Source organism: Steroidobacter denitrificans (assembly GCF_001579945.1).
Lineage (GTDB): Bacteria > Pseudomonadota > Gammaproteobacteria > Steroidobacterales > Steroidobacteraceae > Steroidobacter > Steroidobacter denitrificans.
Genome location: NZ_CP011971.1, coordinates 2,319,427 through 2,434,769 on the forward strand (window position 1 = coordinate 2,319,427; position 115,343 = coordinate 2,434,769).

Sequence of the window (115,343 nt, forward strand, 5' to 3'; positions counted from 1 at the left end):
TGCCCAATACGTCTTTCGCCACAGGATTGCGGCGCGCTGTTACGCTCTGGGACCTCGTCGCTGTTTTGCTCATTCTCGGCGCGCTGATCCTGCTCGCACAGGGCAGCCGGGAACTCATGCAGCCCTTGCCCGAGCCCGGCTTCGGCGCCATCGATCTTGACCCCGCCGTTCTACCGAAATACGCGCTGCATACTTCGCTCAGAATGCTGGCGGCGATGGTGTTATCGCTTCTGTTCACTTTCACCTACGCGACTTGGGCGGCCAAAAGTCGGCGCGCAGAACAGGTGCTGATTCCACTGCTCGATATTCTCCAGTCGGTGCCGATCCTCGGCTTCATCTCCGTCTCGGTGATCTTCTTCATGTCGCTGGCTCCGGGACGGATGCTCGGCGCAGAAATGGCGGCGGTCTTCGCCATCTTCACCAGCCAGGCCTGGAACATGGCCTTCAGCTTCTACCAATCGCTGCGCACCGTTCCCAGGGAGCTCACCGAGGCATCGCACTCTTTCCAGCTCGGTCCATGGATGCGCTTCTGGAAACTGGAAGCACCGTTCGCGATGCCGGCGCTGGTGTGGAACATGATGATGTCGATGTCGGGCGGCTGGTTCTTCGTCGTTGCCTCGGAGGCGATCAGCGTCGGCGACACGACGGTGACGCTGCCAGGCATAGGTTCATATATTGCGCTTGCCATCGCGGGGCGCGATCTCGGAGCCATCTTCTGGGCGATCGCGACCATGCTCGTGGTCATCATGATCTACGACCAGCTGCTGTTTCGGCCGCTGGTGGCTTGGGCGGACCGGTTTCGCTTCGAACAGGAAACTGGTGCGACACCACCGGGTTCCTGGGTATTGACTGCACTGAGCCGTTCACGGCTCGTCGCGCTCGTCGTCGCGCCGCTGGCAAACATCTGGCGCAGAACCTACCGGGCATCCTCCGTACCGGATCACACGGCACCCTTCGGCCGCCGGGAAGCCAGGGCCAACTTGGCGGTATGGCTCGATCGGCTTTGGTACGGTGCAATCATTGCAGTCTGCCTCGTCGCCCTGTGGATGATCACCGGCTTCGTACTGGAAGGCGTGACATTGGCCGAGGTAGGAACTGCCGTCCTCTTCGGCCTCGCGACCATGGTGCGCGTCTTCGTGCTGATCGCGCTTGCCAGTATTATTTGGGTGCCGATCGGCGTCTGGCTCGGTCTGCGTCCGGGAGCCGCGCGCATCGCCCAGCCGATTGCCCAGTTCATGGCGGCGTTCCCCGCCAACCTCCTTTTTCCTTTGGCCGTATCGGCGATCGTGGTGCTGCGGCTCAATCCTGACGTCTGGCTGAGTCCGTTGATGATCCTCGGCACACAGTGGTATATCTTGTTCAACGTCATCGCCGGCGCATCGACCATCCCGAGCGAGCTGCGCGATATCGGCGCCAATTTGCGAGTCCGCGGCTGGTTGTGGTGGCGACGCATCGCGCTACCGGCGGTATTCTCTTTCTACATGACCGGTGCCATCACGGCTTCGGGTGGATCGTGGAATGCCAGCATCGTCGCCGAGATTGCAAGTTGGGGCGACACTACGCTCAAGGCCCACGGTCTCGGCGCCTACATCGCCGAGGCGACGGAGGCGGGAGATTTTCACCGTATCGTACTCGGGATCGCCGTGATGAGCGCCTTCGTCGTCATCATCAATCGGGCTTTCTGGCGTCCGCTCTATGCGCACGCCGAGCGTAAATTCCGTCTGGGCTGAAGGAAGAACGATGGATACCACTGCCTTGCTGGCCATTCAGGGGATCCGCAAGTCGTTCCGCAAGCCGGACGGCGGCGAGTTGCTGGTTCTCGACGGCATCGATCTCACCTTGAAGGAAGGTGAAATCGTCGGTCTGCTCGGACGCTCCGGCTCGGGCAAGTCGACACTACTGAGGCTCATCGCCGGGCTCTCCAGGCCGGCGGCCGGCTCCATCACCTATCTTGGCAATGCAGTGACCGCGCCGCCGCCGGGTATCGCCATGGTCTTCCAAAGCTTCGCGCTGTTTCCCTGGCTCACGGTGCTGGAGAATGTACAACTCGGTCTGGAAGCACTGAGGCTCCCACCCGAGGAAATTCGTCGCCGCGCCATCGAGGCGATCGACCTGATCGGCCTGGACGGCTTCGAGTCGGCCTATCCGCGCGAACTATCGGGCGGCATGCGCCAGCGCGTGGGTTTTGCGCGGGCGCTGGTCGTCCACCCCAACATCCTGCTCATGGACGAACCCTTCTCGGCACTCGATGTACTGACGGCAGAGACGCTGCGTACCGACTTCCTGGATCTGTGGTCCGAAGGCCAGCTGCCCATCAAGGGCGTGCTCCTGGTCACCCACAATATCGAGGAAGCCGCACTGATGTGCGACCGCATTCTCGTCTTCGGCAGCAATCCAGGCCGAATTCTGCAAGAGATCAACGTCGAGTTGCCGCATCCGCGTGCCCGTCTCGATCCCGCCTTTCGCGACTTGGTCGAGCGTATCTATGTGGAAATGACAACCAAGACAGCCGCACCTGCCGACAGACGGGCCGAGCGCTTTCCCGGTACGGGCATCGGCACCATCCTGCCCCCCGTCTCCACGAGTCTTTTGTCCGGTCTGCTCGAGGCTGTAGCAGCACCGCCCTATGAGGGCAAGGCGGACCTGCCGATCATTGCCGCAACGCTACAGATGGAAATCGACGATCTCTTCCCGGTTGCCGAGACCTTGCAGATGCTGCGGTTCGCCGAAGTGGCAGGCGGTGATATCAGGCTCACGGCGGAGGGACTGCAGTTCGCGGATCTCGATATCGATCAACGCAAGCGCCTCTTCGCCCGGCATCTTCTGAACTATGTCGCGCTCGCCGGCCATATCCGCTGCATCCTCGACGAGCGGCCGGAACATCGTGCACCTTGGAGCCGCTTTGCGAACGAATTGGAAGATCACATGTCGCCGGGCGCTGCCGAACAGACCTTGCGCGCGGTCATCGACCTTGGCCGCTATGCCGAGGTATTCGCCTATGACGACCATACACATATATTCAGCCTGGATGATCCATAGAGCCGAGCAGGAAGCAGGCGCTTGCGGCAGCTTCGATGACGGTAAAGCGTACCCCGATCCGAGTGAATCAGCACCCCTCACGGTCACCGTCGATGCACGGCCATCAGAATCGCATCGAGCACGAGCTCACAATAAATCATCGCACGACTGGCCCAATCAACGATCCGCCGCGAATAAAAATCCAAAACGACGACCAGATAGAGCCACCCTTGTCACGTGCGAATGCCGTACTCAACCGTCCGTGGAAATAGGGTAGAGTCCTACTGTCCTGCTTACCATGACAAACGTGTTATCAGCGATCGCCGGGGTAGTCTTTAAAATGGTTATGCCGATTTTCCTAAGATTTCCTGAATCAAACTATTCGATTGACTGCAAGACCGTAAGAGATCGAGTACTTACATAAAAAGTACCGAGGAACTTGCTCTTCGACGGCTGCAGTTTCGACTTCTGACACCCTGTCGACAGGTAATGCGCGGCGGCATCGCCGCCGCTATCTGATTCGGACAGCGTATGCATTTAAAACTCAAATTCGACCTTCAGTCCAACAGTTCTCGGTGCGCCAGGCGTACCGACGTTGCCCACCGGACCGGCAGTCTGCAGTGCAGACGTGAAGTACTCTTTATCGGTGAGATTCTTGCCGAAGACGCTGATCTTTGTTGCACTGGTCGACAGTTTGTAACTGAGCTGCGCGTCAAGTAATCCATAAGCTGGTTCCACCTGTCGGTTATCGGGATTGAAGTATTGCTTCGAGGTTCTGTAGTAATTGGTATCCAGACTGAAGTCTCCCAGTGAAGTCGGGATAACATAACTGAGTCCGATGCTATAGGTGAACTTCGGCGCGCGCGGCATACGATTGCCGCTCGCATCTCCAACCAAGACGTCCGGCAGATTGCCGAACGGCGGATCGGGATTGATGGTGTAGAACAGCGCGTCGTTGAATGACACGTACTCGGCATCGAGCCAAGTTGCGCCGAACCTGAGCACGAGATCTGTACTCAGTACCGCCTCGCCGTCGAGATCGATACCTTTGATGCGCGCGGTTTCTGCATTCTGCAAGGATACTCCGGTACCAGTGTCGCGCTGCACCTGTGGATCTGAAATGTCGTAGTAGAACGCAGAACCGTTGAGCCGTAGGCGTTGATCAAACCACTCGGTCTTCACACCGACTTCGTACGAGCGGAGTTTTTCCGGCTGTACCGCGTGTCCGTCAAAAGGCTGAAGATTGAAGACACCCGACTTATAACCCTCGCTCGTTGACGCAAAGATCAAGACGTCTTCGGTCAGATAATGATCCACTGCGATGCGCCATGTAATCTTGTCGAATTCCGCTTCGGATTGCAGCTGCGTACCCGGATCGACTATGGTGCCATCATCCAGCAATACCGAAAGGTGACCTTTACCCTCTAATTCATCGCGCGTATAGCGCACTCCGCCGGTGATCCTGGTAGCGGCACCGACGTTCAGAGTCGCCTGCGCGTACCCAGCGTACGACTTGGATCGCTGCGAACCAAAGAGGTCGAGCATGACGCCGGGCCCGAACGAATCTCCTAGTAGCCGCGTCGGCGTATAGGCATTGAATTGCCTCAGGAAGTACACACCGGCGATCCAGTCGACGGCACTGCCGCTACCGGACATGAGTTGAAACTCCTGGCTCGTTTGATCCGATTCATAAGGCTCCAGAGCGCCGTAGTAGTTCGTCGGCTGGAAGTCAACATCGATACTGATCATGCCCTCGATTTCGCGGTACGCCGTGATACTGACCAGGTTCGCGAAGGCAAGCTGCTGATCAATGCGCAGCGAGGCACCCCAGCTCTCCACCTCAGCATAAGTAGGAAAACCGCCCCGCGCGTCGTAGAACGACAATTCCGGCAGAGCGACAGCAAGATTTGTGAGATCGCCCTGTTGCTCATCACGAAACGCATGTTGCGCAAGACCTTGTCCGGTTTTCGAGTCGTTGTAGTCGAAAGCAAACTTGAGTTCGGTCCTATCGCCGGGCTTCAACACCAACTTGGAGCGCAGCGCCAGGTTCTCATCCGTATAAGTATCGGCGCCTGTGGTGATGTTGCGTCCCCAGCCGTTCTCCTGATTCGAATATATGACAGCCAGATCGGCCGCCGCCTGCGCGGTGCCGCCGCCGACATAACCGCTCGCCCGCAACCGATCGAATCTCTCGTAGGAGACCGAACCCTTCATTGTCATTTCCGGTGTAGGATCGCGGGTGATGATGTGCACCAACCCACCGGTGGAGTTACGCCCGAACAGGGTGCCTTGTGGTCCCTTGAGGACCTCTACCCGCTCGATGTTATTGAGTTCGAACAGGCTTGGAGCGATTCGGACATAATAGACGCCGTCGACGTAAACCGGGATACTGGCCTCGTTGCCGACGATCAATGATGGGTTACCCACGCCTCGCAGGAACGGTAGTGTCACCCCCAGCGAAGACTCGGCACTCAACGCCGGTACGATCGCCTTCAGGTCCGACACGTTGGTGACGTTCATGTTCGCGAGCGTACTGGAGTCGAAGGCAGATACCGAGAGCGGCACGTCCTGCAGGCGTTCCTGGCGTCGTTGCGCTGTCACAATGATCTCCTTGATCTCACCGCCTCTTAATTCTTCCTCTACAATTCCTGATTCAGCCGACACGTAACCTGGCAGATAAGTGACCGTCACAATCGCTGCCCAGGTGATTCTCAGACTGTTCATCGTGATTTCCCCCAATGCAAATGGATCGTTTATCGCAGTTGAACTCGTCTCACTGCATCCAGTACGGCATCGGCCAACTCGGGCCGGCAGATGAGAAGATCCGGCAGAAGAGGATTCTGCCGGTTATAGCGCAACGCACTGCCGTCGATACGTGACGCATGCAATCCGGCAGCAAGCGCCACCGCAACAGGTGCGCAGCTGTCCCACTCGTACTGGCCGCCGGAATGCAGATAGATATCTCCCTCGCCGAGCAACACGCTCATCGCCTTTACGCCGGCTGAACCCATCGGAATTAACTCGGCATCCAGCAGCTCGGCGACGGCAACTGCCTCCGTCGCCGGACGCGTGCGGCTCACCAGCATTCGCAGACGCCCCCTCGGGCAAGCGGCGGAGACGGCATGCGCGGTACTCAAGATCTGCCCCCGACTCGGCAAGGCGACTGCACCGGCGACCGCTCGGCCGTCGTGCACGAACCCGACATGCACGGCCCAATCGGTTCGCCCTTCCCCATATTCGCGCGTACCATCGAGCGGATCGACGATCCACACTCGATTCGACAAGAGTCGCTCCGGCTTCACCTCCTGCTCCGAGAGCACGGTATCATCGGGCCTCGCGCTACTCAGTGCGTCAACGATGAGCGTATTAGCAATGTGATCTCCCGCCTTCCCGAGCGCCTTGCCACTCAGCAGCTCTGATCTACGCACGCCAAGCAACAGCTCGCCCGCTGCTACAGCAATGGCATGGGCAGCTCCGCATCCTCTTGTAAACGCTGCATCAGCTGCTCTCCAGCACGGAGTCGACGATGTGAGCTGCTGCAGCCTGCGCTGACATGATCAGTGTATCGATGTGAATTTCGGCTCTCTCAGGCGCCTCATAGGGCGAATCTAGACCGGTAAAATTCTTGATCTCGCCGCGCCGCGCCTTACGGTAGAGGCCTTTGGGATCGCGGCGCTCAGCCTCTTCGAGCGGGGTATCGATGAACACTTCGTAGAATTCACCTGGCTGCAATAGTTCGCGTGCCATACGACGTTCGGAACGAAACGGCGAGATAAAGGACACAAGCACGATCAAGCCGGCGTCGACCATCAGCTTGGCAACCTCCGCGATCCGACGAACGTTTTCGACACGATCGACGTCACCGAATCCAAGATCCTTGTTGAGGCCGTGCCGCACATTATCGCCGTCGAGCGTGTAGGTGTGACGTCCGAGCGCATACAGCTGCTTCTCGACCAGGTTCGCGATCGTCGACTTACCGGCACTGGACAAGCCCGTAAACCACAGCACACAGGCGCGCTGATTCTTGAGGCGGGCGCGCGCCTGCTTATTCACGTCCATCACCTGCCAGCGGATGTTTTCGGCGCGGCGCAGAGCGAAGTTCACCAGGCCGGCACCGACCGTATCGTTAGACAATTTGTCAATCAAAATGAAAGCACCCATCTCACGATTTTCGACATAGGGGTCGAAAACAACCTGCTGATCGAGACTAAGATTGCACACGCCAATCTCGTTCAGCTTGAGCTGCCTAGTGGCGAGGTGCTCGAGCGTATTGACGTGCACCTTGTACTTGGGAGCGGTGATACTGCCCGTGACGGTGCGCGTACCGATTTTTATGAGATAAGGCCGACCCGGAAGCATCGGATCATCATGCATCCAGATGATCGTTGCCTGGAACTGATCGGTCATACCAGGTGGCGCGGTGGATGTGGCGAGTACATCCCCGCGGCTCACATCGATCTCATCCTGAAGCACAAGCGTGACCGACTGCCTGGCGACCGCCTCATCGACTTCACCGCTATAAGTCACTATGCGCGCTACACGAGTCTGCCGGCCTGATGGAAGCACCTGCACGGCGTCACCCTTGCGTATTACGCCGCTTACGATAGGGCCGGAAAAACCACGAAAATCTGAATTTGGGCGGTTAACCCACTGTACGAGCAACCGGAAGGGCTTCCGATTTAGGTCATCTTCGATTTCGATGCCTTCGAGATGATCCATGAGCGTCGGACCGGTATACCAAGCTGTATGCATGCTGCGTTCAAGCATATTGTCACCCTTCAACGCCGACAGCGGCACCGCTACAATATCGGTAAGGCCGATCTGCGTAGCGAATTCTCGATATTCGGCGACGATGGCTTCAAAGATACTTTGCGAGTAGTCGACCAAGTCCATTTTATTAATGGCAAGGACTACGTGACGAATACCGAGAAGCGAAACTATGTAGCTGTGCCTGCGTGTCTGCGTGAGCATCCCCTTACGTACATCGATCAGAATCACAGCTACGTCGGCGGTCGAGGCGCCGGTCGCCATATTACGAGTGTACTGCTCGTGGCCTGGTGTATCGGCAACAATGAATTTGCGTCGCTCCGTGGAAAAGAAGCGATAAGCGACATCGATCGTTATACCTTGTTCGCGCTCAGCTGCGAGACCGTCGACGAGCAAAGCAAAATCGAGCTCGCCACCTTGCGTTCCTACTTTCTTCGAGTCCGCTTCGAGTACGGCAAATTGATCCTCGAAGATAAGCTTCGATTCGTACAGCAATCTACCGATGAGTGTAGATTTTCCGTCATCGACACTACCGCAAGTTATAAAGCGCAACTGGCTCTTGTATTCCTGAGTCTTGAGATAGGCATCGATACTGTTCGGGATCAGGTCGGATCTATGCGTCATCAGAAATAACCTTCCTGTTTTTTCTTCTCCATCGACGCAGTGCCGTCATGGTCGATAACGCGACCCTGGCGCTCGGAACTAGTGGCGAGCAGCATCTCCTGGATGATCGATGGGAGCGTATCGGCCCGGCTCTCGATCGCGCCGGTGAGGGGATAGCAGCCAAGCGTGCGGAAACGTACCCAGCGTTCCTCCGGGCGCTCGCCCGGACGTAGCGGCAGACGCGCGTCATCCACCATGATCAACACGCCATTACGCCGCACCACCGGCCGCCGCTTCGAGAAATAAAGCGGTACAATAGGAATATTCTCTATATAGATGTACTGCCAGATATCGAGTTCGGTCCAGTTCGACAACGGAAACACTCGCAGACTCTCACCCTTGTTCTTACGCGTGTTGTATTGCTGCCAAAGCTCTGGACGCTGGCGCTTAGGGTCCCAGCGATGCTGGGCGGAACGGAACGAGAAGACGCGTTCCTTGGAGCGCGATCTTTCCTCATCACGACGTGCTCCACCGAAGGCGGCATCGAAACGGTATTTGTCGAGCGCCTGCTTGAGCGCCTGTGTCTTCATCACATCGGTGTACACCGTCGAACCGTGGGAAAAGGGGTTGATACCACGTGCCAATCCATCCAGATTGACGTGCACCAGCAACTCCAGATGCAACCTGTCTACCGTCTCATCGCGAAATGCGATCATGTCGTGAAACTTCCAGGTGGTATCCACGTGCAATAGCGGGAACGGCAACTTGGCGGGATGAAATGCCTTCATCGCTAAGTGCAGCATCACAGAACTGTCCTTGCCGATCGAATAAAGCATAACTGGTCGTTCGCACTCCGCGACCACCTCGCGCAGAATACGGATGCTTTCGGCCTCGAGAAACTGCAGATTCGTCAATCGTGAGGTATGCGGCGATGATTCCCGAGTAGTCGTCGGCGTTATCAGAGTCATCAGTATCTCCAGCGTCGCAGGGCGCCGTTACGACGTTTCGTAAGCTCCGCATTGCGTTCTTCAGGTGTTAGATAACGGGTGGATACCGGCAATGCGGAGCGAATGTCCACCAATGCAACCTTTTCCGTCCGCGGCATCACCACTTCACGCCCAGGCACCACGCGTAACTCGAGGAAGCCTTTACTATGACCGACCAGATCGAGCCAATTGGCTGCGCCCGGATCGCGAATCGACAGCACGAGCCGATATAGGCCATCGTCGTCCCGGACCGTTTGAAAACTATTGAGAGAACTCTGGTGATAGATCGGCTCGCAGGTCTGATGCCACACATCGGTCACCTGGGTACCCCAGTAAGGCACCGGCTCCCAGTCCAGGGTAATGATCAATGTCTCGTTCAGCTCCAGCTTGTAAGCCAGAAAGAAGTATCCGCTAGCTGCGTTGGCGCCGGGCCAGCTCGTTTCGTCTGTGACCATGACGTTATATCCCGCTCTACTTACCACGTCCTCGATCATCGATTGCGAGTAACGGCCGATGAACTCCTCCATGAATGCGACCGCGGTCTTCAGACGAACGGCCATGTCTGCTTCCGAGACATTCACCGGCCTGTCACGATTGGGCGCCAGCGGCGCGATGTGTATTTCGGAGGGTTGCTCGCTTTCCCAGTTGCCGAAAATTTCGCGAAAGAAGATGCAGCTGTTGGGTATCGACTCATCCAGCTGCAGCCAACGATCCCGCCGTTCGCGCGCACAAGCGATGAGCTCGAAATGGTCACCGGGCGCAATGCCCAAAACATCGAGCGACCAGGCACGTACACCGATGCTCTCCCTGCGCTCTCCCCAATAGCCATCCATCACCTGAATCAACGACAGACATGCACTGCCTCGCCGGCCCCAGATCCGATAGCTGCCGGCGCCATCGACGAATGACTGCCGGTATTGAATATCGGCCGAACCCCCACCCATCGAGTACGTCATCGGTTCAAGCTGACCGTGCAGGTAGAACCTCGGGTAGGCCGTATTCGGGGCGATGACACGGTTAAATGCGATCGCCTGGACTTGGTGGAATAGGTAATGGGCTCCAGGCCGATCCTGCGCATCGGCGGCATACGGGTGACCGAAGATCATGTCGCGGATTCGCTTGATCCCGTCCAGATATTCCTTCCAGGCGGCATCGGCTGAGGATGCTCTGTTCACGGCAGCTGTCCCACAGCCATCAGCTCGCAGCGATCGGCTGGCGGCGGCTCGACTCCAGCTCGCGGCCGAACCAGTCGAGATAGTCGTGCAACTCCCGGCGAACAAGCTCATCGGTGATACCGAACGCGGCTGCCGAGTACTTGTGAACACCGGCCCGATCCGCTTGATTGTTGCGCAACCAGCGATTCATATTGAGTTCGGCCTCAGCGGTGAGGCTGCGACCCATTTTCTCGTAGATTTCGCGGATTGTTCCTATCGGATTGGAGACAAACCGCGGATAATAGACATCGATGAAGCGCTCCTCTCCTGCAGCGCGCCGGATTTCCATCCCACGATTAAGCGTCTGCTTGATCGAATCAAGCGCGGTGGCGCCGAGCACGCCGCTACCGCCGAGGTCACCACAGCGGGCCCTGATGGTACCGAGAATACTTGCAAGCGATGAAGCCTGCGCCAGCGGATCACGATGCGTCCAGACGAAGTAGCCGTCCGGATACCGAAGCAACAGGGCCTGGAGGTAGACGCCATGCTCGACGGCCTTGGAAACCCACGTCCGTCCTTCGCGCCCCCATTGCAGATGCTGCAAAAATTTGTGATGGAAGTCGACCGCCTCGGACTGGTCCGCTTCCATGAACCATTTCCAGTAGGAACTCGTACCGAAATACGAGAAATAATGATATGAGGAAAAACTGATCTGGCCGATGCTGCCGCACTCGGCAAGCGCACGATAGCTGTCCTCGATGAAGTAAGGATGCTGCGACTCGATTCCAGCCATATCCTGCATGTACCAGCGCCAGATTTGCGCGACGCGTTCACGGCGCTGCTCCCCCATACCGAATCGGGGCGGCGGCGATGGCAGAATCGTCTCCCATAGCTCGGGAGAGAGATTGGCCGGATCCTGCGCGAATAGCGTCTGGATGAACGTGGATCCGGTACGACCCATGCCGATGAAGAAAATCGGCTTCTCGATGCGCACCTTGGCGATCTGGGGGTAGCGCTTGCGATCTTCGAGTACGAGGAGACGATTGACGAGAACCTCAACGAGACTGCGGCCGATGGAGGCGCGTGTCGACGTGTTGTACTTCGGCATCGCATCCACAACGAACGACGTAACGAGCGCCTGGAGAGCAGCGACGAAACGAGTGTCGCCCCAATCGGAAAGACCGGTTCGGCGCTCCGCCTCCTGCATGAGCAGATCGGCGTTAAGGTCGATCTCCGGACCTTCTTTGATCAGAAACATGCTATCTCTCGCGTATAAAGCGGTGACGCGATTGAAATTAGGTGCTATTCGATTCGACGTCCAATACCGTTTTTCATCTCGACCGATCACGAAGAGATATCGCTCGTCCGTGACTGCAAGAACAGAAGATCGCCCGGCATATGCCGATTTGTGGCTTCAAAGCGAGAGAATGGATCGGCCATCCTGCCGTTGCGGGGAGTTCTCGGACAGTGAGCGCAAACGCTCAGTGATCAACTCGTCGTCGAGCGAATGATGTCCAGAAACCGGCAGAGTAGATCGGAGGCGTTGTCCTTGCTCCACAGGATCGTGAGGTCGAAGCTGAGTTCGAGCTCAGGTATCTTCACGATGGCTACACGCGACCGCAAGTCGTTTCGAATATTCTCGGCAACCAGGCTGACGCCGACGCCATTTGCCACCAGACTGATGAGCATGTCGATGCTATCCGCCTCTTGTGCCTTATCGAGACGAATACCCACTTCTCTGCAGCGCTCCACGTAGAAATTGAAGCCAACACGCGGTGCCCTCTTGGAGGTATGCACGATAAACGGCTCGTCAGCGAGTTGTGCAGCCGTCACCACGGACGCCCTAGCCAGTGGATGGTTAAGCGAAGTAATCATGACCAAGTCGTCACGCTGTATGACGATCGAATCGAGCGAGGACAACTGTCTGAATTCTCCGCAGATGTCATACGCCCAGCAGATGTCAATCCTACCTTCCAGAAGTGCGTCAAGTTGATCCTGCTCGCCGAGTTCCAGCAGATCCAGGCGTGCATTTGGAAAACTGGTCTTAAATATAGCGATGGATTCTAAGAGTGCCGGATTTTGTGCGACGGCATCGTGAAAAGCGACGTAGATCTGTTGATGTCGGTAACTCTTTTCACGGATAAATTTTTCCTCGAATTGATCGAATTCCCCCAATAACCGTGCTACGTCAATGAAGACTTGCGTGCCGAGATTTGTTAGCACAACACCACGAGAGAAACGCGTAAACAGTGGCGCGCCGATTTCACGCTCCAGATCGTGCATATGTCGGGTAAGTGCAGGTTGAGCAATATGCAGCCGCTCGGCCGCCTTACGAAAGCTTCTGATCTCGGCGATAGCTACGAAATAACGTAATTGCCTGAGGTTCATTCTTTCGGCAGCGACCCACCAAAAAGGCAGAATGATAATTCTCCACTAGTCAGTGGTCCAGCCTGCCTAAAATAAATTACTCGACATGACAATAGTCTATGCATTAGCTATGTATCACAAACGAACGCATATCTACAACGTCTATCGATGGCTTGATCATTGACCGTTCTAAAATTGATATCAACGCTAATCAACTGTAAATATTGATTAAGATGACGTACATGGTGATACAAGAATTACGGTTGACTACAGGTATGACGTAATACTCCACGTTGTTTACTCTCCCTTACTGACGACTTACCGAGAAATGTCAGTCAGCTAGCGCCCCATAACAACCGTCTATTCATAACCGCAATTATGCGCATGAAAGACGCGATCATCTTGACGAATCAGAGGTGCATTGAATTGACGCAACGAGCGAACACTCGATGGGATGCTCAGAGAATATGCGAGGTGCACGACTGACTCTACTGCTCACGGAAAACCGTACTTGGAATGAGGTTTTACATATATCGAGCGCAGGTACGGATTCGTAGCGAGTTGGAGCTGACGATTCGTCTAGCTGCGTATCGCTGAACCCTGACGCTATCGTCAGCACACCCTAAACACTACGATTTTGAATACTATCGACATGGCACGCTTTCCTTATATGCGGCCTCCAATATCAAGGTCGATGAAGTCTTGGGAAAGGCTGTCGATCGGCATACCTCAGTCGAGTTCGTGGATTTCCCCAGCGACATCGTGGCAAACCGGCTACGCTGACAAAGGGATCCTCGTGATTACCGATAACATCTCGGTTCACATGATCAAGCGAATCACCGAGTTCCTGCAAACTCATCTGAACGTCCAGATGCGCTTTACGCTGAGTTTTTCTCCTGGCTCAGCCAGATCGGACTGTGGCTCGCCAAGATCAAGCGCGATGTAATCTCTCGCGGAGTATTCACCTCGGTTGTAAGCGTCATGCCGAGGCCGTATTGACTATCAGATCTTGATGTCGGCAAGGCGTTCGTTAATCTCGGCAAGATCAAAGTGCGTCGGGTCGAAGGATCCCCCGATCCAGCGCCGCAGGGTTTCATGCTCTTCGTTCGCAGGATCCCTCAGCGCCGCTAAAAACTCGAAGTAGCCTGGCACTCCGCCCACGTCTTCCGGCGGACAGGCATTTTCACCGGCGATGCAACGCACTGACGCAGTCTTCGGCTCGGCTGGCACCCGATCCTCCACGACGATACGGTGCTCCCAGTGATCGCCGAAGTCGTAGAGGTAGGTAAAGTGGCGTACACCCGCCTCGATCAACGGTTTCAAGCGCACCCGATTCTCATCGAGGCATCCGGCGTCCGGCCAGTCCTCATCGGGTATACCGTAACGCTGCCGGCCGATCTCAAACTCATGCGGGTGACCGCCCTGCCAACCCATGGTCCAGAGCAGCACGACATGTAGCTTTGGCAGCGCGATCGTGTCCGGCACCAGCACACGCCGCCAGATCATCGGCTCGATGTCCTCGAGTTCGATGCGAAGCTGGTAGCACAGCGCTGCGCTACGGGTTAGGCGGCGCGTGCCAGCCCGTGGGATAGGTGAGCGGCGACTCGCCATGGCAGCAACTCGTCGATGCGATTGATTGGATGATCGGCGATGCGCTCAAGCACGTACCGCAAGTAGGCTTGCGGATCGATGCCATTGAGCCGACAAGTACCGATCAGGCTGTACAGGCGTGCCGCCGTTTCCCCGCCCGCATCTGAGCCCGCGAACAGGTAGTTACGGCGACCGAGCACCAGCGCGCGGATCGCGCGCTCGGCGGCGTTGTTGTCGATCTCAATCCGTCCGTCACGAACATAACGGGTCAGCGCCTGCTACCTCCCCAGCGTGTACTGGATAGCGTAGGCCAGCGGTGACTTGACTGACAGCTGCGCGTGCGTGGCGGTAAGCCACGTCCGCAGCGCCTCCAACACCGGTGCGGCCCGCACGCCGCGCGCTTGTGCGCGCACCGAGGCGGGCTGCCCTCGGATCTGTAGCTCGATGGCGTACAGTTGCCCGATGCGCTGTAGCGCTTCCAACGCCGTCGGCGAACGTTCCGTGGCGTAGACTTCGTAGTACTTACGCCGTGCATGCGCCCAGCAAGCCGCTTCCTGCACACGGCCGTCCGCGTACAGGCCAGCAAAGCCGCTGTAACCGTCGGCTTGCAGGATGCCTGCGAAGCGACGCAAGTGCGCCTGCGCTCGCTGCGCCTTGCGATCCGGCGAGTAGCGATATGATCTTGCCTCGATTCGACGTACACCACCTATGCAGCCCTGAGACTGGATTCAGCAGCAGCCGGCGTCTGATAGCCGATCGATGAATGCATTCGTTGCAGATTGTAGAAGCCTTCTATCCAGTTGACGAGGTCGAGTCGAGCTTGGGCTCGCGTTTCGTAACGCAGTTGATAGACGCGCTCAACTTTCAACGTCTTGAAGAAACTTTCAATTGGGGAGTTGTCCCAGCAGTTCGCACGCCGACTCATCGACTGAACCATTCGGAAGTCCTTGATCATGTTGCGATATCGGTCGCTTGCGTACGGGCTGCCGCGATCGGTATGCATGATCAGATCCCCCGCCGGTTTGCGACGCCAATACGCCGAGCGCAGAGCGCTGCACACCAGGTCGGCATTGATGCGATCGCTCATTGAGCAGCCCACGATGCGCCGGCTGCTCAGATCCATCACCGCAGCCAAGTACAGCCAGCCCTCGCCGGTCGCAACGAACGTGATGTCGGCCACCCACGCCTGGTTGACCGACCAGCCATCGAATCGACGCTCCAGAACGTTGGCCGCGATCGGCTTGCGATGATTCGAGTCGGTCGTTACACGGTAGGCACGCTTGTAGACCGGCCGTAGACCCTGGCGGTGCAGGCTCTTGCGCACCCGTTCGTGGCCAACCGTGAGCCCCTGGCTGCGCAGGCCTTCTACGATCCGCGGACGCCCGTAGCTGCGTCCGCTAGCCGCATGCATCGCCGCCACTCGTGCGTCGAGCGCCGCATTGGCCAGTGTACGTTCGCTCGGCGGGCGGCCACGCCATTGGCAGTAGCCCGAGCGCGAGACGGCGAGCAGCCGGCACAATCGGCTCACACTGTACTGGTCGCGATGTGCTTCGATCCAGGCGTACCTCACCGCGATTCCCTTGCGAAATACGCCGCCGCTTTTTTTACGATCTCAAGATCTAACTTGGCGTTCGCCAGTTCGCGACGCAACCGGGTGTTCTCAATCTCCAACTCCGACACGGGCCGCTTTACCGGCGCTGCCCCAGGCTCGCCAAGCGTCCCCGCCTTGCTGCGGCGAACCCAGTTCGTTACCGTGGACTGCGGAATCCCTAAGCGCTTGGCTGCAGGATTACCTCCGATCGACGCCGCAAGTCGCACCGCTTCGATCTTGAACTCATCCGTATACTGCCGGTTCGGCGTGTACTCTTTCTTGCCCATTTCGTTCTCCCGTTCATCAGAAAATACCAATAATCTGATGTACGTGAAACCGAGGCAGCGTCAATACACCACCGCTGGCGGATCTGAGCCCGCCGAAGGTCGGTCATCGCGCACGTAAGTCCATAACCGGCCGGTCTGGGTTTTACCCCGTCCAGGGCTCAGCACCGGTACCGGGGTATCGTCAGCATGCAACTTCTGCGCGGACAGCACATAGCGCTCCAGCGCACCGATCACCGGCGACAACAACTTCGCCGTTTCGCCCACCCAAGAAGCCAACATCGCCCGCGGCAACTCCACAGCGCTGCGTCGATAGATCCCTTCCTGGCGGTACAGGGGACAGTGATCGGCATACTTGGCCGTGATCACTTGGGTCAGCAGTCCCGCCGTCGGCAACGCCCGCTCGAGCGGGCGGCGCGGTGCGGCAGCCTGCACGATGCGGGCGCAGCCGCGGCAGGCAAGCTTCGGGCGCACATGACGGATCACTTGGAAGTGGCCGGGTACGTAGTCGAGCTGCTCAGAGATATCCTCACCCAGGCGGCTGAGCGCACCGCCACAGTCCGGGCACTGACAGTGCTGTGGCCGATGCTCAAGGACCACACGCGGCAACTCGGGCGGCAGGGCACGCGGTGCCCGGGTGACTCGACGAGAACCGGGTGCTACGTCGACTGCCTCCAGCTTCGGCGGCTTGGCCGATGCCAAGTCCGTCGAAGCAGTTGCAGTGGGTTGCGCACTGGGCGGTGTCTCACCGCCGGTCAGTGGCAACTCAGGCGCTATGCTGTGATCGATGTTTTCCGCGGAGCGACCGAAACGCCAGCGGCGCAGACGAACTACTTCCGCCTTCAGCGCCTCAACCCACGCCGCATGTTTGAGTAACTGCTGTTTCAGTTCTTCGGGATCGTTCGGCAGGTCTGCGTAGTCAAGCGCCACCGACACATCTTAGTACATTCTCGATTGCGTCGGTGCGCTCGTTATCGACTTAATTTTTATGATCTTCTCAGCGCGTTGCCTACACCACGTGTAGTGGCTGAGAACTCGTGCGCTGTGGCCTTCTCCAGTCGATACCTTCCAGCAGCATCGACAACTGCGCAGGTGTGAGATGAACGGTGCCCGAGCTGGCCAGCGGCCACACGAACCGGCCGCGCTCTAGGCGCTTGGCGAACAAGCACAGTCCATCGCGATCCGACCATAGCACCTTGATTAGATCACCACGCCGACCCCGGAAGATGAACACATCTCCACCATAGGCGGGCTGTGCCAGGACCGTCTCCACCCAGGCCGCCAACCCATACATACCCCGACGCATATCGGTCACCCCGGCGGCGATCCAGATCCGCGTGCCTGCAGGCAACCCGATCATGCACACCGCACTAGGCAGTCCAGCGCCACCGACAGCGTCTGAGGATCGATGCGACCGTACAGTCGCAGCGTCCCGCCCGCCACGATCAGTTCCACATAGCCCCGGCTGGCCTGCGCCGGTGCGCTCGATTCCACTGCCTTCACTGCCAGCAAGGCGGGCACCGGCAACGTCGCCTGCCGCTTGCGCCGGGACGGACGTGCGCCATCGGCCTGTGATACCCACTTACGCAGCAGATTGGCGTTCACCCCGTGTAGCATCGCCGTGCGGGCTAGTGATACGCCGGGTTGCTGGCAGCGACGCACCAGCTCCTGTTTGGCTGCCTCGTCATACACGCACCGGCCGTCGCTCTTATGGCCTCGCAGCAGGTTCGGTACTAGGCTCTCTGAGTGCTCTGTCGTCATAGGTGTCCACCTTGGTTTGAAGTGGACACATCCTCATCGCTCAGCTCTCTAACGTACAGACGGCCTTGGGATGACGCTTACCCTCGGTTGCGGATCTCAGGGGAAAATTCATGCACTATATCCGCGGCTACAACAAGGCTTCGCGAATCCAAAAATAAGAGAAAGTATACTGACCCTCGTCGTCATATCAGTTTAGAATCAGTTGTTACAAACCACTAGAATCGTCTTGCACAGCATTGAGCTATCAAAATTGTGGAGCAACATCTCATCGGAGGAAGTGGCGTGAGCGAAACCAACACCCAATGGAATTTGATCTCGCGTCCGGAGGGCGAGGCGCGGCGAGAGCACTTCGAGGTCGTACAGCGGCCAAAGCCGGTACCGGGTCCCGGCGAGATTCTCGTCCGTAATATTTACCTATTCGTACCGCCCTCGATGCGACTGTGGATGAACGAAAAAGAGAGCTACTTTCCGCCGCAGCCGCTCGGCCAGCCGATGATGGGTATCACGCTCGGTATCGTCGAAAAGTCGACCGTCGCCGATCTACCGGCCGGCACTTACGTCAACGGCATGGGCGGCTGGCAGCAGTGGTACCTGGCATCAGCCGACCAGCTGCAAGCCGTACATCCGCATCCTCGCGTGCCGCTTGCGGCCTACCGCACCGTGCTGGAGGCACAGGGCCTCACGGCCTATTGCGGCCTGACGGAAATAGGTCAACCCAAGCCCGGTGACACGCTGGTCGTCACTTCGGCTGCAGGTAGCGTCGGCTCGCTGGTTTGCCAGATCGGCAGAAAGTTAGGGTTACGAGTCGTAGGTATCGCAGGAGGAGCGGAAAAGTGCCGCTGGCTGCTCGACTACTGTGGAGTAGCGGGCGCCATCGACTACCGCGCCGAGGACGTCGGCGCACGGCTCGACGCTCTTTGCCCCCAGGGTATCGATGTCGTCTTTGAAAACGTTGGCGGCCCGGTCATGGACCTGATCCTGGACCGTATCAATACCGGAGCCCGGATTGCCCTGTCCGGTCTCATCGCCAGCTACAACGCAGCCACTGTGCAGAGCACGCGCTCATTGATGCAGCTGGTCAACAAATCCGCACGTATGGAAGGTTTTCTAGTACTTAACTTTCTACATCGGGGTCCGGAGGTGATCGCCAAGCTGCAGGATTGGATTCTCGACGGTAGTCTCCAATACCAGATGGAGATCCTCGACGGCCTCGATCGCGTCTTAGAGGCGATGTCCCGCGTCTTCCACGGACAGAATCATGGCGTACAGTTGGTGCGGATTTCGCCGGAACAGTGATCGCACCGGCGCGTCCGCCCGTTGTACCTCATCCTGGACGATCCCGCGGCATCTCAGTCTGAACGGTCCAGCAACGTGTACGAGTAATCGCTGCGATCACGCGCCGACGGACGAATCGTTGCTTCCGGATTGTTCGGCACGATCAGCGCTGGGCCGGCGATGTTCGACATCGTACCACCCACGGGCTCGACCCGGTCCCAGTCATGCACCGAGCAACGGTGCCGGAACGCCCACACGCCGTTGATGTATTCCAGCTGGTCCAGATAGCGGCCGCCACCGAAAATATCGACCACTTCTTCGCCGCGTGGGACTCGCAGGGTGACATTCCAGTAACTCTCACTGACAGCCCGATCGCCGGTGACTTCGATAACGATGTTACTGAGTACATGTCGCGTTCCCTGCATCGCTGCATGCACCGGCCACAACCAATCGATAAAGCCTTCCGCCGAACCTGCATACAACGGCGCATGTTCGTCCGTGCCGCCGGGATGCCAGCAGGACAACGTCAGTTCCCGGTCCATGCGGTCCATACCGCGACAATAGCGATGCAGCACTTCGGTAATGGCTAGTCTCGCCGCGACGTCCGCAGCGCTTGGAGTCTTTATGCCCCTGATCATTCGTCGTTGCATCTTCGTTGATCCTCCGAATTCTCCAAGCATTTGCCGCTGACGATCTATCGCAGCGGGCAGCGTACACAGGCAGTTCGAATGCCCAGGCCACACAGCCTACCGGCTCCCCTTGCCGCCACTCGCAGTCTGCACGTCCCCTATAGCTGTGCTGCCGCCATGAGACTCAGCACATCGTTCGTACCGTCAGCGACCGTCCCCATACGCACGTCGCGCAAGAGTTTTTCGATCGGATACTCCTCGGTCTTAGCGTAGCCGCCGAAAATTTCGAACGCAGTGCTCACGACCTCGAGCGCAAACTGCGAGCCCGTCACTTTCGCCGATGCCGCCAGCGGAAAATACGGTGACGGATTGCCCGCATGCGTCACCATCACGTGTCGAGCCAGCGCCCGAGCCGCCTGAATCTTTCGATACATGTCGAAGAGCTTCAACCGGATCGCCTGATGCTCGAAGATCGGCTTACCACCCTGGACGCGTATCTTCGCGTAGGCGAGTGCGTGTTCGAAAGCGGCGCGTGCGACGCCCACCAGGAAGATCGCCATGCCCGGATTCGCACCGACGAGAATGCCGCGCAGAAGCGCCGGATATTCCTTCGGTCCGCAAACCATATAGCTTGCCGGAATCTCGACGTCGTCAAAGAAAATCTCCGAATCGCTCATCGATCGAACACCCATTTTGCGCACCGGAGGACTGCGCCGCACGCCCGGCAGATCCAGCGGTACGAGGAATGCGCCGAATCCTGGCGCTCCGGTACCGTCGTCGTAGCGGCAGAACAGCGACATGTCCTTCGCGATCGAGCCGTTCGATACCCAGGCCGATTTCTGCCCGCGAATCACGATCCGTTCGCCGCGTCGGATTGCCACGCAGCTGCTATGCTTTCCCCCGTGCTCGATCGGACTCAATGATCGCTCGAAATCCAGCAGGTCGCTGCCATGATCCGGCTCGGTGATACCCCAGCAGCCGATCCGATCGGGCGTGAATATTTGTTCGAGATCCGCGCGCCCCATGGCCTGGGCCAAAGCCGACGGGAAGCTGGCGCCGTAGAAACCCCAGCCCAGTCCGAGATCGCCCCAGCCCAGCTCCTCGTGCACGAGATACGTCAGACGCGCAACCTCGACCGGCGAAAGCCCGCGCGCGGCATCCGTCAGATCGAGGCCGAGCTCCAGATACTGCCGCCGTGCCGCCCAATACGGCGAATCGGGCGCGATGACCTGCTCCGGCGTCATCCGATCGAGCACGATACCGACCGGCCGCATCACTTCGCGTGCGTAGCGATGGGCGGTCGCCTGAATCGCCCGCTCCTCATCTGACAAGTCTGCCTCTACGGGCGGCCCTGATACTTCCGTCACGCTGATCTCCTTTAGAAGTCGAAGCCATTCGATTGGCCCGGCGCGAGATCTTTTGACGGGTCCGGAAACATCACACGGCGTGCAAGCATGGTGTCGAAGAACTCCCACACCTGTACGATCTTGCCGCCGCGAACCTCGAAGAGATGGCAGTAGCGCTGGTCGTAACGCTCACCGTTCGTGCCGAAGCCATCCGCCTCCATGAGGCACACGACGCGCTCGCCATCCGAGCAGAAGTACTTGAGCTTCTTGCAGAACTTGAAATTCTTCGCATCCAGCGCACCGAACACCTGCGGGAGAATGTCGCGCTCCATTGCCGCGCGGCCACGAACCTGCCCCGAAATGGGCGAGTGGCCGCTGATGTTGTAGACCACGTCGGGACTCTGGCAAGCCCAGAACTTCTCGATATCCATCGTCGCCAGCGCATCATAAAACTTCTGAACCACTGCTTCGTTTTCACGGTTCATATCCGAGCTCTCCTCGTTGAATTCTCCGGTATCGAATGACTTATCGGTTCATCCACCTCGCACACCGCAACACGCAGGAACTCATCCAGCAGCATGACGATCTCGCGATAGAACGGACTCGCCGCTGTTTTCTCCAGTCGCGCCCGCATCTCAGGCACCCAGCGTCCCGGATGCCGTGCAATAAAATCCCGCTCAGCACGCCGGTAGGGCAATGTATCGTCGCCATCACCCGCCTCCGCCTGCCGAAAGGACAAAAAATGTAAAAACTCGAGTTCAGCTCCGAGTTGATCAGGCATTTCGTTGAGATCTGGAGATAGACGCAGACCGAAATGGTCGTAAAAACGTATGACTTCTTCCATGACCTTCAAACGTTGCGTGCCGCCGTAGGCACCTCCGTGGAGCGGACACGGCGGCTTCCCGCCCGTGCCTACATCGAACAATGCCGAATAGTCGGCTGCAAGCTCCTCTGCGTCAGGCACAGTTCGAAGCGCCGCCGCATCAAACCTTCCGTGAAGCGATAGACTCATGCCGGGCAGCAACTGCATCAGTCTATCGTGCAGTTCACCGGCAGCAAGCACTTTGTATAGCGTCTCGTCAGGATATTCCAGCGCGCTTGCGAACACCCGATACAGCCCACTGCGTGCCCAGGCGCTCACTCATACCTTCCTGCGGACGAGCCGATCAAAGAAATGAACCGGCTTTTCATGATCGGTCAGTGGATCGCCTGCGGCGAGCGGGTCATGCTTACCCTCATCCACGCAGTCGCCCAATGCGAACGGCTGTTCAACCGTCGCAGGGTCACGGTCGAATCCCCCAAAGTTATTCTTCCACTCGTAAGCTACGAGGATATCGATGAGTTCTGACTGACCGCCCTGTTTTACCTTCTTCATTTCCGTATGCAGCACATCAAGTGCGTCTACGACCGCAGGTCCGAACAACGATATCAAATAGTCCATAGGGATGCGTGGCTTCGAAAAATCAATATTTCCGTTTTCGTCAATACGTGCGGGATTGAGTGGTGGCACGTAAAATACATTCGGCCCCGTCTCAAATTCCGGGTGCAGAGGCACTGCCGCCTTCCACTTCTCCACGAGCTTCCAGATCGGGCCATCCTGATCATCTCGATAACCTACGAAGCGCAACCTTCCCGGACATTGCCGAGCACAGGCTGGCGCCACGCCTTTCTCGATACGAGGAAAACAAAAGATGCATTTTTGCACGACCTTCTTCACGTGATTGAAGTAGATCTTCTTATATGGGCAAGCCGTCATACAGAAGCGATAGCCGCGGCAGCGATCCTCATTGACGACCACGATGCCGTCCTGTTCACGCTTCTCGATTGCCCCGCGTGGACACGCCGCAATGCATGCAGCATGTGTGCAATGATTACAGATACGCGGCAAATAGAATGAATAGGCATTCGGATACTCGCCAGCACCCTGATCTTCGTCCCAGTTTGGACCCCACTGCGGAGTATCACCCTTCGGACGCAGGTGCTCCTGCGTGCCGTGGCCGCCGGTAAATACATCCTCGTGGTTAAACTCCCAAGCATCACCAAAGTCACGGCGCACTGGCAACTTACCGTCCTGCGCCTGTCCATTACGAAATCCCCCTCCGGAGTTCTCCCAGCCTTTTGGCGTCCCCTTTCCGGGTTGGGTATTCACGGTGTTCCACCACATGTAGTCCATGCCATCTTCGCGTGTCCACAGCTGTTTGCAGGCAATGCTACAGGTCTGACAACCGATACACTTATTGAGGTCCATGACCATCGCCAATTGTCGCTGTGACATCACATACCCTCACTAAAGTGATTCCGCCATATGACGGCTGTCGATGAGATACATGTCATGACGCTGCGTCCAGTATCAGATCCTCGATACTCAACGCAAAAGATTTGATACCAGCGCGTTCCTGATTGCCACCCTCCCAGATCGCCACTCCGTAGGGCAACTGCTCGGCTGGTTTCATCTGGGCGATGGGTTCAGACGTCTTCAGGGCAAGCGCACGCGTGATGACCACGCTCCATGTGCCTTTGCGCCATTGCTGATTACATATCACCGTCTTTGGCGTCACGGTACGAGTCGTTCCGTAGCCCTCTGACACTATATTTCGTCCATCCACCCCCTCGTCCGCACGCCAATACCACGCATTGACCGGCGCACCCTTCTGTCCCATCAATAGGATCGGTGCCTTCGGTACCGACGGCAGCATGATTGCGGCTGCATCCACAAATTGATCGTTATCGACGATCCGTTCATCAACGCTCGCATCAGCCCATTCCAATCGGAATCCCAGCACCGTGCCGTTATGCAGTGCCGCCAGTCGCGCCTGTGTAACCACGCCATGTTTACGGCCCTTCCATTGTGCTCGGATCGCGTCAGTGGGCTGCATTGCTATCGGCGTTTCTACCATCTGCAGGTTCACGCCATTCGCACGACCCCAGCAGTCATGATCGATGACGAGATAATCCTTAAGTGTGAGCTCTGGCGTATAAATAGCTCGCATACGGACGTCCTCAGGAGACCTTGCGAACGTCGATCCTCGTTCCACGATCGACGTTATTCGGTTGGTAATAGAGCGGAAGATACCGTAGATGGCCGTAGTTACCGACGAACAGCAGCGGTTTCAACTGTGAAGCAAGCACCGTATCCATACTGCTGTGATTCTTGAATTGGAACGGTTCCCAGGCATGATAGGAATGGATTTGGCCGGGTTGCATGGTTGGCGTCACCATGACGCGGCAGCGAAAACGACCCACATCGTTGAATACTTCGACCTCATCGTGATCCTGAACACCACGTTCACGCGCATCAGCAGGATTCATATAGATTAGCGGCTCGCCGCGCTGAAGACGCAACATCAACTCGTTATCGCGCCATAGCGAATGAATTCCCCACCGTGTGTGGCCACCTGTTAGGCACAGTGGATAATCACCGCCCATCTTCGGGGGATCTCGATGTACCGGAAGTTCCTCGCCGAACTCAAGAAACCAGTCGTGATCAATATAGAATTGAACGCGTCCCGTCAGTGTCCGCCAAGGCTGCTTCTTTTCGGTGAAATCGGTCGCTGCTGTGAGCGGTCGGCCACGTACAACTTCGAAGCTCGTCGAAGAACCAGGATTGTCCTTCGAGCCTGAATTCGTCCAGTCGGCATAACCCTTCTCACGTAGCTGCTCTAACGTAATACCCTTGTGAGCCTTGGTATGCTCCATGATCTCACGTACTATGACCTCATCCTCAACATCCTCGGCAAGTCTACCGTTGTCGGTATATTCATCATAGATACGTGTGTAGTCACGCACATAGTCGAACTCATCATCGTGTAGCTGTGTAAGGCCATTCTTCGGAGCAAGTTCCTGCAACTTCTTCAGCAAGCTACCGAAGATATGCCAATCATCGCGCGACTCGGCGATAGGATTTACCGCCTTGCCCTGATAAACGTGAAACGGAACTCTGGTCTCAGAAATCTTGACGCCCTCGACCTCATAAAAACCGGCCGCGGGCAATACGTAGTCCGATGCAAGTGCCGTGGACGACATACGATAGTCCATCGTGACCACAAGCTTTAACTTGGGCCACAGATTTTTGTACAGAATGTGACTCATACGCGTGCGGCGCAGAATGTTCGAACCACACTCGATCAGTGCTCGCGGCTCGCGGTCTCGCGGCGGGTGCAGCGGCATCCAACGTTTATCGAGAGCTTCACGAATATAGTCGTCTCCACTGCGCTTGCCCGGCACCGGAATCCAGCGGCTGCACACCTCGTGCATACCACCGTGGACATACATCCAGCTTGGACCCGGCACTACTCGGTGTCTCCCAATCTTTCCTGCCACAGGAAAGCCCAAACGTTCCATTCCTTCTATCGCCGCGATTCCGCCAGTCCAGACACCACCACCCTCCTTGCCGGTATTACCGGTAAGCGCCGAGAGCAAGAACACTGCACGGCCGAGGAGATCGGCGTGATAAAGTTTGGGTGCCCCCCACCCAAGCTCGATCAGACCCGGGGACGCCTGAGCATACGTATGGGCAATAAGCTCGATAGTCTGCGTACCGACTCCAGTAACTTTGGCTGCAAACTCAGGAGTGTGCATCGCAAGGGTCGTTTTCAGCCGTTCGAACACTGGATGCACACGCACACGGCTACCGTCCCTGAGCGTAACGTCCCACTCACCCTCGAGCGCTGGATCAATCTCGTCCCACAGAAGTGTTTTTTTCACGGAGCCCATCGATCCGGGTGCCGCGACGAGCCGCTGGCTCTTCGCGTCCCAACAATAGAATACGTCGTCCTTTCCGCCTACCTCCAGATCAGCAGCACGCAGAAACTTACGCGTATCCTGCCGCACCAAAAAAGGTAAATCAGTCTGCTCCTTCATGAACGCTGCATCGTACATCCGGTCGCGTACGATGATATGCGCCATGGCCAGCGCGAGCGCCGGGTCGGTCGCCGGCTTCGGGTTGATCCAGTAATCCGCATGCATATGGCTCGGATTCTGATCGGGCGAAATGCTGATGATTGTCGCGCCACGGTAGCGTGCTTCGTATAGGAAGTGTGCATCCGGAATACGAGTCACCGCCGGATTAAAGACCCAGAGGATGATGCATTTCGCCAGCATGCGGCTATCGGTACTACCGGCAAAAGCCTGCAGTCCTGTTGTGATCATCGCGCCGGCCTGCGAGTCACCGATATCCCCGTAGGAATCCAGCATCGTACCTCCGAGCAGGTCGAAGAACCGCAGCTTGGAGGGTCCGCCCTTCGTTCCTTGCAACGAGTGTGTCGCGAGGCTACCAATAATCGTATCGTGACCATCGGTTTTGATGATCTCAATAAGTTGCATGGCAATATCAGTAAGCGCCTCATCCCAAGATACACGGCGCCATTTACCGGAACCACGTTCTCCGACCCGCTTCAGTGGGTACTTCAGACGCCCCGTCCGGTACATTTCATGACTAAAGGCACCACCCTTGTTACAACCCAGCGGGTTGTAGTCCGCCAACCCAGGATTATGCTGGATATACCCCGCAGTCTGCTCCTCGCGCCAGACGATGCCGTCGCGCACGTAGACCTTCCACGAGCAATTATTGTTGCAGTTGCATGAATGGCTGCTGTGGACGATACGGTCCCACGTCCAAGCCTTACGGTAAACATCACGCCAATCGGTGTAGGCAGGAGCCGCAGCTATCGGCCTGCCTTCCTGGTTACTCGCGAATGCCAGCCGCCTCAGCGGCAGGCTCCCGACCACAGCCACACCTGCCTGCAGGAAATGTCGACGTGTCGCCATATGGCCTCCACGGAAATCTTTCTTGAACATGTATCGATAGTTGAATGCTCTGCCGTCTAAGACGACTTCGGCAACCGGTTCTCGATGCATTCCTTATCTACGTCGTACGCCACCCCAGCTCGCCGCCTCGTTGTAGGCTATCGCCCACAGAGGCTGCCCCTCTTACCGTCCTCAACGACACTTGCTGCGGTACCTCGAATGTTATCGCCGCCGGAGGAATACGGTCCTGTCAAGCTTTACAGGTGCTCTTACGCCGCCATGAAGGTATTTTTATCGAGAATGACATATGCAGCTTCCTGGGAGGGATAAGAAGCCGTTATTCACCTTGATCTCGAGCGGGATCCTGAGTGCGTAGCGAGCGAGCGCGAAACGCCCGATGTCCCTGGTCGCTGCGCCACATGCGCGTCAGTCATTTTCATGAATCCGCGCGAACTACGACTTCAGCGGTGATCGCGTGACAACATCCCTGTACCTCGGTGGCCTAGTGTGATCCGCGTCGGAGTCGTCTATCCTCAGATCGAACTGGGAGGATCGCCCGAAGCGGTGCGCGAGATCGGCTCGGCAGCGGAAACCCTGGGCTACGATCATCTGCTAATGTATGACCATGTGGTGGGGGCGAATCCCGACCGCGAACCGAAACTCTGGGGACCCTATACCGATCAGCACCCGTTTCACGACCCTCTGGTCGCGTTCGGTTTCCTGTCGGGGATCACGCGGCGGCTGCAATTCATCACGGGCTGCGTAATCCTTCCGCAGCGGCAAACCGTGCTCGTCGCAAAACAGGCAACCGACGTGGAACTGCTCTCCGATGGTCGCCTGACGCTCGGCGTGGGCGCAGGCTGGAATCCCGTCGAGTACGAAGCGCTGGGCCAGGATTTCCACACGCGTGGTCGGCGGCTTGATGAACAGATCGGCTTCCTTCGGCGCCTATGGTCCGAACCATTGCTGACGTGGGCCGGCGAGTTCGACCGTATCGATCGTGCCTGTATCATCCCGCGACCGAAGCGCCGTATTCCGGTCTGGATCGGCGGCTTCGGCGAAGCCGCGTTCCGGCGCGCAGGGCGCCTCGGTGAAGGCTTCATCTTCGCCGGCCCCATGGAAACCGTCATCGACGCCTGGGCGCGCGTACGCCATCATCTCGCCGAGGCTGGCCGTTCGCTCGAGGGCTTCGGCGCACTGTACATCATGACGAGCGCAAAGAGCGTCGATGACGCCATCACGACGATCGAACGGTGGCGTCGGGAGGGAGGAACACACGCTTCCATCTACACGATGGATCAGCAATTCCACACCGTAGCCCAACACGTCGACTATCTGGGAAAGATCCGGTGTCAACTGACATCTTGAAGATCCGTTGACTGCTGCATTATGACGTTCCCATCTGCCTGCCTCAGGCATCGGCACTTGCGCGACGAGTAAAGCGACGCCTGGGAGCCCAGGCGCCGCTCATATATCGGAAATTACATCAGAAGCGGTAGGTTGCCTGCAGCGCTATCTGCCGTTTGCGTGCGGGAACACCCATGATCTGCCCCGGGATACCCGGGGTAACCGTCGCCCCCGGCTTCTCGGCGAGATATCCGGCCGAATAGTACTCATCTGTCAAATTGCGTCCGATCACCGCTAACTCCATCTTCTCATCTGACGTCGCAATGCGCGCGCTGGCATCAAACACCCAAAAACTATCCTGCATCCCGGCGGGGTTGGAATTCTCTACGCCAAAGTACTCGTCGCTGTAGCGAGCATTACCGGCAAAACCGAATACGAATCTATCATTGATCGGCACGTCGACCGTGAAACCGGTGCTGAGGGTCCAATCGGGTGCTCGCGACAGCGGCTCACCGCTCAGATCCTGTCCGAAGCTACCAGGCGCCAATTCGACATTGCAGCCCAACGCTGCGGTCTGTCCGCTCCAGCACCCCGTCACGTAATCCAGATACCGTGCTCGGTTGTAGGCTACCGCCCCGTACACGTTCAGCCAGCTCGTTGCATTCAGGCGCGCCTCGACTTCAACGCCTTTTACGCGCGCGGCTGCCGCGTTTGAAATGATGAAGGAGGTCGTTGCCGAGTCGAATGAGTTGACTTGGAGATCCTCGTACTTATAGGTGTACACTGCCGCGGTCAGCAACAGTCTCCTATCCAGCAACTGGGTCTTGAGTCCGGCCTCGAATCCCTTCACCTGCTCGGCCTTATAACGAATGGCATCTTCGGTAACGTCCGCAGGCATCAGCGTGAAGCCTAGCCCGAATCCACCCGATTTGTAGCCGGTCTTATAAGCAATATATGTCGTTACGTCCTGGTTAGGGCGCCAAGTCAGAGTCGCCTCCGGCGAGTAATTGCTGTCGCGGAACTTATCAGTGAAGACTCGGGACGGTGGCGTGAACAGCACACCCGAGAGCGACGGATAGACGTAGGTATTAGCAAGCGTGGAATCCTTCTCCTCGCGTGTGTAACGCACGCCAAGAGCGAATTCCACCTCTTGCGTGATATCCCAGATCGCCTGACTGAATACGGAATAGGCGTCGGTCTTCGTCGAGCCCGGCCTGTTCCAGGTCTCATACTTGCCGGTCGCCGGGTCGACACCAAGCGCCAGAATTTTGGAGGCGTTGACGAAATCGAGCTGGGCGTGTTCGTAAAATACCCCAAACATCAGATTGATGGGAGCATCGTAGTCCGTCAGCAACCGAAATTCCTGGCTAAAGGTATCGTACTTCTCATACTCTGCCGCACCAAGCTGGTAGAACGCGGTCGCGTCGTAATTATCAACGTAACTCGTTTCAGTTTTGAAGTAGCCGGTCACCGATGTGAATGTCAGATCTCCCGCACGGTAATTTGCGGTCAGGCTACCCAGGTAGATCTTGCTATCGGTATACGGTTGCTGCCGCGCATATGGCCAGTTGTCCGCCACGCCGTCCGGCAAGCCACTTGCAGAATAGTGATTGTCGAAGTTGCAGCCGCTCGTCGGATCGGTAACACCATAAACTCTTCCTGCTGAAAACGCACCGCAGCTAAAGAGCTGCTGACCAGCGGCTGGGCCGTCGTCTTCGTAATCCATGGCGGATACCTTCAGAGTCGCGTCGAAATTGCTGTCCGCAGGTGTAAAAGTCAATGTCAGGCGACCCATCAATTCCTTCTCCCCCGGCTTCCTGACACCCAGCACTGGAGCGCCTGGATCGGGCGGTGCGAACGGGCTGCTGACCAGTGCTGCATCGTTGCGCAGCCAACCTTCCATATCGCGATAACGGACCGCCAGGCGCGCACCCCAGGCATCGGAAAGCGGGCCCGATAACGCACCTTCGATGATAGCTTCGTCGCCGCCGAATTCGTAGCTGGCGCGTGCGTACCCCTCTAGCTCCTGGGTTGGACCGGCCGAGCGGATCGCGATGACACCGGCTGGACTGTTCTTGCCGAAGAACAATGCCTGTGGACCCTTCAACACATCGACCTGCGCTACGTCGAACAGGCCCTGAGTCAGTACACGCGCTCGTCCCGTCTGTACACCATCGATATTGATCGACACGGCTTGATCGAACCCGGACTGTCCTGGCGAGGTACCGACACCGCGAAGCGACAGCACGCCGCCGGAGCCGCTCGATGCGCGATCGATGGTCAATGACGGCGCCAACTTCACCACGTCGCGAATATCAGTCGTTCCGTAATCCTGAAGAGCTTTGGCATTGAGTGACGATACCGCCACAGGCACGGTGATCAACGATTCGTTACGCTGCCGCGCCGTGACGATGACTTCTTCCAGTGCGCCGGTGGTCGCTCCCATGGCGCCCTCGGCGGACACCGCGTCGGCAGCGCACAAGATGCTCGAACCCAGTAAAATGGTTTTTACTGCAACGCTCAAGCGGTTCGTAGCCTGAAATACCTGCATGATCATATCCTCTTTATCTACTTCTTCATACGGAGACGAAACGGAGACGAAACGTCACCTTATGGATAACGACAAGCAACAGAAAATCGTTCTCTGAACGGGGAAAGTCGGCGAGCTGTTGCGATCACGGCAGTCGCCAGCCGGACCGCCGGACACGAATGAAATAAGTTTGCACAGACGCGTCGATCTACGGCTCATTATCCGCGGCCGACATGAATCGCCTCCTGCTACAGCCATGGCGACCCTCGACATATGAGTCGTTTTCGCAACAGATAGCTCCCCTCGAATTCCCCTAAAGCATCACCGATTCGTTCCGGTCTCGACGAGCTCAATACGTGCAGCCCCTGAGAGGACCGTACGACGTTCTAATGCGTCGATCCGTATCGCTAAATACTGGATGCCTCTTCTTTAGTCGACTGTATATTTCATGATCGGCCGGCGTGAGAACTGTCAACGATGACAGGTTGACCTTTTGCATGTTGTTGCAAAAAAATTACGCAAAGGATACGCCTCTCGTGAACCACGAAATTTTTGAATCAAAAATGCTGCGATTGCGTTTCAGCACCCGTTTTTGACGTGTCCCACCGCATGAGAACACATTGCGCCGGCTGAAATCGAGGAGTCGTGAAACTCAAGAACATCAGAACAGCGTCTATGATTCGCTGTATCTGGCTCGAAACTCGGTAATGCTACCGGCGTTGCAGCCATCGGAACGAAATCGCATCTTACACACTAAGCGAGAAACACCCCTGCCATTCCGGGATTCGTTCTGGATCGCTGCCGAGGATGCACATGCAGCAGAACATCGGCAGCATTAAGCAACGGTGGGACGGGTGGAGACTATCGGTTCGTTTTCTGGCACTCCTGGTCGGCGCCACCGGCGTTGCACTGATTCCCGGCGGTAGCCGGCTGTTGTGGCTGGGAGGAACACCCTATTTTCTGCTCATAGGCCTCGCTCTGATGGCCGGCGCCGTACTGCTCTGGCAATTGCGTGCCAGCGGTGCGCGGCTTTATGGGTTGCTGTTGTGGCTCGCGTTGGGATGGGCCGTCTTTGCCACGGGCTCCTCGCCGTGGCCGCTTATAGGCCGCCTGGCGCTGCCGGTCATTATGGGCTCCTGGTTGATCCTGCCCCCGGTTCGACGACGCCTGATCGGAGCAACCATGACACCGTTCACCCATGTGGCAGCCGCTGCCGCAGCAGCGGTGCTCGCCGGTTTTGTCGCGCACGGAAAGTTCAACCCGCCACCGCTCGATCCCGCCCTTCGGATCGGTATGTCAACCCTGCCGGATATCCCTTTCGACCCTGCTACCACGCCGGTGGATTGGGCCCACTGGGGCAATGATCGAGGTGGCACGCGGCACAGCAGATTGACGCAAATCACGCCGCAAAACGTTCACCAGCTGCGGTACTATGGGCTTACCGCACTGGCGATGCCCCGTCGGGACACGTGAGCTTCCAGGCAACCCCTCTACAGATCGCCGACGCTATTTATTTCTGCACCGGCTACAATGACGTAATCGCACTCGATGCAGAAACCGGCCGAGAGATTTGGCGCCGCTCGCTCGACGTGGATCTGGCGGACGTCGCAGGTCTGACCTGCCGCGGTGTGTCGTACTATCGTATTCCAGAGACTAGTGGTGTCTGCGCCGAGCGGATCATCACGGCAACGCTCGATGCACGGCTGATCGCACTCGATCGGCGCACAGGTGAGCTGTGCATGGGATTCGGTCACCATGGCGCCGTATCCCTGTTGGAAGGCATGGGTCCGGTGACCAAGGGCTACTATTACGTTACATCGCCTCCTGCCATCGTGCGCGGGCGTATCGTTCTCGGGGGGTGGGTCACCGACGGTCAGTACTGGGGCGAACCCTCCGGCGTGATCCGTGCGTTCGACGCGGTCAATGGGCGGTTGGCTTGGGCATTCGACGTGGGACAACCGGACCAGACCGGCCTTCCCGCGCCCGGCGAGCACTATACACGCGCCACACCGAACAGCTGGGCGCCGATGAGCGCCGACGAAGCCATGGGAATGGTCTACGTACCAACCGGCAATGCGACGCCGGACTATTTCGGCGGGCAGCGCCGCCCCTTCGACGACGCCTATTCCAGTTCGGTGGTCGCGATCGACGTGGCCACGGGTCGGCCACGCTGGACATTTCAGACCACGCATCACGATCTCTGGGACTACGACGTTGCGTCACAACCGACACTCGTCGACCTCAGGGTGAACGGCACCGTCCGTAGATTGCTGCTGCAACCCACCAAGAGAGGGGAACTATTTGTCCTGGACCGTGTTACGGGACAGCCTGCCTTTCCCATCGTCGAATACCCAGTGCCTGCCCATGGGTACGCGCCAGGTGAGCGCCTCGCGGCCACGCAACCCTTTTCTCCCGCGCTCCCAGCCTTCAGCGGTCCTGAGCTGACAGAGGACAGCATGTGGGGACTGACGCCTATCGACGAACTCTGGTGCCGTCTGCGTTTTCGGGAAGCACGATACGAAGGTGTATTCACCCCGCCGGGACTTACGCCCTATATTCAATATCCAGGTTATTTGGGGGGATTCGGCTGGGGAAGCGTCTCCGTCGATCCCGCACGCCGAATCGCGGTCTTCAATACCAGCAGGATGGCAAATCACAACCAATTACTTTCCCGCGCCGAGGCCGAAAGCCGCGGAATCCGGGCACGGCGCGCCGGCAGCACTGAATTCGTCGGCGGTGCCGCAGCCCAGGAAGGCACGCCCTTCGCCGCGGATATACGACCCTTCCTGTCGCCACTCGGCGTACCCTGCCAGGCACCACCGTACTCGATGTTGTCGGCCATCGACCTATCCAGTGGAAAACTGCTATGGCATCAGCCATTAGGAACCGCGCGGGATGCGGGACCGTGGAGCCTGAAGCTGGGTTTGCCGCTACCGATGGGTTCTCCGAGCCTCGGTGGGGCTACCACTACTGCAAGCGGAATTACGTTCATCGCCGCCACGCAGGACCGCTACCTGCGGGCCTTCGATTCCCGCACCGGCAAGCAGCTCTGGCGGTCCCGGCTACCCGCCGGTGGTCACGCAGTTCCCATGACTTATCTGACGCCGCAAACCAGGCGACAAGTAGTCATCATCGCTGCGGGCGGATCCAGTCTGCTCAAGTCGAAAGCCGGCAACCATCTGCTTGCCTATGCCTTGCCCATGGACGACCCCCGAACACCGGCAGATCGACCGCACTAAGCGCAGCACGGCAATCCGCCTTCGGACCAGACGGGCAACAAGCCCATTTTCATCGCCTTGAAGGCCGCCTGCTGTTTGGACGGAACCTCAAGCTTGCGCATGGCATTCTGAAGATGGAAGTTTACGGTCCTTTCGGAGCATGAAATGATGCGGGAAGTCTCCCAGGCGGTCTTGCCCTGCAGACTCCAGCCGAGACATTCCAACTCGCGCGGACTGAGCCGCGCCCGCTGAACGGATGCCGGATCTCCCCGACCCTGCCACGCCAGGGCGGCGTAGGGGCCGATCACGGCCATGGCACTGCTCAGAATGATGCGCTCCGCATCCATGTGGGCATGCCGGCCGTCGTATATCGCGACCAGTATGCCGACCTCTCCCACTCTGCCGCTCACGCGTACCGCGGCGCCCCTCTCATAGCCGACATCCATCGAACGCTCGAACATCTTTGCAAACGGTTGAGCGGACTTGCAGTACTGTTCAGCTTCCCAGAATATCGGCGTCCAGCTGCTGAGCGCCCCCGCCATGATCGGATTACTCAGATACGCACGGTCAGTGACAATCGTCTCGAGAAACAGCTGGTCGAAATGGCCCTGCAGCTCGGTAAAGTTCTCGGCCCACTGGCTGCTGAAAACGAATGCCTTGAACCCCAGTTTTTCCAATGTCGAGGCGATGATCGGACAAAGACAACGCGGATTCTGGTCGACTTCCATACACCGGCGCGTGAATTCCACAATGATGTTTGACATTTCACCACCCTCTATCGCCAGTCGTCATAGCGAGGAAGCTCGAGGCACACGCAAACATGTCTATATCATGCTAGCGAACGGTCCGGTAAATGGATGGTTTCAAAGGCTTGCTTTCATCGTCCTCGCACACGCGAGCCATAGAATCGTCAACATACAGATTCTGTAAACCACAAGGCCTACAATGGACACAAGCCACGAAGCGCCAATCGCATACCAGCCCTCGATTTTCCCTCGGAATCGTTGATCGAACATATAGCGAAATTTCGGATACAAAGTCAACGCATAGTCGTCGAGCCGGAATCCAAGTGAATTCTCCGGTTGCCAGTCAAACGGCGCAGTATCCACCATCCACAGGAAGCGATACGCCGGTGACGAAGCTGGCCTCATCGGAGGCTAGGAACAGGATCGTACTCGCGAGTTCCTCAGGCCGGCCGACACGTTTCATCGGATGACCAGCCGCCAGGGTTTCCAGCATCTGCGCCGGATCCGGCGCGCCGTCCAGAACGCCCTGCATCATGGGCGTCATCGTCGCGCCAGGATGCACGGCATTACAGCGGATCGGATAGTCCTGCTGACAGCAGTACAGCGCCACGGAGCGTGTAATGGACCATACGGCGGCCTTGCTAGCGCCGTAGGCGACGAAGTCGCCATGGGCGCGCAGACCGAGCGTTGAGGAAAGATTCACAATCGCACCTGCGCGCGTCGTCCCCTTCATGAGCCCGACGCCGTATTTGCAGCCCAGAAACACGCCATCGGCATTGATCCTCTGATGGCGCCGCCATAACTCGTAATCGCAGCTCTCAATATTGTTCGGTATGCTGATACCGGCTGAATTCACCAGAACGTCGAGGCGACCGTGCAGTGAAGCCACCGCGTCGATCGCCTTGCGCCAGGACTCCTCCTGTGTCACGTCGAGCTGTACGTGACGCGCGGCGGTTCCCAATTCAGCAACAACCGCCGCAGCACGCTCCGCATTCATATCACCGATAACGACGCATGCGCCTTCCGCGACGAAACGGCGGGCGCTGGCCTCGCCGATACCAGACGCACCGCCACTGATGAATGCAATCTTTCCCGCCAACCGTGATTCGCTCATGTTCCATCCTCAGATGTTCGTGTACGGTATTACAATCCAGCTTCCGTGAACGTGCCTATCCATCGATGATTGTCATCATGCGGCTCATTGCATCCGCGAAATCCTGCTTGAACTCCTGCACGACGGCAGTGGCCGAACACACCCCCTCCACGAGACCCACGCCTTGGCCGACCCAGTAGCTGACGAGCTCGCGGGCCTTCTCGTTGCCGGCATCCGCGGCCTTGTCGATCTTTCCGAAAGTTGGAATACTGATCATGGCCATCATGGGCATAGGAAGAGCACCGGGACTACCGGGGCCGTCCCAGGCTTCGTGCCACGCTGAGCGCAGTTGGCGGCTCGGCTTACCCGTGCGCGTCGGGGAGCGGACCGTATCGCGGGAATTCGCAGCCACCATTTTTTCGCGGAAGGATTCGCTGGCTTCGGACTCCGTGGTCGCAAGCCAGACCGAACCAGTCCAAACGCCTGCTGCGCCCATCGCCATGCAACCAGCCATCTGCGCGCCGGTCATGATCCCACCCGCTGCCAGCACCGGCACATCACGGATCGGTTTGATTGCCCGAATCACCTCCGGCACCAGCACCAGCGTCGAGACCTCGCCGCAATGGCCGCCGGCCTCGCCGCCCTGCGCGATGATGAGATCCACGCCCGCTTTCACCTGGCGTACCGCATGTTCCTTGGCACCGACCAATGCGCCCACCGGTACGCCGTGCCGGCGCGAACGCTCGATCATCGCTGGCGGCGCGATACCGAGCGCGTTGACCATGAGCCGGATCGGATGACGGAAGGCTACATCCATCAGCGCCTCACCCATCTCGGGCAGCGTCGATGGCAGCTGCCGCGTCACGACCTCCTGTGGCGTCGCAGCAATACCGTACCGCCGCAGCAGGTCGACCGTGAAGTCGATGTGGCGCGCCGGGATCTGTGCAAGCAGCGCGTCGATGCTGTGATCCATACCCAGCATCTGGTGCTCGGGAATCAGGATGTCGACGCCATAGGGTTTGCCGTCGACATGACTGTCGATCCAGCGCAACTCCTCCTCAAGAGATTCGGGCGTGAAGCTGCTACCGCCGAGCACACCGAAGCCTCCCGATCGACTGACGGCCGCAACTACGTCGCGACAATGACTAAAGGCGAACAGCGGAAATTCCGCGCCTACGAGACTTTGAATCGGTTCCAACGCGACTCCTCCCGAAATTCCTGATAAGGTGAGGGGCACACCACGATACCTCGCCCACCCATGCCTTGTTCAATGCGCTGCCGTGGATACCACGGATGTCGACGCCCACACGACGAGGCCGTCGAGCGCCTCGATCTCGCCGCCGTTGATCCATAAGGGATTGACTTCGAGCGTCTCGAGGTGGTCGCCAAGGGCGAGCGCCGCGTCGCCGATCGCCGCAACGATTTCCGCCAACCGGTCCAGATCGACGGGAAGCGCACCACGGAAGCCGGCAAGCAGCTTGGCTGCGCGCAACGACCGCAGCATATCCTTCACCTGCACGGACGCAACGGGCAGTAGCGCAAGGCGCGTGTCAGCCAGCGCCTCGACCCAGATGCCGCCCAGGCCCACGGCCAGCACGGGTCCCCACTGCGGATCGCGCACGATGCCGACCAGGATTTCCAACCCTCCGCTGCGCATCGGCGACACGAGAACACCTTCGATACGCGCCTGCGGCGCGGCCTTCACCACCGAGGCCAGAATGGTGTCGTAGGCATCGGCCACCGCGGCATCGCCCAGTATGTTGAGCTTGACGCCGCCGACGTCGGTCTTATGCGCGATGTCCGGTGAAGCGATCTTGAGGGCGACAGGTACGGCAAGCGCAGCGGCGATGGCTACGGCATCTTCACGCGTCGCCGCGATTCGCGTCGGAATCACCGGCACACCGTACCGCGACAAGAAATCAAGCACTTCGCGCTCACTCATCGGGCGTTCGCTTGTCGGTACGGTCACTGCCATCGGCCGCGTCGGCGCGTGCTCCAGTACGCGGGCGCTCCACTTTTTCACATGTCCGAGCGCGCGCAGCACTTCCTCGATGCCACCGAAGGCCGCAGGGATGCCGGTCGCTGCCAGAATATCGCGGCTCTTCTGGGTTTGCGGCCGCAGGAACTGATTCAGCAGCGCACAGGGCTTGTCGAGCTTCGCGAATGCACGGCCGATCGATTCGAGTTGCGGAACCTGCTGCCACTTCTCGTTCCAGGGCAAGCTGTAGATCGCGCCGACAAAGCCGATTGTGGATTCTCCCGCAATAGCCTCGATCACACTCTCGAACAAGCTGGGATCGCGAACCGCAAGGCCCGTAATGTCGAAGGGATTGATCGGATCTGACGCAAGCGGTACCGCCTGCGTAAGTGCGGCCTTCGTAGCCGACGAAAAGGCCGGCAGATCGACGCCGTAGACTTCGGCACGATCGGCCACGAGCGTGCAGGCCCCACCCGAAATCGAGACGATACCGACGCCAGGCGTCGCGAGCGGACCGGTGTGCGCGAGCAGCGAGGCCGTCACGATCAACTCCTCAACCGAATATACCCGGATCACACCGAGTTGCTCGCAGGCAGCGCTGAAAATCCGGTCGTCACCGACCAACGACCCGGTGTGCGCTGCCGCCACCTGCGCGGTCAGTGCGCTGCTGCCGACCTTCAGCATCACAATCGCCTTCTTCGCCGCAAGCGCACGCTCCGCAGCGGCACGGAAAGTCGCCGTATCGCGGATGGTCTCGGCGAATACCATGATGACCTCCGTATTCGCGTCATCGACGAGGAAGTCCACGCAGGCTGCGATATCGACCATGGCTTCGTTGCCAGTGGCCACGTACAGCGACAAACCTACGTTGAGGTCGTGCGCCATGTCGGCGATCTCGGAATTCGTCGCGCCGCTCTGCGACACGAGCGCCACCCGGCCCTTCAGCAGCGGCGGGTGGATCGGGATCGGCGTCAGCGGCGCACGGATCGCCAGGTTTGCGTAACCCAGGCAATTGGGTCCCAGAATCACGACATCGGCCTCACGCGCACGCCCGACGAGCCAATCCTGCAGCCGCGCCCCTGCCTCACTCGTCTCTGCAAAACCGGAAGTCAGGATCACGGCAGCCCGGATGCCGGCAGCGATCAGATCCTCAAAAGTGTCCTGCATCGCCTCGGCCGGCACGAACACGAAGGCGATGTCGACCGGCGCCCCGATCGCGCGGCACGATACGAATCCCGGATAGCCATGGGCGTCGACACCGCCCTTGTTGACGGCGTAGATGGGACCATCGAAGCCCGTGCTCTGGAAGTTCGCGTGCAGCATCTGCGACCAAGGAGAACGCTCCGACGCGCCGACCAAGGCCACGGAATGAGGATAGAACAGTCGTTGCAGCAGAGCGCGTCGGTCAATATTTTTCATGATGTCGATGCAGATGACACTCGTTGCGTCCTGCCGATACTCGTTAGTGAAAGATATATAGATGGAGCGGTCACTTTGATGTTTCCTGAACAGCACCCATTCATACGTCCCTATGCGTCGATCCGCTCGTCCAGCAGAGCCGCTGGATCCATCCTCGGTTATGTACTTCACGATCAGACCGGCGAGAACTGTCGACGATGACAGGCCAATGGATGGTATGCCACGGATCGATTTGCATCGACGATCTCAGCGATTCTTCCAGTTCGGCTTGCGCTTTTGCGCAAACGCCATTGGTCCCTCGAAGCCGTCCTCGCTCGTGATCAGAGCGTCGATGATGTGCGGCGGGAACGGCACGGCCTCGACCTCCGCGGGGATGCGCTCGGCATGGTTCATGACCTCCATCGACAACCGCACCGACGTGGGTGATCCCTCGAGAATCTCCTCCGCAAGCCTGCGAGCCGCTTCGAGCGCCGTACCTGCCGGAACCACGCGGTTCACGAGTCCCCAGCCGCACATCTCCTCCGCGCCGGCACGGCGCCCGGTCAGGATCATCTCCATGGCGACCTTCTTCGGAATTTGCCGCGGCAGCCGTACGATGCCGCCCGCGCCCGCAAACAGGCCGACGCGAACCTCGCTCAACGCGAATACAGCCTTGTCGTCTGCGACCACGAGATCGCAGGCCAGCGCAATCTCGGTGCCGCCGCCCATCGCGATACCGTTCACCGCCGCGATCAGCGGCTTCACCCGGCGCCGACGCGTAACACCCCCGAAGCCGGACTTCGGTATCCAAACCGGCTTGCCGGAGGCGGAGTACTTGAGGTCATTGCCGGAGCAGAAGGCCTCGGTTCCTGCGCCGGTCAAGATCGCGACCCAGAGATCGTCATCGTCCTCATAGGCGTCGAAGATCTCCGCGAGTTCCTCTCCCGCCATCGGATGCAGGCTGTTGTGCGATTCGGGACGGTTGATCGTGACCTCGAGCAGATGGTCGCGACGCTCGACGAGGCAGTACTCATAGCGCTCGCGAAATTCCTTGGGACCAGGCGGAAATAGTTCGTTCATCCTCGCGGCGGTGAAGGTGAACCGATTGCCCACACCAAAGGAACGCACGTGGACACGCTGTCCCAGCGGCTCCTCCTTCAGCATTCGCGCCAGTGTCTCGCCGTCGCCATCCTGGCTTAGCGCAAGGAAACGCTCGTTTCCCGCAGCGAGACGGCCAACGATGAGTGCATACGCCGGCTGACCTCTCTGGTAGACGATCGTATAGCTTTCGATGGTTGCCTCGCCGTCGGCTTCCTGCAACACGACGGGCGCCGGCAAAGCGTCGATGCGCGCCTGCAGCGCGCCGCTGTCGCAAACCTTCCACGGTACGGGACGCGTGGAATAGACACCCGCTGCGTACTTGGACATCCATCCGCCGTTGGCACCTACGAAACCGTAGCTACCTGGATTCGCGCGCAGCTTCGCCACGATCGCGGCGATCGCGTGCATAGAGTAATTGTTGCCGGGGCCGCCGAAATACGGCAGTCCGCCGGTAACGGTCAGTCCGCGCGGATCGTCCGGTGGCAGCCTCAATTCGTCGCAGGCCACATTGAATACGGGAATCGGGAAGCAACTGTAGAAATCGAAGTATTCGATGTCATCCGCGCCGATACCGGCAGCCTCGAGCGCCGCGGTCGTCGCGAGGCGCGCGGCCGGCGAAGCACCTAGATCCTGCCTCTCCATGATCTCGCGCTCGCTGAGGACGGCATAGCCGTGCAGATAGACCCACTTACTCTCGACGATACCGAGTTGGCGCGCTCTACCGACCGTCGTCAGCACCACGGCTGCGCCCTGATTCACTGCGTCCTTGGCGACCAGGCGCTGCGGATACGGATCGACGATCATCCGGTTGCGCTCGGTCACGGTGATGAGATCATCCACCGTATAACCGCTGGCCGCCGAGCAACTATAGGGATTCGCAGCAGCGATGTGCGAAAACGGTGCGAATAGACGGCCCATTTCGCGGGCATAGGCGTCACGTGTCATGCCGAGCCTGCCGCGGCGCGCATTCTCCAACAGCGCGTAACCTTCGGGTGCACCGATAATACGATGCCGGGCGTTGTAGTAGGTAACCATACCCTTGAGCCCCCAGCCACCGTCCTCGACCTGGCCCTCAACATGCTCAGCCCAGTTGCGCTTCTGGCCCTGCGATGATAGATGACGCAGGGTAGAGATGGCCTCGGCGCCTGCGAGCAGCGCCGCCTGGGCTGTTCCGGCTGCGAGTTCCCCGCAGAATCGACTGACTAGCTGCTGCGGCGTGTTACCGCCAGCCTTTTCCCAGAACGCGTAGCGTGGATCGATGCCGAGTCGGCGCGCGATGGAGCGCGGAAAATTGTCGGTCTTACCGAAAACGGCAGGCGACGGACCGGAATCCTCGAAAGTCCGTGTCGTCGCGATCACGTCGATCGCGCCGCGCAAGCCCTGTGCGCCACCGGTATCTGCTAGCGCACGCTCGGCCGCCTTTGCCGCGATATCGACGGGCGATAGCCCCTGATACTCCGGGGAGTCGATCCGCTCGGTGAATTGACCGACACCGACAATGATCGGTGTATTGTCCGCTACCGTCATGACCTTGACTCCTGATTCACTGTTCCCGATATCCGTACCCCGACCGCCGTCAACGGTCACGAACGCGGATCGGCGTCGAGCATCACGACTACGGAGTGTTGCTTCCGCAATGATCTGTTCAGCACCGGCTCAGGGAACGCTGAGCCCACCGTCGACCACCAGATTCGCGCCAGTAACGTAGCTGGCAGCATCCGACAACAGCCACACCGCTGCTTCCGCCATTTCCTCGGGCATACCCCAGCGCTTCATCGGGATTCCCTCTGCGAGCGCATCGTAGCCGCCGGGAACCATGCTGACCCAGCGCGTCGACATCTCAGTGTAAGCACCGCCGGGTAGAAGACAGTTGATACGTATACCGAGATGCGCCAGCTCCAGCGCGGCGGACTTCGTCATGCCGACGATGGCGTGCTTGCTGGCCGTATAGATGGACCGGTTCGCAAAGCCGACGATTCCCGCGATCGAGGAAGTACTCACGATCGTTCCGTGACCTTGCTCCCGCATGATGCGCATCTCGTGGCGAAGACAGAGCCAGGTACCACGCACGTTCGTGCCGAACACCTCATCGAAGGCGGCCACCGGTGTGTCCGGCAGCGGTGCAGCATCGACCTCGACTCCGGCATTGTTGAACGCGCCGTCGAGCCGTCCGTGATGCGACACGATCGACGCAAACAGCGTATCGATGGACTCGGCATCCGCTAGATCTACCGTGAGGTACTCGCCGGTCCCCCCAGACGCGACGATTTGATCGACTGTTTCCTGTCCCTCCACGGGACGCCGGGCCGCGACAATCACATGGGCGCCTCGACCGCCGAGCAGTAGGGCCGCGGCACGGCCGATACCCGACGAAGCCCCGGTAACCAACACCACCCGACCCGCGAAATCATTCATCAGTCCGCATCCTCCTGCTACCGATCCGGCCACCGGCCCACGCGCCGTCAAGGACCTAAAACCGTCTCAGCGCTGAAATTCCGGCAGGACGTGCTTGGACAAAGCCTCGAGTTGTACGGCCGGAACGGTAATCGAGTGTACGCCGAGTTTCTCGAATCGTTTCAGCTCCGTGATCACCATGTCATAGGTGCCGCAGAGCAAGCTTTCCACGAATGCTAAGTAGGCAGGATGATCGAACGGTGGGTTGAAGAGCGGCTCGCCCCTGTCGTCGAGCAGATATCCGTAGCAGCGTATGTGCTCATTGTAATAGGACTCGAGGAACCAGTCCCTAGCATCATGCGCTTCCGCCAGAGTGTCTCCCACGAATACGTCCCTGAAGACCGCGACGCGCAGATCGTCCGGACCATACCCAGCAGTCTTGCCGAAATCCCGATAAAGATCGATGATGTCCTTCGCCCGATCGTATCCCGAATTTGCCGTCCAATAGTCAAATCCACCGCTGGCGGCGCGTTGAGCGCCGATACGCGTGGTGCCGCCGCAGAACCACATGTCGATCGGCTGCTGGACCGGCATCGGAAACAGTTGCTCATCCGTATACTGATAGTGCTTGCCCTGGTAGCTGAAGCGCTCCTGGCTGCTGGCTAGCCGAATGACCTCCATGGCCTCCGACAATCGCGCGCCACGAGTGCTTTTCGCCGTACCTATGCCGTCGAACTCCATGGGCCGATATCCCATGCCGAGCCCTAGAGTGACGCGGCCATTGGACAGGATGTCCACGGTGGCCGCCGCCTCTGCCGCGCGCATCGGATCATAGAGCGGCAGCAGCATGGCACCGGTGATCAGCCGGATCTTGGATGTCGCCGATGCGGCTGCTGCAAGAGCCTGCAGCGGATAAGGCAGGAAGCGGTTGTACTCGAAATGGTGCTCCGAGGCGACCACGCCGTCGAAACCCAGTCGCTCTGCATCGACGGCGGTTGCGACGAGTTGGTCATAGCTCGCGGGAACGGAAAGGGCAAAGCCCCGCAGCACGAATTGGCCGGCGAATGACGTCCAGAATTCCATGAACTTCTTCCTCTATCTTCAGGCCTGCAGTTTGGTCTGCACTTCGTTGGCGAAGCGGCTCAAACCAGCATCGCCGGTTCGATCCTGCCGCCATACGAAATGGCTGGCTCGCGTAGCTGCAGCGACTTCCCGGATTGCGCAGGCGATCTCGTGGGTGGTTCCGCCGAACGTCCGCGGATCCGATGGTCCGTCGATGGCAACATAACGCTCGATGATGGCGTCCACCTCGTAGCTGCGGCGGCCGGCCTGATCGGCGATACGTCGGTAGCGCGACAGCTTATCGACGGCGTCCTGCGTGGTGTGTTCGACGCCCACGAAGGGCGACACCCCGCTGCGGGCAGCCCATTCGAGCGTCGGCTCGTCGTCAATGGCTACGTAGACCGGCACGTGGATGGTAAGCGGCTTGGGTGTCAGTGCGAGAAAATCGGCGGTCGAGCGGGTTGCGCCCCATTCCCACTGCGGGATGTACTCTCCGGTCCATTCCGGATAACTGAACCCCTCGGGCGCATCATCGCCGGTGTGCGAAGGAAACCGCAGGTATCGGCCCCGGTACCGCACCTCGTTGGTGGCCCATGCGCCACGGCTGAACTCGATCGTCTCGTGCACGGCGAACGGCTCCAGGCCCTGGCTGCTGGCCGAGGCATAGGCAATCCCCCCGCGGCCACGCGAAAAGAGATCCAGCAGCGTGACCTCCTCCGCAAGACGCACGGGCAGCTCGCCGGCAATACGTCGCGACAAGGCTCGCAGATGAATGTTCCGGGCTCGCCGCGCCGCGAATGTCAGAAATACGGTTGGCTGGGAGCAGGCGTCACGCGTTCCACGGCTTTCCGCAACCCAGGCGCTATCGAATCCGAGCGCGTCGCCCTTCTCTATCTCGCTCATGACTCGCGGCCAGGCCGATATGGCTTGACCGGCCTCGCTCAAGTCCCAACTCAATCCAACTCTCATTGGAATCTCCCATTCAGAATCTGGTCATTCACTCGACGAGCATTCATGTCACTTCAGCTCCTGCGTCACTTTGATCGGCATAGCGATCCGACAGGTGCCGGACGACCACTTCGCGATGATACGAAGCATCGCCGGCCGTCACGGCGTTCGACCGTACGCGCCGCAGATACAGATGTACGTCGAGTTCCCACGTGTAGCCTATCCCGCCATGCAGCTGCATCGCCGCCTCGCACGACTCAATGGCCGCTTCGTTGATGAAAGCCTTCGCCGCAGACACCAGCGCGCACGCATCGGACCGTTGTTCGTCGAGGGACAGGCAGGCGGCATACAACAGGCTGCGGCCGATCTCGATGCTGACCTGAACATCGGCCAGCCGATGGCTAACAGCCTGGAATGCCCCGATCGGGCGACCGAATTGCATCCGCTGTTTGCAATATTCAACCGTCATGTCCATCGCCGCCTCGGCGCACCCAAGAAGATCCGCCGCCACCAGCACCGTCCAAACGGCATATGCTTCTCGAACGGCGGATCCATCCTCGTATGCTCCGAGCATCTGGTCGGTAGCGACCACGACCTGATCGAAGCACAGCTCTCCAAGATCCTGCCCGTCGATCCGCGCCATGGCAGCCGAAGTCAATCCTGGCAGTCCGGCCGGCACGGCCAGCAGCATCGATCGACCCGCAACGCTCACGCTGCTCAAGTACAAGCGCGCCGTACCGGCATCCGGGACGAGAATCTTCGTGCCCGACACTGATAACTCTCCCTGCGCGGCGTCCGCGACCAAAGCGCCGCCATCCGGACCCCAGGTTCCGTTCTGTTCCTCGAACGCGAGCGTCACCGGTATCGTGCCGGCGATGATCGCTGGAAGCACCTCTCCCTTCAGCTTCCCCTGGCCGCTGCGGTCGATCGCTATCGCACCCGCGAGCGTCGACATCAGGGCGCTGGGCAACAGCGCACGTCCGGCTTCCATCGCCAGCAGGGCGGCGGCCGTCATGCCGAGCCCGCTGCCTCCCGACGCTTCGCCGCAGGCGGCGCCGAACCATCCCATATCCGCCATCTGCGCCCACAGCGCCTCCGGCACAACGGCCGCCGGACCGTCGAGCGCCTTGCGTGCAGCTTCGGTCGTCCAGCGTTCGCTCAGAAACTCGCGTGCAACGTCGCGCAATGCAACGAGATCGTCGCTTAACTCGAAGTTCATTCATCGCCTCCGCTCGAGCGCGGCAGTCCCAGCACCTTCTCGGCGATGACGTTGCGCATGATCTCGCTGGTCCCGCCGCCGATGCTGTAGCCGAGCGCATCGAAGTACCCCGCCACCAGGCGACCTCTTGCAAGGACATGCGGAGACTTCTTGGTGAGGCAGGCGAGCGGCCCGGCACTCTCCAGCATGGATTTGGCTACTTTCTGGCGAAGCCTGGACGCGAACAGCTTGCCGACCGAGGCGGAAGGTCCGGGTTGCCGTCCAGCCAGTTGGTCGCTCAAAGCCCGAAATCCGAGATAGCGCAGGCCCTCCAGTTCAATCCAGTACCAGGCCGCCTGCTGGCGTAATGAGCGATCGAGGTAACCGGGCTCGCGGTTCGCATGCGCCAGCCGCCAGAGGCGTTCGACGCCATTCTCCAGGGCGATGACGCCCGACAAGCCGCTGCGTTCGTGATCCAGCGTACTGCGCGCGATCTTCCAGCCGCCATGCAGCGGCCCCACGAGATTGACCCGCGGAATACGCACCTCGTCGAAGAACATCTCGCAGAAGTGGACGCCGCCACCCGCATTCCTCACGGGACGCACAGTGATTCCGGGCGATTTCATGTCGCATAGTAGATAACTGATGCCCTCCCGCTTCGGTGCATCCGGATCCGTTCTCACCAGCAGGAAGCACCAATCGGCGATATTGCCGAGACTCGTCCAGATCTTCTGACCCGTAACGACGAAGCTGTCGCCGTCGAGCACGGCGCGGGTGCGCAGGGCGGCCAGGTCGCTGCCTGCGCCGGGTTCGCTGAACCCCTGACACCATATTTCATCTGCGGCAAGAATTTTCGGCAGGAAACGGCGGCGCTGCTCATCCGTGGCATGCAACACCAGCGTCGGGCCCAGAATACTCAGACCAACAGCGTTGATGAGCGCCGGCAACCGGGCACGAGCGATCTCCTCGGCAACGATGACTTGCTCCGTCAACTTGGCTTCCTGCCCGCCATAGGTCTTGGGCCAGGTCAGCCCCACGTATCCCGCCTTCCACAGGCGGCGCTGCCAGTCCCTAGCCGCCTGGATCGGATCAGATGCCTTGGCGATCGCTGCCGCATGGTAGCTATTGGCCGCAATCCAGGCTCGTAGGCGCTGGCGGTAATCCTCCTCGGCCGGTGAGAATGCGAGATCCATGCGGGTCAGGCGACCAGGCGCGTCTGCAGCATCGAGGACGTCAGGCGAATGCTTTCGATGACATCGAGATGATCGCGGCCAGGCAGGTGCATTCTGCAGAGCAGGTGAGTGATGCCCACGTCGCCCTTGAAACGCAGCAGGCGCTCGAGCACTTCATCGTAGCTACCGAACAGCGCACACTTCGCCAGCAGATCCTCGTCGGTCAAACCGCGGATCGCCGCCAGGCCGGCCCGTTCCTCTACGGCTTCCCGGCGCAATGCATCGAAACGAGCACGTAGCGAGGGTATGGCCTTGTCACGCGCGGCCCACCCGTCCGCGGCGATGAACAGCTCGCGCGCCAACGCCACCTCGACCTCGCTGCGATCGCGGCCCGCTTTTGCCAGGGCCGAGTCATACCAGTTCACCTTTTCACGAACTTCATCGTCGGTTTCGATAGAGGAAACCAGCAGGTGGTAGCCTCGGCTTGCCGCCCATTCGATCACCGCGCGACTACCGGCGTTCACCCAGATCGGCGGGTGCGGCAGCTGTGTCGGTCGCGGCAGGAGCGGGAGATGTTGGGCATCGGTGATCTGGCCGCGGCGCCACTGGTCTATGAACGGCGTCTTGAAAGGCTCGCGCCGCCAGCCCCGCGCTCCCTCGGCGTGCAGCGGAAACGTGTAATGCTCGCCGATGAACTGTACATTGCTCTGCGACCATACCGTCCGCAGCAAATCGGTAGCCTCGCGAAAACGCGCCTCGCGCTCCGACCATGGCACGCCGGCGGCAGCAAACTCTTCCGCACGCTCGCCCGCCGACACGCCCATGATCAGACGCCCGCGCGAAACGATATCGACGAGGGCATAGTCTTCAGCGCTGTTCAGCGGGAAATCCAGCGTCAACTGCCGATTTGCCGGACCGACCCGGATCGATCTGGTGCGTGCGGCCGCGCCGGCCGCCAGCGGCGCGACTTCCGGAGCGCCCAATGTGCCATGGTGTTCCTCGAACAGAGCCGAATCGAAACCCAGGCGATCGGCCTCGACGATCTGCTCCAGCGCGTTCCGATAGGAGCAATCCGGTCCCAGTGAATACAGCAAGCCCACTCTCATTTCCGACTCCTCTGCCTCAGCGCCGGCATGACCTCTCTCGCAAACAGTTCCATCGATTCCAACATCCGATCGTTACGGAAATTGGCCCAACTCAAACGGGCCAGAAGCATGTCGACGCCGTAGTCGGTAACCGGTTTGAACATCTCGCGCACGTGGGCTGGACTGCCACGCGGACGGTTCGGATTGGTGATGAACTGCTCCTTCATGCCAGGCGGCGGCTCGGTCACCTGCGTGCCGTCGGGGTTCTTCAACCGGAAGAAGCCGAAGCCGATGAACTGATCGCGCATTGCCGGCCAGTAATCCTGCTCGATCGTCACGGCGGCCTCTTCCTCGCTTGCGGCAAGGTAGACGTCGACGAATTTGGCACGCTTCAGGGTGCTCGGATCACGACCGAACTCGCGGGCAAAAGCCGCATAGCGATCGAATACGCCCATGCCGCAGTCGGCGTCGCCGGTCGTGCAGTACGACCAGCCCCGCTTGGCCGCGGCCTTCACCGACCAGTCCGCGAAGCCGCCGCACACCCACATCGGCATTTCGCGCTGCTGCGGGCGTGTCTTTAACGAAACGTTGCTGTAATTGTAGTATTCGCCGCTGAATGAGAACGTTTCCTCGGTGAGCGCGCGCCGCACTACTTCGAACGCCTCGATAAAGCGCGAGCCGATGCGACCGATCTCCACGCCATGACCGTGGAATTCCTCTGGTCGATAGCCGGCACCGAGACCGAGCACCAGGCGTCCGTTCGACAGTCGATCGAGCACGGCCGCCTGCTCAGCGATTTTCAGTGGATCGTGCTGTGGTATGAGCAACGCCCCGGTCACGAGCTTGATGCGCGTGGTATTCACAGCGAGCGACGCGAGAGCCGGCAGCAGCGCCGGACAGTAGCCGTCGTACCAGAATGAATGCTCCGTTACGGCGATGCCGTCGTATCCTAGTTCCTCGGCCTTCTGTGCGTGCACAATGAGATCGTCGTACATGTCGGCATGCGATCGCCGATACGAATGCGGGCTCTGCATCCCGTAGGGTCCGATAACTATATCCATGAAGCGGTTGTCCTCCAGTACGATGGCCTGCTCTCAAAAATCACGGCTGTAATGGCATCAAGCAGGTGGCCGCGCGAACTGCGAATTTCCGGCGCGTGTCGCGGCATCCTTTTGAAGCGCTGCCTTCTGGATCTTTCCCGTCGGAGTCATGGGCATTGCATCCAGGCGCACCAGCATCTCCGGATACATGTACTTCATCGCCTTTTTCTCGGTAAAGAACTCGCTGATTTCAGCAAGCTCGAGCTCACGGTTATCGCGCGTGACGATGTAGGCACACACCCGCTCGCCAAGGCGTTCATCGGGCATGCCGACCACTGCGGAATGCAGGATCGCCGGATGTTGACACAGAAGATCCTCGATTTCCTTCGGATAGATCTTCGATCCGCCGCGATTGATGACCTCCCTCGCCCTCCCTGCGAAGTACAAATAACCCTCATCATCCACAAAGCCGAGATCACCGGTGTAGAACCATCCGGCCTCGTCGCGGGTTGCTGCAGTCTTCTGCGGCTGATTATGGTACCCGACAAACAGCGTAGGACCGCGAAAGCAAATCTCACCAACACCACCTGCTGGCATCGTGATCGACCGATCAAGCGGATCGACGATCTTGAGCTGCGCGCCGAAAACGGGGCGCCCTACCGACTCGCTGACCTTATCGTCCGGATCATCGGGCGCCGTGCGCGTATGGACGATGGTCTCCCCCATCCCATAGGTGTTGGCGGACTTGACGCCCCATACCCGTTTCAATTCACCGATTAGATCCGGCGAACTGCGCGCCCCTCCCACTGCCACCGACTTGATGCACGAGGTATCGTATTTACCGAAGTCAGCATGGCGCAAAATCCCGAACAGATGCGCCGGAGTCCCGGACAGCATGGTCACGCGGGCACGCTCTATCATCGCAAGAACCTGAGTCGGACTGTAGCGATCCAGCACGACCATCGGAAAACCGCCGAGCACGCAGTAGTACGTGGTGAAGTGGCCGAAGCTGTGCGTCATCGGCGAACATGCCAGCATCACCGTATCGGCGGCCATGTACCGGACCAGCTGCTTCATTAGCGAGATCACGGTATTGTGCGTGTGCAGAAAGCCCTTCGGATTTCCCTCCGTGCCGGAGGTGAAGTTCAGGTAGAAGATATCATCCGCCGACGTCCTGATCGCGTTCAGACGGTGTAGATTTCCGCGGCCTTCCTCAATCAGCGCGCTCAAGATCGACTCATCAGCAGCGGCGACACCACGGGCGATAACGACCTCGCGCAGAGACGGCAGCTGTGGCCGAACCGACCGAATCATGTCCGCGAACGCAAAATCCCGGAAACTCTCCGGGACTACGACTGCATCGGTCTCGCAGAATTCGAAAAGATTGACGATCTCACGCTCGCGAAAGACGGTGTGCGTCGGCTGAATGATGGCGCCGATTCTCGACAAGGCAATCTGCAGAAAACAAAATTCGACCCAGTTCGGAAGCATGACCGCGACAATGTCGCCAGGCCGGATGCCGATCCCGAGCAGACCCGCCGCCAGCGCATCGGACTCGGCCTTGAACTGCGCGAACGTATAGGTTCTCTCGACCGTGATCAGCGCCGTTTTGTCCGGCTGAGCCGCCGCCGTCTCATCGAGCCCCTGGTGCAGCGTACAGTCGAGCCAAAGCCCCGCGTCGCGCCACATGCGGCTGTAGGCGGCGGAGAAATGCGGAAATTGATGCTTGGCCACGCCAGTCATCCGAGCGTCCAGTGGACTCGCGGTACCGGGCGGTTCGGGGTGTGATGGGATTTATCCAAAACGCAAAGCCTGTGTCGGTCGAACAGCATATTGCGCTCCTCGTTCACTTTTATCATAACAAACCGCCGTGTTCGTTTTGTTATGGATAGTAGCACAAATCCCTACAATGTCACGCCCGGCGTCGCGGACGATTCCGGTTTCGGCTCCGAAGCAGGGCTGCTCGGGCTGCACCCCGCCGGCGATACTCCGAATTATACTTCCCGACCCGGCGAAACCCGCCGCCGCAGAGCCGTTGCAGATTCGCCGGTATTCTGTATTCCGAACTATCGAACCCTGAAGGAAAATAAGTACTTGATGCGAGATGCTCAGGCCACTGCTTGCCGGCTGCTCGCCCAGGCGGCCGCACTACGTCCAGCGGCCCGGCCAAAAACGATCGCATTGGTCACCGAGTTTCCTCCTCCGATATAGCAATCCCCGAGGATGCCGCCGACGGTCTCGCCGGCGGCGAAAAGGCCAGGAACGGGACGGTTGCCGACGTTCAGTACACGCGTCTCACTGTCGATGCGCAGACCTGCGGAGGTCAGGCAGATGATCGCCGGTCGCATGCGCACCGCATAGAAAGGCGGCTTGCGAACCGGTAATAAGTTGGTGCTGTCCTTGAAGTACTCCCGGTCTTGGCCGCTGTCGCAGCTCGCGTTGTACGACTCGATCGTCGCCTCGAGAGCATCCGCGCGAATTCCGGCGTTCCGGGCGAGTTCGTGAATGGTCGCACCGCGGAAAATCTTGCCTTGCGCAGTCTGTTTCTCAAGCGATTCGGGCTCCCAGCTCGGTAGCGGATAATCGCCCGCCTCGATGATCCTTGGAGCGCATGCACGAGACTGCTCGTCGAAGACGGCGAAGCATTCCCCGCCCAGTTGCTCATTGACTACACTTGAGACTACTGCATACTCGGTCGTCTCATTGATGAATCTACGTCCATTTCGATTTACATACATCAGCCAGCCCGGCAGGAAAACCTCTAGGTCTTTGGCAAAACCGGGAGTCACGAGTAGCAACCCTCGATTGAATCCCGTCATATCCGCGCCGACGGCCTGAGCCAGCACGATGCCGTCCCCGCGATTGGTCCTTGCACCGATGTACCAGGCCCTGTCGCCTTGCGCCGCGGCCTGAGAATAGTAGCGGCTCAGAAATTCCTCGTTCGCACCAAAGCCGCCTGTGGCAATGACGACCGCGCCCGCCGTGATGGCATCGTCGCCGACCACGATGCCTCGAAGGCCGCCATCCGGATCGACCAGCAACCGGTTAACGTGCGTACGCAAGACGACATCCACCGATTTTTGTCCGAGGGCACCCTCGAGCGCCTCGGCGATCGCGGCGCCCGCGCCTGTCGGCGAGTGCCCGCGGGCGATTCCATCGACGCCGGAGACATACAGACCCTCGGGAAGAAACTCGACGCCGAGGGACATCAGCCATTCCAGACCGTCGGCCGCCTCGTCGCAGAATCGCCGCACAAGAGATGCTTCCACCTTGTGCTGTGTCAGCGCCATGTAGTAGAGGTAAGCCGCTTCCTGCGTATCGCCTTCGATTCCTCTGGCTTGCTGCACCCGGGTGCCGGCTGCGTAGTAGACGCCCCCCGACAGCGCTGTCGAACCTCCCAGCTTATCGGCGACTTCCACGAGCAGAACCCGCGCGCCGGTCTCGGTCGCCGTCAGCGCCGCAGCCATTCCGGCTCCGCCGCCGCCGAGCACGATCACGTCGTAATCGGTGTTCATGGGTTTTTCGTCCTCGTCATTTTCTGGGCAATCTTGCGGCCAGCTGCGGTCCCACGCCGCTACCCTTGGATCAACGTACCGAGGCGTTCACCGGCGAGCGGAGAGCCGCCGGGAAGAAGACGCCGCGGCTGTCCGGCCTGCTCGAAGCCGGACAGCCGTAACGATCTGCTCTACCTTGGAACTCCTTTAGAACTTCGCAGTCAATTCGACGCCATACTCGCGGCGCGGCGCGTAAAAAGCAAAGCCGCCGAGCGATCCTTCCCACGTCAGTGACCCCTCTCCGATGGGCTGCGCCGAATTGATGTATTTCTCGTCGGTCAGGTTCTTGCCATAGAGCGCCAGCGTATATCGCTCGTCGCTGCCACTGACTGAAATCGATCCGTCGAGCAGACCCAATGAACCTCGGCGGCCGTACGGCTGATTACGAACGGTCGTGAACGTTTCCGAAGTGTGCCGATAATCGAGACGGATCGCTCCGAGCAGATTTGCCGCGATCGGCGCGGAGTAAGCGCCGCCGATGCTGTACGACCATTTCGGCGCGCGACGCATATCGAAGTGCGACAGATCCTCGACGATAGCCGTACCGTCGGGACGCAGGACAGGCATTCCGTCCACCAGGATGGCCTGCCCGAACTCCTTGTACTCCGCATCCAGATAACCTACGGCAACATTGAAGCTCAGGCTGTCCGTTGCGTTGGCGGACACTTCCAGTTCCACGCCACGGGTCTCGGCCGAGGCGGCGTTCGTGACGATTGTCTCCGTGCCCGTCGGAGACAACGGCTCCGGCTGCACGATATCAACCTGCAAGCCATCATATTTGTTGTAGAAACCCGTCAAATTTGCTCGCAGACGCCGCTCGAACCAGCTGGACTTGATGCCGATCTCATAAGCATCGACCTTTTCCGGTTTGAACGGACCGATCGAGGTCGGCGTCTGGCCGCGACCGCTGAAACCACCCGCCTTGTAGCCCTTGGAATAGCTGCCATAGACGTTCAGATCATCGGTAAACTTGTACTGAAGGATGGCGCGCGGCGTGGTCTCGGTCGAATCGTAGTCGGCCTCGCACCGCGTAAATCCAACCATGTCTGCCGCGACGCAGCGCACGCCGCCGTAGTCTCCGGACGCGAAGAGGATTGTCGTATGAAAATCTTTCTCATCACGGGTAACGCGCCCGCCGAGCGTCGCGGAAAATGCGTCGGTAAAGTTATAGGTGCCCTCGGCGTACACCGCGTACGACTTGGATGTCTGCCCCGTGATATTCGTTATTACCGTGGCGGTGGGCAGGCCGATCAGCATACCGCCGGCGGTCGCTTCGATTTCATATTCCTGCCGAAAGAAGTACAGACCGGCAATGAGATTGAAAGCGGGCAAGCCGAAATCCGTGTTGATCTGGAACTCCTGGCTGAACTGATCCTGCGTCTCGGGCCGTCCGACGTCATAGAGTCGCACCGGCAGCGCATCGAAGTCATAGACCGGATCCGCCTCGAACCGACGCCAGCCCGTGATCGAACGCAGAGTACCGATATCGGTGTCCCAGGTAACATCCAGCACCGCACCGCTGGATTCGATGTTCTGCCGGAACTGGCCGTCCGGCTTCGTTACATAGGGATTCAACCCGGATGTGAAACGATCGACTTCCGCAATCGGAACGCCCGCACCGAGCGCCAACGCCGCAAAGACGCTCTGTTGAGCCTGCGGAATGGCCTGCTGCGCGATGGCGCAATCCGCGGCCGACAGTGCCGGCGAACACGAAAGCGGCGTCGTGGAGTGAGCAGGGATGAATCCCTGCGTGCCGCTGCGATCGCTCGTATGGTCGACGATAAGGTCAATGGTCCAGTCGGCCGTCGGCGTATATCTGAGAGACGCGCGCACGGCCGTCACATCGGTGAACGACGCGTCCGTCGGCTGCGGCGTGAACTCGTTCCTCCAGAAACCATCCGAGCTCAATGACAGCGCTGAAATCCTGGCCGCAAGCTTACCGTCGATCAAGGGCAGATCCGCGGAAGCGCGCAGATTGAGTGTGCCTTCATTGCCATAGGTCACGATTGCCTTATACGCCTCCAGCCCCGACGGGCGGGCCGTGCGCACGTTGATCGTCCCGCCGATGGTGTTACGACCGAACAAGGTACCCTGCGGGCCGCGCAGGATCTCAACCTGCTCGATATCGAAGAAATCGGTCAACGAACCGATATTGCGCCCGATGAATACGCCGTCGATGGTCACGCCAATCGCCGGATCGAAACTGGACTCGACATCCTGGTAACTGATGCCACGGATCGCAAAGTACGCCGCCTGTCCAAACGCTCCACCCGCGTCCAGCACCACGTTCGGCGCCACGCCCTGCAGGTCGGCCAGGGTGTTTGCGAAGCGCTGTTCCAGCATCGCCCGGTTGATCGCCGACACCGCAACCGGCGTGTCCTGAATGCTTTCCGCCCGGCGGCGCGCCTGGACAATGATTTCTTCGAGTTGTGCGCCCTCAGTTTCAGTCGCTCTCGCCGTTTCCTGGGCCAACGACGGCGCCGCCACCACGCTCATCGCGCCCAATGCAAATAAATGGAACCTGTTTCTCATCTTCGTTCCCCTCGCCAAAAACTCCGTCGAAAAGATCGTACCCATATCAGGGCCACAGCCCTGCACACGTCGAGTCGGCGGCGCGCCGGACAGCCAGCCGTAAACCTTCGGCTCGGTTCAGTACACCACGGAGCCGCCATCAGCCACAACGACAGCCCCGGTCATGTAGCTTGCGGCATCGGACAACAGAAACAGCGCAACCGCCGATCCCTGCTTACGCCGCCTGGCGGCGGCGATGACGGTAGCACCCTCGCGCGCCAGGGCGATGCCTGCTGCGCGGCCAATCCCGGAACTCGCTCCTGTGACCAGCGTAACCTTCCCCGAGAATCGCTGCTCACTCATCGCCCATCACCTTCTATTGGTGATTGCGTACTGTACGTACCGTCCCGTCGCTGCCCGCCCATTGACGCTCAAACCACCGACAAGAAGACGTCAGCGAAAGCGGGTTTTCGCTACGCTTTTCGCTGGTCACGAAGCGTTTAAATGCATGCTTAACTATTAGTTGACCCACCGTCTCGCAAATACCCGTCATCCTGAGCAGGTAAACGTAGGTCAGCTGCCTATAATTAACCATACAACCCTACTGATCCGCTCCTTGCGGTACGCAGCACAGCCATCGTATTCATTCCCGGCAGCCGGCAGCCCACCAAACAGCGCCTAGAACATTAATGAACAATCATACCTGTTTGTTTATGATACAGTGTAACATTATCAGTTCCAAGCCTTCATCAGAAGATCTAAGTACTTTGGGAATCAATCCAAGTGGCATCGGTATCGTGGCGCGATTGTGATCGTGCAGGTAACGACTCGATCAACGACTGTGGAGATCGAATATAGGTATCAGAACATTGGGATCGGAAGAACTGGGCGCGAAACAGGCCATCATCAAGGTGATTCACCGCGATTGCCGCAGCATGGATCGGATGGGTGAAGATATCGGCAAGTCCTGCTGGCATCCGGGCGGAATCTGTGATTACACTCCTCTCTAAAACAAAGGCTCGTTTGAAGGCTTCATCGAATGACTGTGGCCGGTACACGCGGCGGTGCTCGCCACATGTCATGCCATCAGCGGCGTTGTGATCGAATTAGACGGTGATCGCGCGGATGCGGAAACCTATGTATCTGTAGCGTTGCACGTGCCGCAGGCTGGGAAGATGTTCGATATCATCTCCCGCGGCCGCCATATTGACTGATTTGAATGCATCGGGGGCATATGGACCATCCACTATCGCCCCGACCAATCCTATGCCGCCATCGGGCACACCGCATCATGAATGCGCCGTGAACACATGGATACGTCCGCCGAGTCTCGGGCCGCCATGAGCGGCCCTCCTGCACGGGTGTTCCAAGGGTGGTGGGTTCATTCAGGGCGCGGCGATATATCGGCCGCCTACAGCGTCATGACGCTTGCGATCGTCGTGTTCTTGCCCGTGGTCGGTTCACTGGTAGACCGCTTCGGCGTGCGGCGGATATTGCTGCCATCGATCGTATTGTTTGCCACCGCCGCGGGGTCCATGTCGCTGTAGCCGGGCAAGCTCTGGCAGTTCTACGCCATGTACTTCCTCGTGGGTTACACACAACAGAGCACGGGCAGCTACGACCTGGACTTGATGGACCTGTTCGCACTGGCGGCCATCGCAACCACGGTGTTCGGGTTCCCGGGAGCTTACCTCAGGCTACCGCAGGCTCACACCTGAACGCCGCGCCAATCGTACTCGCGGCAGACTTCAATCAGCCGTTCGATCGCCATCAGGGATGCGTGGCGGCGGGACGACGGACAGCTAGGCCATTTCCTTGTTCCAGATTTTTCGTCAACAATTACAAACGTGATGGATTGTTTGTTATGCTTTGGCACCATCATCAGGTATCCGTCGCCAGGAGTTCTTCCCGTGAGTGAACCGAGCTTCAAACACCTGTTTTCGCCGTTACGGGTCGGGCCGATCCAGGTGCCCAACCGGATCTGTGAAACCACGAACTCCATTGGTGCCTCCGCTTCAGGAGGCTTTTACGACGACCGCTTCATCGAGCATCATGTAGCAAAAGCGCGGGGCGGCACGGGCTGGATCGGCGGTGAGACATGGCTGTTAAATTCACCACTGGCCGCCGGGGCGAAGGATGAGTTCTATCCCGGCGCCGCTGCGCTACGCCACGCCCTTTATCAGATTCCCGAGTTCCTCGCTTCAGTTGCTCGCTTCTGCACGGCGGTACACGAGGCAAACTCGGTAGCTGTCATTCAGTTGACACATCTTAATCATGCGATGGCGGCATCCGCTGTTCCTGTCACAGACGCCTATGATTATATTCCCCACGAGCTCGATGAACGAATGATCGAGCACATCCTCAACACCTATGCCGACGCTGCCCAGGCGGCTAAATCAGCCGGAGCGGACGGTGTGGAAATTCACTGCGCACACGAAACACTGCCGCAGACATTTCTGTCGCCCATCACTAATTTGCGCAAAGATCGCTGGGGCGGCGGGCCGCAGGAACGCGTCCGGTTCGTCATCGAAGCCCTTGAGCGTATCCGCAAGCGCGTCGGCAGCTCGATGGCGGTCGGCATCCGGATCAATGGACACGAATCGCGCTACGGCGGCTACGACAACATGGTGGCGCGCGAAATGATCTACTATATCCAAGAAACTGGACTACTCGATTTCTTGAATATCGATGTTGGTCATGGATCGGGAGTTCATGCCTACGTACCTCCTTCCTATCACCAGCATGCCGAGTTCCGCGAAGTCGGAAAGGCTGCCCGTGCGGATATCGATGAACGGGTGGCGGTGCTTTTCAGCGGCCGCATCAGCGATCCAGTTCTTGCCGAGGAACTGCTCGCGAAGGGTTACTGCGACCTGGTCGGCATGACGCGCGCCGGGATCGCTGATCCAGAATTCGCCAACAAGGCGCGCGAAGGCCGCATGATCGAAATCCGGCGCTGCATCGGTTGCAACCGGTGCATTGGCGAAGCCGTGCACAGCCTGGTCCCCGATGCGCTCCGCGCCCCCATCTGCTCCGTCAATCCCGTCATCGGTAACGAGTTGCGCTGGAAGCGAGATTTTCGACCCGCGGCGAGAATTAAGAAGGTCGTCGTCGTCGGTGGAGGCCCGGCCGGACTGGAAACGGCGCGAATCGCCGCGCTGCGGGGCCACGAGGTGACACTGCTGGAGCAGACGCCCAAACTTGGGGGTCAGTTGCGCCTCGCCGCCCGGGCGCCTGGACGTGACTCCTTCGAGGATCAGATTTATTTTCAAGAAAACCAGCTCGGCCGGCTCGGTGTACGTGTTCGCCTGGAAACGACGGCGAACCGGGACATGATCAGATCACTTTCTCCGGATGCCGTCGTCATCGCCACGGGTTCCACTCCTCGCCGGCCGCATGACGCCGCCAACATTGAGCTGCCGCACGTGATCCAGGGCTGGGACGTGCTGGCGGGCAAGGTGAGGCCGGGCAGGCGCGTGGCAGTCATATCGCAGGAAGACTACTTCGAGACGCCTAATATTGCGGAGTTCATCTGCGAGTTCGGCAGCCAGGTCGAGATCTTCCACAAATCCACTCAACTCGGCGCGGCTATCGACCGATATTCCATCGGCACGGTGCTCAGCCGCCTCGAGAGTCATGACGTCCGGATTCACGTCAACGTCCGGCTGACCAGCGTCGACGCCAAGGGTTTCGAACTCACTTCCGTCTTCGGAGGACGAAGGCAGCGACAGACCGAGTTCGACAGCATCGTTCTCGTGTACGGATCGGTGCCGAATACCTCGTTGCACGACCTGTTGAAAGCCGATGCCTGTACAGAGGAACTCTACCTGATCGGTTCCGCCTGGACGCCACGCCGCATCGCCGAAGCAACTCAGCACGGCGCGGATATCGGGCTACTGCTCTAGCTCCGACACGAGAGCGACGCACGCCGTCGATCGGCTCATACCCCCATCATCCCTGCGGTTGTAGCGCCGTCGATCACGTACTCTGAGCCCGAGATGAACGCCGCCTCGTCGGAGGCCAGAAAGGCGACGAGCGCCGCCACCTCCTCCACCTGCGCCATGCGTTTGAGAGGCGCCATCCCCTCGAACTGTGCGCGTGCCGCGCGCGGATCCGCAGAACGCTCGATGACGCTACGAATCATATCGGTTTCCACGACGCCCGGATGAATCGTATTGCAACGAATCTTCAACCCCGCATTCGCGCAATGCATCGCCACCGATTTGCTGAGCGCAATGAGCGCGCCCTTGGACGTCGAGTACGCGACGAAATTACCCATCGGCCGATAGGCGTTCATCGAAGAATTTATGATGATCGAACCCGAGGCGCCTTCCGGATTCTTGCGCATGGCCCGCACCGCCGCCTGAGCCGAGAGCATCACGCCCGTCAGATTGACGGCGATCACCTGGTTCCAGGCTTCGATCGAGATGGACTCGATATCGCTGTCGCCCGACTCGATGCCCGCATTGGCAAAAACGATGTCGAGTCGCGCATAACGATCGAGAACCGCGGCCATGAGCGCCGGCCACATTGCCGCATCCTCGACTCGATGCGAATGGAAGCTGGCGCTGGTTTCTGCCGTAAGCTTCGCCGCCGCCTCAATATTGGATCCCGTAAAGGCCACCTGCGCACCTTCCGCCGTCAGACGACGCACGGCGCCGGCTCCGATGCCCGAAGTCCCCCCCGTCACCAAAGCCACCTTACCCTCCAATCTTCTCAACATGGTCTCGATTTCACTCCAGATAATGCCGGGAGGAGCCGAAGAGAGATACGCACCCGCTTTGGCCAACTAGATACTTGGATCGACAACCGTTCAATCATCAATCATCATCACATATCACTATAATATCCAAGACTATTTTATACACATGTACATATTTCTTGCGTACGCTCGGATATCGTCTTCCATTTCTTAATCTCGACGAAACATCGGGAGCCTTGAGCTCGGAGCTGCCGGACACAAGCCAGATCACCAATGTCCGAGGAATTCTTCAATATCAAAAACCATTTCGATTGTTTGTTTTACTAAAAGTACAGCTCAGGTGGTAACCCCTGCATGAGGATGCCAACGATCACTTATCCTCGATCCCGAGGAACCGGCAGGCGTTATCGTAGAGAACTTTACGCTTCGTCGATTCGCCGATATCGAGCCGAAGAAACTCCTCCTTGCATCGCTTCAACCCCAGCCCGTTCGTTCCGAACATGACCTTGTCGCGACCCCGGCTGGAGTTCATGAATTTTATCAACCTATCATCCAGTCCACTGGGGAAATACCCCGAGATATCGCCATATACATTGGGATGACGCCACAACATCGAACACCATTCATCGACCCACGGCCATCCGGTGTGGGAAAGATTGATTCGCAGATCCGGAAATTCGATCGCCACGTTGTCCGCGAGCATGGGGCGGCCACAGTCGGATGGCAGCACTTCGGCGGAATGTCCCACTTGAAACCCGACCGGGATATTCAGTTCGATACATTTCGCATAAAGCGGATAGAAGCGCCTATCATCCGGCGATAACCCGTACGAGAGCGGATGGAACCAGACGTAGTTGAAGCCATAATTCTCGACCGCGTACTCGATTGCACGCAGGCTCTCGGTAATACGGAAGGGATCGTAGCTAGCGGCACCCATGATTCTTCCAGCCGACTCTTTGACCGCCTCACCGATCGGTTCCGCCGGACTATCGAGTATGAACTCACGATGATAGTAGTAGGACCACATTTTTGTTGCGCAGACCGAAACGTGCGTATAGCCATACTCATCCATACTCGCCAGGCAGTCTGCGGTGGAATCGTGGCCAGTCAGCGCATCTGACTTCCGGGATGTCCTTCGGACACCCGACTCGTCCGCGAGCGACTTGAAGGTCGTGCGAAGCATTATCTGGAATTCACGGTAGACAAACGGGTCGCCGGCCAGATCCCGGCGAATCTCCCGAAGGTGATTCATGATATCGATTGTCGGATAGTCGCTTAACTTGCTCATGCTGCTCATCGTCTCATTGCTCATACGCAATTTCGGCTCGTACGTAATCCCGCCAAACACGCGTCGACTGCGCGCCTTCGTACCGAAATTTGTCCTGCACGATCAACGGTCACCGCGAAACCCGGGACCACGAAATTCCGCACGCAGGCAGCCTCCGTGTATTTCGCAAGCGTATTCTGCAGCCGCTAACAAGCCTGGCGATCGAGCTTATCGGTTCGCCGCGAACGGCATCGCCAGGCAGGCGTCGTGAATCACATCCTCACCGTATCGTTCCATTCCGAGAATCAGGACAATCATGTCGCCGATTTATCGTGCGCGATATGCGCCAGCAGGTTCTCCAGGTTGGCGATTCGCGTGGAATCCAGATCATCCATATGGCTCATTGCGAGGCCGCGGAACGCGAAGTGGATGAGATCCGTAAGCACCACCACCAATTGCGGCGATTTATCCGTCCAGAACGGAAAAACGCGCAGGACGATGGGAGCGATCCCATCATTGAGCAATCGCTGCGCCCGCTGCACGGTTTTTGCGAGTTTCTTGTTCGTGCGGGCGGCCAGGAGCAGTTCGTGCACCGCCGCGAACGACGGCAGAGAGTAATAGGTACGCACGAGTTCCATGGCCTTCATCATGTGGGAAAGCGGCGGCTTCTTGCCGTCGGCAAGCGGCGGCACGATTCGGCGCGCCAGAACCTCGAACTCCTCGAGCCGCCTGTCGACGAGATAGAGTGCCGCTTTTTCGATCACTTCGGCCCGCGAACTGAAGTGATGCATCATCGCGCCGCGCGAAACCTTTGCGTACTTCGCCACGGATTCCATGGTCGTCTTTGTATAACCCTTGTCGACCAGACATTTTATAACAGCCTCGAGAATTGCCGTCTGTGTGACCAGACTCTTTCTGGCCTGTCTGCCTGAGCCACGCACATGGGCGACGACGCTGGGTTCCCTCCGAGTCATCGCGTAAGTCGCGATGATGTTCTCGTGCCCGTCATTCCTCTTAGCCATATTGGTCTTATCCGCATGAACCACTGTTGACTTGCATAATAGCATTATCGTTCAGACAAGAACTTGAGCGTCTTTCAGCCGCGTTATCGTATCTTCATCGAGATCGAGCAAGCTGCGGTACACGTAATCGTTGTGTTCGCCCATCGCAGGCGTTGGGCCACTCACCACGGGGGGAGTCCTCGTGAACAACCACGGCGTCGCATAGATATCGCAAGGCTCATAGCTGCCGCCGGTATGGGCAATGACCAGATCCCGTCCGGCGAATACTTCGTGCGTACGGCACTCCTGCAGTTCCAGTACCGGAGCCGCGGCCAAACCTGCCGAAGCGAGAATCTCGACCGCCTCATCACGATCCAGGGTCTCGCACCACTTGCGAATCGCCTCGCCGATTTCATCGGCACGTTGGCGGCGTATCTCCGGCTTCCGCAATCGCTCGTCCGCCGACCAGTCGGCGCGACCCAGCACCGTGCACAGGGCGATCCAATCCCCTTCGTCGCGCACCACCAATGCCAGCCACCTGCCGCCCCCACGCGTCGCATAGATACCATGCGGGAAATAGCATGGGTGACCATCCCCCCGGATACCCGGCTCCCGACCGTCGAACTGATAGCCGATGAAAGGCTCACCCATCGAAGCACACATCGATGCCGTCTGGCCAAGATCGACGAACTGACCCTGACCGGTACGATTGCGATGCGCTAGAGCAGCGAGCGCTCCGATGACGCCCTGGATTGCCTGCGTAGTGTCTCCAAGTCCGAAAGCCATGAACCCCGTGGCATCCTCGGTGTCCGGATAGCCGACCAGTTTGTCCAGTCCGGAATAACCAGAGGCGATCGCAGCAAACCCGCGCATGTCACGTTTGGGTCCCTGCTGTCCTGCCATGCTCATCGAAACGACGATGATCTTGGGATTCTCCGCGGCGAGATCGGCATAACCAAGCCCGTTCTTGGCCATCACTCCAGCCGCGAAATTATCCATCACGATGTCGCATCGGGTCGCCAGCTTGCGCACCAGAGCTGAGCCGCGCGGATCGGCGATGTTGAACGTAGCCGATTTCTTGGAACGGTTGTTGTGGCAGAAGAAATACGCATTATGCGGATACAGACGCATATTGTCCGGACGCAAGGTCGTCTCGACCCGGATCACCTCGGCACCCATGTCGGCAAGCAGCTGTCCCGCCATCGGCCCGGCCCAGTTCCAGCCGAAGTCGAGCACGCGCACGCCGCTGAGCGCGGTTCCCGAAGCACCCGCTTTTTCCTGTAACAGGCGCGGAGTATGTTTCCTTGCACGCAGCCGGGCGCCGTCGCCGTCGAGCGCCGGTCCCGATGACCTGATCGCCGTCGGAGTCCGCTCCAACAGATATCCTGGTTTGGGAATGCGAACATCGACATCTCCGACCTCTACATGGCCCCACTGGTTGCGGAACGCCAGCTGATCGCTCTCCAGCACTTCCGCAATGTCGTTGACGGAGCCGATGATCACTCCGTTGTCCTTCGCGAGGGCCTGCAACTGGGCACGGGTATGGCGCTTGAGCCAACCACGGAAGGCAAGATCGACCTCTCCACCCTCATCCAAGGTACCGAGATGAAGCGAATCGCGATTCTTCTCGTCCTGCGCCCAAGCGGGATCGCCCATCAGCTTGATATAACCGAGCCATTGCCTACCGTGGATCGTGGCGATGCACACGTAACCGTCCGCGGCTTCGAAAAAGCCGGTCGGGTAAAGTGCTCCTTTGATGATCCGGCCGGCACGCTTCCATTCGATACGACGTTTCGCGGTCGCCAACGACATACCGCCGACCTGATAGGCAAGTACGTGAGCCGACGAAATATCGATGCCCTGGCCCAAGCCGGAGCGATCGCGTTCATGGAGCGCGCATAGTGCGGCTGCCAAACCGTGAAAGCCTGTCTGGTAGTCGGCCTGATCAAAAGGTAGCGGCAGAGGCGCACGATCGGGCCGTCCGATTGCTACCGGCAACGCGCTCAGGGCCTGGACCGTCAGATCGGCCCCGGCGCGGTGCGCCCATTTTCCGGTACGTCCATACGGTGAGATCGAAACCGCGATCAAATGAGGATGGCGTGCCCGGATGGCTTCGAAATCAAGACTCCACCGCTGCCGTTCCTCCATGGTGAGACTTTCGACCAGGACATCGGCCGCGCTCAACATCGAATGGAAGAATTCCAGATCGCCCGGCGTGTCTAGATCCGCCACGACACTGCGCTTACCTGCGTTCAGCAAATGGAAAAAACCACCGTCGTGATTCGACGTACCGTCCGCGAACGGACCGCGTCGGCGCGAGGTATCGCCTCCGGGCGGCTCGATCTTGATCACCTCGGCGCCAAGATCCGCAAAAAGACGAGCGCAGAACGGCGCAGCCACGCCGGCGCCATACTCGATGACGCGCAGATGTGCGAGCGCACTCATGATGGCATCTCCGGTCTGCTCGGTAGCTGGACCGTGGCGCTGCCCACCGAGGTCTGCTCCCCGCGCGGATGACTGACGGTCGATACCTCGAGGTCGACCAGGCGCTCATTGCCGACTACACGTTTTTCTTTGACCTTGGCGTATAGGCGGATCGCGTCACCCTGCCAATGGAAGGCGAGAAACCTCACCTGCAGTCTGCGCATGCAACCGTGATCACCCGCCCACGAAGTCAGCAACTGGCTGTACCACGCCAGCCGTTCGAAACCGGCTTCGTACGCAGCCGGCATGCCGAGATACCTCCGGCAGCGCTCGTTCGTCCAATGAATCGCGACCGGCGGCTCCGGTACATTCTCCTCGTTGCGGATCGCCAACGCCGGATAGCGATCGAACAGCGCGAGCGCCATTTCATGGCCGACGAACCACCCCCCGGCGCCGCGCACGAATTCGAAGGCAAGCTTGCTCGTGAGCGTCACCGGACCCTTGATCAAGTAAGGAACCTCGCTGCCGATCTCCACATCCTCGAAATACAGTGGTTCGGCCCCGCGACGATTGGTATTGTTCTGCTGACGATACTCGTTCCAGACGCCCTCCAGTGCCTCGTCGGTCCATTGGATCGGTTCGATCTTCCCGTATTTCGATGACCCCGAGGCCTTCTTTCGTGAAAACCGGTGCCATGAGGTGCGGTAGAACGCCACCTGCTCTCCGCCCAGAGTATCGATCGTGGTTTCGTAATCCTGCACCCCCGCCCGGCCGCCGGCGAAGTTGCTATCGACGATACGCGCTCCGGTCAGCCGGGTCGCAACTTTCATCGGATCTTCGGCGAATAGCGGACGCGTCCATTCGAACTCGCATTCGCGCCATATCGCATGGCAGCCCGGGAACCCGTCGGTAGCACCGTTCATGGCCTCGGTATAGGCGAGCAGGGTCGGCGGCGCCAGCATTCTCCTCCAAGGAGATCGCTCGGCGTAGGCAAGATCGACGTAAAGCGGATTTTCGTCGGCAAACCCCCTGGCGAATCGACCGGCAGTTTCGCGACTGATGAAGAAATTGGATTGCCCATAGCCAGGATCCCATTGATTGGGCATCAGGAATCCGCGCATCAACGAACCACGTTCGGTCCGTTCCAGCCCTTTTCTCTTGAGCAGGTTATCGAGGTGAGCCTCCGTCACCTCCCCATAGCCTTCCTTCGACTTCTTTGATGCCGTCATACGTTACTCGACGAAATGATCATGATGATATTGCCGCGGTAGCCGCCGGAGGATTTCATCAAGCACCGGCTGTCATCGTCGATCTTCGGATACGACGTGTGCTGCGCAGTTAATCGATCCAACGATATCTTTGTCCGTGCCTAAGGCAATAAACCGTGACTGAAGGAAATCCCCGAGGGACAACCGAACAAGTGGAGCGCCCCGAGATCGATGACACCACCGGTCGAAAGACCGGATCAATCGAAAATCTTCGCTAGATGAGTGTCAAGATTCGGACCGTGAAAGACTAATGAGCGTAAGGATCTCCTGTGATACCGCACATCGATCTTCTGGACCGCAATAGCCAAACGTTCCTCAAAAGTACAAACAGCCCGTCCGGTTTTGTTTTAGCATCATAACAAACGATGACAGGAAGTAAACCGGAACCGTGGTCAGATGCAGATTGCCGACGTTCACCGCATCCGCGCCGGTAATTGGCAACGGCCGGACACGCACCTGCAACATGCCGGTAGTTATCGAGAACTCGCTTTGCAGGACGCCGAGCTGGTAACCAGTCCGAGCGGTTCCTTGCCGATATCGGCGACTACGACCGCAGGCGCGGGCAGAGCCCAGACAGCAGATGCCGTGTCGCGCAGTAGATCCGGCCTTGCGATGCAGAGTGCCTCGCCAGGCAACCGATACTGCCTCGCCAATCGGTCTTGCCGGCTCAAATGCCGGCAGCCGTGATGCTCACGTCTACGTTAGTTATCCCGATTTCCCGGCCCGGCGCCTGTAATGCGGCGCCTGTAATGTGCGCCGCAGCTGGTGGTGCGGCGGGTGGCGGCGAGCAGCATGTGCTCGGCCAGAAGCAATCGTGCCTGGTCCAGGAGCGCGGCGGCCGGCACCGTCTTGCGCAATCGTGCCACGATCTCGAGCCCTTCGGCGAGACCCGCGGTGCTGCGCACCACGCCCATGCAACGCCACATCACCTCGCGCAATGTTCGGCCCGGCTCCTCCTGTGGCAGTATCGTTTGTTCGATGTGCGCCACACGCCCCGGTGCAGCGGCGCCAAGTCGTTCGCGGCTCAGCACCTGTCCCAACCGCCGGCCGAACACCACAGCCTCGAGCAATGAATTGCTCGCCAGCCGGTTTGCGCCATGCATGCCGGTGCACGCCGCTTCGCCGACCGCCCACAGTCCCGGCAGGCTGGTCCGCCCTTCCAGGTCCACCGCAACCCCCCCCATGTGATAATGCACGGCAGGCGTCACTGGAATGGGTTCCCGGTGCGGATCGATACCATGGATGCGGCATATCCTGTAGGCCGAGGGAAACGCCTGTTCGACATCGCAGCCGTCCAGACGAGTCGCATCGAGCCTCACGCGCCGGCCGGCGCTCTGAGCCGCATAGACCGCACGCGACACCACATCACGCGGTGCCAGCTCGGCGAGTGGATGTATCCCTGCCATGATGCCGACACCGTCCTGATCGACCAGTTTTGCACCCGCCCCCCGCAGCGCCTCCGTCAGCAAGGGCAGCGGACGCGCCTCGACATCGAGTGCCGTCGGATGGAACTGTACGAACTCGAGGGCCTCGCTGCGCGCACCCGCCGCCAGCGCCATCGCGACACCGTCGCCGCATGCGCCGACGGGATTGGTCGATCGCGCGAACAGTCCGCCGATACCACCGGTCGCAATGACCACCGCCCGAGCTCTGATCGCGGTGGCTCTGCCTTCTTCATCCACGACCACCACGCCGTTCACGCCGTCGTCGTTCATCAATAAACGGGCGGCGCGCATGCGGCGCAATGTTTCGACGTGGGAAGCGGCTGCGGCTGCCTGCCGCAGCGAATGCATGATTGCGGCACCGGTCGCATCGCCGTCCACATGCAAGACACGCGCCCGGCTATGCGCCGCTTCCATATGGGGCGCCCAGCCCTGATCGTCACGCGCGAAGCGTACCCCCAGGGATTCCAGATACGTGGCGGCGGCGGCGGCTTCGTCACAGACCAGGCGCGCAGCGGCGACATCCACACCCTCGCCGCCGGCGCGCAGCGTATCCTGCAGATGCAACTGCGGGGAATCGGTCGGACCGACGGCGGCGGCCATTCCACCCTGTGCAAGATCGCTTGCGGCCGATGAGCCGTCGCCGCGATCCGGTGTGACGACCATGACCTGCCGCGCCCTCGCATTCAGCGCGGTGACCAGTCCGGCTGCGCCGGCGCCCAGGATCAGGACGTCGGCCTCGGCCGAGGTCATGAGCGTCGTTGTCCGCCCAAGTCAAGCATGCGTTGAACCGAGCGGCGTGCCGCGGCGGCGACATCGTCGGCAATCTCGATCTGCGGGCTCATGCGCATCAAGCTGTCGTGAATCTTCGGAAGCGTGATGCGCTGCATGTGCGGGCAGAGATTGCAGGGTCTGGTGAATTCGGTATCCGGAAAGGCTCCGGACACATTGTCGGCCATGGAGCATTCAGTGATCAGCATTGCTCGTTCCGGCCTGTGCCGTTCCAGCGCGGCAATCATCCCGGAGGTCGAGCCGACGAAATCGGCGGCACGCTGCACGTCGGGCGGGCATTCCGGATGTGCCAGCACGAAAACATCGGCCGCACTGCGATACTCCTTGATCTCGGCGCCGGTGAACCGTTCGTGCACCTCGCAACGACCGCGCCACGGAATGATACGTACGCTCGTATTCGCAGCGACATGTGAAGCCAGGAATTCGTCGGGTACGAAGATCACTTCCGGCGCACCAAGATTTTCGATGATCTCGATGGCATTCGCCGAGGTGCAGCAGGAATCGCACTCGGCCTTCACCGCCGCGCTGGTATTCACATAGCACACCACCGGTGCCCCCGGATGCGCCGCGCGCAAGGCCCGAACATCCGCAGCCGTGATCGATTCGGCAAGCGAACAGCCGGCATCCGGAGCGGGCAGCAGCACGGTTTTGTCCGGTGCCAGCAACTTCGCCGTCTCGGCCATGAAGTGCACGCCGCACATCACGATGACATCGGCATCCGATTCGGCTGCTGCGCGTGCCAGGGCCAGCGAGTCGCCCTGGATATCGGCGACGCCATGAAAGATTTCCGGCCGCTGATAATTGTGCGCCAGTATGAGTGCGTTGCGCTGGCGCTTGAGCTCTTCGATACCCTTGACGAGGTCGAAATGCGCACCCCATTCGACATCGGGCATCAACCGGGATACGCGCGCATAACGCCGCGCATGCTCCGCCATATCGTAGGCAGTTGGGTCAGGGGAAATCATGCTGGCCAAACAAAAAAGAATATCGAAGCCAATATTATCGATATCATACCTTGTAGAACTTGATCCAGGTCAATTTCACCATCTGCCCTGCTCTGTATAAAGGCGTTTTCGCAAACTGACTTTTCGCAAATCGCCGGCTTGACAGCTTGGTTCGGCCAGGGGGGAGCTCCATGAATAACGGCAGAAGCACTGCTGGGCGGACCCGCACCCCGCCGGTCGCCTGCCGGGCATGCGATCTGAACGAGATCTGCCGCCTGACCGGCCTGATCGCCTTCGAGGGCGGTCGCAGCCGTCAGTCCACCGGCGCCCTGCGAACCGTCCGCTCAGGTGCCACGCTGTTTCGCGCAGGCGCGCCGGCACACGCCTTGTACGCCGTACGCCAGGGCATGATCAAGACCACACGCATGACGACCGACGGGGACGAACGCGTCATTGCATTCCACGCTCCAGGGGAGGTTCTTGGACTGGAAGCATTCAGCATGGGCACCTACGCCTGCGATGCATCCGCGCTGGAGCCATCGATCTGCTGTGAAGTGCCGCTGCCGCTGCTGGGTGAAGCGAACTCTCATGTCCGGGAACTGTCGATGGCCGTCGTACGCCTGCTCAGCCAGGCCGCCGCGCCCAAGCATGATCTTGCGCGCGGTTCCGCCCGTCAGCGCGTCACGAACTTCCTGGTCGATCTCGCCGGGCGCCTGAGCAAACGAGGCCTTGATGCGAAACAGCTCATACTGAGCATGAGCCGGCAGGAGATTGCCAGTCTGCTCGACACACGCATCGAAACCGTAAGCAGAACGCTGCAGCAGTTGAACCGCGAAAAGGTGATCCACGTACGCGGCACCCGAGTAAAACTGCTCGATCTCGGGAAGGCTACGGACGAGACGGCGACGCCTCTCGAACACCCGGGCATGGGACAAGAAAGCGCGGGATGATCGCCGCCCGGGATCAAGCGGCGCGGCGTTTCATGTGGCCTTGGCCGCCTTGGTCCCCGCGGATCCGGGCTGCAGCATGTTCGCGCCATCGAACACGCCTACACGCAGGCCCCGCGCAGTGTAGATCGTCTCGCCATCGACGGCGAGCGAACCGTCTCCGCTCACCATGACGAGCTTGCGGGCAATGACACGCTTGATGTCGATCTGGTAGGTGACCCGGGTCGCCTGCGGCAGTACCTGACCAAAAAAACGCACATCTTCGACGCCCAGCGCCCGCCCCATGCCGCGATGGCCGCTCCACGCCAGGAAGAAGCCGATAAGCTGCCACATGGCATCCAGGCCCAGGCAGCCCGGCATGACCGGATCGCCGCGAAAGTGACAAGCGAAGAACCATAGCGAAGGATCGATATCGAGTTCCGCGCGCATTTCCCCGCGACCATGCGCACCGCCGCTGGCCGAAATCCAGGTAATGCGATCGATCATCTGCATGGGGCCGATCGGCAGCCGCGGCGTATCCGGACCGAACAATCTGCCTTCGCCGCAGGCGATCAGTTCCTCCCGTGTGAAGGAAGACTGCCGATCTCCGGCAGGCACGCTCAAAGCTGCATGGGTATCGCTCATGGACGGAATTACATTCCCTGCTCGGACAAGCTGTTTTGGTGCGGGTCAAGCGAATGTGGGTCAAGCACGACTTTTGAGAGGCCCGCTTGATTCAAGACCACGGTTTGATTCATCGCAATGTGGCCTGGCGACACGCGGGCATACTATACATGATGTCGACGACGATTCACAAACACGCCCCCCGTGTGGAGCTCATCTGTCCCGCCGGCACCCTGACCGCGCTGCGTGCCGCCGTCGATCATGGCGCCGATGCCGTGTACATCGGCTTTCGCGGCGAAACGAACGCTCGAAACTTTCCCGGCTTGAACTTCAATGCCACCGAAGCGCGGACCGGCCTGGACTACGCGCACGCACGCGGCGCACGCGTGTTCGTGGCGCTGAACATCTACCCATCGCCGCAGTCCTGGCCCCTGGCCACCGAAACGATCGATCTTGCCGCCCGCCTCGGTGCCGACGCTCTGATTCTTGCCGACCCAGGCCTCATGGCCTATGCGGCGAAGCATTATCCCGATCTACGGCTACACCTGAGCGTACAGGGCTCGGCCACCAATTGGGGCGCAATCGAGTTCTATCGCCGCGAATTCAACATTCAACGCGCCGTCCTGCCGCGAGTCCTATCCTGCGCGCAGGTCGCGCGGCTCATTCAACGCACTCCGGTGGAAATTGAAGTCTTCGGCTTCGGCAGCCTATGTGTCATGGTCGAAGGGCGCTGTGCATTGTCCTCGTATGTCACGGGGCAGTCGCCCAATACGCATGGGGTGTGCTCACCCGCACATGCCGTTCGCTGGGAAGAGACCCCCGAGGGACGGCAATCACGGCTCAACGGCGTGCTCATCGATCGCTACGCGCCCGGTGAACCTGCCGGATACCCGACGCTGTGCAAGGGACGCTTTCGCGTCGAGGACGATGTATTCCACGCGCTGGAAGAACCCACCAGCCTCAATGCGCTGGACGTCCTGCCGGAACTGATCGCCAGCGGCGTCAAGGCGATCAAGGTCGAAGGCCGGCAGCGCTCGCCGGCCTATGTGGCGCAAGTCACGAAGCTCCTGCGCCGTGCGCTGGATGACTGTATGAACTCCAGCGGGAACTGGACGCCGCCGGACAACGTGACCGCCGGGCTCGACGCTCTCGCGGAAGGACGTACCCATACGTTGGGCGCCTATCATCGCCCCTGGCAATGACAGCCGACGCCAGCCACCCCCTGCGCCTGACGATTCATGAAAATTTCAGTCGGACCTTTGCTCTATCTATGGGAACGCGACGCAGCACTGCAATTCTATGCGGAGTTGTGCGACGCCCCCGTCGATATCGTCTATCTCGGCGAGGTCGTCTGCAGCAAACGTCGGCTCATTCGGCGTGAAGATTGGTTGGAAATCGCACAAGCGCTGACCGCCGCCGGCAAGGAAGTCGTCGTTTCCACATTAGCCCTGATCGAGGCGGAATCGGAGCTGTCGTCACTGTCGCGCCTCGTCGGCGACACGACCGGACTGGTGGAAGCGAACGACTATGCGGCCGTAAATGCGCTGGCAGGACGCGACTTCGTCGCCGGACCGCATCTCAACGTCTACAATGAGGCGACGCTGGCGCTGCTGGCGGGGCTTGGCGCGCGCCGCTGGGTTGCGCCGGTCGAGCTTGCGCTCGCCACGATCGCCGCATTGAGTGAAAATCGGCCCGCCGGCATGCAATTCGAATTATTCGCCTACGGCCGACTGCCGCTGGCCTTCTCCGCACGCTGCTTCACCGCGCGTAAATATCGACGCGCCAAGGACGAATGCGAATTCATCTGCCGGCAGCATCCCGATGGTCTCACGCTGTATTCGCGCGAAGACCAGCCGTTCCTTACGCTCAACGGCATTCAGACACAGTCGGCTGCGGTACAGAACCTGCATCCGCAGCTCAATGCAATCCGCCTGGCCGGTGTGGACATCGTGCGGCTGTCGCCGCAATCAAGCGATTTTCCAGCGGTCGTGCAGGCGTTCAGAGATACGATCGACGGGACACCGAAGCCGGCGGCGTTTCCTGAAAGCCGCCTTCCCGGCGGGTATTGTGACGGCTACTCGTCAGGCGCAGCCGGATTAGTTCATGAAACGCCTGAACCCCGCTTTTGACTGCAAGTGCCGCACCCGCCAACGGTGCCGGCAACACATCCCGCACGTGCGACGGCACGTCGTATTCCCACGAATCGAGCAAATTTTTCAAGTGCAACCCGGTTTCCGTCTCTCCCTCTACGGCCAGCCGTCGCTGGAAAAACAGCGTATCCGGATCCTCGCTGCGCGTGGCAAGCGCGATGAAATCCGCCAATGCTCCGCGCAGCGTGACGTCCGGCGCACATGCCGAGCGCACCAGGGCGCGGCCGCTGATCTCGAAAGTCAGCGCGATCGGCACATCCTCCACGCGCAACTGGAACCGCTTGCCGTCGAGTTCCTCGAGCCGCTCCGCGAATGCCTGGCCACGCAGCAATTGATTCACCGTCAACACCAGCAGGCGTTCGTGCAGCGGTGTGGGCGCGGCTCGCAGCCAGAAGGCGAATGCGGCGGCAGGGTTGAGCATGAGGATCTCCGGATCGAAACAAGCCGCTATTCATGCCACGCGCAGCGGCAAACCGGTTTGATCCAGCTCAATCGGGGCATATCATGAGCTACGCCAGCCTGCGGGAGTTTATTCAGGACCTGGAGCGCCGCGGCGAATTAAAACGCGTGCCTTTCCCGGTCGATCCGCGACTGGAAATGACGGAGTTGTGCCGGCAAAGCCTGCTCAACGGTGGACCTGCCCTGCTCTTCGAACAGCCCAGCGGCTATGACATGCCCGTGCTCGGCAACCTTTTCGGTACCACCCAGCGGGTCGCCGCAGCGCTCGGCTATGACAGTGTTGCGCGTTTGCGCGAGGTAGGCTCGGTACTTGCGTTCCTGAAGGAACCGCAGTGGCCGGATCGGCTGAGCGCCGTATTCGAACATCTGCCGGCATTCGCGCCGCTCTTGAAAGCTACCCCGCGCGTGATCGCCGCACCGCCCTGCCGTGAAATCGTGCAAACCGGCACCGACATCGACGTGACCCGCCTGCCGGTGTGGACCTGTTGGCCCAAGGATGCCGGTCCGCTGATCACCTGGGGTCTCGTCATCACCCGCGGCGTGCATCATTCACGTCAGAACGTTGCGGTCTATCGCCAGCAGGTGCTGGGTCCGAATCGCGTGATCATGCGCTGGCTGCCGCATCGCGGCGGCGCGCTCGATTATCGGGACTGGCGCCGGCAGCACCCCGACAAGCCGTTTCCGGTGGTCGTCGCGATCGGCGCCGACCCTGCTCTGCTGATCGCGGCGGCAGCACCGATTCCGGACAGTGTTTCGGAATTCCAGTTCGCCGGAATGCTGCGGCGCCGGCGTAGCGAAATCTGGCAGACTGCCTCGGGGCTGAGCGCGCCGGCCAGCGCCGAGATCGTGTTCGAAGGCCATATCATGCCGGGCGACGAAGCCCTCGAGGGACCCTTCGGCGACCATACCGGCTACTACAACTCCCAGGCGAAATTCCCCGTACTCACGATCGATCGCCTCTGTATGCGGCGCAATGCGATCTATCACGGCGGCTACATGGGCCGCTCTCCGGAAGACGAGCCGTCCGTGATCGCGATGGCGCTCAACGAAATGTTCGTGCCGATGCTGCAGCGAACATTCCCTGAAATCGTCGATTTCTGGCTGCCGCCCGAGGCCTGTTCGTACCGTGTCGCCGTCGTCAGCATCCGCAAGGCCTATCCCGGCCACGCGCAGCGTGTGATGCAGGCGGTATGGTCCTATCTGCGCCAGTTCACTTATACGAAATTCGTGATCGTGACGGACGACGACATCGACGTGCGCAACTGGAAGGAAGTGATCTGGGCGATCTCGACCCGGGTCGATCCTGCCCGTGACACGATGCTCGTACGGCGCACACCGATCGATTACCTGGATTTCGCCAGTCCGGTGGCGGGTCTGGGCTCCAAACTCGGCATCGACGCCACCAACAAATGGCCGGCGGAGACCCGCCGCGTCTGGGGAACCCCGATCGAAATGACCGATCAGGTCGTCCAGCGCTGCCGGACGCTATGGCAGGCACTCCAGACGCCGCAGTCCGCGCCACTTGATCCAGATCGGCACCCGCGGCCTTAATCCAGCGCCGCGATCCATGCTGCATCGCCGGGCCGCCGCGACGATGCTTCTCGTGACGCCTCGACATGTCACGACACCCTGTTATTGTGTCACGATAAGCCTTTTATATGTCACGATATCCCCCATGATATCCCTCATGCGCCACCAATCCATCCCACATCCGAAGGACCTGTCCTGATGCGCCGCGTCGTCGTCACCGGCATGGGTATCGTTTCCTGTCTGGGCAATGACCTGGATGATGTCTCGGTGGCCCTCGCCGAAGGGCGTTCCGGCATCCGCGTCGCGCCCGGATATGCCGAGCTTGGACTGCGCAGCCAGATCGCCGGTATCCCGCAGATCGATCTGGATAAGCAACTCGATCGCCGCGATCTGCGCTTCATGGGCGATGCGGCCGCCTACGCTGCGGTATCGATGAAACAGGCGATTGCGGACAGCGGTCTCACCGCGGCCCAAATCAGCAATCCCCGTACGGGTCTGATTGCCGGCAGCGGCGGCGCCTCCTCCGCGAACATCGTCGAGGCGGCCGACACGCTGCGCAGCCGCGGCATCCGCAAAGTCGGGGCGACGCGTGTTCCGCGCACCATGGGCAGCACGGTCGCGGCCTGCCTGGCAACCTCGTACCACATCAAAGGCGTCAGCTACGCGATTACATCCGCCTGTGCAACCAGCGCGCATTGTATCGGTGCCGGTGCCGAACAGATCCAATTCGGCAAGCAGGATGTGATGTTCTGCGGCGGCGGTGAAGAAGAACACTGGTCGCTCACGGCGCTGTTCGATGCCATGGGCGCTCTGTCGAGCGGACGCAACGATCACCCGGAAAAGGCGTCGCGTGCATACGATGCGAACCGCGACGGATTCGTCATCGCCGGCGGCGGCGGCATGCTGGTGCTCGAATCCCTCGAACATGCCCAGGCGCGCGGGGCGCGCATCTATGCCGAACTGGTCGGTTACGGCGTGACCGCCGACGGCGCCGATATGGTACAGCCCTCGGGCGAAGGCGCGGTGCGCTGCATGCGCCAGGCACTCATCGGCCTCGAACACCCCATCGACTATCTCAATACGCATGGCACTTCGACTCCGCTCGGCGACGTCATCGAACTCAAGGCCGTGCGTGAAGTGTTCGGCGCGAACATTCCGCCCATCTCCTCCACGAAATCCCTCACCGGTCATTCGCTCGGTGCGGCGGGTGTGCAGGAGGCGATCTACTGTCTGCTCATGATGCGCGACGGCTTTCTTACCGCTTCGGCGAACATCGAAGAACTCGATCCGGCCTGCGCCGATTTTCCTATCCTGCGAGAAGCACGAAAACAACACGTGGATACCGCGATGTCGAACAGCTTCGGCTTCGGCGGAACGAATGCCACGCTGGTATTCAGGAAATTCTGAACCGGCACGACGGCGCGAAACGGCCTCGTTCATTCTGCGATTTCGCTTCATACGGCAAATCAAAACGGGCAAGAGTATCGCGAGCATCGGCACCGCCGGCTCCTGCGGGGAACTCCCTAGCGCGTCATTCGGCTCTCGAAACGCTTGATATAGAGCAAAAAATCGCCCCCCTCGAGGCTTGTACGATCGTGCCGTAAGTCGGCAAGACGCGAACGCAGCCACGAGGAACGCACGTGAGACAACTTGATTCCGCCACCGCAGATTCCTCCCGCGCATTGTGGCTATCGACCCTCGCCTTCACCGTTTGTTTCGCCGTCTGGACCCTGTTTTCGATCATCGGCATACAGGTCAAGAGCGATCTAGACCTGACGGAAACGCAGTTCGGCCTGCTGGTGGGCACACCGATTCTCACCGGCAGCCTCATCCGCCTCATTCTCGGTGTCTGGGCGGATCAGTTCGGCGGCCGCCGCGTCTATATCGGCGTCATGGTGAGCGCCGCCATCGCGACCTGGCTGCTGACTTACGCCCATGACTACCCGACCTTCCTGATCGCGGCCCTCGGAGTCGGCATCGCCGGCGGCTCCTTCTCGGTCGGCATCGCCTACGTCTCTCGCTGGTATCCCCCTAGCCGGCAGGGGACGGCGCTCGGCATCTTCGGCGCCGGCAATGTCGGCGCCGCCGTGACCAAGTTCGCGGCGCCGATGGTGATGGTCGCCTTCGGCTGGCAGATGGTGGCGAAGGCCTGGGCCGTCGGCTTGCTGCTGATCGCGGCCATCTTCTGGCTGGGCACCAAGGAAGATCCGGAACTGGAAAGACGCCGCAAGGCAGGCGTGAAAGGCGACTCGCTGACGGCCATGCTCGAGCCGCTCAAGAATGTGCAGGTATGGCGCTTTTCGCTGTACTACTTCTTTGTCTTCGGCGCCTTCGTCGCCCTCGCATTGTGGCTGCCGCGCTACTTGATGGGCGTCTACGATCTCGATATCCGCGCTGCCGGCATGCTCGCCGCATTTTATTCCGTGCCGGCAAGCCTGTTTCGCATCTACGGCGGCGTTCTTGCCGACAAATATGGTGCGCGGCGCGTCATGTACTGGACCTTCTCCGTCTCGGTGGTGTGCTGCTTCCTGCTCGCCTACCCGCCGACCGACTACATCGTGTACGGCATCCAGGGTCCGATGGCATTTCGTCTGGAAACCGGTCTCATCGGCTTCGTCGTCCTGGCATTCACGCTCGGCTTTTTCATGAGCCTCGGCAAGGCGGCCGTCTACAAGCATATCCCGGTGTATTACCCCGGACACGTGGGCGCCGTGGGCGGCGTCGTCGGCCTGGTCGGTGGCCTGGGCGGTTTCGTACTGCCGATCGCCTTCGGTGTCATGAACGATCTGACCGGCATCTGGCAAAGCTGCTTCATGCTGCTGTTCCTGATCGTCGCCGTATCGCTGCTGTGGATGCATGTTTCGATCCGCTCGATGGAACGCGAAGCGGCCGGCGCCGTGCTGCGCAAGCTGCCCGAATTGCCCGAAATGCAGGAGATCCACAAGCCGCAGCACGAGGGTGTTCTCGGCAGCCACCTGATCGAGGACTGGCGCCCCGAGGATCGCGCCTTCTGGGAAGGCAGCGGCCGCAGGATTGCTAACCGCAATCTTTGGCTGTCGATTCCATCGCTGCTGCTGTCCTTCGCGGTGTGGATGGTCTGGTCAGTGGTCGTGGCCAAGCTGCCGGCCATCGGGTTCGAGTACACCACGGATCAGTTGTTCTGGCTCGCGGCCCTGCCCGGCCTGTCAGGCGCCACCCTGCGGATCATCTACTCCTTCGTCGTACCGATCTTCGGCGGTCGGCTCTGGACGACACTCGCGACCTGGTCGCTGCTGATTCCGGCGCTGGGCATCGGCTTCGCGGTGCAGAATCCGCAGACGCCCTACTGGATCCTGCTGTTGCTGGCCTTGTTATGCGGCTTCGGCGGCGGCAATTTCGCCTCCTCGATGTCGAACATCTCGTTCTTTTTCCCCAAGGCGGAAAAAGGCCATGCGCTGGCGCTGAATGCCGGTCTCGGCAACCTTGGCGTCAGCGCGGTGCAATTCGTCGTGCCGCTGGTGATTACGGTGGGTGTATTCGGCTGGCTGGGCGGCGATCCGATCGTTTCCCGGGATCTCGTCGGCGAGCGGCAGCTGTGGCTGCAGAACGCCGGCTTCATCTGGGTGCCGTTCATCGTAGTTTCGGCGTTTGCCGCATGGTTCGGCATGAACGATCTGGCCAGCGCCAAGGCCTCGTTCGCGGAACAGGCGATCATCTTCCGGCGCTCGCAGAATTGGATCATGTGCTGGCTGTACACCGGCACGTTCGGTTCGTTCATCGGCTACTCGGCGGGTTTTCCGCTGTTGGCCAAAACGCAGTTCCCGGAAGTGGAGGTGCTGAAGTTCGCATTTCTGGGACCGCTCGTCGGCGCTTTGAGCCGCTCGCTGACAGGCTGGATCTCGGACCGCTGGGGTGGAGCGCGCGTGACATTCTGGGTGTTCGTCGGCATGGCGCTCGGCGTGTGCGGCGTACTGTATTTCCTCGGGACGCACAACTTTCCGGGATTCCTGGCGATGTTCATATTCCTGTTTTTCGTCAGCGGCGTGGGCAATGCCTCCACGTTCCAGATGATTCCGGCGATCATGCGCAAGGAAATGAATCGGCTCATGCCGCAAGCCAATGATATGGAGCGCACGCGGCAGGCGGAGAAGGAGAGTGCGGCGATCATCGGTTTCAGTTCCGCCATCGCCGCCTATGGCGCCTTCTTCATCCCTAAAAGCTATGGCACCTCGATCGCGCTGACCGGCGGGCCGCAGACCGCACTGTGGGCATTCCTTGGCTTCTACGCCAGTTGCATTCTGCTCACCTGGATAGTGTATACACGGCCCGGCGGACTGCTATACGACCTCGAGCGTCGGCGCATCGACACTGTCCCCGCGATGGCCGTCGACTGACGACCATGCGCCCGGTCGCCGATTCGCTCATACCTGTCTCGGGGGCGCCCGGTCCGGCTGATGAAGACGGACTGTCACGTCACCGCCTGACGGGTCAGACTCAGTCCGGCTGTTTGTCCCAGGAGATGAAAGCCCACTGCATCGGCGCCCGGACCGGGTTGGCGCCGGTACGTTCGCTCCAGCGGCGCAGGCGAGCCGTTTCATTCTCGTTCAGCCTGCCCAGCGACCAGCTGACGCGCTTGAGGAGATCGTCGAAATCGCCCGCATCCAGGTTGGCGTCATTGCGGATATAATCGACGCGCGGGTGGATGCCCATGGCATGCAGGATATTCACCACGTAGATGTAATCAGGCGCCGCAATGCGCTTGCGGCCGATGACCTCGAGAATCTCCTGGCTGACGAATTTTCCGCCCACCGTATGCGTTAGATATACCCTCTTGTTTGCCTTGTCGTTGAGCTTCTCGAGTGCAGCAGCCATGTCCTGGACGCTGGTGGAACGTGAAGCGACCACGATGTCGCAGGAAGGGATATCCGACCAATCATCCTCCCAGGCGCGCAGTATCGGTTGTACATTGTCCACGCCCAGCAGATCCGCGTTCGCAATCAAGGCGTCGAGCATTCCCTGGCTGTAGTCCAGGCCGTAGATCGTGCCGAGACGGGCGGCGAGCGGCAGGCTGATCGTGCCCGGGCCGCAACCCACGTCCAGCAAGGTGCTGCAGCCGGACAGATCCATCCGGCCGATGAATTCCTGCGCATAGCGGCTTTGCATGGATCTGCGGCTGATGCCATCGGCGCGCGCATCCCAGGCACTGGCCGGCTTGGGCAAGCGGGATGCGGCGGCCAAGTGTTCGCGATAAAGATGGGCGAAGTCGATGCCATGGATGCCCGTGGCGCTGCGAGGATCTGTCGTGGTCATATCGCTGTAATGAATCCTTCCGGCGTACCGCAAAGCGTGCCTTCCGCGAACGGCATGAAGCCGCTGCCAGTCGGCCTCGAACAGCGTAACAACCAGGCTTCCAGCACCTCGATCCGCGGCGGCAGCTCGACGCCCTCCCCTCCGGTAAAGTCACGCCAGGCCTCCAGGTAGCGCTCCGCGACGACGAGCAGCAGAGGCGTACGCTCGCTCATCAAAGAGAGCAATTCGTCGCTCAAACCTCCCCCCGTTGCTTCCAGGACACCAAAACGGTTGGCGATGACCAGGTCGGCTTTCTGCCTCAGGGCGTTGCGCAACACGATGCTAGCCGCGGCAATACCGGCCGGATCGAGGCGGCACGCCGATGAACCGGTGCCCAGATCCTGGGAAATCGGGAAACGGCTGGTAGGATCGTTCAGATCCACCAGCATCATCTGCTTGTACTTGCCGCCGCTCCTGCGGGTATGCTGCACCAGCCCGCGCACGCGCCAACCCTGTCGGCCCAGGCGCATGGCGAACTCGGCCAACAGTGCATCGGCGGCCTCCGGCTCGGAAGATACGATGGCGGCGATCGGCAATGGTGCTGAGGTCATGGCTGTAGCGACGAGGACAGCGAAATGGAAGTATCAGAGCATCAGGATGCCGGCGGCATATGCAGCGTCACCCGCTGTACGGTCTTGCCGAAGAAATGGTAACCGGATCCGCCTTCGGCGAGCAGTTCCAGCAATTCGTCACCGGCCAGCACGCGCGTGCCCCCGATCACGGTGACGCCGCGTCCGGCATAGGGTCGGACCAGCAACGGCGTCGTCGGACCGATCACCGCCGCCTGCGCCCCCGGGCGCAGCAGCCGCAGAAGACCGTCCAAGCTGCCATTGAGCAGCGTGGTGCCGGTGGTGATCAGCAGATCCGCTTGAGGAATCACCTGAGGCGCGCGCTCGGCCGGCTCATAATAGGGCAACTCGTCCGGCTTGAGCGTGCTCGGATCGAGTTCGAGCACGTTGAACGGCTGGCCGCGCTTGCGCAGGGCGCGCATATAGGGTGGAAACGCGCCGACCAATGCGACCCGGTCCTGAGGGCCCATCGTCAATGCATCGAAGGCATCGCCCGTGCTGACTTGCGCATCGGCCGGCGGTCCATCGCGCAACCACAGCAATTCCACCAGGGCATTGAGCGTGGCGATGGCCACGGCGCGACGCAGATCCTGAGGCCGATACAGATCATCGAGCAATTCCACTGCCTTGCGGCCGCGAATTCTGCCCGGCACCGGCATCGCCTTGGCCGAGCTTGGGCAACAGACGGCTTCGGGCACACTCTTGACCGGCGTTGCGCACAAACCGGCGGGACCGCCGGAAAGTTTGACTCCAGTGAAAAATATGCCGAGTACCGCCCGCTCCAGTTCCAATGAACCTGCCTCCGCACCCAGGCGTTGCAGTGTTTCGGCATGCAACTCCTGAAGCAAGGTCGAAGCAGGTAAGGACCGGGTGGTGGTGGCTGGAGAATTCATCGATACGAGTCCTGTCGGCAGTCTGCGCCCTGAGCAGCGGCAGGCTAGCTTTCACGACTCCTGTGAGCAGGTCAAGCGACACCTCCGACATCAGGTGATGGATGGGCAGTATGCGCCGGTATCGTCCGGCTCGCCATCGCCGCCGATCATCCGTCGCCAGGCGGCATGCTGAACGATATGCCAGGCGCTACACTGATCCGGCGCCGAGATCCGCCTGCAGGATCACCCCGCGCGACTGCCGGACTTGCGCCCCAAGAGCCGGCAATGGAAACATGTTTTCATCTCGGGAAAGGTTGCCGTCATGAGTAGCAAAAAGAGCCGTATCGAACTGCGCGGCGCGCTGTGGATGGCGGTAGGCGACAAGAATCTAGGCGGACCGGGTCGTATCGCGCTGCTGGCCAGAATCGCCGAATGCGGTTCGATCACCCAGGCCGCGAAAAAAATAAAAATGAGCTACAAGGCGGCCTGGGATGCGATTGATACCATGAACACGCTGGCCGGCGAGCCGCTGGTGGAACGGGCGGCAGGCGGCAAAGGCGGCGGCGGCACTCGCTTGACGCAGCGTGGCGAACAATTGGTGAACAACTTCAGGCTCATCGAGCGCGAACATCGCCGTTTCGTCGATGAGTTGAGCCTTCAATCTGCGCAGATCGCCGATGACCTGCTGTTGATAAAGAGGATGAGCATGAGAACCAGCGCACGCAACCAGTTCTACGGCAAGGTGGCGGACATCGCATCCGGGACGGTCAACGACGAGATACAACTGGAAATGCCGGGCGGATACAGGATCGTCGCCATCATCACTCGAGATAGTACCGCCAAGCTCGGACTTCAGATCGGCATGGAGGCCTTCGCCCTGATCAAGGCATCGTCGATCATCGTCGCCACCCGCGACGAGGCGGCGCGCTACTCGGCCCGCAATCGCCTGGTCGGTACCGTTTCGCGGCTGACGACTGGCGCGATCAACGACGAGGTGGCCATAGAACTACAGGGGGGGGGGACGATCGTTGCCATCGTTACGCGTGAAAGCAGCGCCTTGTTGCAGCTTTCCGTGGGTGCGCCCGCGGCGGCCCTGTTCAAGGCCTCCAGCGTGATCCTGGGGATTCCGGCATAGCGCTGTCGATCCCGGCTCGCACGCATCCTGCCCAATGAACGTTACCGATGCAGCGTTCAATCCGGATCGCGCGGCATCGGGCTGTCCGCCTTCGGTAGCCAGAACTCCACGCTTGCGCCCACGCCTATCTCTCCAGTGATCGTTACGTCGCCCTCGTGCCGGTGAACGATACGCTGCACGATGCATAAGCCGATGCCGCTGCCTTCGTATTCGGACTGCGGGTGCAGACGTTCGAATGCCTTGAACAACTTGCCGGTATATGCCGAATCGAAGCCGGCGCCGTTATCCTGAATACAATAACTCACCATATTCGCATCCTCGCTGCCCGAAACATGTACCTCGGGTGAGGCGCTGCGACGCGAAAACTTCACTGCATTCGAAAGCACATTGATCCACACCTGTCGCAGCAGCCCCTCATCGGCGTACACATCCGGCAGTTTCGCCAAGAACAGTGCCGGCGGCTGCGCCACGCCGGCAGTCACTGTCGACCACGCGGCTTTCACGAGTTGCGTCATATCGACACGCTGACGGACGAGACCGACATGACTCAGGCCGGACAGGCGCAGATAATCATCGATCATGGTCGCCATCTGGCAGGCCCGATCCGTCACGACGCTGAGCAGCCGCTGACCTTCCGACGGTAATGCAGCGCCATGCTCATCGACGAGGCGTGTCGTGAACTGGTTGATTGCCCGTAACGGCGCCTTCAGATCATGAGCGATGCTGTGTGCGAACGACGAAAGATTCTGGTTGGCTGCTTCCAGCTGCGCGATTCGCCGCTGAATCTTGTCTTCCAGCTTGTAATGCTGCTCACGCTGCTGTTGTTCCTGATGCTTGCGCATGCTGGCGTCCCGGAATACGACGACCAACCCGGCCATGCGGCCGCCTTCGTCGCGTATCGGCGCAACCGAGTCATCGATCGGCAGCACGCTGCCGTCGCGCCTCGTCAATGTCGCTTCATCCAGATTCACCACGACGCCCTCGTGCATGGCCTGTTCGATCACATTCGCAAATGTATCGCCCGACGGCGTCCTGATACGAAATACTTCGACCACCGGACGCCCGGTGGCTTCTTCCTGCGTCCAACCGCTCAGCTGCTCGGCAACCGGATTGACATAACTCACGCGCAACTCGCCGTCGATCGTGATCACCGCATCGCCGATGCTGTTCATCGTCGTCGCCAACCAGCGTTCCATCTTCACGAGTTTCTGCTCGGCGCGGCGCCGGCGCATTGCCGTCTCCAGCGTCGCCGCCAACGAACGCTTGTCGAAAGGCTTCACGATATATCCGAACGGTTCGGTCGTCGTCGCCTCCTTCAAGGTCGAGGCGTCGGCATGTGCGGTCAAAAATACGACCGGCACGTCGAACTCTTCGCGAAATCGGCGAGCCACGTCGATACCCGTCAGCGAACCTTTGATATTGATATCGACGAGTGCCAGATCGGGGCGAACCACGCTGACGTATGAGAACGCATCGGCGGCGTTATCGACCACACCGCCGACCTCATAGCCGAGTTGCTCTAGCCGCATCGAAAGATCCTCGGCAACCAGGCTCTCATCTTCGATGACCAGAATGCTCAACGGCCTCATTTACTCTTCATCCCCGCGATCGGAAAGCTGATGGCGACGACGGTGCCGGGCCCCGCTCCGACCGACAGTTTGGCATCGAGCTGCCGAATGAGATTGCGTACGATCGTCATGCCCAGCGTTCTGGCGTTAAGGAAACTGTCCGTATGCACGCCACCAACACCGTCATCCGCGACCTCGATGCATGCTCGTCCCTGTTCGCAATGACGCACGCTAACGCGTAAAAGTCCTTGCGAACGACCTTTGAAGGCATGTTTCAATGCATTCGATATCAATTCGTTCATGATCAGACTCGCAGGCACCGCACGCTCGATGTCGATGACGATCGGCTCGACAGCGAATTTCGTGGTAATTCGCGGCCCGATGCCTTCACTGATCAATAGCGTAGTAATCTCTCGAGCCAGTTCGCTCAAATCGATACGGCGCAGATCGGTAGCGCCATACAGCTTCTCGTGCACCAAAGCCATGCTCATGACGCGCTGACGGCAATCCTCGAGCGGCTCCTGCACCGCCGGTTCGTCGGTCTTTGCCGCCTGTAGCGCCAGCATGCTCGCCACCACCTGAAGATTGTTTTTCACCCGATGGTGGATCTCCTTGAGCAGCAACTCCTTCTCCTCCAGAGACTCGCGCAGACGCTGCTCCGTCTGCCGGCGCAGCGTAATATCGCGAACGGCGGCAACCACGAGATTCCGCTCGGGCAGCATCACCGGACTGAAGGCGATTTCCACATCGAATCGCGAACCGTCACGCCGCCATGCCTGCAATTCACGTCCCTGCCGCGTGATTGCCTCGCCGTGTCCGGCCGCGAACGTTTCGCTGTACCCGGCGTGACGGTGCGGCGATTCCTCCGGTATCAGCCGCTCTATATTGCAGCCGATCAATTCGGTACGGCTATAACCGAACTGTCGTTCGGCCATGTCGTTGGCCAGTACGATGCATCCCGCGGCATCGACGATCAGCATCGCATCCGGCGCGGCTTCCAGAATGCTGCGCATAAGTATTTCCGAACTCGTACTGTGCTCGAGCGCGCCAGCCAGCGCGCGCCGCGAATGCAACGCCGCCGCCATCAGGACGGACATGGTGGCGCCAATCGCAATAGTCAACTCGGGTACGCGCGAGGTCGGTACGTCGGAGAACTCGTGGAACAGGACCGCGCCAAGCGACGCCGTGCAGGCCAACCCGGAAATGAGCGCCGCCCAGGGCAGCCAGCGCGGAAAAAATTTTTCCTCGTTCCGGATCGACAAGGCGCCGAGCGCCACCGCGGCGACGACGAATCCGCCGGCGGCGTGCACGGCGATACCCGCTGACGCGCCCCAACCGTAGGCAATCGGCGTTTTTGTCGCGTAGCCGATGAGCGAGGTGGCCGACAGGCCGGCGATGATGGAAGCAAGCAGGCCGACGAAGGTCGAACTCGATCCAGATGGTCGAATGCCGAGCGTGACAAAACCGATACCGGACAGGGTACAGAGTACCGCAGTGATCGGCGCCATGCGTCCCGGCGTCGCACCGGGTTCGATCAGGAAGGCGTTCACGAACAACTGATCGATACCTAAATCGATCTGTATTAGATCCTGCGCCAGCGTCAAGGCGCCGACGGCAGTGGCGAACAGTGCACACACGAGTGCGGCACAGCGCTTGTTCTTGAGCAGCAGTGCGGCACTGAGTCCTAGAGCAATGAAGCCGAGCGCTGCATTGAACTTCATCGGTGCGCCGTCGGCTCGCAGTTTGACCAGCGCCGTATCACCAACCAGCCAAGCCAGGCAGACGCCGCCGCCGCCGGCGATCAGCATGAACGCAGTTGCGCCCGCCAGCAGTTCTCTACGCCAGTCGCTCCCGCCGGATTTCGAGCCGATATTCAATACTATTCTCGACTGACCACACTTCATGTGGCGTCGGATTCCATCATCGAGCCACGCCTTTTTATCCGACATGCGATGCCGCCGGAATCAGCGCGGAGTTTACGAGAACCTCATTAATTCCCGCGTAAGGTTTTTCCTACATTATTGATCGGGCTTCTCTATGCAAAATAACAAGGGAATCCCGGGGCTTGACGATACATGCCAGTTGCCGCGGACGGCCCGGAAACGTCCTGTGCCGATCACTTCGCAGCGGCTCAAGCGCATCACCACAGCCTGCCGGCCGGTCTGTTCCATAACGGCCGCAGCCTGATCGGTCTGCTCGATACCGAGCTTACCGCCCCGGTTCGATGACATAATCTTCCCTACGATATCGGCGGCATGCCTTATGAAAAGGTCGTTTTATTGATGGCCGCCCCGCTACCGCCGCCAGACGTGTGCCGCTTGTCACGCACACCGGTAATACATTGCTCTGTTCCCTGATTTTTCCAGCGGAATTTGCGCCTTGCAACGCTAGGGGAGAGTCTCCTGCGGCCCATTGGCAAGGCCTCCGCCATGATCTGCGGCATGCGGCGCCCAGCGCCGTTCAGGGCGAGCCGATGGCCGACGATGCAATGGAGTCGATGAATCCGAGGATGCCGGCGACCTCGGTATGATGACCGACGGACGACCGCCAGGTGCAAAGACGGCAGTGCGGCGTTCTACGAATCGGCCAGGCCACGCACCCCGTAGCGCTCCTGCAGCTGCGCCAGGTACCGATGCAGCGCATGCTGACGAGCCTGGACCGACAGATAGGCCGCGATACGCGCCCGGCTTCTCTCGAAACCCAACGGCGCACCATGGTGGATTTCATCGATCCATACCACATGATGGCCGTAGCGCGACTCGACGGTAAGCCCGGCGAGCCCTTCCCGCAGCATGAAGATCTGTCGATCGAATTCCGGCGTGGTCTGGCCGCGTTCGAGCCAGCCGAGCGCGCCGCCCTGAGTGCGCGATGGGCAGGCGGACCAGCGCAGCGCGCTGGGCGCAAATCCTTGTGGATACTCCGTCAGCTCGGCGATCAGCGTCTCGCCGCGACACCTGGCCTCGAGGCGCGCAGAGACGTCATCGGGTGCCGCCGCCAGCAGAATGTGGCGTACTCGGATGCGATCGGGCTCGCGAAGACGTTGACGATTGTTTTCGTAGTAGCGCCGGCAGTCGTCCTCACCGGGCTCCGGAATCTCCAGCTCCCGTTCCAGCAACACGCGAATAGCCGCCTCCTCACCGGTTTCCTGACCGATCGGCTGCGCGCTCTGCGCAATATGCAACCGCTCGATCTCGCGCCTCAGCAACTCGCGCACCACCAGCGCCCGCGCGGCTTCGCGGCGCGCCCGGGACGGATCGCGGGCAGGATGATGCTGCATTTCACGGGCGATTTCCGCCTCGCTAATCGCGGTATCGGCAACGACAAGCGCCTCGAGCGCCGGCATCGGTCCCTCCCCTGCGCCCGGCGCAGCAGGCCGGCCGGCCTGCCGAATGCCGCTTGTAATCGAAGCATCCATCATCCGGGGCCCGGCCCATAGCGCAGCGACGCCTGCCGCCGGCGCACCACCTGATAGGGGCGTTTCAGATAGCCCACCGGAATACTCCACACATGCACCAGGCGCGTGAAGGGCGCCACCAGCAGCAGCGTCAGCCCCAGGAACACATGCGCCTTGTAGACCCAGTGCGCATCGGCGATATATTCCGCAGCGCCCCAACGAAATGTCACGATGTGTTGCGCCCACTCGGCCAGCTTGACCATTTGCGCGCCGTCCAGATGCCCGGCGGACACGACGATACTGATCATGCCCAGCACCAACTGCGCCCACAGCAGCCACAGAACGACGATATCGCGTGCGGCGCCGGTGACGCGAATACGCGGATTGGCCATGCGTCTGACGATCAAGATCGTCAGACCGATAAAGCACAGCACGCCGAAAACACCTCCCACGAGCATCGCCAGCAGCTGCTTGGCGCCTGCGCTCATGAAAGGTTCATAAAGGGCATGCGGCGTCAGCAAACCGACGAAATGGCCGGCCAGGATCGCCAGCACGCCGACATGAAACAGATTGCTGCCTGCCCGCATGCCGCGATTGGACAGCAGCTGACTCGAACCGGAACGCCAGGTATACGCATCCTTGTCGAAACGAGCCCAACTACCGATCAGAAGCAGGGTGACCGCAATATAGGGATAGACTTGAAAACAGAATTCGTTGAGATACTTCATGCTCTGCTCTCTTTATGCGCCACCCGCTCGACACCGGCGGGCAGCCGGTCCGGTGGCGCGCAATCCACATCGGGCGCCCGTGCGCCGAAGCGCACCGTCTCCTCCTCCCACACGCGATCCAGCGCCTGCGGCGTATCGTCACGGGCTTCACCGGCCACGCTGCGCCGAATCGTCTGCAGATTGGACCGTTCTCCGGAGAATTCGGCCAGCAATTCGAACAGCAGCGCATAGGCGCTTTCGCGCTCCGCCGCACGCGCTGCCAGCAGTTCGATGATATGACGCGTATGGCCCAACCAGTCGCGCGCCTCATCGAGCGGGCGCAGCGACAAATACTCGAGTACCAGCGGCAGATAATCGGGCAGTTCGCGTACGGCCAGCACGAAGCCATTGTCCTGGTAGGCCTGCATCAGGTCGGCCATGGCCTGGCCGCGATCGCGGGATTCCCCATGGATATGCTCGAACAGCAGCAGGCTCATGGCGCGACCGCGGTCGAACAATGATACCCAGCGCTCCTGCATGGTGATGGGATCGGCGTCCATCAGTGCGGTGACGAATCCGGTCAGCTGCGCAGTGCGCTGCGGCGACAAGCAGGGATCCGCGGCGGCGGCGATCAATTCTTCACGATGCAGCCATAGCTCGTCATCGGGATAGTCGAGCAGCACGCCGATCAGCTTGAGCAGTTTCATACCGGCTCCGAATCCTTTTCCTGCCGTGCCGGCGGAACCTGGTAAACCGTCTGCTTGCGCCCGCCGAACAGCACCTCACCGCTCGAACCGCTGCAGCCGTTGCCGAAGGTGAAGCCGCAGCCGCCGCGCTCGCCGAAGGCGTCATTCGCATATTCCCGATGCGCGCTCGGAACGACAAAGCGATCCTCGTAATTGGCGATAGCGAGATAGCGATACATCTCCTCTGCCTGCGCGCGACTTAGACCTGCCTGCTGCAGTACATCGGCATCTTCGACGCCGTCCACGTTCATGGCGCGGCGCCAGGCACGCATCGCCAGCATCCGCTCCAGCGCCCTGATCACGGGCGCCTCATCCCCGGCGGTCAGCAGATTCGCCAGATAACGCACCGGGATACGCAGCGAGCGCACGTCGGGAAGCTCGCCGTTCATGCCGATCCTTCCGCCATCGGCCGCGGACTGGATCGGCGATAAGGGCGGTACATACCAGACCATCGGCAAGGTGCGGTATTCGGGATGCAGCGGCAGCGCCAGCTTCCAATCGATGGCCAGTTTGTACACCGGCGAGGCTTTTGCAGCCGCCAGCCAGCTCTCCGGTATGCCTTCGCGGCGGGCGGCAGCGAGTACCTCGGGATCGTGCGGGTCGAGAAAAATATCGAGATGCGCCTGGTATAGATCCTTTTCCGCCGGTGTCGCCGCCGCCGCTTCGATGCGGTCGGCGTCATACAGCATGACGCCGAGATAGCGGATTCGCCCGACGCAGGTTTCGCTGCATACGGTCGGTTCACCGGCCTCGATGCGGGGATAGCAGAAAATGCATTTCTCGCTCTTGCCGCTCTTCCAATTGTAGTAGATCTTCTTGTAAGGACAGGCGGATACGCACATGCGCCAGCCGCGGCACTTGTCCTGATCGATCAGGACGATGCCGTCTTCCTCGCGCTTGTAGATGGCGCCGGACGGGCAAGCAGCGACACATGCAGGATTGAGGCAGTGTTCGCACAGGCGCGGCAGATACATCATGAACGTGCGCTCGAACGCGCCGTAGATGTCTTTTTGCACGGCATCGAAATTCTTGTCCTGCGAACGCTTCGAGAATTCGGTGCCCAGGATTTCTTCCCAATTCGGCCCCCAATGGATTTTTTGCATGCGCTCGCCCGTGATCAGCGAGCGGGGCCGCGCCGTGGGCTGATGCTCGCCCTGCGGCGCCTCATGAAGATGCTGATAGTCGAAATCGAACGGTTCATAGTAATCATCGATCTGCGGCAGATCTGGATTGGCAAAGATTTTCGAGAGTATCCGCCAGCGTCCACCGGACTTGAGTGTGAGCTTGCCGTCGCTGGTACGGATCCAGCCGCCGTTCCACTTGTCCTGATTCTCCCACTCCTTTGGATAGCCGATTCCCGGCTTGGTCTCGACGTTGTTGAACCAGGCGTACTCGACGCCTTCACGCGACGTCCAGACATTCTTGCAGGTGATCGAACAGGTATGACAGCCGATGCATTTGTCCAGATTGAGCACCATGGCGATCTGTGCACGGACTTTCATGGCGCCACCTCCTGTGCGGTCGCCGCAACGGGTTCGCCGTCCAGCCAGTCGACCTTGCTCATTTTTCGCACCACCACGAACTCGTCACGATTCGTGCCGGTCGTTCCGTAGTAATTGAAACCATAGGACAATTGCGCATAGCCGCCGATCATATGGGTAGGTTTCACCACCGTGCGGGTTACCGAGTTATGAATGCCGCCGCGCGTACCGGTAATCTGCGCCCCAGGCATGTTCAGGATGCGCTCCTGGGCGTGATACATCATCGCCATCCCGGGCATCACCCGCTGGCTGACCACGGCCCGCGCCACGATAGCCCCATTGACGTTGAACAGCTCTATCCAATCGTTATCGACGATCCCGGCGTTACGGGCATCGTCCTCGCTGATCCACACGATCGGACCGCCGCGCGACAGGGTTTGCATGATGAGATTGTCGGAGTAGGTGCTATGGATGCCCCATTTCTGATGCGGAGTGATCCAGTTGAGCACAATCTCCTTGTTGCCGTTCGGCTTGGCGCCGAGAATCGGCCGAATCGTCCGCGTGTCGACCGGCGGACGATAGCCCATGAAACCTTCGCCGAAAGCACGCATCCACTCATGATCGAGATAGAACTGCTGCCGCCCGCTGAGCGTGCGCCAGGGAATCAGCTCATGGACATTGGTGTAACAAGCGTTGTAGCTGACATGCTCGTCCTCGAGCCCCGACCACACCGGACTCGAAATGATCTTGCGCGGCTGCGCCTGGATATCGCGAAAACGGATCGCCTCATGCGCCTTGCCGACGGCAAGATGGGTATGCTCACGGCCCGTGAATTTTTCGAGTGCCGCCCACGCCTTGACCGCAACATGACCATTGGTCTCGGGCGCCAGTGACAGGATGACCTCGCACGCATCGATGGCGGACTCGATGCGAGGCCGGCCCTGGCTGACCCCCGCCTCCGTCACTCGATGATTGAGGTCTGCGACCATGTCGATCTCGTCCTGGGTGTCCCAGGCAAGACCCTTGCCCGCATTGCCCTGCCGATCCAACAAGGGTCCCAGTGATGTGAATTTTTTATATAAATTGGGGTAGTCCCGTTCGACGACCACCATCGACGGCATGGTTTTTCCCGGCACCGGCTCGCAGTCGCCCCTCTTCCAATCGGTCACCCCGAAGGGCATGGCCAGTTCGCCCGGCGTGTCGTGCAGCGTCGGCACCAGCACCAGATCCTGCTCGACATCCAGCACGCCCGGTGCCAGGGCGCTCAGGGTGCGAGCGATTCCCTTGAAGATCTCCCAGTCGCTGCGCGATTCCCAGGCAGGATCGACCGCCTTGGAGAGCGGATGAATGAACGGATGCATGTCGGAGGTGTTGAGATCGTCCTTCTCGTACCAGGTCGCGGTCGGCAGCACGATGTCGGAATACAGCGCCGTCGTGCACATGCGAAAGTCGAGCGTGACCAGCAGATCGAGCTTGCCCTCGGGCGGCTCCTCGCGCCAGCGGACCTCCTCGGGCCGGCTGGCGCCCTGCTCGCCCAGATCCTTGCCCTGCACGCCGTGGCGGGTCCCGAGCAGATGCCTGAGCATGTACTCATGACCCTTGCCCGATGAACCCAACAGGTTGGAGCGCCAGATAAACAGGTTGCGGGGAAAATTCCGGGGCGCATCCGGATCGGCATAGGCAAAATCCAATGCGCCGCTCTTGAACCCTTGGACCGCGTGGGTCACCGGATCCAGGCCGTTGGCGGCCGCCTCGCGTGTAACCTCGAAGGGGTTGCGGTCGAGTTGCGGCGCCGAGGGCAGCCAGCCCATGCGTACGGCGCGCAGGTTGAAATCGATCATGCTGCCGGTGTATTTGGCCGGATCCGCCAGCGGCGAAAGGATGTCGCGGATTTCCAGTTTCTCGTAGCGCCACTGGTCGGAATTGAAATAGAAGAACGACGTCCCGTTCATCTGCCGCGGCGGACGGCTCCAGTCCAGCCCGAAAGCCAGCGGTGTCCAGCCCGATTGGGGTCGCAGTTTCTCCTGCCCGACGTAATGCGCCCAGCCGCCGCCCGACTGTCCTACGCAGCCGCACATGACCAGCATATTGATCAAGCCGCGATAGTTCATATCGTTGTGGTACCAGTGATTCATCGCCGCACCCACGATGATCATCGATCGGCCACGAGTCTTGTCGGCGGTACGGGCGAATTCCCGGGCAATCTCGATCACCTGCGCACGCGGTACGCCGGTGATCTTTTCCTGCCACGCCGGTGTGCCCGGCACATCCTCGTCATAGCTGCTCGCGACATGGCTGCCGCCGAAGCCCCGATCCAGTCCATACTGCGCCAACAGCAGATCATAGACCGTGGCAACCAGGCACTCGCGCCCATCCGCCAGCGTCAGCCGCCGCACGGGTACGTTCTTGCCGAGAATGTCTTGGTGCTTGCTTGCAACCCACTGCTCATGCGCCACACCGCCGAAATACGGAAAACTTACCGTGACGATGCCGTCGTGGACGCCGGCAAGGCTCAAGCGCAGACGGGTTTCGCGTCCCCTGCTGTCGCGTTCCTCGACATTCCATTTACCTTGTTCGCCCCAGCGAAAACCGACAGAACCGTTCGGCACGACCATCTCGGCGTTGTTATCGTCGTAGGCGAGCGTTTTCCACTCGGGGTTGTTGCTTTCACCGAGAGCGCCGTCGAGATCGCTGGCGCGCAGATAGCGGCCCGCTTCATGGCTGCCGTCCGTACGACGGTCTATCTGCACCAGCAACGGCATATCGGAATACTGTCGGCAATAATCCAAGAAATATGCTGAAGGCTGGTCGAGGTGAAATTCACGCAGAATCACATGGCCGAAGGCAAAAGCAAGCGCGGCATCCGTACCCTGCTTCGGGTGCAGCCATACGTCGGTGAGCTTGGCGACTTCCGAGTAGTCCGGCGTAATGGCGACGGTCTTGGTGCCGTTGTAGCGCGCCTCGGTAAAGAAATGGGCATCGGGCGTGCGAGTCTGCGGCACATTCGAGCCCCAGGCAATGATGTACCTGGAGTTGTACCAATCGGCGGATTCCGGGACATCCGTCTGTTCGCCCCAGACCTGCGGCGAGGATGGCGGCAGATCGCAGTACCAATCATAGAAGCTGAGACAAGCGCCGCCCAGCAGGGACAGGTAGCGCGCACCCGCAGCGTACGACACCATCGACATCGCCGGGATCGGCGAAAAGCCCAGTACACGGTCCGGACCGTATTTCCTGCAGGTGTACAAGTTGGCCGCGGCGATGATCTCGTTGGCCTCGTCCCAGGTTACGCGCACGAAACCGCCCATGCCGCGAGCGGTTTTATAGCGCTGGGCACAGGCCGGGTCTTCCACGATGCTGGCCCAGGCATCCACGGGCGCCAGCGTGGCGCGCGCGGCGCGCCATAATTTCAGCAGGGCGCCGCGCATCAACGGATGCTTGACGCGATTGGCGCTGTACAAGTACCAGGAATAACTGGCACCGCGCGGACAGCCCCGTGGTTCATGATTGGGCAGGTCGGCGCGAGTACGTGGATAGTCGGTCTGCTGCGTCTCCCAGGTGACGAGGCCGTTTTTGACATAGATCTTCCAGCTGCATGAGCCGGTGCAGTTCACGCCGTGGGTGGAACGCACGATCTTGTCGAATTGCCAGCGGGCGCGGTAACCGTTTTCCCAGCGTCGATCTTCACTGCGCGTCACGCCATGGCCGTTGGAGAAGGGCTCATGCTTGCGCTTGAAGAATGTCAGACGGTCGAGGAAGTAACTCATGAGTGCACCACTGCCAGGCGGCGAGTCTCGTACTCTCGGGCGGATGGGCAGGCGTGGCGGATTCTTGACTCAGAGCGTGCGGAATCCATGTTGGAACGACTGCCAGGCATGCTTCACCTCCGATGATTGAGTCGACAGAGAAGTCGACGGATTACGAAGGCGTGATCGACGGTCGACTTTCTGCGAGGCGCGCAGTGTTCCCGACACGCTCTGCCGGTTTTTTGATACTCGTCAATTGACGCGTCTCCGGACGCGCAACAGGTGACAATCATTATCCGGCCAGTGGAATTTATGCCTGTAAATTCAGTGATTAAATGCGAATCCTACGGTCCGAATCATGGGCCTGCGACAATTACGGTGACGACTAGGTGGCGCCACGTGCATGTCTCGCCATCGCTGCCGGACCCCACCCGGCAATAGCCCATGCGTCGCACGCGCCCGGTGCCGCGCACCCGATTGACTAGCCTCAAAGCAAATCATCGTCCAAACCGGTATGTTGCAACGCATCCAGGATGCCGAGGTGCCGCCAAGCCGTGTGGCGTACTTGCATCACACGCGATGCCGCAGCATCCATCACCTGCGATGCCGCAGCATCCATCACCTGCGATGCCGCAGCATCGACGCTATGCCGACACACGCTCCCGACGTCTGTCGCAACCGAATTGCGGTCTGTGGTCCGGGTTGGGACGCCCCCCCTTTATGTCCCTTCCGAGACCACGGACCGCAATACCCGCACCCGGCGGATAATCAAATCCCGCGCCGATATCCGCTTTTTATCGAACCGACCGCACGGCCGCCGGTCCAAGCTTCCATGCCTTTACTCATTTCCTCTCCGGCACCACACTGGCGATCGTGAAATCTGTCGCCATATTGCTTTTGAGCGCCTTGCTGTCTTTCGGCGCGGCCGCCCAGTCCGACCCGAACGATCTGCCCGACATCGGCAGTCCGGCACAGGCCACCCTGACCCTGCAGGACGAATATCAGATCGGGCGTATGATCGTGCGCGGACTGCGTGATCAGGACCAGATCCTGGAAGATCCGGAAGTCACCGAGTACATCCGCTCGCTGGGTTACCGCTTGTCCAGCCAGGCGCACGACGGCACGCAGCGCTTCAACTTCTTCATGGTGCGCGACAACAGCATCAATGCCTTTGCCCTGCCCGGCGGCTTCATCGGCGTGAACGCCGGCCTGGTGTTGGCAACCAGGAACGAAAGCGAGTTGGCCGGCGTGCTCGCGCACGAAATAGCCCACGTCACTCAGCGTCATATCGCCCGCAGCATCGCTGCTCAAAGCCGCTCGAGCCTGGTGTCCACCGCGGCGATGCTGGCGGCGATCCTGGTCGGCGCCGCCGCCGGTGGCGGTGACGCCGCGGTGGCGGGCATGGCCGCAGCCCAATCACTGGCGATTCAGCAGCAGATCAGTTTCACGCGATCGAACGAAACCGAAGCGGATCGGATCGGGCTGGGCATCCTCGCCCGCGCCGGCCTGGATCCTCAGGGCATGCCCTCCTTTTTCGAAACCATGAGCCGCCGCGCCGGCAGCAGCGAAATGAACATTCCGGAAATGCTGCGCACCCACCCGGTGACCGCCAACCGTATCGCCGAAACCCGGGAACGCGCCGCCCAACTAAACGTGACGCCGACACCCGACAGCCCGAGCTATACGCTCACCCGGGAACGGCTGCGGGTATTGTCTACGCCCCCCGGTCAGGATGCGCGCGCCTATTATGCCGCTACCATCAAGAACGAACCGGATGCGACCACCGGTCAGCGCTACGGGCAGGCGCTCGCCATGATGCTGGCCGGCCAGCCGGCCAAGGCCGCGCCCATCTTCCAGAGGCTGCGCGATGCCGATCCCACCCTGCTGCAATATCACACGGCGCTCGGCCAGGCGCAGTTGCTCGCCGGACAAGGCGACGCCTCATTGGCGACGCTGAAACATGCGAGCGAACTGTTTCCGCGCAATATCGCGGTAACCATTCGCTACGCCGAATCCCTGATGCAGTTGGGCGACCCCAAGCGTGCCCACGAAATCCTGCTGGATCTGTTCAATGTGGTTCCGCCGACTCCCGAACAGGCTCGCCTGACGGCTCTAGCGGCGAATGCCGCGGGTGATGTAGCCGATTCCTACTATTACATGTCGGAATATCACCTGCTCAGCGGCGATCTGCCATTGGCCGTCAACCAGTTGCAGCTGGCTCTGGCCGTCCCGCGGCTGACGACGGTGCAGCGAGCCCGCTTCCAGGCCCGCCTCGATGAAGTCCAGGCGGCCCTGCCCAAACGCAGTCGATCCAGATGATTCACCGGCAGGGAGGGCTCACAAGAGCAGCCTGGCGCCATCCCAGAAGCTGAATGCTCCGAATACAATTACAATAGGCGACCCGGCGCGATTCGACACGCGCCATCCACTAGGACCTGGAACGCATGTCAAGCAAGATACGCGCTGTTGCCGCGGCGCTCGTGATCGCCGCATTGGTCTCGGGCTGCGCGGCGACACCCGGTAAGACCACCCAGGAGGATCGCTGGGAAGGATTGAATCGCGGCGTCTACAAATTCAACGACGCGCTCGACCGGGCAGCTCTGAAACCGGCAGCCAAAGGCTACAAAAAAATCACTCCCGGCTGGATGCGTACCGGTGTCGGTAACTTCTTCAGCAATCTTGGCTACCCGTCGACCTTCATCAACCAGTTTCTGCAAGGCAAGGCGGTGCTCGGCTTGCGCGATACGGCTCGCTTCCTGGTCAACTCCACGATCGGACTGGCCGGCTTCCTGGATGTCGCCACGTCCATGGGACTGGAAAAGCACGACGAGGACTTCGGCCAGACGCTGGCCGTCTGGGGTGTGGGCTCAGGCCCTTATTTGACCCTGCCGCTGTTCGGTCCCTCGACGATGCGCGATGCGCCTTCCCGCGTGGTCGAATTTTTTCTGGATCCCCTGGATCTGGCGGACATTCCCTGGGAAGCCGACTGGGGCAAGAAAGCCCTGCATGCCGTGCATGCCCGCACGGATCTGCTCCCGCTCGATGCCACCCTGCAGCGTGCCTTCGATCCCTATGCATTCGTCCGCGACGCCTGGCTGCAACGGCGTGAATACGTCATTTACGACGGCAACCCGCCGCCGGAAGATTTCGACGAAGCGTTTTACGAAGACTTCGACGAGGAGGATCTGGACACGACGCCCTGATCGATCAGGAAACAGCCCCGGCAGGAAACAGCCTGGAAAGCCGCGCCCGAAGAAGCGGCCGCCGGCGGGCGGATTACCCCGGGCGGTCTACGCACTCAACAGCGATTCCACTTCACTGATGCGTGCCAGGGCCTGCAACTGCTCCGGCAACTGTCCGAAGCGCATGACCTGTCCACGCTCGCGCGCGCCACGCAGCCATTCGATCAACAGCGCCAGCCCCGCACTGTCCGTGGCGGTCACACCGGAAAGATCGATTTGTGCATCGGGCAGCCTGGCGAACTGCTCGTTACCCTGATCCAGGAGCCGCACGACGGTGGTTGCATCCAGGACACCCTCCAGCCGAAAGCGTCCCTCGCCGAGGGATTCGAGGCGGGCCTGACGTACTCCGCCTTGACGAATACCAGCTCGGTGGCCGACCGGCTGGGTTCCTTCCAGGTCCGCTGATGCCGGCGACGCCGAGCCCATGGACGCTTTCACGATCGGGGTGCCGGTGGGGCTGACGCGGCGGATTTTTCCTTTTCCGCACCGCTCGAGACTTGCGATTCCAGCCGCTCGATGACTGCCTCGAGGCCCTTTTGCTCGATCTCTGCACCGAAATCCGTGCGCAGCGATTTAACGTAGGAGACACCTTCGATCTGCACGTCAAAGGCCTTCCAGCCCTGCGCCGTCTTGCGCAACGAATAATTCACCGGTACCCGCGAACCGTCGTCACGCCGCACTTCACTGCGCACAGTGGTGACGCGATCGTCCGGCTTGCCCTGGTGAGACAGAATTCTCAGCCGGTCCGGCGTGAACTCCAGCAATGCCTCGCCATAGCTCTGCAGCATCGACTGATAGAATGCCTCGATGAAACGTTCGCGCTGCGCGGGTGTCGCACTGCGCCAGTGCTTGGCCAGCACCAGCTGCGCGGCATATTGGGTATCGAAATGCGGCAGCATGATCCGGTCGACCAGTTCGCGCAGCCGCCTGGGATCCTGGCGGTATTCGGCACGATGCCGATCCAGTTCCTCGAGCGTCTCCTGTGCCACCTGGGTGACGACCTCCTGGGGACTGGCCTGCGCGGCCTGCTCCGCCGCCCGGGCAACGCCCGACGCGACTCCGGGCAATACCGAGGACAGCCCGAGGCACATCAAGGGAGAGGCCATGAGCGTCATCGCGCACAGCAGCGCCCCGCGTCTCGGCCCGCGCCCCCCGGTGGCTGCCGGCATGGCGGCGTGCGCGCCGGCTTTGGGTCGCACGCCCGTTCCGGCCGTACGCCCGGCCCGCCGCCGCTGCCCCTCGCGGTCCGCTCCGGTATTTACACGATCGACACGATCACACAGGTTCGCCGCTTGCATGGATTCATTCATCGGTTCGTCTCCTGCGCGCCCTGGCCGGCGTCGTCGCGGCGGCCGAAAGAAGCCACCAGCTGATTGATGAGGTTTTCCAGCACCAGGGCGTCCTGCACGAAATCGATACGATCCCCCTGGGTCAGGAACTCCTCATCCCCGCCTGCGGTAAGACCGACGTACTGCCCTCCCAGCAGACCCGAGGTCATGATGCTCGCATCACTATCTTTCGGAATCCTGTTGTAGGCCGAGGCGATGCGCATGCGCACGACTGCCTTGTAGACGTCCTGATCGAAGGCGATCGAGTCGACGCGCCCGATGGTCACGCCCGCCATCGATACGGCTGCGCCGGGTTTCAGGCTGCCGATATTTTCGAACAAGGCCGTCACCTCGTAACTCCTGCCGTCGATCGAAAGTTCTCGGTTGGTGATCTGGGTCACCAGGAAGAACAGCGCGGCAAAGCCGAGCAGCACGAACAGCCCGGTCGATATTTCCACAGTGCGCGTCGCACGCATAACCACCCCGATGTTTCAAGTCACAGCAGCACGGCTGTGAGCATATAATCCAAAATCAATGTCAATACGGCAGAGGAAACGACTGTACGGGTGGTCGCCTGCCCCACCCCTTCCGCGGTAGGCTTCGCCGTATAACCCTCGTACACCGCGATCAGGCTGCAGGCAACGCCGAATACGCAGCCCTTGATGATGCCTTCCATCACATCATCGGTGGTGACGCTGGAGCGCATCTGCGACCAGAACGACGCGGAATCCACCCCGAACAATTGCACGCCCACCACTTGCACGCCGAAGATGCCGATGCCGATGAATATGATGGTGAGCAGCGGCATCGCCAGCATCCCGCCCAGGAAGCGAGGCGCCACGACGCGGCGCATCGGGTCCACGGCCATCATTTCCATCGCCGTGAGCTGGTCGGTGGCGCGCATCAAGCCGATTTCGGAAGCCAGCGCTGTGCCCGCCCGCCCGGCGAACAGCAATGCAGTGACCACCGGACCGAGCTCCTTGATCAAGGCCAGAGCCGCCGCCGTGCCCAGTGCATCCTCCGATCCGAACCGCAGCAACAGATCGTAGCCCTGCAGTCCGAGCACCGCGCCGACGAACAGGCCGCAGGTCATGATGATGACCAGCGACAACGCTCCCGTATTATGGATCTGTTCGATGATCAGCCTCGGGCGCAGCAAGGCGCGCGGCACCTGCGCCAGCAGGCGGCCGAAGAACAGCGCCGTTGCGCCGATCGACGCTAGAAATCTCAGCAAGCCCTGAATCAGTTCGCGCAACAGATTCATCTGGAACCTGCCAGCAATTGTTCATGATAATCGGGCGCCGGATAATGGAAGGTCACCGGCCCGTCCGGCAAACCGTTCATGAACTGATGCACGATTTGTGCATCATGTCCATGAAGATCCGCAAACGTACCGGCGGCGGCCACCTTGCCGCCGGACAGAATGTAGCTGATGTCCGCCAGCGCCTTGAGTTCCTCCACATCGTGCGATACCACGATGCTGGTGATGCCCAGCGCGCTGTTCATCTGTCGTACCAGCCGTACGATCATACCCATCGAGATCGGATCCAGCCCGGTGAAAGGCTCATCGTAGATCAATAATTCCGGGTCGGTCGCCATGGCGCGCGCCAGCGCCACGCGGCGAGCCATACCCCCGGAAAGCTCCGTGGGCAGCAGCGAGGCGGCGCCGCGCAAGCCCACGGCCTGCAGCTTGGTCAGCACGATATTGCGGATAAGAGATTCCGGCAGATTCGTATGCTCCCGCAGCGGAAAAGCCACATTCTCGAAGACGTCGATGTCGGTCAGCAGGGCGCCGTTCTGGAACAGCATGCCCATGCGCAGACGCATTTCATACAATTGCCGGCGCGACAGACTCGCGACATCCATACCGTCGAACAGGATCTGGCCGCGGTCCGCGCGTATCTGGCCGGTGATCAGGCGTAGCAAGGTGGTCTTGCCCGTGCCGCTGGGCCCCATGATGGCGGTGATCTTGCCGCGCGGGATGGACATGTCGAGACCCGCAAAGATCGAGCGACGTCCTATCGAGTAGTAGACATCGCGTATCTCCACCAGGATGTCCGGGGCGGACGCCTGAGCTGCAGACGGCGATACAGCCTGCATGGGTGAAGCGTTCGACTGCATTTTCATGGCCTCCGATGGCTTGAATGCGCTCCGCGCGATCCTGGACCGCGCGAAGCGCAGCGGGCGCGGCGGTGCGGCTAGGCCGCGGCCTGCTCCTGCTTGGCATCGTACGCGCCCGATCGCGCCAGACCGTTGAATTTCGCACGGCGCAGGAACGCCTTCTGCCCGGCCTCGACGTTCTCCGGCTTGCCGCCCCAGGCCTGCAAGGCTTCCTCCTGAAGCGCGCGGCCGTAGGAGAAGGTCAGCTCCCAGGGATGCGGACCCAATACGTTCATGCGATTCAAATGCTCGGTGGCCTCCGGCGAGCTTTGTCCGCCCGACAGGAAGGCGATGCCCGGTACCGCACTCGGCACGTGGCGGCGCAGGCAGCGAATCGTTGCCTCGGCGACCTGCTGGGCTGCGGCGCGCATAGGACATTTTTTGCCTGAAATCACCATGTTGGGCTTCAGGATCGTACCTTCGAGATGAATGCGGTGTGAATGCAACTGGGCAAACACCGCCGCCAGCACTTGATTCGTGACCTCCTCGCAGCGCTCCAGCGTATGTCCGCCATCCATCAGCACTTCGGGCTCGACGATCGGCACGATGCCCGCTTCCTGACACAGCGCCGCATAGCGCGCCAGCGCATGGGCATTCGCCTCGATGGCGAATGCCGTCGGAATATCCTCGGCGATATCGATCACCGCGCGCCATTTGGCAAAGCGCGCACCCAGCCCGTGATACTCCGCCAGACGTTCACGCAGGCCATCCAGACCTTCGGTAATAGTCTCCTTCGGAAAGCCCGCGAGAGCCTTGGCACCCATGTCGACCTTGATGCCCGGCAGAATACCCAGCCCCTGCAGGTACTGCGGGAAGGGCGTGCCATCCTTGGTTTTCTGGCGAATCGTCTCGTCGTACAAGATCACGCCGCTGATATAGTCGGCCGCTGCCGGCGCGGTGAACAGCAGTTCCCGGTATGAGCGGCGGGTCTCTTGCGTGGACTCCACCTTGATGTTGTCGAAGCGCTTCTTGATCGTACCGCTGGATTCATCGGCTGCCAGGATGCCCTTGCCTTTCGCAACCATCGCCCGGGCGATGGTCTCAAGTTCACTGCGATTCATACGTCCTCCGCTTGCATTTCAACGTCTTCGTCCCGAGCCGCTGGAATATCCGCTTTCCACGCCTTCGCCCCTGAAGACGGCTTTTCCCGCAGACGACCCAAAGACGGCCCATCATTAATATGAGCTATGGCCCGTTCGATGACGGTGCCTGATAAAAAGATCGCTAGGATAGCAAATTGCATGCGGACTCATTGCGATCCAAGGCCCGATCCTGGCGCTCCGCGGTGCGGCCGGCACCCCGGCCCCGGTCACACATGCCCGCGCCGACCCTGCCCCTATGACGTACCGATGCGGCATGCCGGCGAAATATTTTCACCTTTGACCTGTTCACGAGTGGCCGCGAGCTTGCATTGGGACTAGAATGGTCCCATATCTATCCACGGACGCGTCCGCACGCCCGGACGCGCCGTTGAGATCTCCGGAGAGGCCCCCGGGTTCTCGAGGTTCCGGGTTCGCCCCGTTTGAAGGAGTCATGATGCTGCGAATCAGTAAACTGACCGACTACGGCACGGTGATCCTCGCCTGCCTGGCGGCACAGCGGGAACAACGGTTGTGGACGGCCGCAGAAGTTTCCGAACGCACCCAGCTGGGGCAGGCCACCGTGAGCAAGCTGCTGAAAAAGATGCAGCGCGGCGGTCTGGTGGTATCGACCCGCGGCAGCCGCGGCGGCTATCGCCTCGCCCTGCCGGCCACCGAGATCACCGCTGCGCACATCGTGGATGCGCTGGAAGGGCCCTTTGCAATCACCGAATGCAGCAGCGAACACAGCTCTTGCAGCATCGAAGCCAACTGCCGGGTCGGCAAGGCATGGCAGCGCGTCAACGTAGCGATCCATCACGCGCTGAGCGAAATTTCCCTGGCGCAGCTGGCCGGAGTGGAACGCGGCCCGGCCGTAACGGCGCCCGTGCCGCTCGCACGCGTGACCAACGAGTAGATACCCCGAAGCATCGGCCCCAATACCGCAACCCCCGCACCGACACAACATGTCCAGCAATCCGCAACACGATCCCGCCCTCGAAAGCCTGGTCGGCCAGAAGTACCGGCATGGCTTCGTCACGGACATTGAAGCCGATACCGTGCCCCCCGGCCTGGATGAAGATGTCATCCGCCTGATTTCACGTAAAAAAAAGGAGCCGCAGTTCATGCTGGACTGGCGGCTGAAATCCTACCGGCACTGGCTGACCATGCATGAGCCGGATTGGCCGCATCTGCGCATCGCGCCGATGGACTACCAGTCGATTTCCTATTACTCCGCGCCGAAGGCCCGGACCGATGCGCCCAAGAGCCTCGATGAAGTCGATCCGAAGCTGCTCGAAACCTATGACAAGCTCGGTATCCCGCTGCATGAGCGCGCCCGCCTGGCGGGCGTAGCCGTCGATGCCGTATTCGACAGCGTATCGGTCGCCACGACGTTCAAGGAGCGCCTTGCCAAGGCGGGAGTCATTTTTTGTGCATTCTCTGAAGCTGTACTGAAGCATCCCGAACTGGTGGAGCGATATCTCGGCACCGTCGTGCCCTATACGGACAATTTTTTCGCAACCTTGAATTCGGCGGTGTTCTCCGACGGCTCGTTCGTATTCGTCCCCAAGGGGGTGCGCTGCCCCATGGAGCTGTCCACTTATTTCCGTATCAATGCCGCTAACACCGGCCAGTTCGAACGCACACTGATCATCGCCGAGGAAGGCTCCCACGTCAGCTACCTGGAAGGCTGCACCGCCCCCATGCGCGACGAGAACCAGCTGCATGCCGCGGTCGTGGAACTGGTGGCTCTGGAGGGAGCGCAGATCAAATACTCGACCGTGCAGAACTGGTACCCGGGCGACGAAAACGGCCTTGGCGGCATTTATAATTTCGTCACCAAGCGCGGCGAATGCCGCGGCGCCAACTCCCGCATCAGCTGGACCCAGGTGGAAACCGGCTCGGCGATCACCTGGAAATATCCCAGCGTCGTGCTCACCGGCGCGAACTCCGTAGGCGAGTTCTATTCGGTCGCCGTCGCCAATAATTATCAGCAGGCCGATACCGGCACCAAGATGATCCACATCGGGCCGAACACCAGCAGCACGATCGTATCCAAGGGAATCTCGGCGGGCTATGGCCAAAACAGCTACCGCGGCCTGGTCAAAATCCTGCCCGGCGCGGCCAATGCGCGTAACTTTACGCAATGCGATTCGTTGCTGATGGGCGATCGCTGCGGCGCACATACCTTCCCCTATATGGAAGTACGTGCACCCAGCGCCAGCGTAGAGCACGAAGCAACGACCTCCAAGATCGGCGACGACCAGCTGTTCTACTGTCTCAGCCGCGGCATTTCCTCCGAGGATGCCGTCAACATGATCGTCAACGGATTCTGCAAAGCGGTTTTCAAGGAACTGCCGATGGAATTCGCGGTCGAGGCTCAGAATCTGCTCGCCGTCAGCCTCGAAGGCTCGGTGGGTTGAAAGCGATCAATCACAATGGAATCCCAGACCGTGTTGAAAATCAGTGATCTACATGTAAGCGCCGGCGGCCGGCAGATTCTCGATGGCTTGTCGCTCGAGGTTGCCGCTGGAGAGGTGCACGCCATCATGGGCCCGAACGGCTCGGGCAAAAGCACGCTCGCCCAGGTACTTGCCGGACGCGAAGGCTACGAAGTCACCTCGGGCAGCGTCATCTACCGGGATCGGGATCTGCTGGCGCTGCCACCGGAAGAACGCGCCCGCGAAGGCGTCTTCCTGGCATTCCAATATCCGGTCGAGATTCCCGGCGTCAACAACGTGTACTTGCTCAAAGCGGCGTTGAATGCGATCCGCAAGCATCGCGGCGAGGCGGAAGCCGATGCTTTCGAATTCCTGGCACTGGTACGGGAAAAAATGAAGCTCATGCAGATGGACGAGAGCTTCCTCAACCGCGGCGTCAACGAAGGATTTTCCGGCGGCGAAAAGAAGCGCAACGAAATCCTGCAAATGGCGGTGCTCGAACCGGCACTGGCGCTGCTGGACGAGACCGATTCAGGCCTGGACATCGACGCGCTGCGCATCGTCGCCAACGGTGTCAACAGCCTGCGCCGTGCGGACCGCTCCATCGTCATGGTCACGCATTATCAGCGACTGCTGGATTACATCGAACCCGACTATGTTCATGTACTGTCGGACGGCCGCATCATCAAGTCCGGCGACAAGTCACTGGCACTCGAGTTGGAAAAGCGCGGCTATGACTGGGTGAAGCAAGAGGCCGCTGCATGAGTACGCTGGCCGCCCGGAAAACCGCCACACCGCTTCAACACTGGCGCGCCCTGTTCGATACGCGCTGGAACTCCACGGATGCGCTGACGGCGCTGCGCCGCGAAGCGCTCGAGGAGTTCCTGTCCGCGGGCTTTCCGACGATCCGACAGGAAGACTGGAAGTACACCAATCTGCGCCGCCTGGATGCACGCGAATTTACCTTTGCCGATGCCGATGCATCCGAATTCGACACGCAGGGAGCTTCGGCAACGCCCGGCGAGATCACGAAGATCGAGGACGCCGCAGCACTGCAGGCACAATGGATCGCGAATCCCGGTGTGCGCATCGTGCTCGTGAACGGCCGCTGGACGCCCAAGCCAGGCTCGACCGGCGCTCATCCTCCGGGGCTCACGCTGCTGAGCCTGGGTCAGTGGGGTTCGCAAGACGCCGACGCGGCCGCAAAATTCCTGTCCGAAGCGCGTATTCCCCGCTCCGGCGAAGGTTCGGTATCGAGACGCGCCCCCGAGGTCGTACCCTTCAATTCACGCCAGGGAATCCGGCCGCCGGTGCGCCGCACCCCCCTCGAGCAGCTCAATCTGGCATTCAGCGAGGACGGCATCATCATCGAACTCGCCGACGGCATGGACATCGAGCCGGTGTATATCGTCCATCAGATGACCGCGCCGGAGAATACGAATCCGGAGAATGACCAGGAGAATATGCAGAGCGCCGCGCCGGCGGCCATGCGCATGGTGCATCCGCGCATCATCGTGCGCACCGGGCGCAACAGCCGCTGCACGCTCATCGAACATTTCCTCGGACCGGCCGATACCGAGTACTTCACCAACGCGGTCACTCACATCGAGGTCGGCCAAGGCGCCACGATGACCCATTATCGCCTGCAGACGGAATCTCCTCGCAGCTTCCACATCGCGCACATCGATGCACACGTGCAGGCGGCTGGCCGCTATGCCTGTTACGACATTGCTCTCGGCGCGAATCTGGCGCGCGTAGGTCTCAGCACCGCACTGGACGGACCCGGAGCCCATGCGGCCTTGTACGGCCTGTTCGTACCGCTGGGTACCCAGCACCTGGACGCCCACACGCGGATCGACCATCTGGCTGCGCATACCACCAGCGAGGAGGACTATCGTGGCGTCGCCGGCGGACGCGGGCGCGGCGTCTTCAACGGCAAGGTGATCGTGCATCCCGGGGCACAAAAGATCGATGCGCGCCAGTCCAGTCGTAATCTGCTGCTCTCCTCCGGTGCGCAGATCGATACCAAGCCGGAACTGGAGATTTATGCCGACGACGTGAAATGTGCCCACGGCGCCACCACCGGTCAGCTCGACACCACGGCCCTGTTCTACCTGCGCTCGCGCGGTCTGTCCGAGGACGATGCGCGCGCCCTGCTGATTCGCGCCTTCGCCGAGTCGATCCTCACCCGGATCGAACCTGTCGCGCTGCGTGAGCAACTCGAACATCACCTCGATGAGCGATTTGCGACCGCCCAGGACAGTCGCGAGGCGCCTCGACAGGGTGCCAATGGAACTCAGCCATGAGCGCCGTTCCGCCGTTCTCCTCGCAGTTCGCCGATCGGAGCGCAACGCCCGCCTTCGACGTGGCGGCTTTGCGCCGGGACTTTCCGATTCTGGATCAGAATATCGGTGGCAAACCGCTGGTGTACCTGGACAACGCGGCCTCCAGCCAGCGCCCACGCGCAGTCATCAAGGCCATCAGCGACTACTACGAGCACGATCACGCCAATGTGCACCGCGGCGTGCACGCCCTGAGCCAGCGCGCCACGGACGCCTACGAGGGTGCTCGCGACACGGTACGCCGCTTCATCAATGCCCGGGACGTGAAGGAAATCATTTTCGTGCGCGGCACGACCGAGGCCATCAACCTGGTGGCCCAGAGCTATGCGCGTCCCGCACTGAAGCCCGGTGATGAAATTCTCATCTCGGCGCTCGAGCATCACGCCAACATCGTGCCCTGGCAATTCGCGTGCGAGCAAACCGGCGCGAACCTGAAAGTCATTCCGATCGATCCAAGCGGCGAAGTCGACTTCGCGGCATTCGAAAAACTCATCGGTCCGCGGACCCGACTGCTGGCGCTCGCGCATGTTTCCAACGCACTGGGTACCGCCGTGCCGGTCGAGCAATTCATTGCCGTCGCGAAGCGCCACGGCGTACCGGTGCTGCTCGATGGCGCACAGGCGATCGCCCATGCACCGGTGGACGTACAGGCGCTGGACTGCGACTTCTACTGCTTCTCCGCTCACAAGATGCTGGGGCCTACCGGTGTCGGCGTACTCTATGGCCGGCAGCAGCTGCTGGATGCCATGCCGCCCTGGCAGGGCGGCGGCGACATGATCCTGACCGTGTCTTTCGAAAAGGCCACCTTCAACCAGTTGCCCTGGAAATTCGAGGCCGGCACGCCGAACATCTCCGGAGTGATCGGTCTGGGTGCCGCAATCGACTATCTGCAGGGTATCGGCATGCAGGCCATCGCGGCGTATGAGCAGCAACTTCTGGAATACGCCAGCACCCAGCTGCAGACCCTGCCCGGCCTGCGCATCATCGGTACCGCCGCACACAAGGCCGCCGTCGTATCCTTCGAGCTCGATGGCATCCATCCACACGATATCGGCACGATCCTCGATACCGAAGGCGTCGCGATCCGCACCGGTCATCATTGCGCCATGCCCGTCATGGACTTTTTCAAGGTTCCGGCAACCGCGCGCGCCTCGATGGCGTTCTACAACACATTCGAGGAAATCGACCGGCTGGTCGCGGCCCTCAAACATGCACGCACACTGCTGGGCTGAAACTTTCCCATGGACCTCAAAGATCTCTACCGTGATGTGATCGTCGATCACAACCGTCATCCACGTAATTTCGGCCCGCTGATTCCTGCGGATACCCAGGCCGAGGGCCACAATCCCCTATGCGGGGATCGCCTCACGGTGTATGTCAATCTCGATGACGATCGCATCCGCGAAGCCAGATTCGAAGGCAGCGGCTGTGCCATCTCGATCGCGTCCGCGTCGCTGCTGACGGAGGCCGTCAAAAACAAATCCCGCGCCGAAGTACAGGCTCTGTTCGATGACATACACCGACTGTTGACCCAGCACGATGCCGATGTCGACCTCGCCAGCCTCGGCAAGCTCGCCGCACTCTCGGGCGTACGCGAATTTCCGGCACGCGTGAAGTGCGCCAGCCTGTGCTGGCATACCCTCAACGCCGCACTGGAACGCGCCGCCAAGCCGGTGACAACCGAATGACGTACCCCTGACACGCAGACTGCCGGATATCCTGGCGAACAGCTTCACCGACAACCCGAGACCTACCTGAGTATCAACGTGCGCCACGATTCCGAACCGATCGTTCTACAACGCGATGTCGAAGCCATCATGGTGCCGGCGGGCATTCCCGTCACCCTGCGCACCGGCAAGACGGGATTCATCACCCAGGCGCTGGGCGGCAGCTTCACGGTGTATGTGGAAGGCAATTTATTTCGTATCGCCGGCAAGGACGCCGATGCCATCGGTCAGGAGGTTCTCGACAGCCCCGAACTGCCGCCCGATGCGACGGACGACGATGTGAAGGAACTGGTCTGGAATCAGATGCGCGGTTGCTATGACCCGGAAATCCCGATCAATATCGTCGATTTAGGCCTGGTATATGCCTGCGAGATCATTCACGAGTCCGGCGGCGAGCGGATTGCGCGGATCCAGATGACCCTGACTGCGGCCGGCTGTGGCATGGGCGAGGTGCTGGTACAGGACGTCAAGGACAAGGTCGAGCAGGTGCCGACGATCAAGTACGCAGATGTGGAACTGGTCTTCGATCCTCCCTGGAACCAGAGCATGATGTCGGATGCCGCCCGCCTGGCGACGGGCATGTTTTGAACGCTGCAGTGAACCCTGGACATGAACGCTGCTGAATGTCTTCGACTCGATATTTTTTATAGAGGGGGCCATCCCGCTCATGATCCTCGTCCGCCATGAATCCGAAGGCATGGCGGACGAGGATCATGAGCGGGATGGCATCGCTGAATGATTGCTCAATATCCAGAGTAGATCCGATGTTTAGATTCATGGCCAATGGAAACCATGAGCGAGACTGTACTCGCCGAGCGATTGCTCAACATCTAGAGCAAATCTGATGTTTAGAGGCATGGCGGACGAGGACCATGAGCGGCACTGTACTGCGGAGGTGAAACGATGACCTGGATGAAAGTGGCGCCGGCGGACTCGATTCCCCCTGGCGACTACGCGCAGATCGAGATCGACACCGGACTGGTCGCCGTGTTCAATATCGACGGGCAATTCTATGCCGTGGATGACACCTGTACCCATGACGGCGGTGAACTGGCCGGCGGGGCTGTCGACGGCGATGTCGTCGTCTGTCCCCGGCATGGCGCCCGCTTCTCCCTGCGCACCGGCGAGGCGCTCACGCCCCCCGCCTACGAGGCCGTGCGCAGCTATCCCACCCGCATCGTCGACGGCATGGTGGAGGTCCAATGTGAATCATGAGGTCCGAGATCCGCCTGACCGGGAACCGATGACGGTTCCCGCGCTATGGCGTCTGAGCCTGGTGCGCCATGCGCAGGCGGAAATCGCACGGGCCGAACAAAGCGACTGGGACCGGGAACTGGAGCCTCGAGGCCGACGAGACGCGATGGAAATGGGCCGACGCCTCGCGCGGCAAGGTGCTCCGCCACAACGCATTCTGGCCAGTCCGGCAGCGCGCACGCTACAAACCGCGCGAATTCTGGCCGGCGAACTCGGTCTGGAGGACGGCTTGATCCAGCCGCACGAGGGGCTGTATCTCGCCTCCGCGCCGCGAATGCTGGATATCGCACGAGCGCTCGGCGGCGAAGCCCGGCATCTCATGATCGTCGGGCACAATCCCGGGATCAGCGAATTCGCCGACCAACTATCCGGCGAGCATGACATCGACGATCTGCCGCCTTGCGCCATATGCATACTGCACTTCGAACTGCGCCGCTGGAGTGAGCTCGAATGGGCCAACGGCGTCCAGGTCCAACGCGATCATCCCTGACTCGATCACCCCTTGGAATTTATCTGTAAAAGCGCTCCTTTTCATAAATCCGCCAATCCACCGATCTGAATCGGAATCCCTTGGAATGGAATTCGCTGTTGGATTGCCTGCGTCTTCAGGCGTTCTGCAGCCTGATATCGCTCAATTCACAGATGGCTTTCAGCAGGGCGGTCGTATCGACCGGCTTGCTCAGAAAGCGGCAATTCGCCGGCTGGGGATCGACGCGGCGCAATACCGATTGCAGATCTCCGCTGAGGATGATGCCGGGCACATTGCGCCCGGACTGCTCGCGCAGTGCAAACAGCACATCCAGCCCCGTATGCCGGTCTTCCAGATGATAATCCACGATCACCACGTCATCGGAACGCAGCGGGGAGAACAGCATCTGCGCCTCCGCCGCCGAGCTAGTGCTCAGCACCTCGTAGCCTTCGAGCTTGAGAAACAGCTCCGTTGCGACGCGTACCCCCTCATTATCTTCCACCAGCAGGAGCCGCTCCCGGCGATGGGCGTCGGGATCGCCGGCGGCCAGCGCAGCGGCCTGCGCGGCGGTGGAACGGACCACGATCTGGCGGCTCGGAATCCTGATGCGCGCCTGGGTGCCCTCCCCCAGCTGGGAAGTGATGCGTACCGAGAAACCCAGCAGGCGTGCCACTTCCTTGACGATCGCCAGGCCCAGGCCCACACCCATGCGCTTCATGCCATGAGTATCCACTTGATAATACTCGTCGAAGATCCGCTCCAGCTTGTCCTTGGGAATACCCACGCCGGAATCCTCGACACTGATGGTGAGCGCATCCGCAGTCGATGAACAGGCCACGCTCACAGTGCCTTCGTCGGTATACTTCAGGGCATTGCCGAGCAGATTCTGCAGCAACTGATAGAACAGGATCCGATCGGTGGAAACGACCAGATCGGTAGCCTGGAAATGTAGATCGATACGGCGTGTTCTGGCGATCGAAGCAAACTCCGTGCGCAGCTCCTCGAACACCTTTGCCAGCGGAACATCCGCAATATTCGGCCGGATCGCGCCCGACTCCAGGCGGCTGATATCCAGCAGGGCGTTCAACAGACGCACCATGTTCTCGATGGCCTGCCCTTGCTGCTGCAGCAGCTCGCGCACGTCCGGCTGTGGGACCATCTTCTGCATCGCCATGTTGAGCAGGCGTATCGTCTGCATGGGCTGGCGCAAATCATGGCTGGCAGTTGCCAGGAAGCGGCTTTTGGCTCGATTGGCCCGATCGGCCTCCTCGCGCGCCGCGACCAGCGCCTCGTTGAATTCCCGGCGTTCCGTAACGTCGCGGATCGCGGCAGCGACGAACGACCGATCCTTGACACGAATGGGTGCAAGCCGAATGGCCACCGCGAATTCGCTGCCGTCCGCTCGGCGCGCAAACTGGTCGCCGACCTGCGCGCCCATATCCCGGCTTTCCGGTTCGCGCACATAGCGGTCGACATGCGAAATATGGCGTTCTCGCAGGCGCTCCGGAATCAGCAAACTCAAGGATCTACCGATCAGCTCACTGGGCCGATAACCCAGCAGGCTGGTGACCGTCTCATTCGCAAAACGAATCAAACCGCCATCGTCCACGACGATCAAGGCGTCTGGTGAAAAGCGCAACAAATGCTCGTTGATGGCGTCGAGATATTCCATATCCAGTGGTCAATGCTAACGCACATCGGCACTATACGCTCTTCCAAAGTCTCCGCTACGGGACGGGCGCAACGGATTGAGTGGATTTCTCGGGTTCCCCGCCGTCTGCGCTTGATGCAGGCTACGTCGGATACCCGGCGCCGAAAACCGGGTGGATTCCGTATGGCGGCAGCCGGCGCATACCTCCGTCTCGACGATCAAGCGTGAGATAATTGACTATTATCGCTCGGAAAGGCAGTGACGATACACGATTCCATAATCGACGAACGGACCGACAGGCAGACTGCGCGAATGCTCGAGCAGCTCATGCAGATTGCCAAGATGTCTGCGCTGGAAGAAATGGCCAGCGGGATTGCTCACGAGCTGAACCAGCCCATCGGTGCCATTGCCACGTTCGCCCAGGCCGCCGAACGCATGCTGTCCAAGCCGCAGGCCGATCCGGAGCCCATACTGGACGTCCTGCGTCATATCAGCAGCGAGGCGATGAATGCCGGCCAGGGCATCCACCGCATTCGCAAACTGTTCGACGGTTACGGCGCAGAGCGCTCGAACTGTGATATCGCGGAAATCATCGCTGAACTCGCCCCCGTCCTCCAACTGCTGGCTCAGCGAGCCGGTGTCCAGCTGAAAATCTCCGTCGATGCCACGCTGCCGCGAATTTCCGTCGATCGCTTGCGCATTCAGCATGTGCTGTTCGCGCTGGTGCAGAACGCGCTGGAAGCCATCACATCCGATATCACCGCTCCGCAGGTATGTCTCGATATCAGCGGCGATCGCCATTACGTGACCACGGCCGTCATCGATCATGGCACTGGTGTCTCCAAGGAGGCTCGCCCTCAGCTGTTTCGCCCCTTCTTCACGACCAAGATCACCGGAACGGGGCTAGGCCTGGCCTCGGCGCGCGCGATTGTGGAAATGCATGATGGTACGATCGGCTTCGATCAGCTCGAAGATGGCGGCACGCGGTTCTGGTTTCGTCTACCCGCGGCCAATGCGATGGACTCGGCACCAGAAGCGACACCGGCCTGATTCCGGTCGACAGCATCGATGGCACCCGGCAGGGACCTGCTCGGCAAGGAAATTCCATGCAGAATGACAAAGCAGCGAAAGGTCCAAAAGATAAAAAAGACAACGATCGGCAAGGCAAGGAAAAGAACGCCGTCATCTATGTCGTCGATGACGACGACGGCATGCGCCGTGCCCTGAGCGTACTCATGATGACCGTGGGCTACCGCTCGATAGCTTTCCCACGCCCCGAGGAATTTCTGGAAAAGTATGACCCCGGACAGCCCGGCTGCCTGGTCCTGGATGTACGGATGCCCGAAATGAGTGGACTGGAAGTCCAACAGCACCTCAATCGTATGGGCGCCATGATTCCGATCATCCTGGTGACGGGCCATGGCGACATTCCCATGGCCGTGCAGGCCATGAAAGATGGCGCTTTCGACTTCCTGCAAAAGCCGTTTCGCGATCAGGATCTGCTCGATCGCATCAATGGCGCGCTCAAGCTCGACGCCAAGAATCGCGCCAGCGTGGAAAAGCACGCCGAGCTCAAACAGCGAGCCGAATCGCTCACGCCGCGCGAACGCGAAGTCATGAGCCGGGTGGTCGACGGGCAGGCCAATAAGGTCATCGCTATCGATCTCGGACTCAGCGAGCGCACCGTGGAAATCCACCGGGCCAATGTCATGGACAAGATGGGGGCACGTTCTATCGCCCATCTCGTGAGAATGCATCTGACGCTCCACGGAGAATGAGCTCCCCCTCATCGCCTTGCTTGACGCCGGCTGCGTTCGCTTCATCCGTGTCCAGATGCATCTCCAGGTTGAAATCCGGCGAGACGCGCACCATGACGTCGCCGAATATCAGATCCCGCCCGTCGGTGTCCAATTTGACCTGAACCGTATCGCAGTCCCGCACACCAAAAAGAGCGGCATCCTCAGGACTCATATGGATATGCCGGCGCGCACTGATGAGGCCGTTCGGCAAGGTGACGCGTCCTCGAGGACCTTCGAGCGTGATGCCCGGCGTATTGAGCAGGTCGCCCGAGATGCGGACCGGCGCATCGACACCCAAGGTGAATTCATCGGTTCGTGATATCTCGATCTGGTCATGCACGCGCGGCGGACCCAGGACGCGTACACCGTCGATGCGGCCCCCAGGACCGATCAAGGCAACGGACTCCTGCGCGGCGAACTGCCCCGGTTGCGACAGGGCCGCCCGCTGCCGCAGCACATATCCTGGACCGAACAGCCGATCGATCGTCGCCTGCGACAAATGCGCATGACGTGCCGAAATGGCGACCGGAATACGCGCCGACGCCATGCCGGTGGCGCGATCCGCATCGCGGCGAGCCAGAAGCTCTGCCGCATCCCCGGCGATCGCCGATTCCTCATCCGCGCGCACGACCAGCAGGCGGGTTCGTGAATATTCCTCTGAAATGCACGCCACGCCAAATTCATCGAACCCGGCATCCCGGTTCGCATCCTCGTCCAGGACAGCTCCCAGAAAATCCAGCCGCTGCATGCATCGATGACGCACCAGGGCGCTGTTTTCCCCGACCCCGCCTGTGAACGCGATGACCTCGACGCCGCCCATTACTGCGGCGTAGGCACCGATGTACTTGCGAATGCGATGCGCATAGAGCGTGATCGCCAACCGGCAGTGCTCATCGCCGCGCGCTGCACGCCGCTCGATTTCACGCATGTCGTTGGTGCCGGTCAGCCCGGTCAGCCCGGCGCGGGAATTCAACAGTTCATCGAGCGCGGACGCATCGAAGCCTGCCGATTGCAGCAGATGCAACAATACGCCGGGATCGATATCGCCGCAGCGCGTCCCCATCACCAGGCCTTCCAGCGGTGTCATGCCCATGCTCGTCTCGACACTGCGGCCATATTCGATCGCCGCCACGCTGGCCCCGTTGCCCAGATGACAGGAAATGATGCGCAGTTCCTGTGGCGTCGCGTTCATATGAACGCATGCCGCCGACAATACATGCGCGTGACTGGTGCCATGGAATCCGTAACGCCGGATACCGAAGCGTTCGGTCACCTCCCGCGGCAGTGC

92 protein-coding genes and 5 pseudogenes (2 of these 97 only partly in view) are annotated in these 115,343 nt (G+C 60.2%); 29 read left to right on the forward strand and 68 right to left on the reverse strand.

Annotated elements, in window-relative coordinates:
* Both ACG33_RS10570 and ACG33_RS10575 read left to right on the forward strand, forming a co-directional pair.
* Positions 1 to 1,730, forward strand: partial view of an ABC transporter permease gene (locus ACG33_RS10570; protein WP_066921039.1) — the 3' portion only. 7 nt of this gene lie to the left of the window's left edge; 1,730 of the gene's 1,737 nt are visible here — the last part of the coding sequence; the start codon falls outside the window, past its left edge; it ends in the stop codon at positions 1,728 to 1,730.
* Positions 1,731 to 1,740: 10 nt separating this feature from the next.
* On the forward strand, positions 1,741 to 3,039 hold the full coding sequence (locus ACG33_RS10575) for an ABC transporter ATP-binding protein (protein ID WP_083536750.1): 1,299 nt from the start codon (positions 1,741 to 1,743) through the stop codon (positions 3,037 to 3,039).
* Between the two features lie 86 nt (positions 3,040 to 3,125).
* On the opposite strand, the pseudogene ACG33_RS17160 reads toward ACG33_RS10575, so the two are convergent.
* From ACG33_RS17160 to ACG33_RS15780, 15 genes and pseudogenes are all read right to left on the reverse strand, one after another.
* A pseudogene (locus tag ACG33_RS17160) lies at positions 3,126 to 3,251 on the reverse strand (IS3 family transposase); the annotation flags it as partial.
* Between the two features lie 304 nt (positions 3,252 to 3,555).
* Positions 3,556 to 5,742, reverse strand: coding sequence for a TonB-dependent receptor (locus ACG33_RS10580; protein WP_066921042.1), 2,187 nt, complete (start codon positions 5,740 to 5,742; stop codon positions 3,556 to 3,558).
* A gap of 29 nt (positions 5,743 to 5,771) precedes the next feature.
* Positions 5,772 to 6,479, reverse strand: coding sequence for a 3'(2'),5'-bisphosphate nucleotidase CysQ (locus tag ACG33_RS10585; protein ID WP_066921044.1), 708 nt, complete (start codon positions 6,477 to 6,479; stop codon positions 5,772 to 5,774).
* Between the two features lie 37 nt (positions 6,480 to 6,516).
* The gene (gene cysN, locus ACG33_RS10590) at positions 6,517 to 8,409 is read right to left on the reverse strand and encodes a sulfate adenylyltransferase subunit CysN (RefSeq protein WP_066921046.1); all 1,893 of its coding nucleotides are present in this window, start codon (positions 8,407 to 8,409) and stop codon (positions 6,517 to 6,519) included.
* Positions 8,409 to 9,356 carry a sulfate adenylyltransferase subunit CysD gene (gene cysD, locus ACG33_RS10595; RefSeq protein WP_066921047.1) on the reverse strand — a complete coding sequence of 316 codons (948 nt, stop codon included), beginning with the start codon at positions 9,354 to 9,356 and terminating at the stop codon, positions 8,409 to 8,411. Before cysD ends, cysN begins: the two co-directional genes overlap by 1 nt.
* Entirely contained in the window at positions 9,356 to 10,549 is a 1,194-nt protein-coding gene (locus tag ACG33_RS10600; protein WP_066921050.1) for a hypothetical protein, read from the reverse strand. Before ACG33_RS10600 ends, cysD begins: the two co-directional genes overlap by 1 nt.
* A gap of 19 nt (positions 10,550 to 10,568) precedes the next feature.
* Positions 10,569 to 11,786 (reverse strand): sulfotransferase family protein, encoded by a 1,218-nt coding sequence (locus ACG33_RS10605; RefSeq protein ID WP_066921052.1) that lies wholly within the window; start codon positions 11,784 to 11,786, stop codon positions 10,569 to 10,571.
* Positions 11,787 to 12,016: 230 nt separating this feature from the next.
* The gene (locus ACG33_RS10610) at positions 12,017 to 12,916 is read right to left on the reverse strand and encodes a LysR family transcriptional regulator (protein ID WP_066921054.1); all 900 of its coding nucleotides are present in this window, start codon (positions 12,914 to 12,916) and stop codon (positions 12,017 to 12,019) included.
* Positions 12,917 to 13,897: 981 nt separating this feature from the next.
* On the reverse strand, positions 13,898 to 14,506 hold the full coding sequence (locus tag ACG33_RS10615) for a plasmid pRiA4b ORF-3 family protein (protein WP_157071757.1): 609 nt from the start codon (positions 14,504 to 14,506) through the stop codon (positions 13,898 to 13,900).
* A pseudogene (gene tnpC / locus ACG33_RS16760) lies at positions 14,458 to 15,162 on the reverse strand (IS66 family transposase); the annotation flags it as partial. The gene ACG33_RS10615 and the pseudogene tnpC (ACG33_RS16760), both read right to left, overlap by 49 nt.
* Positions 15,163 to 15,191: 29 nt before the next feature.
* Positions 15,192 to 16,363 (reverse strand): IS3 family transposase gene (locus ACG33_RS10630; protein ID WP_157071676.1). Its coding sequence is split into 2 segments (ribosomal slippage): positions 15,192 to 16,081 and positions 16,081 to 16,363, totalling 1,173 coding nucleotides; the frame shifts between segments, so codons are not numbered across the junction.
* A 69-nt stretch (positions 16,364 to 16,432) separates the two neighbouring features.
* Positions 16,433 to 16,996, reverse strand: a pseudogene (tnpC, locus tag ACG33_RS10640) (IS66 family transposase); the annotation flags it as partial.
* Between the two features lie 18 nt (positions 16,997 to 17,014).
* Positions 17,015 to 17,296: pseudogene (locus ACG33_RS17085) on the reverse strand (hypothetical protein); the annotation flags it as partial.
* Between the two features lie 73 nt (positions 17,297 to 17,369).
* Positions 17,370 to 17,720, reverse strand: a complete 351-nt coding sequence (gene tnpB / locus ACG33_RS10645; protein WP_066921061.1) for an IS66 family insertion sequence element accessory protein TnpB — start codon at positions 17,718 to 17,720, stop codon at positions 17,370 to 17,372.
* The gene (locus ACG33_RS15780) at positions 17,717 to 18,121 is read right to left on the reverse strand and encodes a transposase (RefSeq protein ID WP_083536758.1); all 405 of its coding nucleotides are present in this window, start codon (positions 18,119 to 18,121) and stop codon (positions 17,717 to 17,719) included. Before ACG33_RS15780 ends, tnpB begins: the two co-directional genes overlap by 4 nt.
* A gap of 282 nt (positions 18,122 to 18,403) precedes the next feature.
* On the opposite strand from ACG33_RS15780, the gene ACG33_RS10655 reads away from it, so the two are divergent.
* Positions 18,404 to 19,417, forward strand: a complete 1,014-nt coding sequence (locus ACG33_RS10655) for an NADP-dependent oxidoreductase (protein WP_210399016.1) — start codon at positions 18,404 to 18,406, stop codon at positions 19,415 to 19,417.
* Between the two features lie 53 nt (positions 19,418 to 19,470).
* Here ACG33_RS10655 and ACG33_RS10660 read toward each other — a convergent pair whose 3' ends face one another.
* The 7 genes from ACG33_RS10660 to ACG33_RS10690 all read right to left on the reverse strand — a co-directional run bounded on the left by ACG33_RS10660 (position 19,471) and on the right by ACG33_RS10690 (position 27,167).
* Complete coding sequence (locus ACG33_RS10660) at positions 19,471 to 20,046, reverse strand: nuclear transport factor 2 family protein (protein WP_168160068.1); 576 nt, start codon at positions 20,044 to 20,046, stop codon at positions 19,471 to 19,473.
* 137 nt (positions 20,047 to 20,183) lie between these two features.
* Positions 20,184 to 21,392: an acyl-CoA dehydrogenase family protein gene (locus tag ACG33_RS10665; protein ID WP_157071758.1), complete on the reverse strand. Its 1,209-nt coding sequence runs from the start codon at positions 21,390 to 21,392 to the stop codon at positions 20,184 to 20,186.
* Positions 21,393 to 21,403: 11 nt separating this feature from the next.
* Complete coding sequence (locus ACG33_RS10670) at positions 21,404 to 21,856, reverse strand: nuclear transport factor 2 family protein (RefSeq protein WP_066921069.1); 453 nt, start codon at positions 21,854 to 21,856, stop codon at positions 21,404 to 21,406.
* Positions 21,853 to 22,512, reverse strand: a complete 660-nt coding sequence (locus ACG33_RS10675) for a molecular chaperone TorD family protein (protein ID WP_066921072.1) — start codon at positions 22,510 to 22,512, stop codon at positions 21,853 to 21,855. Before ACG33_RS10675 ends, ACG33_RS10670 begins: the two co-directional genes overlap by 4 nt.
* Positions 22,513 to 23,646 (reverse strand): 4Fe-4S dicluster domain-containing protein, encoded by a 1,134-nt coding sequence (locus ACG33_RS10680; protein ID WP_210399018.1) that lies wholly within the window; start codon positions 23,644 to 23,646, stop codon positions 22,513 to 22,515.
* 55 nt (positions 23,647 to 23,701) lie between these two features.
* On the reverse strand, positions 23,702 to 24,361 hold the full coding sequence (locus ACG33_RS10685) for an ethylbenzene dehydrogenase-related protein (protein WP_066921074.1): 660 nt from the start codon (positions 24,359 to 24,361) through the stop codon (positions 23,702 to 23,704).
* Between the two features lie 10 nt (positions 24,362 to 24,371).
* Positions 24,372 to 27,167: a molybdopterin-dependent oxidoreductase gene (locus tag ACG33_RS10690; protein ID WP_066921076.1), complete on the reverse strand. Its 2,796-nt coding sequence runs from the start codon at positions 27,165 to 27,167 to the stop codon at positions 24,372 to 24,374.
* A 459-nt stretch (positions 27,168 to 27,626) separates the two neighbouring features.
* Between ACG33_RS10690 and ACG33_RS10695 the strand changes: the two genes are divergently transcribed.
* Positions 27,627 to 28,484 (forward strand): LLM class F420-dependent oxidoreductase, encoded by an 858-nt coding sequence (locus tag ACG33_RS10695; RefSeq protein WP_066923229.1) that lies wholly within the window; start codon positions 27,627 to 27,629, stop codon positions 28,482 to 28,484.
* 118 nt (positions 28,485 to 28,602) lie between these two features.
* On the opposite strand, the gene ACG33_RS10700 is transcribed toward ACG33_RS10695, so the two are convergent.
* The gene (locus ACG33_RS10700; protein ID WP_168160069.1) at positions 28,603 to 31,014 is read right to left on the reverse strand and encodes a TonB-dependent receptor; all 2,412 of its coding nucleotides are present in this window, start codon (positions 31,012 to 31,014) and stop codon (positions 28,603 to 28,605) included.
* Between the two features lie 792 nt (positions 31,015 to 31,806).
* Between ACG33_RS10700 and ACG33_RS16555 the strand changes: the two genes are divergently transcribed.
* Positions 31,807 to 32,466: a hypothetical protein gene (locus tag ACG33_RS16555; protein WP_210399020.1), complete on the forward strand. Its 660-nt coding sequence runs from the start codon at positions 31,807 to 31,809 to the stop codon at positions 32,464 to 32,466.
* Positions 32,382 to 34,232: a pyrroloquinoline quinone-dependent dehydrogenase gene (locus ACG33_RS10705; protein WP_456114927.1), complete on the forward strand. Its 1,851-nt coding sequence runs from the start codon at positions 32,382 to 32,384 to the stop codon at positions 34,230 to 34,232. The genes ACG33_RS16555 and ACG33_RS10705 overlap by 85 nt, the downstream gene beginning before the upstream one ends.
* Here the strand turns inward: ACG33_RS10705 and ACG33_RS16170 are convergent.
* The 16 genes from ACG33_RS16170 to ACG33_RS10790 form a co-directional block, all read right to left on the reverse strand.
* Complete coding sequence (locus tag ACG33_RS16170) at positions 34,229 to 34,975, reverse strand: helix-turn-helix transcriptional regulator (protein ID WP_066921080.1); 747 nt, start codon at positions 34,973 to 34,975, stop codon at positions 34,229 to 34,231. The genes ACG33_RS10705 and ACG33_RS16170 overlap by 4 nt on opposite strands.
* A gap of 325 nt (positions 34,976 to 35,300) precedes the next feature.
* Positions 35,301 to 36,071: a glucose 1-dehydrogenase gene (locus tag ACG33_RS10720; protein ID WP_066921084.1), complete on the reverse strand. Its 771-nt coding sequence runs from the start codon at positions 36,069 to 36,071 to the stop codon at positions 35,301 to 35,303.
* Positions 36,072 to 36,126: 55 nt separating this feature from the next.
* A complete protein-coding gene (locus ACG33_RS10725; RefSeq protein WP_066921086.1) occupies positions 36,127 to 37,248 on the reverse strand; it encodes an NAD(P)H-dependent flavin oxidoreductase in 1,122 nt (373 codons plus the stop codon).
* Positions 37,249 to 37,317: 69 nt separating this feature from the next.
* Complete coding sequence (locus ACG33_RS10730) at positions 37,318 to 39,447, reverse strand: acetate--CoA ligase family protein (protein WP_157071759.1); 2,130 nt, start codon at positions 39,445 to 39,447, stop codon at positions 37,318 to 37,320.
* A 246-nt stretch (positions 39,448 to 39,693) separates the two neighbouring features.
* A complete protein-coding gene (locus ACG33_RS10735) occupies positions 39,694 to 42,054 on the reverse strand; it encodes an acetyl-CoA acetyltransferase (protein WP_066921090.1) in 2,361 nt (786 codons plus the stop codon).
* Between the two features lie 129 nt (positions 42,055 to 42,183).
* Positions 42,184 to 42,942: an SDR family NAD(P)-dependent oxidoreductase gene (locus ACG33_RS10740; protein WP_066921092.1), complete on the reverse strand. Its 759-nt coding sequence runs from the start codon at positions 42,940 to 42,942 to the stop codon at positions 42,184 to 42,186.
* A 66-nt stretch (positions 42,943 to 43,008) separates the two neighbouring features.
* Positions 43,009 to 44,004 (reverse strand): LLM class flavin-dependent oxidoreductase, encoded by a 996-nt coding sequence (locus ACG33_RS10745; RefSeq protein WP_066921094.1) that lies wholly within the window; start codon positions 44,002 to 44,004, stop codon positions 43,009 to 43,011.
* Between the two features lie 18 nt (positions 44,005 to 44,022).
* Positions 44,023 to 44,952 (reverse strand): LLM class flavin-dependent oxidoreductase, encoded by a 930-nt coding sequence (locus ACG33_RS10750; RefSeq protein WP_083536766.1) that lies wholly within the window; start codon positions 44,950 to 44,952, stop codon positions 44,023 to 44,025.
* Between the two features lie 43 nt (positions 44,953 to 44,995).
* Positions 44,996 to 46,150, reverse strand: coding sequence for an acyl-CoA dehydrogenase family protein (locus ACG33_RS10755; protein ID WP_066921098.1), 1,155 nt, complete (start codon positions 46,148 to 46,150; stop codon positions 44,996 to 44,998).
* Positions 46,147 to 47,322: an acyl-CoA dehydrogenase family protein gene (locus ACG33_RS10760; RefSeq protein WP_066921099.1), complete on the reverse strand. Its 1,176-nt coding sequence runs from the start codon at positions 47,320 to 47,322 to the stop codon at positions 46,147 to 46,149. The genes ACG33_RS10755 and ACG33_RS10760 overlap by 4 nt, the downstream gene beginning before the upstream one ends.
* Positions 47,323 to 47,327: 5 nt before the next feature.
* A complete protein-coding gene (locus ACG33_RS10765; protein ID WP_083536768.1) occupies positions 47,328 to 48,407 on the reverse strand; it encodes an LLM class flavin-dependent oxidoreductase in 1,080 nt (359 codons plus the stop codon).
* Positions 48,404 to 49,447, reverse strand: a complete 1,044-nt coding sequence (locus ACG33_RS10770; RefSeq protein ID WP_083536770.1) for an LLM class flavin-dependent oxidoreductase — start codon at positions 49,445 to 49,447, stop codon at positions 48,404 to 48,406. Before ACG33_RS10770 ends, ACG33_RS10765 begins: the two co-directional genes overlap by 4 nt.
* Before the next feature lie 57 nt (positions 49,448 to 49,504).
* On the reverse strand, positions 49,505 to 51,169 hold the full coding sequence (locus ACG33_RS10775) for a class I adenylate-forming enzyme family protein (RefSeq protein ID WP_322109164.1): 1,665 nt from the start codon (positions 51,167 to 51,169) through the stop codon (positions 49,505 to 49,507).
* A gap of 365 nt (positions 51,170 to 51,534) precedes the next feature.
* The gene (locus tag ACG33_RS10780) at positions 51,535 to 52,941 is read right to left on the reverse strand and encodes an FAD-dependent oxidoreductase (RefSeq protein ID WP_066921107.1); all 1,407 of its coding nucleotides are present in this window, start codon (positions 52,939 to 52,941) and stop codon (positions 51,535 to 51,537) included.
* A gap of 186 nt (positions 52,942 to 53,127) precedes the next feature.
* Positions 53,128 to 55,512: a TonB-dependent receptor gene (locus ACG33_RS10785; RefSeq protein ID WP_168160070.1), complete on the reverse strand. Its 2,385-nt coding sequence runs from the start codon at positions 55,510 to 55,512 to the stop codon at positions 53,128 to 53,130.
* A gap of 117 nt (positions 55,513 to 55,629) precedes the next feature.
* The gene (locus ACG33_RS10790) at positions 55,630 to 55,854 is read right to left on the reverse strand and encodes an SDR family NAD(P)-dependent oxidoreductase (protein ID WP_066921111.1); all 225 of its coding nucleotides are present in this window, start codon (positions 55,852 to 55,854) and stop codon (positions 55,630 to 55,632) included.
* Between the two features lie 977 nt (positions 55,855 to 56,831).
* Here ACG33_RS10790 and ACG33_RS16175 point away from each other — a divergent pair.
* From ACG33_RS16175 to ACG33_RS10795, 3 genes are all read left to right on the forward strand, one after another.
* Positions 56,832 to 57,038: a hypothetical protein gene (locus ACG33_RS16175; RefSeq protein WP_157071760.1), complete on the forward strand. Its 207-nt coding sequence runs from the start codon at positions 56,832 to 56,834 to the stop codon at positions 57,036 to 57,038.
* Positions 57,039 to 57,065: 27 nt separating this feature from the next.
* On the forward strand, positions 57,066 to 57,209 hold the full coding sequence (locus tag ACG33_RS16180; RefSeq protein ID WP_157071761.1) for a hypothetical protein: 144 nt from the start codon (positions 57,066 to 57,068) through the stop codon (positions 57,207 to 57,209).
* A gap of 192 nt (positions 57,210 to 57,401) precedes the next feature.
* Positions 57,402 to 59,393 (forward strand): oxidoreductase, encoded by a 1,992-nt coding sequence (locus ACG33_RS10795; RefSeq protein WP_066921113.1) that lies wholly within the window; start codon positions 57,402 to 57,404, stop codon positions 59,391 to 59,393.
* Between the two features lie 35 nt (positions 59,394 to 59,428).
* Here the strand turns inward: ACG33_RS10795 and ACG33_RS10800 are convergent, their stop codons facing one another.
* The 8 genes from ACG33_RS10800 to nadA form a co-directional block, all read right to left on the reverse strand.
* Positions 59,429 to 60,211 carry an SDR family NAD(P)-dependent oxidoreductase gene (locus tag ACG33_RS10800; RefSeq protein ID WP_210399023.1) on the reverse strand — a complete coding sequence of 261 codons (783 nt, stop codon included), beginning with the start codon at positions 60,209 to 60,211 and terminating at the stop codon, positions 59,429 to 59,431.
* A 349-nt stretch (positions 60,212 to 60,560) separates the two neighbouring features.
* Entirely contained in the window at positions 60,561 to 61,478 is a 918-nt protein-coding gene (locus ACG33_RS10805; RefSeq protein ID WP_066923235.1) for an amidohydrolase family protein, read from the reverse strand.
* A 293-nt stretch (positions 61,479 to 61,771) separates the two neighbouring features.
* Positions 61,772 to 62,479, reverse strand: coding sequence for a TetR/AcrR family transcriptional regulator (locus ACG33_RS10810; RefSeq protein WP_168160071.1), 708 nt, complete (start codon positions 62,477 to 62,479; stop codon positions 61,772 to 61,774).
* Positions 62,480 to 62,530: 51 nt separating this feature from the next.
* Positions 62,531 to 64,903, reverse strand: a complete 2,373-nt coding sequence (locus ACG33_RS10815; RefSeq protein ID WP_066921117.1) for a CaiB/BaiF CoA transferase family protein — start codon at positions 64,901 to 64,903, stop codon at positions 62,531 to 62,533.
* Complete coding sequence (locus ACG33_RS10820) at positions 64,900 to 66,111, reverse strand: FAS1-like dehydratase domain-containing protein (RefSeq protein WP_066921119.1); 1,212 nt, start codon at positions 66,109 to 66,111, stop codon at positions 64,900 to 64,902. The genes ACG33_RS10815 and ACG33_RS10820 overlap by 4 nt, the downstream gene beginning before the upstream one ends.
* Before the next feature lie 354 nt (positions 66,112 to 66,465).
* Positions 66,466 to 66,615: a hypothetical protein gene (locus tag ACG33_RS16185; protein ID WP_157071762.1), complete on the reverse strand. Its 150-nt coding sequence runs from the start codon at positions 66,613 to 66,615 to the stop codon at positions 66,466 to 66,468.
* A gap of 236 nt (positions 66,616 to 66,851) precedes the next feature.
* A complete protein-coding gene (locus ACG33_RS10825; protein WP_066921121.1) occupies positions 66,852 to 68,345 on the reverse strand; it encodes an L-aspartate oxidase in 1,494 nt (497 codons plus the stop codon).
* Positions 68,342 to 69,349, reverse strand: coding sequence for a quinolinate synthase NadA (gene nadA, locus ACG33_RS10830; protein ID WP_066921123.1), 1,008 nt, complete (start codon positions 69,347 to 69,349; stop codon positions 68,342 to 68,344). Before nadA ends, ACG33_RS10825 begins: the two co-directional genes overlap by 4 nt.
* A gap of 170 nt (positions 69,350 to 69,519) precedes the next feature.
* Here nadA and ACG33_RS10835 point away from each other — a divergent pair, with 170 nt between their 5' ends.
* Positions 69,520 to 70,278, forward strand: coding sequence for a Crp/Fnr family transcriptional regulator (locus tag ACG33_RS10835; RefSeq protein WP_066921125.1), 759 nt, complete (start codon positions 69,520 to 69,522; stop codon positions 70,276 to 70,278).
* A gap of 30 nt (positions 70,279 to 70,308) precedes the next feature.
* Here ACG33_RS10835 and fabA read toward each other — a convergent pair whose 3' ends face one another.
* Complete coding sequence (gene fabA, locus ACG33_RS10840) at positions 70,309 to 70,899, reverse strand: bifunctional 3-hydroxydecanoyl-ACP dehydratase/trans-2-decenoyl-ACP isomerase (RefSeq protein WP_066921127.1); 591 nt, start codon at positions 70,897 to 70,899, stop codon at positions 70,309 to 70,311.
* 149 nt (positions 70,900 to 71,048) lie between these two features.
* Here fabA and ubiU point away from each other — a divergent pair, with 149 nt between their 5' ends.
* Both ubiU and ACG33_RS10850 read left to right on the forward strand, forming a co-directional pair.
* A complete protein-coding gene (gene ubiU, locus ACG33_RS10845) occupies positions 71,049 to 72,080 on the forward strand; it encodes a ubiquinone anaerobic biosynthesis protein UbiU (protein WP_066923238.1) in 1,032 nt (343 codons plus the stop codon).
* Between the two features lie 36 nt (positions 72,081 to 72,116).
* Positions 72,117 to 73,007 carry a U32 family peptidase gene (locus tag ACG33_RS10850; RefSeq protein WP_066921130.1) on the forward strand — a complete coding sequence of 297 codons (891 nt, stop codon included), beginning with the start codon at positions 72,117 to 72,119 and terminating at the stop codon, positions 73,005 to 73,007.
* Between the two features lie 118 nt (positions 73,008 to 73,125).
* On the opposite strand, the pseudogene ubiT reads toward ACG33_RS10850, so the two are convergent.
* Positions 73,126 to 73,449 (reverse strand): annotated as a pseudogene (gene ubiT, locus ACG33_RS17090) (ubiquinone anaerobic biosynthesis accessory factor UbiT); the annotation flags it as partial.
* A gap of 83 nt (positions 73,450 to 73,532) precedes the next feature.
* Between ubiT and ACG33_RS10860 the strand changes: the two are divergent.
* The 3 genes from ACG33_RS10860 (at position 73,533) to ACG33_RS10870 (ending at position 79,390) form a co-directional block, all read left to right on the forward strand.
* Positions 73,533 to 75,038 carry a UbiD family decarboxylase gene (locus ACG33_RS10860; protein ID WP_066921134.1) on the forward strand — a complete coding sequence of 502 codons (1,506 nt, stop codon included), beginning with the start codon at positions 73,533 to 73,535 and terminating at the stop codon, positions 75,036 to 75,038.
* Between the two features lie 177 nt (positions 75,039 to 75,215).
* Complete coding sequence (fabB, locus tag ACG33_RS10865; RefSeq protein WP_066921137.1) at positions 75,216 to 76,424, forward strand: beta-ketoacyl-ACP synthase I; 1,209 nt, start codon at positions 75,216 to 75,218, stop codon at positions 76,422 to 76,424.
* A gap of 233 nt (positions 76,425 to 76,657) precedes the next feature.
* Complete coding sequence (locus ACG33_RS10870) at positions 76,658 to 79,390, forward strand: nitrate/nitrite transporter (protein WP_066921139.1); 2,733 nt, start codon at positions 76,658 to 76,660, stop codon at positions 79,388 to 79,390.
* Positions 79,391 to 79,490: 100 nt separating this feature from the next.
* Here ACG33_RS10870 and ACG33_RS10875 read toward each other — a convergent pair whose 3' ends face one another.
* The 3 genes from ACG33_RS10875 to ACG33_RS10885 are packed head-to-tail and all read right to left on the reverse strand — an operon-like array spanning position 79,491 to position 81,807.
* Positions 79,491 to 80,306, reverse strand: coding sequence for a class I SAM-dependent methyltransferase (locus tag ACG33_RS10875; RefSeq protein WP_066921141.1), 816 nt, complete (start codon positions 80,304 to 80,306; stop codon positions 79,491 to 79,493).
* Positions 80,303 to 80,896, reverse strand: coding sequence for a DUF2478 domain-containing protein (locus ACG33_RS10880; protein WP_083536785.1), 594 nt, complete (start codon positions 80,894 to 80,896; stop codon positions 80,303 to 80,305). Before ACG33_RS10880 ends, ACG33_RS10875 begins: the two co-directional genes overlap by 4 nt.
* Positions 80,897 to 80,937: 41 nt before the next feature.
* Entirely contained in the window at positions 80,938 to 81,807 is an 870-nt protein-coding gene (locus ACG33_RS10885) for a DUF364 domain-containing protein (protein WP_066921143.1), read from the reverse strand.
* 301 nt (positions 81,808 to 82,108) lie between these two features.
* On the opposite strand from ACG33_RS10885, the gene ACG33_RS10890 reads away from it, so the two are divergent.
* Entirely contained in the window at positions 82,109 to 82,921 is an 813-nt protein-coding gene (locus tag ACG33_RS10890) for a TOBE domain-containing protein (protein WP_066921145.1), read from the forward strand.
* Positions 82,922 to 82,977: 56 nt separating this feature from the next.
* Here ACG33_RS10890 and ACG33_RS10895 read toward each other — a convergent pair whose 3' ends face one another.
* The 7 genes from ACG33_RS10895 to ACG33_RS10930 form a co-directional block, all read right to left on the reverse strand.
* Positions 82,978 to 84,510, reverse strand: a complete 1,533-nt coding sequence (locus ACG33_RS10895) for a sensor histidine kinase (RefSeq protein WP_066921147.1) — start codon at positions 84,508 to 84,510, stop codon at positions 82,978 to 82,980.
* Positions 84,507 to 86,366, reverse strand: a complete 1,860-nt coding sequence (locus tag ACG33_RS10900) for a sensor histidine kinase (RefSeq protein ID WP_168160072.1) — start codon at positions 86,364 to 86,366, stop codon at positions 84,507 to 84,509. Before ACG33_RS10900 ends, ACG33_RS10895 begins: the two co-directional genes overlap by 4 nt.
* Positions 86,367 to 87,064: 698 nt before the next feature.
* Positions 87,065 to 87,832, reverse strand: coding sequence for a peptidylprolyl isomerase (locus ACG33_RS10910; RefSeq protein WP_066923240.1), 768 nt, complete (start codon positions 87,830 to 87,832; stop codon positions 87,065 to 87,067).
* A 71-nt stretch (positions 87,833 to 87,903) separates the two neighbouring features.
* Positions 87,904 to 88,611, reverse strand: coding sequence for a respiratory nitrate reductase subunit gamma (narI, locus tag ACG33_RS10915; RefSeq protein WP_066921153.1), 708 nt, complete (start codon positions 88,609 to 88,611; stop codon positions 87,904 to 87,906).
* Entirely contained in the window at positions 88,608 to 89,297 is a 690-nt protein-coding gene (gene narJ / locus ACG33_RS10920) for a nitrate reductase molybdenum cofactor assembly chaperone (RefSeq protein ID WP_066921154.1), read from the reverse strand. Before narJ ends, narI begins: the two co-directional genes overlap by 4 nt.
* Positions 89,294 to 90,838, reverse strand: a complete 1,545-nt coding sequence (gene narH / locus ACG33_RS10925; RefSeq protein ID WP_066921156.1) for a nitrate reductase subunit beta — start codon at positions 90,836 to 90,838, stop codon at positions 89,294 to 89,296. Before narH ends, narJ begins: the two co-directional genes overlap by 4 nt.
* On the reverse strand, positions 90,835 to 94,584 hold the full coding sequence (locus ACG33_RS10930; RefSeq protein ID WP_066921158.1) for a nitrate reductase subunit alpha: 3,750 nt from the start codon (positions 94,582 to 94,584) through the stop codon (positions 90,835 to 90,837). Before ACG33_RS10930 ends, narH begins: the two co-directional genes overlap by 4 nt.
* Positions 94,585 to 95,436: 852 nt before the next feature.
* On the opposite strand from ACG33_RS10930, the gene ACG33_RS10935 reads away from it, so the two are divergent.
* Positions 95,437 to 96,882: a M48 family metalloprotease gene (locus ACG33_RS10935; protein ID WP_157071763.1), complete on the forward strand. Its 1,446-nt coding sequence runs from the start codon at positions 95,437 to 95,439 to the stop codon at positions 96,880 to 96,882.
* 125 nt (positions 96,883 to 97,007) lie between these two features.
* Positions 97,008 to 97,766 carry an MlaA family lipoprotein gene (locus tag ACG33_RS10940; RefSeq protein WP_066921162.1) on the forward strand — a complete coding sequence of 253 codons (759 nt, stop codon included), beginning with the start codon at positions 97,008 to 97,010 and terminating at the stop codon, positions 97,764 to 97,766.
* Positions 97,767 to 97,853: 87 nt separating this feature from the next.
* Here the strand turns inward: ACG33_RS10940 and ACG33_RS10945 are convergent, their stop codons facing one another.
* From ACG33_RS10945 to ACG33_RS10975, 7 genes are all read right to left on the reverse strand, one after another.
* On the reverse strand, positions 97,854 to 98,243 hold the full coding sequence (locus ACG33_RS10945; RefSeq protein ID WP_083536789.1) for an STAS domain-containing protein: 390 nt from the start codon (positions 98,241 to 98,243) through the stop codon (positions 97,854 to 97,856).
* The gene (locus ACG33_RS10950) at positions 98,240 to 99,115 is read right to left on the reverse strand and encodes an MlaC/ttg2D family ABC transporter substrate-binding protein (RefSeq protein ID WP_083536791.1); all 876 of its coding nucleotides are present in this window, start codon (positions 99,113 to 99,115) and stop codon (positions 98,240 to 98,242) included. Before ACG33_RS10950 ends, ACG33_RS10945 begins: the two co-directional genes overlap by 4 nt.
* A complete protein-coding gene (gene mlaD / locus ACG33_RS10955; RefSeq protein WP_066921166.1) occupies positions 99,112 to 99,609 on the reverse strand; it encodes an outer membrane lipid asymmetry maintenance protein MlaD in 498 nt (165 codons plus the stop codon). Before mlaD ends, ACG33_RS10950 begins: the two co-directional genes overlap by 4 nt.
* Positions 99,610 to 99,629: 20 nt before the next feature.
* Positions 99,630 to 100,397, reverse strand: a complete 768-nt coding sequence (gene mlaE / locus ACG33_RS10960) for a lipid asymmetry maintenance ABC transporter permease subunit MlaE (protein WP_066921168.1) — start codon at positions 100,395 to 100,397, stop codon at positions 99,630 to 99,632.
* Positions 100,394 to 101,233: an ABC transporter ATP-binding protein gene (locus ACG33_RS10965; RefSeq protein ID WP_066923247.1), complete on the reverse strand. Its 840-nt coding sequence runs from the start codon at positions 101,231 to 101,233 to the stop codon at positions 100,394 to 100,396. The genes mlaE and ACG33_RS10965 overlap by 4 nt, the downstream gene beginning before the upstream one ends.
* Positions 101,234 to 101,331: 98 nt before the next feature.
* Positions 101,332 to 102,354: a class I fructose-bisphosphate aldolase gene (locus ACG33_RS10970; RefSeq protein ID WP_066921170.1), complete on the reverse strand. Its 1,023-nt coding sequence runs from the start codon at positions 102,352 to 102,354 to the stop codon at positions 101,332 to 101,334.
* Positions 102,351 to 102,536 (reverse strand): hypothetical protein, encoded by a 186-nt coding sequence (locus ACG33_RS10975; RefSeq protein ID WP_066921172.1) that lies wholly within the window; start codon positions 102,534 to 102,536, stop codon positions 102,351 to 102,353. The genes ACG33_RS10970 and ACG33_RS10975 overlap by 4 nt, the downstream gene beginning before the upstream one ends.
* 290 nt (positions 102,537 to 102,826) lie before the next feature.
* Between ACG33_RS10975 and ACG33_RS10980 the strand changes: the two genes are divergently transcribed.
* The 9 genes from ACG33_RS10980 to ACG33_RS11020 all read left to right on the forward strand — a co-directional run bounded on the left by ACG33_RS10980 (position 102,827) and on the right by ACG33_RS11020 (position 110,626).
* A complete protein-coding gene (locus tag ACG33_RS10980) occupies positions 102,827 to 103,288 on the forward strand; it encodes an SUF system Fe-S cluster assembly regulator (RefSeq protein ID WP_210399024.1) in 462 nt (153 codons plus the stop codon).
* A 49-nt stretch (positions 103,289 to 103,337) separates the two neighbouring features.
* Positions 103,338 to 104,795, forward strand: coding sequence for a Fe-S cluster assembly protein SufB (sufB, locus tag ACG33_RS10985; protein ID WP_066921174.1), 1,458 nt, complete (start codon positions 103,338 to 103,340; stop codon positions 104,793 to 104,795).
* Positions 104,796 to 104,825: 30 nt separating this feature from the next.
* On the forward strand, positions 104,826 to 105,578 hold the full coding sequence (gene sufC, locus ACG33_RS10990) for a Fe-S cluster assembly ATPase SufC (protein ID WP_066923250.1): 753 nt from the start codon (positions 104,826 to 104,828) through the stop codon (positions 105,576 to 105,578).
* Positions 105,575 to 107,119, forward strand: a complete 1,545-nt coding sequence (gene sufD, locus ACG33_RS10995) for a Fe-S cluster assembly protein SufD (RefSeq protein WP_066921177.1) — start codon at positions 105,575 to 105,577, stop codon at positions 107,117 to 107,119. The genes sufC and sufD overlap by 4 nt, the downstream gene beginning before the upstream one ends.
* Positions 107,116 to 108,387: a cysteine desulfurase gene (locus ACG33_RS11000; protein ID WP_066921179.1), complete on the forward strand. Its 1,272-nt coding sequence runs from the start codon at positions 107,116 to 107,118 to the stop codon at positions 108,385 to 108,387. The genes sufD and ACG33_RS11000 overlap by 4 nt, the downstream gene beginning before the upstream one ends.
* Positions 108,388 to 108,396: 9 nt before the next feature.
* Positions 108,397 to 108,843 (forward strand): Fe-S cluster assembly sulfur transfer protein SufU, encoded by a 447-nt coding sequence (gene sufU, locus ACG33_RS11005; RefSeq protein WP_066921181.1) that lies wholly within the window; start codon positions 108,397 to 108,399, stop codon positions 108,841 to 108,843.
* Between the two features lie 129 nt (positions 108,844 to 108,972).
* On the forward strand, positions 108,973 to 109,470 hold the full coding sequence (sufT, locus tag ACG33_RS11010) for a putative Fe-S cluster assembly protein SufT (RefSeq protein ID WP_066923253.1): 498 nt from the start codon (positions 108,973 to 108,975) through the stop codon (positions 109,468 to 109,470).
* Between the two features lie 315 nt (positions 109,471 to 109,785).
* Entirely contained in the window at positions 109,786 to 110,097 is a 312-nt protein-coding gene (locus tag ACG33_RS11015) for a Rieske (2Fe-2S) protein (protein ID WP_066921183.1), read from the forward strand.
* Entirely contained in the window at positions 110,087 to 110,626 is a 540-nt protein-coding gene (locus ACG33_RS11020) for a SixA phosphatase family protein (RefSeq protein ID WP_210399025.1), read from the forward strand. The genes ACG33_RS11015 and ACG33_RS11020 overlap by 11 nt, the downstream gene beginning before the upstream one ends.
* Positions 110,627 to 110,741: 115 nt before the next feature.
* Here the strand turns inward: ACG33_RS11020 and ACG33_RS11025 are convergent, their stop codons facing one another.
* A complete protein-coding gene (locus ACG33_RS11025; RefSeq protein ID WP_066921188.1) occupies positions 110,742 to 112,277 on the reverse strand; it encodes a hybrid sensor histidine kinase/response regulator in 1,536 nt (511 codons plus the stop codon).
* A 291-nt stretch (positions 112,278 to 112,568) separates the two neighbouring features.
* Between ACG33_RS11025 and ACG33_RS11030 the strand changes: the two genes are divergently transcribed.
* Together ACG33_RS11030 and ACG33_RS11035 are read left to right on the forward strand one after the other, a co-directional pair.
* Positions 112,569 to 113,306 carry a sensor histidine kinase gene (locus tag ACG33_RS11030; protein WP_066921189.1) on the forward strand — a complete coding sequence of 246 codons (738 nt, stop codon included), beginning with the start codon at positions 112,569 to 112,571 and terminating at the stop codon, positions 113,304 to 113,306.
* Positions 113,307 to 113,362: 56 nt separating this feature from the next.
* Positions 113,363 to 114,034, forward strand: coding sequence for a response regulator transcription factor (locus ACG33_RS11035; RefSeq protein WP_083536795.1), 672 nt, complete (start codon positions 113,363 to 113,365; stop codon positions 114,032 to 114,034).
* Here ACG33_RS11035 and ACG33_RS11040 read toward each other — a convergent pair.
* Positions 113,988 to 115,343, reverse strand: partial view of an acetate/propionate family kinase gene (locus ACG33_RS11040; RefSeq protein WP_066921191.1) — the 3' portion only. It continues 480 nt past the right edge of the window; only the last 1,356 of its 1,836 coding nucleotides appear in the window; its start codon lies beyond the right edge, outside the window; it ends in the stop codon at positions 113,988 to 113,990. The two genes, ACG33_RS11035 and ACG33_RS11040, sit on opposite strands and share 47 nt — an antisense overlap.

What these genes read in the sequence shown, in the direction of transcription:
- ACG33_RS10575 (WP_083536750.1), top strand. Translation starts at nt 1,741, where the DNA reads ATGGATACCACTGCCTTGCTGGCCATTCAGGGGATCCGCAAGTCGTTC.
- ACG33_RS10580 (WP_066921042.1), bottom strand. Translation starts at nt 5,742, where the DNA reads ATGAACAGTCTGAGAATCACCTGGGCAGCGATTGTGACGGTCACTTAT.
- cysN (WP_066921046.1), bottom strand. Translation starts at nt 8,409, where the DNA reads ATGACGCATAGATCCGACCTGATCCCGAACAGTATCGATGCCTATCTC.
- cysD (WP_066921047.1), bottom strand. Translation starts at nt 9,356, where the DNA reads ATGACTCTGATAACGCCGACGACTACTCGGGAATCATCGCCGCATACC.
- ACG33_RS10605 (WP_066921052.1), bottom strand. Translation starts at nt 11,786, where the DNA reads ATGTTTCTGATCAAAGAAGGTCCGGAGATCGACCTTAACGCCGATCTG.
- ACG33_RS10610 (WP_066921054.1), bottom strand. Translation starts at nt 12,916, where the DNA reads ATGAACCTCAGGCAATTACGTTATTTCGTAGCTATCGCCGAGATCAGA.
- ACG33_RS10615 (WP_157071757.1), bottom strand. Translation starts at nt 14,506, where the DNA reads ATGGCGAGTCGCCGCTCACCTATCCCACGGGCTGGCACGCGCCGCCTA.
- tnpB (WP_066921061.1), bottom strand. Translation starts at nt 17,720, where the DNA reads ATGATCGGGTTGCCTGCAGGCACGCGGATCTGGATCGCCGCCGGGGTG.
- ACG33_RS15780 (WP_083536758.1), bottom strand. Translation starts at nt 18,121, where the DNA reads ATGACGACAGAGCACTCAGAGAGCCTAGTACCGAACCTGCTGCGAGGC.
- ACG33_RS10660 (WP_168160068.1), bottom strand. Translation starts at nt 20,046, where the DNA reads ATGCAACGACGAATGATCAGGGGCATAAAGACTCCAAGCGCTGCGGAC.
- ACG33_RS10670 (WP_066921069.1), bottom strand. Translation starts at nt 21,856, where the DNA reads ATGAACCGTGAAAACGAAGCAGTGGTTCAGAAGTTTTATGATGCGCTG.
- ACG33_RS10680 (WP_210399018.1), bottom strand. Translation starts at nt 23,646, where the DNA reads ATGTCACAGCGACAATTGGCGATGGTCATGGACCTCAATAAGTGTATC.
- ACG33_RS10685 (WP_066921074.1), bottom strand. Translation starts at nt 24,361, where the DNA reads ATGCGAGCTATTTATACGCCAGAGCTCACACTTAAGGATTATCTCGTC.
- ACG33_RS10690 (WP_066921076.1), bottom strand. Translation starts at nt 27,167, where the DNA reads ATGTTCAAGAAAGATTTCCGTGGAGGCCATATGGCGACACGTCGACAT.
- ACG33_RS10700 (WP_168160069.1), bottom strand. Translation starts at nt 31,014, where the DNA reads ATGCAGGTATTTCAGGCTACGAACCGCTTGAGCGTTGCAGTAAAAACC.
- ACG33_RS16555 (WP_210399020.1), top strand. Translation starts at nt 31,807, where the DNA reads ATGCAGCAGAACATCGGCAGCATTAAGCAACGGTGGGACGGGTGGAGA.
- ACG33_RS16170 (WP_066921080.1), bottom strand. Translation starts at nt 34,975, where the DNA reads ATGTCAAACATCATTGTGGAATTCACGCGCCGGTGTATGGAAGTCGAC.
- ACG33_RS10720 (WP_066921084.1), bottom strand. Translation starts at nt 36,071, where the DNA reads ATGAGCGAATCACGGTTGGCGGGAAAGATTGCATTCATCAGTGGCGGT.
- ACG33_RS10730 (WP_157071759.1), bottom strand. Translation starts at nt 39,447, where the DNA reads ATGAAAAATATTGACCGACGCGCTCTGCTGCAACGACTGTTCTATCCT.
- ACG33_RS10735 (WP_066921090.1), bottom strand. Translation starts at nt 42,054, where the DNA reads ATGACGGTAGCGGACAATACACCGATCATTGTCGGTGTCGGTCAATTC.
- ACG33_RS10740 (WP_066921092.1), bottom strand. Translation starts at nt 42,942, where the DNA reads ATGAATGATTTCGCGGGTCGGGTGGTGTTGGTTACCGGGGCTTCGTCG.
- ACG33_RS10745 (WP_066921094.1), bottom strand. Translation starts at nt 44,004, where the DNA reads ATGGAATTCTGGACGTCATTCGCCGGCCAATTCGTGCTGCGGGGCTTT.
- ACG33_RS10750 (WP_083536766.1), bottom strand. Translation starts at nt 44,952, where the DNA reads ATGAGAGTTGGATTGAGTTGGGACTTGAGCGAGGCCGGTCAAGCCATA.
- ACG33_RS10755 (WP_066921098.1), bottom strand. Translation starts at nt 46,150, where the DNA reads ATGAACTTCGAGTTAAGCGACGATCTCGTTGCATTGCGCGACGTTGCA.
- ACG33_RS10760 (WP_066921099.1), bottom strand. Translation starts at nt 47,322, where the DNA reads ATGGATCTCGCATTCTCACCGGCCGAGGAGGATTACCGCCAGCGCCTA.
- ACG33_RS10765 (WP_083536768.1), bottom strand. Translation starts at nt 48,407, where the DNA reads ATGAGAGTGGGCTTGCTGTATTCACTGGGACCGGATTGCTCCTATCGG.
- ACG33_RS10770 (WP_083536770.1), bottom strand. Translation starts at nt 49,447, where the DNA reads ATGGATATAGTTATCGGACCCTACGGGATGCAGAGCCCGCATTCGTAT.
- ACG33_RS10775 (WP_322109164.1), bottom strand. Translation starts at nt 51,169, where the DNA reads ATGACTGGCGTGGCCAAGCATCAATTTCCGCATTTCTCCGCCGCCTAC.
- ACG33_RS10780 (WP_066921107.1), bottom strand. Translation starts at nt 52,941, where the DNA reads ATGAACACCGATTACGACGTGATCGTGCTCGGCGGCGGCGGAGCCGGA.
- ACG33_RS10785 (WP_168160070.1), bottom strand. Translation starts at nt 55,512, where the DNA reads ATGAGAAACAGGTTCCATTTATTTGCATTGGGCGCGATGAGCGTGGTG.
- ACG33_RS10790 (WP_066921111.1), bottom strand. Translation starts at nt 55,854, where the DNA reads ATGAGTGAGCAGCGATTCTCGGGGAAGGTTACGCTGGTCACAGGAGCG.
- ACG33_RS16175 (WP_157071760.1), top strand. Translation starts at nt 56,832, where the DNA reads ATGAGCGGCCCTCCTGCACGGGTGTTCCAAGGGTGGTGGGTTCATTCA.
- ACG33_RS16180 (WP_157071761.1), top strand. Translation starts at nt 57,066, where the DNA reads ATGTACTTCCTCGTGGGTTACACACAACAGAGCACGGGCAGCTACGAC.
- ACG33_RS10800 (WP_210399023.1), bottom strand. Translation starts at nt 60,211, where the DNA reads ATGTTGAGAAGATTGGAGGGTAAGGTGGCTTTGGTGACGGGGGGGACT.
- ACG33_RS10805 (WP_066923235.1), bottom strand. Translation starts at nt 61,478, where the DNA reads ATGAGCAAGTTAAGCGACTATCCGACAATCGATATCATGAATCACCTT.
- ACG33_RS10810 (WP_168160071.1), bottom strand. Translation starts at nt 62,479, where the DNA reads ATGGCTAAGAGGAATGACGGGCACGAGAACATCATCGCGACTTACGCG.
- ACG33_RS10815 (WP_066921117.1), bottom strand. Translation starts at nt 64,903, where the DNA reads ATGAGTGCGCTCGCACATCTGCGCGTCATCGAGTATGGCGCCGGCGTG.
- ACG33_RS10820 (WP_066921119.1), bottom strand. Translation starts at nt 66,111, where the DNA reads ATGACGGCATCAAAGAAGTCGAAGGAAGGCTATGGGGAGGTGACGGAG.
- ACG33_RS16185 (WP_157071762.1), bottom strand. Translation starts at nt 66,615, where the DNA reads ATGTTGCAGGTGCGTGTCCGGCCGTTGCCAATTACCGGCGCGGATGCG.
- ACG33_RS10825 (WP_066921121.1), bottom strand. Translation starts at nt 68,345, where the DNA reads ATGACCTCGGCCGAGGCCGACGTCCTGATCCTGGGCGCCGGCGCAGCC.
- nadA (WP_066921123.1), bottom strand. Translation starts at nt 69,349, where the DNA reads ATGATTTCCCCTGACCCAACTGCCTACGATATGGCGGAGCATGCGCGG.
- ACG33_RS10835 (WP_066921125.1), top strand. Translation starts at nt 69,520, where the DNA reads ATGAATAACGGCAGAAGCACTGCTGGGCGGACCCGCACCCCGCCGGTC.
- fabA (WP_066921127.1), bottom strand. Translation starts at nt 70,899, where the DNA reads ATGAGCGATACCCATGCAGCTTTGAGCGTGCCTGCCGGAGATCGGCAG.
- ubiU (WP_066923238.1), top strand. Translation starts at nt 71,049, where the DNA reads ATGATGTCGACGACGATTCACAAACACGCCCCCCGTGTGGAGCTCATC.
- ACG33_RS10850 (WP_066921130.1), top strand. Translation starts at nt 72,117, where the DNA reads ATGAAAATTTCAGTCGGACCTTTGCTCTATCTATGGGAACGCGACGCA.
- ACG33_RS10860 (WP_066921134.1), top strand. Translation starts at nt 73,533, where the DNA reads ATGAGCTACGCCAGCCTGCGGGAGTTTATTCAGGACCTGGAGCGCCGC.
- fabB (WP_066921137.1), top strand. Translation starts at nt 75,216, where the DNA reads ATGCGCCGCGTCGTCGTCACCGGCATGGGTATCGTTTCCTGTCTGGGC.
- ACG33_RS10875 (WP_066921141.1), bottom strand. Translation starts at nt 80,306, where the DNA reads ATGACCACGACAGATCCTCGCAGCGCCACGGGCATCCATGGCATCGAC.
- ACG33_RS10880 (WP_083536785.1), bottom strand. Translation starts at nt 80,896, where the DNA reads ATGACCTCAGCACCATTGCCGATCGCCGCCATCGTATCTTCCGAGCCG.
- ACG33_RS10885 (WP_066921143.1), bottom strand. Translation starts at nt 81,807, where the DNA reads ATGAATTCTCCAGCCACCACCACCCGGTCCTTACCTGCTTCGACCTTG.
- ACG33_RS10890 (WP_066921145.1), top strand. Translation starts at nt 82,109, where the DNA reads ATGAGTAGCAAAAAGAGCCGTATCGAACTGCGCGGCGCGCTGTGGATG.
- ACG33_RS10895 (WP_066921147.1), bottom strand. Translation starts at nt 84,510, where the DNA reads ATGAGGCCGTTGAGCATTCTGGTCATCGAAGATGAGAGCCTGGTTGCC.
- ACG33_RS10910 (WP_066923240.1), bottom strand. Translation starts at nt 87,832, where the DNA reads ATGCCGGCGCTCGAGGCGCTTGTCGTTGCCGATACCGCGATTAGCGAG.
- narI (WP_066921153.1), bottom strand. Translation starts at nt 88,611, where the DNA reads ATGAAGTATCTCAACGAATTCTGTTTTCAAGTCTATCCCTATATTGCG.
- narJ (WP_066921154.1), bottom strand. Translation starts at nt 89,297, where the DNA reads ATGAAACTGCTCAAGCTGATCGGCGTGCTGCTCGACTATCCCGATGAC.
- narH (WP_066921156.1), bottom strand. Translation starts at nt 90,838, where the DNA reads ATGAAAGTCCGTGCACAGATCGCCATGGTGCTCAATCTGGACAAATGC.
- ACG33_RS10930 (WP_066921158.1), bottom strand. Translation starts at nt 94,584, where the DNA reads ATGAGTTACTTCCTCGACCGTCTGACATTCTTCAAGCGCAAGCATGAG.
- ACG33_RS10940 (WP_066921162.1), top strand. Translation starts at nt 97,008, where the DNA reads ATGTCAAGCAAGATACGCGCTGTTGCCGCGGCGCTCGTGATCGCCGCA.
- ACG33_RS10950 (WP_083536791.1), bottom strand. Translation starts at nt 99,115, where the DNA reads ATGAATGAATCCATGCAAGCGGCGAACCTGTGTGATCGTGTCGATCGT.
- mlaD (WP_066921166.1), bottom strand. Translation starts at nt 99,609, where the DNA reads ATGCGTGCGACGCGCACTGTGGAAATATCGACCGGGCTGTTCGTGCTG.
- mlaE (WP_066921168.1), bottom strand. Translation starts at nt 100,397, where the DNA reads ATGAATCTGTTGCGCGAACTGATTCAGGGCTTGCTGAGATTTCTAGCG.
- ACG33_RS10965 (WP_066923247.1), bottom strand. Translation starts at nt 101,233, where the DNA reads ATGCAGGCTGTATCGCCGTCTGCAGCTCAGGCGTCCGCCCCGGACATC.
- ACG33_RS10970 (WP_066921170.1), bottom strand. Translation starts at nt 102,354, where the DNA reads ATGAATCGCAGTGAACTTGAGACCATCGCCCGGGCGATGGTTGCGAAA.
- ACG33_RS10975 (WP_066921172.1), bottom strand. Translation starts at nt 102,536, where the DNA reads ATGCAATTTGCTATCCTAGCGATCTTTTTATCAGGCACCGTCATCGAA.
- ACG33_RS10980 (WP_210399024.1), top strand. Translation starts at nt 102,827, where the DNA reads ATGATGCTGCGAATCAGTAAACTGACCGACTACGGCACGGTGATCCTC.
- sufB (WP_066921174.1), top strand. Translation starts at nt 103,338, where the DNA reads ATGTCCAGCAATCCGCAACACGATCCCGCCCTCGAAAGCCTGGTCGGC.
- sufD (WP_066921177.1), top strand. Translation starts at nt 105,575, where the DNA reads ATGAGTACGCTGGCCGCCCGGAAAACCGCCACACCGCTTCAACACTGG.
- ACG33_RS11000 (WP_066921179.1), top strand. Translation starts at nt 107,116, where the DNA reads ATGAGCGCCGTTCCGCCGTTCTCCTCGCAGTTCGCCGATCGGAGCGCA.
- sufU (WP_066921181.1), top strand. Translation starts at nt 108,397, where the DNA reads ATGGACCTCAAAGATCTCTACCGTGATGTGATCGTCGATCACAACCGT.
- sufT (WP_066923253.1), top strand. Translation starts at nt 108,973, where the DNA reads ATGGTGCCGGCGGGCATTCCCGTCACCCTGCGCACCGGCAAGACGGGA.
- ACG33_RS11015 (WP_066921183.1), top strand. Translation starts at nt 109,786, where the DNA reads ATGACCTGGATGAAAGTGGCGCCGGCGGACTCGATTCCCCCTGGCGAC.
- ACG33_RS11025 (WP_066921188.1), bottom strand. Translation starts at nt 112,277, where the DNA reads ATGGAATATCTCGACGCCATCAACGAGCATTTGTTGCGCTTTTCACCA.
- ACG33_RS11030 (WP_066921189.1), top strand. Translation starts at nt 112,569, where the DNA reads ATGCTCGAGCAGCTCATGCAGATTGCCAAGATGTCTGCGCTGGAAGAA.
- ACG33_RS11035 (WP_083536795.1), top strand. Translation starts at nt 113,363, where the DNA reads ATGCAGAATGACAAAGCAGCGAAAGGTCCAAAAGATAAAAAAGACAAC.